This window comes from Aeromonas sp. ASNIH5 (assembly GCF_002902865.1).
In the GTDB taxonomy this organism is placed as follows: domain Bacteria; phylum Pseudomonadota; class Gammaproteobacteria; order Enterobacterales; family Aeromonadaceae; genus Aeromonas; species Aeromonas caviae.
The window spans coordinates 2,712,501-2,826,849 of sequence record NZ_CP026122.1 but is presented as its reverse complement, the minus strand read 5'-3'; the positions used below and the strand labels follow the sequence as shown (position 1 = coordinate 2,826,849).

Annotated in this window: 99 protein-coding genes and 4 tRNA genes (2 of these 103 only partly in view); 65 read left to right on the top strand and 38 right to left on the bottom strand. The window is 62.1% G+C overall.

The window, feature by feature from the left end; genetic code table 11:
* The 7 genes from nirB to C2U30_RS13095 form a co-directional block, all read right to left on the bottom strand.
* Positions 1-1,710 carry the 5' portion of a nitrite reductase large subunit NirB gene (gene nirB / locus C2U30_RS13125; protein ID WP_199767276.1) on the bottom strand. Its footprint begins 837 nt before the window's first position, so only the first 1,710 of its 2,547 coding nucleotides appear in the window; the start codon lies at positions 1,708-1,710; the stop codon falls past the left edge of the window.
* A gap of 296 nt (positions 1,711-2,006) precedes the next feature.
* Positions 2,007-3,107, bottom strand: a complete 1,101-nt coding sequence (locus tag C2U30_RS13120) for an ABC transporter permease (protein ID WP_103243900.1) — start codon at positions 3,105-3,107, stop codon at positions 2,007-2,009.
* A gap of 3 nt (positions 3,108-3,110) precedes the next feature.
* Positions 3,111-4,220 carry an ABC transporter permease gene (locus C2U30_RS13115; RefSeq protein WP_103243899.1) on the bottom strand — a complete coding sequence of 370 codons (1,110 nt, stop codon included), beginning with the start codon at positions 4,218-4,220 and terminating at the stop codon, positions 3,111-3,113.
* Entirely contained in the window at positions 4,217-5,986 is a 1,770-nt protein-coding gene (locus C2U30_RS13110) for an ATP-binding cassette domain-containing protein (RefSeq protein ID WP_103243898.1), read from the bottom strand. Before C2U30_RS13110 ends, C2U30_RS13115 begins: the two co-directional genes overlap by 4 nt.
* Positions 5,983-6,951 (bottom strand): secretion protein HlyD, encoded by a 969-nt coding sequence (hlyD, locus tag C2U30_RS13105; RefSeq protein ID WP_103243897.1) that lies wholly within the window; start codon positions 6,949-6,951, stop codon positions 5,983-5,985. Before hlyD ends, C2U30_RS13110 begins: the two co-directional genes overlap by 4 nt.
* A complete protein-coding gene (locus C2U30_RS13100; protein WP_103243896.1) occupies positions 6,948-7,589 on the bottom strand; it encodes a TetR/AcrR family transcriptional regulator in 642 nt (213 codons plus the stop codon). The genes hlyD and C2U30_RS13100 overlap by 4 nt, the downstream gene beginning before the upstream one ends.
* 272 nt (positions 7,590-7,861) lie before the next feature.
* Positions 7,862-8,782, bottom strand: a complete 921-nt coding sequence (locus C2U30_RS13095; RefSeq protein ID WP_103243895.1) for a LysR family transcriptional regulator — start codon at positions 8,780-8,782, stop codon at positions 7,862-7,864.
* Positions 8,783-8,950: 168 nt separating this feature from the next.
* On the opposite strand from C2U30_RS13095, the gene C2U30_RS13090 reads away from it, so the two are divergent.
* Entirely contained in the window at positions 8,951-10,375 is a 1,425-nt protein-coding gene (locus C2U30_RS13090) for an MFS transporter (RefSeq protein WP_103243894.1), read from the top strand.
* Between the two features lie 88 nt (positions 10,376-10,463).
* Here the strand turns inward: C2U30_RS13090 and hslU are convergent, their stop codons facing one another.
* The 4 genes from hslU to argS all read right to left on the bottom strand — a co-directional run bounded on the left by hslU (position 10,464) and on the right by argS (position 15,178).
* On the bottom strand, positions 10,464-11,792 hold the full coding sequence (hslU, locus tag C2U30_RS13085) for an HslU--HslV peptidase ATPase subunit (protein ID WP_010676031.1): 1,329 nt from the start codon (positions 11,790-11,792) through the stop codon (positions 10,464-10,466).
* Positions 11,793-11,858: 66 nt separating this feature from the next.
* Positions 11,859-12,392: an ATP-dependent protease subunit HslV gene (gene hslV / locus C2U30_RS13080; protein WP_041214255.1), complete on the bottom strand. Its 534-nt coding sequence runs from the start codon at positions 12,390-12,392 to the stop codon at positions 11,859-11,861.
* 188 nt (positions 12,393-12,580) lie between these two features.
* On the bottom strand, positions 12,581-13,429 hold the full coding sequence (locus C2U30_RS13075) for an SPOR domain-containing protein (RefSeq protein WP_103243893.1): 849 nt from the start codon (positions 13,427-13,429) through the stop codon (positions 12,581-12,583).
* A 3-nt stretch (positions 13,430-13,432) separates the two neighbouring features.
* On the bottom strand, positions 13,433-15,178 hold the full coding sequence (gene argS, locus C2U30_RS13070; RefSeq protein ID WP_103243892.1) for an arginine--tRNA ligase: 1,746 nt from the start codon (positions 15,176-15,178) through the stop codon (positions 13,433-13,435).
* A 314-nt stretch (positions 15,179-15,492) separates the two neighbouring features.
* Between argS and C2U30_RS13065 the strand changes: the two genes are divergently transcribed.
* From C2U30_RS13065 to C2U30_RS13055, 3 genes are all read left to right on the top strand, one after another.
* Positions 15,493-16,059 carry an LON peptidase substrate-binding domain-containing protein gene (locus C2U30_RS13065; protein ID WP_042078737.1) on the top strand — a complete coding sequence of 189 codons (567 nt, stop codon included), beginning with the start codon at positions 15,493-15,495 and terminating at the stop codon, positions 16,057-16,059.
* 120 nt (positions 16,060-16,179) lie between these two features.
* Positions 16,180-16,749 (top strand): sigma-70 family RNA polymerase sigma factor, encoded by a 570-nt coding sequence (locus C2U30_RS13060; RefSeq protein ID WP_042078738.1) that lies wholly within the window; start codon positions 16,180-16,182, stop codon positions 16,747-16,749.
* On the top strand, positions 16,742-17,407 hold the full coding sequence (locus C2U30_RS13055; RefSeq protein WP_103243891.1) for a ChrR family anti-sigma-E factor: 666 nt from the start codon (positions 16,742-16,744) through the stop codon (positions 17,405-17,407). The genes C2U30_RS13060 and C2U30_RS13055 overlap by 8 nt, the downstream gene beginning before the upstream one ends.
* A gap of 61 nt (positions 17,408-17,468) precedes the next feature.
* Here the strand turns inward: C2U30_RS13055 and bacA are convergent, their stop codons facing one another.
* The 6 genes from bacA to galE form a co-directional block, all read right to left on the bottom strand.
* The gene (gene bacA / locus C2U30_RS13050; protein WP_103243890.1) at positions 17,469-18,284 is read right to left on the bottom strand and encodes an undecaprenyl-diphosphate phosphatase; all 816 of its coding nucleotides are present in this window, start codon (positions 18,282-18,284) and stop codon (positions 17,469-17,471) included.
* A gap of 226 nt (positions 18,285-18,510) precedes the next feature.
* The gene (locus C2U30_RS13045; RefSeq protein ID WP_103243889.1) at positions 18,511-19,506 is read right to left on the bottom strand and encodes an aldo/keto reductase; all 996 of its coding nucleotides are present in this window, start codon (positions 19,504-19,506) and stop codon (positions 18,511-18,513) included.
* 149 nt (positions 19,507-19,655) lie between these two features.
* Entirely contained in the window at positions 19,656-20,663 is a 1,008-nt protein-coding gene (locus C2U30_RS13040; RefSeq protein ID WP_103243888.1) for a galactose-1-epimerase, read from the bottom strand.
* A gap of 87 nt (positions 20,664-20,750) precedes the next feature.
* Positions 20,751-21,899, bottom strand: coding sequence for a galactokinase (gene galK, locus C2U30_RS13035; protein ID WP_043153961.1), 1,149 nt, complete (start codon positions 21,897-21,899; stop codon positions 20,751-20,753).
* Complete coding sequence (locus C2U30_RS13030; RefSeq protein ID WP_103243887.1) at positions 21,896-22,954, bottom strand: UDP-glucose--hexose-1-phosphate uridylyltransferase; 1,059 nt, start codon at positions 22,952-22,954, stop codon at positions 21,896-21,898. The genes galK and C2U30_RS13030 overlap by 4 nt, the downstream gene beginning before the upstream one ends.
* Positions 22,955-23,003: 49 nt before the next feature.
* Positions 23,004-24,017 (bottom strand): UDP-glucose 4-epimerase GalE, encoded by a 1,014-nt coding sequence (galE, locus tag C2U30_RS13025; protein WP_103243886.1) that lies wholly within the window; start codon positions 24,015-24,017, stop codon positions 23,004-23,006.
* A 216-nt stretch (positions 24,018-24,233) separates the two neighbouring features.
* Here galE and C2U30_RS13020 point away from each other — a divergent pair, with 216 nt between their 5' ends.
* The 6 genes from C2U30_RS13020 to C2U30_RS12995 all read left to right on the top strand — a co-directional run bounded on the left by C2U30_RS13020 (position 24,234) and on the right by C2U30_RS12995 (position 34,549).
* Positions 24,234-25,238, top strand: coding sequence for a substrate-binding domain-containing protein (locus C2U30_RS13020; protein ID WP_042882348.1), 1,005 nt, complete (start codon positions 24,234-24,236; stop codon positions 25,236-25,238).
* A 639-nt stretch (positions 25,239-25,877) separates the two neighbouring features.
* Positions 25,878-28,952 (top strand): beta-galactosidase, encoded by a 3,075-nt coding sequence (locus C2U30_RS13015; protein WP_103243885.1) that lies wholly within the window; start codon positions 25,878-25,880, stop codon positions 28,950-28,952.
* A gap of 219 nt (positions 28,953-29,171) precedes the next feature.
* On the top strand, positions 29,172-30,158 hold the full coding sequence (gene mglB / locus C2U30_RS13010; RefSeq protein ID WP_010676016.1) for a galactose/glucose ABC transporter substrate-binding protein MglB: 987 nt from the start codon (positions 29,172-29,174) through the stop codon (positions 30,156-30,158).
* Between the two features lie 53 nt (positions 30,159-30,211).
* The gene (mglA, locus tag C2U30_RS13005) at positions 30,212-31,732 is read left to right on the top strand and encodes a galactose/methyl galactoside ABC transporter ATP-binding protein MglA (RefSeq protein ID WP_010676015.1); all 1,521 of its coding nucleotides are present in this window, start codon (positions 30,212-30,214) and stop codon (positions 31,730-31,732) included.
* A gap of 15 nt (positions 31,733-31,747) precedes the next feature.
* Positions 31,748-32,758 (top strand): galactose/methyl galactoside ABC transporter permease MglC, encoded by a 1,011-nt coding sequence (mglC, locus tag C2U30_RS13000; RefSeq protein ID WP_010676014.1) that lies wholly within the window; start codon positions 31,748-31,750, stop codon positions 32,756-32,758.
* 57 nt (positions 32,759-32,815) lie between these two features.
* Complete coding sequence (locus C2U30_RS12995; RefSeq protein ID WP_103243884.1) at positions 32,816-34,549, top strand: methyl-accepting chemotaxis protein; 1,734 nt, start codon at positions 32,816-32,818, stop codon at positions 34,547-34,549.
* Positions 34,550-35,300: 751 nt separating this feature from the next.
* Here C2U30_RS12995 and C2U30_RS12990 read toward each other — a convergent pair.
* Positions 35,301-35,477 (bottom strand): hypothetical protein, encoded by a 177-nt coding sequence (locus tag C2U30_RS12990; protein WP_103243883.1) that lies wholly within the window; start codon positions 35,475-35,477, stop codon positions 35,301-35,303.
* Positions 35,478-36,223: 746 nt separating this feature from the next.
* On the opposite strand from C2U30_RS12990, the gene arcA reads away from it, so the two are divergent.
* From arcA to C2U30_RS12970, 4 genes are all read left to right on the top strand, one after another.
* Positions 36,224-37,444, top strand: coding sequence for an arginine deiminase (arcA, locus tag C2U30_RS12985; RefSeq protein WP_010676011.1), 1,221 nt, complete (start codon positions 36,224-36,226; stop codon positions 37,442-37,444).
* A gap of 62 nt (positions 37,445-37,506) precedes the next feature.
* A complete protein-coding gene (gene arcC, locus C2U30_RS12980; RefSeq protein WP_039039634.1) occupies positions 37,507-38,433 on the top strand; it encodes a carbamate kinase in 927 nt (308 codons plus the stop codon).
* 78 nt (positions 38,434-38,511) lie between these two features.
* Positions 38,512-39,516, top strand: coding sequence for an ornithine carbamoyltransferase (gene argF, locus C2U30_RS12975; protein WP_041211943.1), 1,005 nt, complete (start codon positions 38,512-38,514; stop codon positions 39,514-39,516).
* A 121-nt stretch (positions 39,517-39,637) separates the two neighbouring features.
* Positions 39,638-41,044 carry a YfcC family protein gene (locus tag C2U30_RS12970; RefSeq protein WP_103243882.1) on the top strand — a complete coding sequence of 469 codons (1,407 nt, stop codon included), beginning with the start codon at positions 39,638-39,640 and terminating at the stop codon, positions 41,042-41,044.
* 154 nt (positions 41,045-41,198) lie between these two features.
* On the opposite strand, the gene C2U30_RS12965 is transcribed toward C2U30_RS12970, so the two are convergent.
* The 4 genes from C2U30_RS12965 to C2U30_RS12950 all read right to left on the bottom strand — a co-directional run bounded on the left by C2U30_RS12965 (position 41,199) and on the right by C2U30_RS12950 (position 44,127).
* Positions 41,199-41,690, bottom strand: coding sequence for an arginine repressor (locus C2U30_RS12965; protein WP_039039633.1), 492 nt, complete (start codon positions 41,688-41,690; stop codon positions 41,199-41,201).
* Positions 41,691-41,908: 218 nt separating this feature from the next.
* A complete protein-coding gene (gene pyrI, locus C2U30_RS12960) occupies positions 41,909-42,373 on the bottom strand; it encodes an aspartate carbamoyltransferase regulatory subunit (protein ID WP_103243881.1) in 465 nt (154 codons plus the stop codon).
* Positions 42,374-42,389: 16 nt separating this feature from the next.
* Positions 42,390-43,310 carry an aspartate carbamoyltransferase gene (pyrB, locus tag C2U30_RS12955; RefSeq protein WP_010676005.1) on the bottom strand — a complete coding sequence of 307 codons (921 nt, stop codon included), beginning with the start codon at positions 43,308-43,310 and terminating at the stop codon, positions 42,390-42,392.
* 274 nt (positions 43,311-43,584) lie between these two features.
* Positions 43,585-44,127, bottom strand: a complete 543-nt coding sequence (locus C2U30_RS12950) for a hypothetical protein (protein WP_039039632.1) — start codon at positions 44,125-44,127, stop codon at positions 43,585-43,587.
* 202 nt (positions 44,128-44,329) lie between these two features.
* Between C2U30_RS12950 and C2U30_RS12945 the strand changes: the two genes are divergently transcribed.
* A tRNA-Trp gene (locus C2U30_RS12945) sits at positions 44,330-44,406 on the top strand.
* A gap of 209 nt (positions 44,407-44,615) precedes the next feature.
* The gene (locus C2U30_RS12940) at positions 44,616-45,986 is read left to right on the top strand and encodes a phosphatidylserine decarboxylase family protein (RefSeq protein ID WP_103243880.1); all 1,371 of its coding nucleotides are present in this window, start codon (positions 44,616-44,618) and stop codon (positions 45,984-45,986) included.
* 53 nt (positions 45,987-46,039) lie between these two features.
* Here the strand turns inward: C2U30_RS12940 and C2U30_RS12935 are convergent, their stop codons facing one another.
* Positions 46,040-46,912, bottom strand: a complete 873-nt coding sequence (locus C2U30_RS12935; RefSeq protein ID WP_103243879.1) for a LysR family transcriptional regulator — start codon at positions 46,910-46,912, stop codon at positions 46,040-46,042.
* 100 nt (positions 46,913-47,012) lie between these two features.
* On the opposite strand from C2U30_RS12935, the gene C2U30_RS12930 reads away from it, so the two are divergent.
* Entirely contained in the window at positions 47,013-47,510 is a 498-nt protein-coding gene (locus tag C2U30_RS12930) for a lactoylglutathione lyase family protein (RefSeq protein WP_103243878.1), read from the top strand.
* A gap of 200 nt (positions 47,511-47,710) precedes the next feature.
* The gene (locus C2U30_RS12925; RefSeq protein ID WP_103243877.1) at positions 47,711-49,600 is read left to right on the top strand and encodes a methyl-accepting chemotaxis protein; all 1,890 of its coding nucleotides are present in this window, start codon (positions 47,711-47,713) and stop codon (positions 49,598-49,600) included.
* 128 nt (positions 49,601-49,728) lie between these two features.
* On the opposite strand, the gene C2U30_RS12920 is transcribed toward C2U30_RS12925, so the two are convergent.
* The 3 genes from C2U30_RS12920 to C2U30_RS12910 are packed head-to-tail and all read right to left on the bottom strand — an operon-like array spanning position 49,729 to position 51,615.
* Positions 49,729-50,172, bottom strand: a complete 444-nt coding sequence (locus C2U30_RS12920) for a GNAT family N-acetyltransferase (RefSeq protein ID WP_101530907.1) — start codon at positions 50,170-50,172, stop codon at positions 49,729-49,731.
* Positions 50,169-50,690 carry a lipocalin family protein gene (locus C2U30_RS12915; RefSeq protein ID WP_101530908.1) on the bottom strand — a complete coding sequence of 174 codons (522 nt, stop codon included), beginning with the start codon at positions 50,688-50,690 and terminating at the stop codon, positions 50,169-50,171. The genes C2U30_RS12920 and C2U30_RS12915 overlap by 4 nt, the downstream gene beginning before the upstream one ends.
* Before the next feature lies 1 nt (position 50,691).
* Positions 50,692-51,615 (bottom strand): AraC family transcriptional regulator, encoded by a 924-nt coding sequence (locus C2U30_RS12910; RefSeq protein ID WP_010675998.1) that lies wholly within the window; start codon positions 51,613-51,615, stop codon positions 50,692-50,694.
* A gap of 118 nt (positions 51,616-51,733) precedes the next feature.
* Here C2U30_RS12910 and yqhD point away from each other — a divergent pair, with 118 nt between their 5' ends.
* From yqhD to C2U30_RS12885, 5 genes are all read left to right on the top strand, one after another.
* Positions 51,734-52,894: an alcohol dehydrogenase gene (gene yqhD / locus C2U30_RS12905; protein ID WP_101530909.1), complete on the top strand. Its 1,161-nt coding sequence runs from the start codon at positions 51,734-51,736 to the stop codon at positions 52,892-52,894.
* Between the two features lie 506 nt (positions 52,895-53,400).
* Positions 53,401-54,927, top strand: a complete 1,527-nt coding sequence (locus C2U30_RS12900) for a Re/Si-specific NAD(P)(+) transhydrogenase subunit alpha (RefSeq protein WP_025202523.1) — start codon at positions 53,401-53,403, stop codon at positions 54,925-54,927.
* A gap of 11 nt (positions 54,928-54,938) precedes the next feature.
* Entirely contained in the window at positions 54,939-56,423 is a 1,485-nt protein-coding gene (pntB, locus tag C2U30_RS12895) for a Re/Si-specific NAD(P)(+) transhydrogenase subunit beta (protein ID WP_010675995.1), read from the top strand.
* Positions 56,424-56,762: 339 nt separating this feature from the next.
* Positions 56,763-57,434 (top strand): helix-turn-helix transcriptional regulator, encoded by a 672-nt coding sequence (locus C2U30_RS12890; protein ID WP_043153940.1) that lies wholly within the window; start codon positions 56,763-56,765, stop codon positions 57,432-57,434.
* Positions 57,435-57,460: 26 nt separating this feature from the next.
* Positions 57,461-58,768, top strand: a complete 1,308-nt coding sequence (locus tag C2U30_RS12885) for an L-cysteine desulfidase family protein (protein WP_199767377.1) — start codon at positions 57,461-57,463, stop codon at positions 58,766-58,768.
* 72 nt (positions 58,769-58,840) lie between these two features.
* On the opposite strand, the gene C2U30_RS12880 is transcribed toward C2U30_RS12885, so the two are convergent.
* A complete protein-coding gene (locus tag C2U30_RS12880) occupies positions 58,841-59,596 on the bottom strand; it encodes an outer membrane protein assembly factor BamD (protein ID WP_199767275.1) in 756 nt (251 codons plus the stop codon).
* A 116-nt stretch (positions 59,597-59,712) separates the two neighbouring features.
* Here C2U30_RS12880 and rluD point away from each other — a divergent pair, with 116 nt between their 5' ends.
* From rluD to C2U30_RS12860, 4 genes are all read left to right on the top strand, one after another.
* Positions 59,713-60,693 carry a 23S rRNA pseudouridine(1911/1915/1917) synthase RluD gene (gene rluD, locus C2U30_RS12875; RefSeq protein WP_010675991.1) on the top strand — a complete coding sequence of 327 codons (981 nt, stop codon included), beginning with the start codon at positions 59,713-59,715 and terminating at the stop codon, positions 60,691-60,693.
* 119 nt (positions 60,694-60,812) lie between these two features.
* The gene (gene pgeF, locus C2U30_RS12870) at positions 60,813-61,550 is read left to right on the top strand and encodes a peptidoglycan editing factor PgeF (RefSeq protein WP_103243875.1); all 738 of its coding nucleotides are present in this window, start codon (positions 60,813-60,815) and stop codon (positions 61,548-61,550) included.
* Positions 61,551-61,800: 250 nt separating this feature from the next.
* Positions 61,801-64,374, top strand: a complete 2,574-nt coding sequence (clpB, locus tag C2U30_RS12865) for an ATP-dependent chaperone ClpB (protein WP_052816170.1) — start codon at positions 61,801-61,803, stop codon at positions 64,372-64,374.
* Between the two features lie 60 nt (positions 64,375-64,434).
* The gene (locus C2U30_RS12860; protein WP_103243874.1) at positions 64,435-65,259 is read left to right on the top strand and encodes an MBL fold metallo-hydrolase; all 825 of its coding nucleotides are present in this window, start codon (positions 64,435-64,437) and stop codon (positions 65,257-65,259) included.
* A 228-nt stretch (positions 65,260-65,487) separates the two neighbouring features.
* Here C2U30_RS12860 and asnA read toward each other — a convergent pair whose 3' ends face one another.
* On the bottom strand, positions 65,488-66,480 hold the full coding sequence (asnA, locus tag C2U30_RS12855) for an aspartate--ammonia ligase (RefSeq protein ID WP_103243873.1): 993 nt from the start codon (positions 66,478-66,480) through the stop codon (positions 65,488-65,490).
* Between the two features lie 154 nt (positions 66,481-66,634).
* Here asnA and asnC point away from each other — a divergent pair, with 154 nt between their 5' ends.
* Positions 66,635-67,096 (top strand): transcriptional regulator AsnC, encoded by a 462-nt coding sequence (asnC, locus tag C2U30_RS12850; protein ID WP_010675986.1) that lies wholly within the window; start codon positions 66,635-66,637, stop codon positions 67,094-67,096.
* A 93-nt stretch (positions 67,097-67,189) separates the two neighbouring features.
* Here asnC and C2U30_RS12845 read toward each other — a convergent pair whose 3' ends face one another.
* Both C2U30_RS12845 and C2U30_RS12840 read right to left on the bottom strand, forming a co-directional pair.
* Positions 67,190-67,945 (bottom strand): substrate-binding periplasmic protein, encoded by a 756-nt coding sequence (locus tag C2U30_RS12845; RefSeq protein ID WP_233466804.1) that lies wholly within the window; start codon positions 67,943-67,945, stop codon positions 67,190-67,192.
* Positions 67,946-68,202: 257 nt separating this feature from the next.
* Positions 68,203-68,607 (bottom strand): CBS domain-containing protein, encoded by a 405-nt coding sequence (locus tag C2U30_RS12840; protein WP_103243872.1) that lies wholly within the window; start codon positions 68,605-68,607, stop codon positions 68,203-68,205.
* Between the two features lie 159 nt (positions 68,608-68,766).
* Between C2U30_RS12840 and C2U30_RS12835 the strand changes: the two genes are divergently transcribed.
* Positions 68,767-69,471, top strand: a complete 705-nt coding sequence (locus C2U30_RS12835) for an SDR family oxidoreductase (RefSeq protein ID WP_039039618.1) — start codon at positions 68,767-68,769, stop codon at positions 69,469-69,471.
* Positions 69,472-69,529: 58 nt separating this feature from the next.
* On the opposite strand, the gene folK is transcribed toward C2U30_RS12835, so the two are convergent.
* Positions 69,530-70,075, bottom strand: coding sequence for a 2-amino-4-hydroxy-6-hydroxymethyldihydropteridine diphosphokinase (gene folK / locus C2U30_RS12830; protein ID WP_053288038.1), 546 nt, complete (start codon positions 70,073-70,075; stop codon positions 69,530-69,532).
* A 125-nt stretch (positions 70,076-70,200) separates the two neighbouring features.
* On the opposite strand from folK, the gene cydH reads away from it, so the two are divergent.
* The 4 genes from cydH to C2U30_RS12810 all read left to right on the top strand — a co-directional run bounded on the left by cydH (position 70,201) and on the right by C2U30_RS12810 (position 73,758).
* Complete coding sequence (cydH, locus tag C2U30_RS12825) at positions 70,201-70,293, top strand: cytochrome bd-I oxidase subunit CydH (RefSeq protein WP_010675981.1); 93 nt, start codon at positions 70,201-70,203, stop codon at positions 70,291-70,293.
* A gap of 102 nt (positions 70,294-70,395) precedes the next feature.
* Positions 70,396-71,808 carry a sensor histidine kinase gene (locus C2U30_RS12820; RefSeq protein ID WP_045522797.1) on the top strand — a complete coding sequence of 471 codons (1,413 nt, stop codon included), beginning with the start codon at positions 70,396-70,398 and terminating at the stop codon, positions 71,806-71,808.
* A gap of 105 nt (positions 71,809-71,913) precedes the next feature.
* Positions 71,914-72,423 (top strand): hypothetical protein, encoded by a 510-nt coding sequence (locus C2U30_RS12815; RefSeq protein ID WP_053288189.1) that lies wholly within the window; start codon positions 71,914-71,916, stop codon positions 72,421-72,423.
* Between the two features lie 54 nt (positions 72,424-72,477).
* Positions 72,478-73,758 carry a sigma 54-interacting transcriptional regulator gene (locus C2U30_RS12810; protein WP_041214273.1) on the top strand — a complete coding sequence of 427 codons (1,281 nt, stop codon included), beginning with the start codon at positions 72,478-72,480 and terminating at the stop codon, positions 73,756-73,758.
* Positions 73,759-73,854: 96 nt separating this feature from the next.
* Here C2U30_RS12810 and C2U30_RS12805 read toward each other — a convergent pair whose 3' ends face one another.
* Positions 73,855-74,328 (bottom strand): DUF1097 domain-containing protein, encoded by a 474-nt coding sequence (locus C2U30_RS12805; RefSeq protein ID WP_042014355.1) that lies wholly within the window; start codon positions 74,326-74,328, stop codon positions 73,855-73,857.
* Positions 74,329-74,699: 371 nt separating this feature from the next.
* Between C2U30_RS12805 and msrP the strand changes: the two genes are divergently transcribed.
* The gene (gene msrP, locus C2U30_RS12795) at positions 74,700-75,710 is read left to right on the top strand and encodes a protein-methionine-sulfoxide reductase catalytic subunit MsrP (protein WP_053288039.1); all 1,011 of its coding nucleotides are present in this window, start codon (positions 74,700-74,702) and stop codon (positions 75,708-75,710) included.
* Positions 75,711-75,801: 91 nt separating this feature from the next.
* Positions 75,802-76,455 carry a protein-methionine-sulfoxide reductase heme-binding subunit MsrQ gene (locus tag C2U30_RS12790; RefSeq protein ID WP_053288040.1) on the top strand — a complete coding sequence of 218 codons (654 nt, stop codon included), beginning with the start codon at positions 75,802-75,804 and terminating at the stop codon, positions 76,453-76,455.
* Positions 76,456-76,465: 10 nt separating this feature from the next.
* Here the strand turns inward: C2U30_RS12790 and C2U30_RS12785 are convergent, their stop codons facing one another.
* Entirely contained in the window at positions 76,466-76,714 is a 249-nt protein-coding gene (locus C2U30_RS12785; RefSeq protein WP_010675973.1) for a PepSY domain-containing protein, read from the bottom strand.
* A 63-nt stretch (positions 76,715-76,777) separates the two neighbouring features.
* Here C2U30_RS12785 and C2U30_RS12780 point away from each other — a divergent pair, with 63 nt between their 5' ends.
* From C2U30_RS12780 to C2U30_RS12765, 4 genes are all read left to right on the top strand, one after another.
* Complete coding sequence (locus C2U30_RS12780) at positions 76,778-77,110, top strand: PepSY domain-containing protein (protein ID WP_010675972.1); 333 nt, start codon at positions 76,778-76,780, stop codon at positions 77,108-77,110.
* Positions 77,111-77,197: 87 nt separating this feature from the next.
* The gene (locus tag C2U30_RS12775) at positions 77,198-77,854 is read left to right on the top strand and encodes a response regulator transcription factor (RefSeq protein ID WP_005332666.1); all 657 of its coding nucleotides are present in this window, start codon (positions 77,198-77,200) and stop codon (positions 77,852-77,854) included.
* 32 nt (positions 77,855-77,886) lie between these two features.
* Positions 77,887-79,233, top strand: a complete 1,347-nt coding sequence (locus C2U30_RS12770; RefSeq protein ID WP_010675971.1) for a sensor histidine kinase — start codon at positions 77,887-77,889, stop codon at positions 79,231-79,233.
* A 115-nt stretch (positions 79,234-79,348) separates the two neighbouring features.
* Positions 79,349-79,810, top strand: a complete 462-nt coding sequence (locus C2U30_RS12765; RefSeq protein ID WP_010675970.1) for a hypothetical protein — start codon at positions 79,349-79,351, stop codon at positions 79,808-79,810.
* 362 nt (positions 79,811-80,172) lie between these two features.
* Here the strand turns inward: C2U30_RS12765 and torA are convergent, their stop codons facing one another.
* Positions 80,173-82,653, bottom strand: a complete 2,481-nt coding sequence (gene torA, locus C2U30_RS12760) for a trimethylamine-N-oxide reductase TorA (RefSeq protein ID WP_053288041.1) — start codon at positions 82,651-82,653, stop codon at positions 80,173-80,175.
* A 22-nt stretch (positions 82,654-82,675) separates the two neighbouring features.
* Positions 82,676-83,806, bottom strand: coding sequence for a NapC/NirT family cytochrome c (locus C2U30_RS12755; RefSeq protein ID WP_041211923.1), 1,131 nt, complete (start codon positions 83,804-83,806; stop codon positions 82,676-82,678).
* A 298-nt stretch (positions 83,807-84,104) separates the two neighbouring features.
* Here C2U30_RS12755 and C2U30_RS12750 point away from each other — a divergent pair, with 298 nt between their 5' ends.
* The gene (locus C2U30_RS12750) at positions 84,105-86,114 is read left to right on the top strand and encodes a DNA topoisomerase III (RefSeq protein WP_053288042.1); all 2,010 of its coding nucleotides are present in this window, start codon (positions 84,105-84,107) and stop codon (positions 86,112-86,114) included.
* Positions 86,115-86,187: 73 nt separating this feature from the next.
* On the opposite strand, the gene C2U30_RS12745 is transcribed toward C2U30_RS12750, so the two are convergent.
* Positions 86,188-87,543, bottom strand: coding sequence for a TrkH family potassium uptake protein (locus tag C2U30_RS12745; RefSeq protein WP_053288043.1), 1,356 nt, complete (start codon positions 87,541-87,543; stop codon positions 86,188-86,190).
* A complete protein-coding gene (locus C2U30_RS12740; protein ID WP_010675965.1) occupies positions 87,540-88,193 on the bottom strand; it encodes a potassium channel family protein in 654 nt (217 codons plus the stop codon). Before C2U30_RS12740 ends, C2U30_RS12745 begins: the two co-directional genes overlap by 4 nt.
* A gap of 125 nt (positions 88,194-88,318) precedes the next feature.
* Between C2U30_RS12740 and murB the strand changes: the two genes are divergently transcribed.
* A complete protein-coding gene (gene murB, locus C2U30_RS12735) occupies positions 88,319-89,356 on the top strand; it encodes a UDP-N-acetylmuramate dehydrogenase (RefSeq protein ID WP_103243871.1) in 1,038 nt (345 codons plus the stop codon).
* Positions 89,353-90,318, top strand: coding sequence for a bifunctional biotin--[acetyl-CoA-carboxylase] ligase/biotin operon repressor BirA (gene birA, locus C2U30_RS12730; protein WP_042016250.1), 966 nt, complete (start codon positions 89,353-89,355; stop codon positions 90,316-90,318). Before murB ends, birA begins: the two co-directional genes overlap by 4 nt.
* 76 nt (positions 90,319-90,394) lie before the next feature.
* Here birA and coaA read toward each other — a convergent pair whose 3' ends face one another.
* Positions 90,395-91,333, bottom strand: coding sequence for a type I pantothenate kinase (gene coaA, locus C2U30_RS12725; protein ID WP_029314861.1), 939 nt, complete (start codon positions 91,331-91,333; stop codon positions 90,395-90,397).
* Positions 91,334-91,596: 263 nt separating this feature from the next.
* Between coaA and C2U30_RS12720 the strand changes: the two genes are divergently transcribed.
* From C2U30_RS12720 to gmhB, 23 genes are all read left to right on the top strand, one after another.
* Positions 91,597-91,681 (top strand) — tRNA-Tyr (locus tag C2U30_RS12720).
* Between the two features lie 38 nt (positions 91,682-91,719).
* A tRNA-Gly gene (locus C2U30_RS12715) sits at positions 91,720-91,794 on the top strand.
* A 172-nt stretch (positions 91,795-91,966) separates the two neighbouring features.
* Positions 91,967-93,151, top strand: a complete 1,185-nt coding sequence (tuf, locus tag C2U30_RS12710; protein WP_005306325.1) for an elongation factor Tu — start codon at positions 91,967-91,969, stop codon at positions 93,149-93,151.
* Positions 93,152-93,203: 52 nt separating this feature from the next.
* Positions 93,204-93,280 (top strand) — tRNA-Trp (locus C2U30_RS12705).
* Between the two features lie 60 nt (positions 93,281-93,340).
* Positions 93,341-93,712, top strand: coding sequence for a preprotein translocase subunit SecE (gene secE / locus C2U30_RS12700; RefSeq protein ID WP_010675960.1), 372 nt, complete (start codon positions 93,341-93,343; stop codon positions 93,710-93,712).
* A 9-nt stretch (positions 93,713-93,721) separates the two neighbouring features.
* Positions 93,722-94,273 carry a transcription termination/antitermination protein NusG gene (gene nusG / locus C2U30_RS12695; protein ID WP_010675959.1) on the top strand — a complete coding sequence of 184 codons (552 nt, stop codon included), beginning with the start codon at positions 93,722-93,724 and terminating at the stop codon, positions 94,271-94,273.
* Positions 94,274-94,407: 134 nt separating this feature from the next.
* The gene (rplK, locus tag C2U30_RS12690; protein ID WP_005306313.1) at positions 94,408-94,836 is read left to right on the top strand and encodes a 50S ribosomal protein L11; all 429 of its coding nucleotides are present in this window, start codon (positions 94,408-94,410) and stop codon (positions 94,834-94,836) included.
* Between the two features lie 4 nt (positions 94,837-94,840).
* A complete protein-coding gene (gene rplA, locus C2U30_RS12685; protein ID WP_010675958.1) occupies positions 94,841-95,542 on the top strand; it encodes a 50S ribosomal protein L1 in 702 nt (233 codons plus the stop codon).
* Positions 95,543-95,798: 256 nt separating this feature from the next.
* Positions 95,799-96,299, top strand: a complete 501-nt coding sequence (gene rplJ / locus C2U30_RS12680; RefSeq protein ID WP_005339895.1) for a 50S ribosomal protein L10 — start codon at positions 95,799-95,801, stop codon at positions 96,297-96,299.
* Between the two features lie 51 nt (positions 96,300-96,350).
* Entirely contained in the window at positions 96,351-96,716 is a 366-nt protein-coding gene (rplL, locus tag C2U30_RS12675; protein ID WP_010675957.1) for a 50S ribosomal protein L7/L12, read from the top strand.
* 223 nt (positions 96,717-96,939) lie between these two features.
* Positions 96,940-100,968 (top strand): DNA-directed RNA polymerase subunit beta, encoded by a 4,029-nt coding sequence (rpoB, locus tag C2U30_RS12670; RefSeq protein WP_010675956.1) that lies wholly within the window; start codon positions 96,940-96,942, stop codon positions 100,966-100,968.
* Between the two features lie 91 nt (positions 100,969-101,059).
* Positions 101,060-105,364: a DNA-directed RNA polymerase subunit beta' gene (gene rpoC / locus C2U30_RS12665; protein ID WP_010675955.1), complete on the top strand. Its 4,305-nt coding sequence runs from the start codon at positions 101,060-101,062 to the stop codon at positions 105,362-105,364.
* Between the two features lie 121 nt (positions 105,365-105,485).
* Positions 105,486-106,823, top strand: a complete 1,338-nt coding sequence (locus C2U30_RS12660) for an IS4-like element ISAeme15 family transposase (RefSeq protein ID WP_041205253.1) — start codon at positions 105,486-105,488, stop codon at positions 106,821-106,823.
* 179 nt (positions 106,824-107,002) lie between these two features.
* Positions 107,003-107,719 carry a helix-turn-helix transcriptional regulator gene (locus C2U30_RS12655; protein ID WP_010675954.1) on the top strand — a complete coding sequence of 239 codons (717 nt, stop codon included), beginning with the start codon at positions 107,003-107,005 and terminating at the stop codon, positions 107,717-107,719.
* Between the two features lie 26 nt (positions 107,720-107,745).
* Positions 107,746-108,126: a RidA family protein gene (locus C2U30_RS12650; protein WP_103243870.1), complete on the top strand. Its 381-nt coding sequence runs from the start codon at positions 107,746-107,748 to the stop codon at positions 108,124-108,126.
* Between the two features lie 86 nt (positions 108,127-108,212).
* Positions 108,213-108,605 carry a sulfurtransferase complex subunit TusD gene (tusD, locus tag C2U30_RS12645; RefSeq protein ID WP_010675952.1) on the top strand — a complete coding sequence of 131 codons (393 nt, stop codon included), beginning with the start codon at positions 108,213-108,215 and terminating at the stop codon, positions 108,603-108,605.
* A gap of 9 nt (positions 108,606-108,614) precedes the next feature.
* Entirely contained in the window at positions 108,615-108,971 is a 357-nt protein-coding gene (gene tusC, locus C2U30_RS12640) for a sulfurtransferase complex subunit TusC (RefSeq protein ID WP_041214281.1), read from the top strand.
* Between the two features lie 7 nt (positions 108,972-108,978).
* Positions 108,979-109,257: a sulfurtransferase complex subunit TusB gene (gene tusB / locus C2U30_RS12635; protein ID WP_043153905.1), complete on the top strand. Its 279-nt coding sequence runs from the start codon at positions 108,979-108,981 to the stop codon at positions 109,255-109,257.
* 181 nt (positions 109,258-109,438) lie between these two features.
* Positions 109,439-109,813, top strand: a complete 375-nt coding sequence (gene rpsL / locus C2U30_RS12630) for a 30S ribosomal protein S12 (protein ID WP_005306278.1) — start codon at positions 109,439-109,441, stop codon at positions 109,811-109,813.
* 93 nt (positions 109,814-109,906) lie between these two features.
* Positions 109,907-110,377 carry a 30S ribosomal protein S7 gene (rpsG, locus tag C2U30_RS12625; RefSeq protein ID WP_010675949.1) on the top strand — a complete coding sequence of 157 codons (471 nt, stop codon included), beginning with the start codon at positions 109,907-109,909 and terminating at the stop codon, positions 110,375-110,377.
* 75 nt (positions 110,378-110,452) lie between these two features.
* On the top strand, positions 110,453-112,558 hold the full coding sequence (fusA, locus tag C2U30_RS12620) for an elongation factor G (RefSeq protein WP_010675948.1): 2,106 nt from the start codon (positions 110,453-110,455) through the stop codon (positions 112,556-112,558).
* A gap of 54 nt (positions 112,559-112,612) precedes the next feature.
* Positions 112,613-113,797, top strand: coding sequence for an elongation factor Tu (gene tuf, locus C2U30_RS12615; protein WP_005306325.1), 1,185 nt, complete (start codon positions 112,613-112,615; stop codon positions 113,795-113,797).
* 113 nt (positions 113,798-113,910) lie between these two features.
* Positions 113,911-114,349: the 5' portion of a D-glycero-beta-D-manno-heptose 1,7-bisphosphate 7-phosphatase gene (gene gmhB / locus C2U30_RS12610; protein ID WP_103243869.1), read on the top strand. It continues 104 nt past the right edge of the window; the window shows 439 of its 543 coding nt (coding positions 1-439); it begins with the start codon at positions 113,911-113,913; the stop codon falls past the right edge of the window.

The following is a 114,349-nucleotide window of genomic DNA, read 5'->3' as shown; positions in this document are numbered from 1 at the left end:
GCGCGGGATGACGGAGTAGCTGCCGTCCTTTTGCATGTTGCCGAGGAAGATGTCGTTGGTGTCCTGCAACTGGGTGTTGAGCGGGCTCAGCACATAGTCGTTCCAGCAGGAGGCGAGGATGGAGCCGACGGTCGGTTTGCACACCTCGCAGCCATGGCCGTGACCGTGCTTGGCCAGCAGCTCGTCGAAGCTCGTGATCCCCTCCACCTTGACCAGGTGGAACAGCTCCTGACGGGAGTGGGGGAAGTGGGCGCAGAGGTGGTTGTTGACCTCGATGCCCTGCTTCACCAGCTCGGCGTTGAGCACCTGGCTGATGAGCGGCACACAGCCGCCGCAGCCGGTGCCGGCCTTGGTGTGCTGCTTGATGGCGGCCAGCGTGGTGTGCCCCTCGGCCACCGCCTTGGCGATGTCGCCCTTGGAGACGTCGAAGCAGGAGCAGATCTGGGCGCTCTCCGGCAGGGCATCCACCCCCAGGGTCGGTTTGGCTCCGGCGTAGGCGGGCAGGATCAGGGTATCCGGGTGGCTCGGCAGCGGCAGGGCGTTGAGCATCATCTGCAGCAGGTTGCCGTAATCTTCCACGTCACCCACCAGCACGGCGCCGAGCAATCGGCTGTTGTCCTCGCTCACCACGATCTTCTTGTAGACGCCGGCCTGATCGTCCTGGAACACATAGCTGTGGCTGCCCGGGGTGCGGCCGTGGGCATCACCGATGGAGCCGACGGAGACGCCGAGCAGCTTGAGCTTGGCGCTCATGTCTGCCCCTTCGAAGCGGCTGTCACCGCCGAGCAGATGGTCGACGGTGATCTGGGCCATCTTGTAGCCCGGTGCCACCAGCCCGAAGAAGCGGCCCTGCCAGGCGGCGCACTCGCCGATGGCATAGATGTCGGGGTCTGAGGTGAGGCAGTGATCGTCGATGACGATGCCGCCACGGTCGGCGATGGCGAGATCACCGTAACGGCCCAGGGTATCTTGCGGGCGAATGCCGGTGGAGAAGACCACCACATCCACTTCCAGCTGGCTGCCGTCGGCAAAGGCGAGGCGGTGTTTCGCCTGCTCGCCGCCATGCATCAGGATCTCGCTGGTGCTCTTGCTGGTGTGTACCTGCACGCCCATGGATTCAATCTTGCGGCGCAGTAGCTGGCCGCCCTGACCGTCGAGCTGCTCGGCCATCAGCACAGGAGCAAACTCCACCACGTGGGTTTCGAGACCCAGCGCCTTGAGGGCGCCGGCGGCTTCGAGGCCAAGCAGACCGCCCCCGATCACCACCCCGCTCTTGCCGCTCTTGGCGGCGCTGCGGATGGCTTTCAGATCCTCGATGGTGCGATAGACGAAGCACTCGTGGTGCTGACTGCCCGCAATGGGCGGCACCCAGGGGTAGGAGCCGGTGGCCAGCACCAGCTTGTCGTACTCGACCACTGTGCCCTTGTTGGAATGCACTTCGCGGTTGGCCCTGTCGATTTTTTTCACCGCTTCGCCGAGCAGCAGGCGGATGCCGTGCTTGTCGTAGAAACCGGGTTTGACGAGGGAGAGATCTTCGCTGGTGTGATGGGAGAAGTAGGAGGAGAGATGGACGCGATCGTAGGCGGGACGGGGTTCTGCACCGAAGACGGTGATCTCGTAGCGGCCCGGATCGGCCCGCTCGATCAGCTCTTCGATGAAGCGGTGCCCCACCATGCCGTTGCCCACAACGACCAGTCTGACTTTGCTCATAGTTGCCTCAAGTTTGGAGTAATAAAACATCATTCTGGGGCTAGGCTACCCAGTCGGCAGGGGTGGGCGATTGATGCAAATCAAGTGTCTATTTATATATCTCCTCAGGGGTAATTCGAGAAAATTCAATACTATACAAAAATAGGTATACCAGTTGATGATTTCTGGGCTGGCTCGGGGTGAGGAATGGTGGAGGGAAAGCCCGGTTTACCAACTGCCGGGGAGTGAAAACTTCTGTCGGAAAAAGGCCGGTCTCGCACTGGACGAGACCGGCATCAGCTGATCAAAGCGGCACGTCAGGCGATATGGCGGCGGAACATGGCGAGCGCCAGCGACAGGGTGACGCCGGCGATGGCGAGCAGCGGCCAGAGCAGGGGCCAGGCGGCCGACCAGTCGAACCCCTTGAGGAAGACCCCCTTGAGCAGCACGATGAAGTGGGTGAGGGGGTCGATGGCCGCCAGCCACTGGAACACCTGCGGCATGTTCTCCACCGGCGAGATGTAGCCCGAGAGGATCACCGCCGGTACGGTGAAGGAGAAGACCCCGAGAAAGGCCTGCTGCTGGGTCGAGCAGAATGAGGAGATGAAGAGCCCGATCCCGGCCAGTGCCAGCCCGTAGCAGACCATGCCCGCCATCAGCAGGCTGAGGCTGCCGGCAAAGGGGAGGTGAAAGACAAAACGGGCGGCCAGCGCGACTATGCACCCTTGTCCCACCGCCACCAGGATGCCGGGCACCGCCTTGCCCGCCATGATCCAGCCTGCGGTGAGGGGGGAGACCAGCAGCTGATCGAAGGTGCCCTCTTCCCGCTCCCGCGCGACCGAGAGGGCGGTGACGATAAGACACCCCGTGGTGGTGATGATGGCCACCAGGGCCGGCAGGATATGCCAGTGGAACTCGACGTTGGGGTTGTAGAGGTTGCGCACCGCGAGGGTCGGCGGCGCCTTGCCTGCGTTCCCTTCTTCATTCTGCCAGCGGGCGATCACCTGGCTGATGTAACCCGTCGCCACCTGACCGCCATTGGAGCGGCGTCCGTCGATGATCAGCTGCACCTTGGCCGGTTCGCCCCGCGCCAGCCGGCGTGAAAAATCCCCCGGAATAATCAGCCCGAGCAGTGCCTGTTGCCCGGTGATGGCCGCGGTCATGCCCGCCTCGCCTTGCACCGGGATGATGGTGGTGAAGGCGGGCATATGGGTGAGGCGCTCCAGCAGCTCGCGGCTCTGGGCACCGCCATCCTGGTTGTAGATGGCCAGCGTGTTGCCGGTCACCTCCAGAGTGGTGGCGAACGGGAAGAGGGCGGTTTGCAGCAGCACCGGCATGATGAGCAGAAAGCGCCCCTGAGTATTGCCTATCAGGGCCTGCAGCTCTTTTCGGATCAGCCACCAGAGTCGGATCAGCATGGGTTACTCCAGGGTGCGCCGCGTCTTGCGGGCGGTCAGGGCTAGCCAGAAACCCGCCAGCAGCAGCAGACAGAAACCGTTGACCAGCAGGATCGAGAAGACGCTGCCCGCCTGATAGAGGGTCTGCAGGGAGCTCGCGAAGTAGCGGGCCGGAATGAGGTGGGTGATGGCCCGAAGCCAAGGCGGCATGCTGGCGATCTCGAACACGAAGCCCGACAGCATCACGGCGGGCAAAAAGGCGGCGATCAGCGCCGCCTGCGCGGCATTGAACTGGCTGCGCATCACGGTAGAGAGGAACAGCCCGAGCCCGAGGGCGCTGCCGAGAAAGACGCTGGTGACCAGAAAGAGCAGCAGCAGGGAGCCGCGCCACGGCACCGCCATCACCGCCACCGAGAAGAGCAGGCAGAGCAGCATGGCGATGATGCCAAGGCCATAGTAGGGCAGCAGCTTGGAGAGCAGCAGCTCCCCCTTGGTGACCGGGGTGGCGAGCAGCGCCTCCATGGTGCCGCGCTCCCACTCCCGCGCCACCACCAGCGAGGTGAGCAGGGCCCCAATGATGGTCATTACCACCGCAATGGAGCCCGGCACCAGAAAGTTGCGGCTCACCAGCGCCGGGTTGAACCAGGCGCGGCTCTCTATCGACACGGGCATGGCGACCCCTTCGCCCGCGAGCCACCCCTGCCAGATCCCCTGCACATAGTTGGTGACGAAGTTGGCGGTGTTGGGCTCGGAGCCGTCGGTCAGCAGCAGCGCCTGTGGCGTGCCATTACCCTGACCGGCCAGCGCGCGGGAGAAGCCGTCGTCGATTACCAGCAGGCCGCGGATCTCGCCACGGGCCAGAGTGGCGAGCAGGGACTCCTTGCTCGGGCCGCTGTGGATCTCCAGCGCGGTAGAGCCGCGCAGGGCCTGCTCCAGCCGCACCGCCGGGGCGCCGCTGTCGGTGCGCCAGATGCCGAGGCGCAGATGGTCCACATCCAGATTGATGGCGTAACCCATTACCACCAGCAGTACCACCGGCATGATGAAGGCGATGAGGATGCTGCTCGGGTCACGGACGATTTGCAGCGTCTCCTTGCGGCAGAGGGCCAGCAGTCGCCGACGGTTGATGCTCATGCTTCCTCCTCGCTGGCCCGCTCGACCAGGGTGATAAAGGCCTCTTCCATTGTTGGCAAAGAACAGGTCGGCAAGGAGCCGGTTGGCAAAGAGGTCGCCGCCTCTTTGGCGGCCAGCCCCTTGAGATCGTCCGGGGTGCCGAGGGCCAGCAGCTTGCCGCGATAGATGAGGGCAATGCGGTCGCAATACTCCGCCTCATCCATAAAGTGGGTGGTGACCAGCACGGTGACGCCGTGGTCGGCCAGCGCGTTGATGTGCGACCAGAACTCGCGCCGGGTCACCGGATCGACCCCGGAGGTGGGCTCGTCGAGGAACAGCAGCGGCGGCTCGTGCAGCAGGGCGCAGGCCAGCGATAAGCGCTGGCGCAGGCCGAGCGGCAGGGATTCCGCCTTCTGATCGAGCCAGGGGGCGAGGGCAAAGGCAGTCACCATGGCATCGATCCGCGTCTGCTGGTGGCGGCCGAACAAGCCGTAGATACCGGCGAAGAAGGAGAGGTTCTGGGCCACGGTGAGCTGCTTGTAGAGGGAGAACTTCTGCGCCATGTAGCCGAGGCGCTGGCGCGCTGCCGAGGGGCTGTGGGCCAGATCGATGCCGGTCACCAGCGCCTGCCCCTCGCTCGGGCGCAGCAGGCCGCACTCCATCTTGAAGGTGGTGGACTTGCCCGCCCCGTTGGGGCCGAGCAGGCCGAAGATCTCGCCGCGGCGCACCGCAAAGCTGACATCATCGGTGGCGGCAAAATCGCCGAAGCGTTTGGTGAGGTGGCGCGCCTCGATCACTGCCTCGGGGGAGACCCCTTGCGGCAGTTCGGCTTCCCGCATCCCGGCTGCCAGGCTCGACTCCCCGCCGGGGCCGCCGCCGAGCAGGTCGATAAAGGCATCCTCCAGCCGGGGCTGGGCTGGTTGAAAGGCGCCGTTGGCCAGTTGCAGCTCCGGGAGCGGCGGGGGCGTCATGCCCGGGTGCAGCAGCAGGCGCACCCGCTCCCCCGCCACCGCGCCATCCATCACCGCCGGGTGAGCCAGTGCCCGGCGCAGCAGGGCGCGCCGCTCGCGGCCATCCAGCTGCCCCGCCTCCAGCAGCCAGCAGCGGCTGGCCATGGCCCCCATCAGATCGGCCGGCGTGCCGCTGGTGCGCACCTCGCCATCCGCCATCAGCAGCACGTGGTCGCACAGCTCCGCCTCATCGAGATAGGCGGTACTCCAGAGCACCGTCATCCCTCCCTTGGCCAGCTCGCGCACCATCTGCCAGAGGGCGCGGCGGGAGATGGGATCGACTCCGACCCCCGGTTCGTCGAGCAGCAGCACATCCGGGGTGCCAAGCAGGGCGCAGGCCAGCCCGAGTTTCTGCTTCATCCCGCCAGAGAGCTTGCCCGCTGGTCGTGCGGTGAAGCGGGCGAGATCGGTGAAGGCGAGCAGCCGCGCGAAGGTGGGCGTGCGTTCGGGCTCCAGTACGCCGCGCAAGTCAGCGTAGAGGGTGAGGTTCTCCAGCACGCTGAGATCCTCGTAGAGGCCGAACTGCTGGGGCATGTAGCCGAGGCGCTGACGCAGCAGGTCTCCCTCGCTCACCGGATCCAGCCCCAGCACCCGGATGGTGCCCGCTTCGGGGATCAGCAGACCGGCCAGCAGGCGCAGCAGGGTGCTCTTGCCCGCGCCGTCGGGGCCGACCAGCCCGGTGATGCCGCCAGCCGGAATGGTGGCCGAGATGGCGTTGAGGGCGACCCGCTCGCCAAAGCGTTTGGTGAGCCCCTCAAGGGAGATAGCGCTGTTCATGGCGCCAGCCTGACGGTGACCGGCATCCCCTGGCGCAGGGCCGGGTCGGGGTCCTGCACCACGATGCGCAGCCGGTAGACGAGGTGGGTGCGAAGATCCGGCGTCTCCACCGATTTCGGGGTGAACTCGGCGGTGGGCGAGACAAAGCCCACCACCCCGTGATAGGGCTTGTCCGGCCGCGAGTCGGTGGTGAGGGTCACCTTGGCGCCGCTCGGGAAGTGGCCGAGCCAGGGCTCCTCCACATAGGCGCGCACCCAGACCGGTGCGGTCAGGGAGAGGTTGAAGGCGGTCGCTCCGCTCTGCACCATGCTGCCATTCTCGACGGCGCGGCTGATGATGATGCCATCGCTGGGGGCGGTCAGGTTGGCATCCGCCAGCGCCAGTTCGGCACTGGCGAGCGCCGCGTTGGCCCCTTCCAGCTGGGCATCGGACTGGGCGATTTCCTCCGGGCGGTAGCCGGTTTCGAGCTGGGCGAGCTGTTCGCGTGCCGAGCGTACCTGCGCCTGGGTCTGATCCCGCTGGGAGCGGGCGGTATCGAGCTGACCACGGGAGATGGCGCCGGTGGCTGCCAATGCGCTCTGGCGGCGCCACTGTTGGTCGGCCTCCAGCGCGGCGGCTTCGGCGGCGGCCAGTGCGGCCCGGGCCCGGTCGGTCTCTTCGCTGCGATAGCCCTTGTGGATCAAGGCGTTGGCGGCAGTGAGCGCAGCCAGATTGGCCAAGGCGCTGTCGCGGCTGTGGGTGAGGGGGGCCGGATCGAGGCGGGCCAGCAGTTGACCCGCTTTTACCCTATCCCCCTCATCGACCAGCACCTGAACGACGCGGCCGCCGACCCGAAAGGCCAGATTGACGTCGCGAATGTCGACGTTGCCGTAGAGGATGGAGCCGTCGGCCGGGCGCCCCTGCCACCAGAGGTAGCCACCGATAACGGTTAGCAGCAGGGCCAGGATTGCAATGCGTTGTTTCATGCCGCTTCTCCTTCTTTCATATCGGTGGGGCGCAGGCCGCGCAGGGCCCATACCAGCCGTTGTCTGGCGGCCTCTGGGTTGTCTATCTGGCTGAGAAAGGGGGCGGCCTCTTCGGGCAGCCAGCCGAGCTGACGACCGCTGCCGGCGATCACCAGCGGCAGGCCGACCGACCCCATGATGAAGATCATCAGCTGGAGCGGGTGACCCGCGACCAGCGACCCTTCCGCCTGTGCCATCCGTACCTGTTCGATCAGCAGCAGGGGGTGACGGCGCGGCAGGCTGAGCAGAAAGCGCTGGGCCGCCCCTTCCCCCGCCAGCGCATCGCCAAACAGGTGGTTGATGAAGCCGCGCTGGCGCGCCACCAGCCCGATCAGCGCCTCCATGGTGGCCTCGAACATGGCGATGGCAGAGGGGTAGGAGCCCTTGGCTGCCACGGCCTTGAGCTCGTCATAGAGGGGGGCGTACCAGAGCTCCACCAGCTCGTCGATAAAGGCGTCGCGGTTGCCGAAGTGGTAGACGAAGGAGCCGAGGTTCACCTCGGCCGCCGCCGCCAGCTCGCGCACCGTCAGGCCGCTCAGCCCTTTCTCGGTGGCGATGGCGAGGCCGGTATCGAGCAGTTTCTGACGGGTGGGGTGCATCTGGCTGGTGCTCCTGGTGTATGCATTTTTTACGCAATTATACGGCCGTATAAAAAATGCGGAAGCGGGCAGCAGGATCTTTTTGCCCGCAATGTGATCCGCCCCGCTCTGAGGGGCCGTGATCCCCGTCCGGCAGGGGGAAGGCACCACCGCTTGTGCCCAAGCCACAGGCATGTCGGTGTGACGGGGTGGTGACAGGCGCTTCTGGTCTCGGGTGCGGGCGCCCGGGCCACAAGGGGCCTGTGATGGAGCCGGGCGCTGCCTGACCCGGATCAGGGGGTGTCGGTGGCCCCGGTGTGATAGGGGGGCCGGGCGCAGGTGTCCCGTATCAGGGCGCGCAGCCAGCGGTGGCCCGGATCGGCATCCTGACTGGGGTGCCAGAGCAGGGCGACCCGGATCCCTGGCAGAGCGAAGGGTAGGGGCAGGGTGACCAGATCGCCGAGCAGGCTGGCGCAGTGCAGGTGCGGCACCGTCGCCACCAGATTGCTCTCCCTGACCAGGGCCAGCGCCGTCGCAAACCCGGGTACCAGGGTGGTGATGGTGCGCCGCCTCCCCTGGCCTGCGAGGATCTCGTCGATGGGGCTGTGAGGCTGGCCCCGGCGGGAGACCAGTACGTGGCGCGCGGCGGCATAGCGCGCCACGGTCAGGGGGCCGTCGCAGAGGAGGTGGTCCGGGTGCACCACGGCGACGAAGTGGTCCTGGAACAGGGCCTGGGTGCGCAGCTCGGGGGCCGTGGTGGCGCCGATCACCCCGGTCTCGAAGTCCAGCTCGCCACGGCGCAGGGGGCCGCTCTCCTTGTCGGGTTTGGCCAGAAAGTGGAGCCGCACCCCTGGGGCCTCGACGGCGAGGCGCGCCAGCAGGGCGGGGCCCACCGCCTCCACGAAGCCGTCACTGGATCGCAGGCGGAAAGTGCGCTCCAGGCTCGCCGGGTCTACTTCCTGCTGGGGGCGCAGCACGGCCCGGGTCTCCTGAACCAGGCGGGCGACCTCATCCCGCAGGGTCTGCGCCCGGGGGGTGGGGATCAGGCCGCGTCCCGCCCGCACCAGCAGCGGATCCCCCGTGGTCTCCCGCAGCCTTGCCAGGGCCCGGCTCATGGCGGAAGCACTCAGGCCTAGCCGTCTGGCGGCGCCCGCCACACTGCCCTCTTCCAGCAGGGCATCCAGGGTGATCAGCAGGTTGAAATCCGGGGTCATGGTCGTCTCCTCGCAGGCGGCACCTGACGGGCCGACCCCTTCATGATACGCGAGTTGCCGTCTCTTCATATGGCGTCTGATGCAACTATAAGCTGCAATCCGTGCGTCTTCCGCCTTGTCATCTCCCCCGCTAGCCTGAGTGCATCATCACTTGCCGGAGAGACTGCCATGTCCACACCACTTCTTGTTTCCCCTCCTGTGACGCGCCGTCTTGGCCTCGTGGGGCTCGGGCTCGCCACCCTGCTGCCCATGCTGGCGGGCAGCATGGCCAACCTGGTGCTGCCTGCCCTGGGGCAGGACTTCGGCGTGCCCTTCGCCAGCCTGCAATGGGTGCTGGTGGCCTACCTGCTTGGGATCACCAGTCTGACGGTGGTGGCGGGCCGGCTCGGGGATCGTCTGGGGCGGCGTCGCTTGCTGCCCTGGGGGACCGGGGTCTTTGCGCTGGCTTCCCTGCTGTGCGCCTTGGCCCCTTCCATTGGCTGGCTCATTGCCGCTCGCACCCTGCAAGGGGCCGGTGCGGCCTGCATGCTGGTGCTCTCCCTGGCCATGGCAGGAGAGCTGGTGCCGCCAGCCCGACGGGGCTGGAGCATGGGATTGCTCGGCACCCTGTCGGCCTGCGGCACGGCGCTCGGCCCCTCCTTTGGCGGCCTGTTGATCGGCGGATTTGGCTGGCAGGCTCCCTTCCTGCTGCTGCTCCCCCTGACGTTGCTTGCGCTGGGGTGTGCCTGGCGGGATCTGCCCCGGGATGAGGCGGGCTCTGCCGAGGGAGGCCTCCCGCTCACCAGTCTGTTGCTGCTGGTGACGGCGCTGCTCTGCTACGGGCTGGCACTGACCCGGGGCAGCCCACTCGGGGTCTGGCCGGGGATAGGGGCGCTCGCCGCCATGGTGCTCTTCGTGCGTGCCGACTCGGGCGCCCGTCGCCCCCTGCTGCCCCTGGCGCTGTTGGGGGCATCCAGGCGAAGAGGCGGGATCATCGCCAGTGCGCTGGTGGCCAGCGTCATGGTGGCGACGATGCTGATCGGTCCTTTCTACCTGCACGGCGCCTTTGCCCTCGACATGGGGACGGTGGGGCTGATGATCTCCATGGGGCCCCTGCTGGCGGCGCTGTCCGGCATGCCCGCCGGCTGGCTGGTGGACAGGGTGGGGGCGACCCCTGTGGTGCGCCTCGGCCTGGGGCTCATGGTGGTGGCCGCCGTCTTGCTGGCCTTGCTTGACAGGGCGCTCGGGCCCCTCGGCTACCTGCTGCCCATCCTGCTGCTCACCGCCGGTTATGCCCTGTTCCAGACCGCCAACAACAGCGCCGTGGTGGGGGAGGCGGAGGGGGCGAGCCGTGGCGCCGTGGCCGGGCTGCTGACCCTGTCGCGCAACCTGGGTCAGCTGACGGGGGCGGCGGGGCTGGGGGGCCTGTTCGCCGCCCTGGTAGGGCGGCCCGATCTCGCCCTCGCGACGGCGGACGAGCTGGCGTTTGCCACACGGGCCACCTTCGCCCTGACGGCCTTGCTGCTGATGAGTGCGCTCTGGCTGGCGGGAAGGGGGGAGCGTGCCGTGCAGGGTGATGTGGCCCGGGACGGCTGCGAGTCGGGAGAACGCTGAAAACGAAGACGCCTCCACAGGGGAGGCGTCTTGCTATGGGATTGAGCAGGATAGTAAACCGCTCAGCTCCTCGTTATCGATCAACCGGTTACAGAATGAAGCGGCTCAGATCCTCGTCTTCAATCAGCTTGCCGAGGTGGGCGTTGACGTAGTCGGTGTTGATGACGAAGGTCTCGCCTGACTTCTCGGAGGCGTCATAGGAGATGTCTTCCATCAGCCGCTCCATCACGGTGTGCAGACGACGGGCGCCGATGTTCTCGGTGCGCTCGTTGACCTGCCAGGCCGCTTCGGCCAGACGGCGGATACCATCCTGGGTGAACTCGATGTTGACCCCTTCGGTGGCCATCAGTGCCTTGTACTGATCGGTCAGGGAGGCGTTCGGCTCGGTCAGGATGCGCTCGAAGTCTTCGGTGGTCAGGGCGGTCAGCTCGACCCGGATCGGCAGACGGCCCTGCAGCTCGGGGATGAGGTCGGACGGCTTGGCGATCTGGAAGGCACCGGAGGCGACAAACAGGATGTGATCGGTCTTGACCATGCCGTGCTTGGTGTTGACGGTGCAGCCCTCGACCAGCGGCAGCAGGTCGCGCTGAACCCCTTCACGGGAAACGTCCGGGCCCGAGCTCTCGCCGCGCTTGCAGATCTTGTCGATCTCGTCGAGGAAGACGATGCCATTGTTCTCGACGGAGGCGATGGCCTTCTGCTTCAGCTCTTCCGGGTTGACCAGGCGGGCCGCTTCTTCTTCGATCAGCGCCTTCATGGCCTCCTTGACCTTGATCTTGCGCTTCTTCTTCTGGTTCTGGCCCAGGTTCTGGAACAGCCCCTGCAACTGGTTGGCCATCTCTTCCATGCCCGGCGGGGTCATGATTTCGACACCCATGGGGGAGGCGGCCAGATCCAGCTCGATCTCCTTGTCATCCAGCTGACCTTCCCGCAGTTTCTTGCGGAAGATCTGGCGGGTGTTGGAGTTGTCGGCTTTCTCTTCCTCGCCCCAGCTGTTGCGCGGGTTGGGCAGCAGGGCGTCGAGGATGCGCTCTTCTGCGGCTTCCTCGGCGCGGTATTTCATCTTCTCCATCTCGGTCTCGCGCACCAGCTTGATGGCGACGTCGGTCAGATCGCGAATGATGCTGTCCACTTCCTTGCCGACATAACCCACTTCGGTGAACTTGGTCGCTTCCACCTTGATGAAGGGGGCGTTGGCCAGTTTGGCCAGGCGACGGGCGATCTCGGTTTTGCCAACACCGGTCGGGCCGATCATCAGGATGTTCTTCGGGGTCACTTCATGGCGCATCTCCTCGGAGAGCTGCATCCGGCGCCAGCGGTTGCGCAGGGCGACGGCGACCGCGCGCTTGGCGTCGGCCTGACCAATGATGTGTCTGTCCAGCTCGTGGACGATTTCTCTCGGGGTCATCTCGGACATGGTGGCGTTCCTGTATCCGGGGCGGGCAGGGCCCACCCCTTGGAAAATGGGGTTTGGCTGGCGGCCTTATTTGGCTGCGTAGTCCAGTACTTCGATGGTGTGGTTGCCGTTGGTGAAGACGCAGATGTCGCCCGCAATCTTGAGGGACTTCTCGACGATGCTCTTGGCGTCGAGCTCGGTGTTCTCCAGCAGGGCGATGGCGGCGGACTGGGCAAAGTTGCCGCCGCTGCCGATGGCGATGAGATCGTGCTCCGGCTGCACCACGTCACCGTTGCCGGTGATGATGAAGGATTTGTGCTCGTCGGCGACGGCCAGCAGCGCCTCGAGGCGGCGCAGGGCGCGATCGGTGCGCCAGTCCTTGGCCAGCGCCACGGCGGCGCGTTCCAGGTTGCCCTGATGGGCCTGCAGTTTGGCTTCGAAGCGCTCGAGCAGGGTGAAGGCGTCGGCGGTGCCGCCGGCGAAACCAGCCAGTACCTTGCCGTTGTAGAGGCGATGAACCTTGCGGGCGTTGCCCTTCATGACGGTGTTGCCAAGAGAAACCTGGCCATCGCCACCGATGACGACCTGACCGTTGCGGCGAACTGAAACTATGGTAGTCACTTTACTTACCTCGCTTGAGCCGAATGACGGCCTGACTGTGCATGGAGGAAAAGATGGGGATGGCAAAACGGCTTTTCAAGCCTGTGCCGAGCACGGATCGCGGAGGAGGGATCGGGTGGGCGCGGGATGGCGCCAAAAGAAACAGGGCCGGGTGTTGTTCACCCGGCCCTGTGCCTGGCAAGCGGCGATCACCCCTTCTTGGGGATGCAGCCGCTGATGCCGGAGCCCTGCAGCTTGCGGTTGGCCGCGTCGGCCGCCGCCTTGCCGTTGAAGGGGCCCACCATCACCTTGTAGACGGCGCCACCGGCCCCGTTGACCACCTGCAGGCTGGAGGAGAGGCCGGCGGTGAAGGCGATGCGCGCCTTGAGCGACTCCGCGGAGTCCTGGGAGCGCAGGGCGGCGCACTGCATCATGTAGCGACCGCCGTCGGCGGCTGCGGTCTGTGCAGTCTGGGTCGCTGCCTTGGCCCTGGCGGCCTCGGCCCGTTCCCGTTCCAGCTCGGCGCGGATCTCCCGCTCCATCCGCTCACGCTCGGCCTTCTGGTCGATCACCTGTTCCCGGGCGCTGGCGACCGGGGCACCGGTGGCCGGCTTGGTCGGTTGCACCGGCTGCGGCTGGTACGGCTTGGCCTGGCCGATGGGGGTCCCCGGCTGGGGGATCTCGGTCGGCACGGGTTGCGGCAGCTTCTCCGGCTGCAGGGTCAGGGTCTCGGCGGGCGGTGGCGGCAGCACGCCCGGCTGGGGCGGCGGCTCGATGACGTCCACCTGCTTGTTCTCCAGCCGCTCGATGTAGCTCCACTTCTCCTGGGGCAGGCCATTGCCCTGCGCCTTGGGCTTGTTGGCCTTCACCTGCTCCTCGATGGTGGGGGCGTCGGCCCCCTTGCCGTTGATGAGGTAGAGGAAGGCGCCGAAGCCGACCACCAGGGCCCCGGCCAGCAGTGCCGGGATAACAGGAAAGCGGCGAGGCGCCGCTTTCTTGATGTTACGGCCACCCGCCCGTCGTCTCGGGCTGTTGCCGACGTAATCCCGGGTCGCCATCTATTACATGCGCTCCAGGGTGTGGATGCCCAGCACGCCCAGGCCCAGCTTGAGCACCTTGGCGGTGGCGGCACACAGCAGCAGACGGCTCTGGCGGGTCGCCTCGTCCACGCCGTCCTTGTTGATCGGGCAGGCTTCGTAGAAGGTCATAAAGTTGCCAGACAATTCATAGAGATATGTGCACAGAAGGTGCGGCATGCCTTTGTCGGCCACGCCGTTGACCGCGTCGGAGAACTGGATCAGCTTCTGGGCCAGGGTCTCTTCCGCCTCTTCGGCCAGGATCACCTTGCCGCTCAGGCTGTCGGCATCGACGCCGGCCTTGCGGAAGATGGACTGGATCCGGGTGTAGGCGTACTGCAGGTAGGGCGCCGTGTTGCCCTCGAACGACAACATCAGATCCCAGTCGAAGATGTAGTCCGTGGTGCGGTTCTTGGAGAGATCCGCATACTTGACCGCGCCCATGGCGATGGCGTGGACCACCTCGGCCTTCTCTTCGGCGGAGAGGTCGCTGTTGCGGTTCTCCAGCAGGGCGCTCGCGCGCTCTTCCGCCTCGTTCAGCAGGTCGACCAGCTTGACGGTGCCGCCGGAGCGGGTCTTGTAGGGGCGGCCATCCTTGCCCAGCATCATGCCGAAGGCGTGGTGCTCGAGGGGCACGGACTCCGGCACATAGCCCGCCTTGCGGGTGATGGTCCAGGCCTGCATCAGGTGCTGGTGCTGACGGGAGTCGATGAAGTACATCACCCGGTCGGCGCCCAGGGTCTCGTAACGGTACTTGGCACAGGCGATGTCGGTGGTGGTGTAGAGGAAGCCGCCGTCGCTCTTCTGGATGATGACCCCCATGGGCTCGCCATCCTTGTTCTTGAATTCGTCCAGGAAGACGACGGTGGCGCCTTCGCTCTCGACCGCGAGGCCCTTGGCCTTCAGGTCGGCGACGATCTCCGGCAGCATGTCGTTGTACATGGACTCGCCCATGATGTCCTTGTTGGTCAGGGAGACGTTCAGGCGGTCGTAGTTGCGCTGGTTCTGCTCCATGGTCATGTCGACCAGCTTCTTCCACATGGTACGGCAGTACTCATCGCCACCCTGCAGCTTGACCACGTAGTTGCGCGCGCGCTCGGCGAAGGCTTCGTCTTCGTCGTAGTGACGCTTGGCCTGGGTGTAGAAGGCCTCCAGATCGCGCAGCTCCATGTCGGAGGCGTGCTCGTTGGCCATCTTCTCCAGGTAGGCGATCAGCATGCCGAACTGGGTGCCCCAGTCGCCGATGTGGTTGGCGCGGATCACCTTGTGGCCGAGGAACTCCAGGGCGCGGGCGGCCACGTCACCGAGCACGGTGGAACGGATGTGGTGCACCGCCATCTCCTTGGCCACGTTGGGGGCGGAGTAGTCCACTACCACGGTCTGGGCGGTCGGCAGTTTCACGTTGGCGTTGGCGCTGGTCACCATGGCTTCCACCTGGCCGGCCAGCCAGCTCGTGTCGAAGAAGAAGTTGATGAAGCCGGGGCCGGCGATCTCGACCTTGGCGATCAGATCGGAGGCGGGCAGGTGCTCGATGATGGCGGCGGCCAGCTCGCGGGGATTCTTGCGGGCCGGTTTGGCCAGCAGCATGGCCAGGTTGGTGGCCAGGTCGCCGTGAGCCTTCTCCTTGCATCGGTCTACTTGCACGCGGGCTTCCAGGTCCGCCGGCAGGACGCCCGCAGACTTGAGATTGGCTACCGTTTGTTCAAGTAGATGATGAATATGCTCTTTCATAACTGACCACCGAGGTTGCGCGTCGAAAAATGACTGACTGGATAAGGGCGTGAATTTTACCCGCATCGGGCCGAGAAAACTATAGGAACGGCCCGTACCCGTGGGTGCGACGGATATTTCACTGCGTTTTCCACCACATGGCAGGATATTGATTTGAATAAGTGGTGGTTATCCATTTCTACTGCATATCGAAGCGGCTTGTCCAGGCTATTTTCCCCTGATTATTGCGGGGCTATTTATACCGTTTCGGTCTGAATGATCTCGCTGCCTACGGCGGTCGTATCCTTAGAGGAAGCCGCTGGAGGACGATTCCCATGACACTGGTACTGTTTCCACTCTCCGCTCACCTGCTGCCCGGCGGCATCATGCCGCTGCGCATCTTCGAGCCCAGATACCAGCGCATGATCGCCGAGTCCCGGGAGCGGGAGTTCGCGCTCTGCATGCTGGATCCCCGCCAGCCCGATGCGCTGCGCAACATGTATCCCATCGCCACCCGGGTGCGGATCATCGACTTCGATCTGCTGCCTGACGGCCTGCTCGGCATCACAGTGCTCGGGGTGGAGCGGGTCAGGATCACCGATCTGTGGCAGGAGCAGGACGGCCTGCGGGTCGGCGAGGTGGAGCCGCTGCCCCCCTGGCAGAGCGGCCGGCTCAAGGCCGACCAGCACTCCCTGGCCAAGGCGTTGCAGGACGTGTTCAACGACTACCCCGAATACGCGGCCCTCTATCCCGAGCCGGACTGGGAGGACGCGAGCTGGGTGGCCCAGCGCTGGCTGGAGGTGCTGCCCATCCCGGTGGAGCAGAAGCAGTGGCTGGTCGCGGCCAAGGACAACCAGCCCGCCCTCTCCCTGCTGAGCGGCCTGCTGGTCGCCAGCCACTGACAGTCCGGGGTGATCCTTTTTCCTTCCCGCACGTACTGGTGAAGACCACGACACGCGAGGGATGGCGCAATGGCATATACTGGCCAACCACAATCGGCTCCACGCAGGACATCGCCCCCCATGGACAACCCAGATGGCGATCTGACATCTCTACTCATCCGGGTGGCCGAGCAGGCCGACAAGGCTGCCTTCGCCACCCTGTTTCACCACTTCGCCCCGCGCATCCGCAGCTACGGGCTGCGCCACCTCGGCAGCGAGGCCAACGCCATGGAGCTGGTGCAGGAGACCATGCTGCTGGTGTGGCAGAAGGCGCGCCTCTACCACCCCGACAAGGGGGCGCCGACCACCTGGATCTACACGGTGATGCGCAACCAGAGCTTCGACATGCTGCGCCGCCGCCGTGCCAGCAAGGAGGAGCTGTGCGCCGAGGAGATCTGGCCCCTGCTGGAGTTCAGGGCGGAGGAGGAGCACCTGAGCGGGGGCGAGGACGCCGTGCTGACACGCCAGATGGCCCACTATGTGGCCACCCTGCCGGAGCCGCAGCAGCAGGTAGTGCGCGGCATCTATCTGCAGGAGCTCTCCCAGCAGGAGCTGGCAGACCGGCTCGGCGTGCCGCTCGGTACCATCAAGTCCCGCCTCCGGCTGGCATTACAGAAACTGAAGGAACAAGTGGAGCAAGGCCATGATTAAGACCCATCCGACTGCACTCATGCTGCGCGCCTTCGCCGCCGACGAGCTGCCACTGCCGCTGGCCGTCGGCGTCTCCGCCCATTGCGAGCTCTGCCCGGACTGCGCCGCCCGGGTCAAGGATTGCGAAGAGGAGCTGGCACGCGAGCACCTGGCGCCCGCCGAGCCGGACGAGGCGCTGCCGGCCGGGTTCGATGCCATGCTGGCCGGCATACTGCATCAGCCGGTGACGACGTCGGCCGAGCGGGATCTCCCGGCGGGCCCCCGGCCCGAGCTGCGGGTGGCGGGCCACAGCTACCACCTGCCACGGGTGCTGGCCAGGTACCATGACCCCAGGTGGCGCCACATCGGCGCCATTCGCCAACACAGCCTGCCGCTCGACGAGATGGGGGCCCGCGCCAGCCTGCTCCACATCGAGGCGGGCGGCCGCATCCCCGAGCACACCCACAGGGGCTATGAGCTGACCCTGCTGCTGGCGGGCACCATAGAAGATGGCGACACCCGCTATCAGGCCGGGGATTTCATCTGGCGCGACGCCAGCCACGCCCACAGTCCGCACACCCCGGACGGCTGCCTCTGCTACACGGTGCAGGATGCGCCCGTGCAGTTCACCAAGGGGCTGTCGCGGCTGCTCAACGGCATCAGCCATCGCCTCTACTGAGCCCTCAATGGCAATAAAAAAGGGACCCACAGGGTCCCTTTCTCGTTCCACGGCATGGTGATCAGGCTACAAACACCAGGTAGACGGCGAAGGCCACCACGAAGCGGTAGATGGCGAACGGGATGAAGTCGAGGCGACGGATCAGCGCCAGGAAGGTCTTGATGGCGATCATGGCCACCACGAAGGCGGTGACGAAACCCACCGCAAACATGGGGAAGTCGGCCATGGAGAGGAAGTCACGGCTCTTGTAGAGATCCAGGCCGCTGGCCGCGATCATCATGGGCACCGCCATGATGAAGGAGAACTCGGCCGCCGCATGGCGGCTGATCCCCATCAGCATGCCGCCGCTGATGGTGGCGCCGGAGCGGGAGAAGCCGGGCCAGAGCGCCAGACACTGGAACAGGCCGATGCCGAAGGCCTGCTTGTAGCTGATGTCGTCCAGGGTCTCGGCGCGAACCACCGGACGGAACTTCTCGGCGATGATGAGCAGGATGCCGCCGGCCACCAGGGCATACATCACGGTCTGGGGGCCGAACAGATGGGCCTTGATCCAGCTGTGGATGACCAGCCCGATGACCACGGCGGGCAGCATGCCGAGGATGATGTGCACCAGCGACAGGGTGGCCTGGCCCTTCGGCGGCTTCTGGCCGAAGTGGATGCCGATGAGACCGAACAGGCGGCGCCAGAACATGACGACCACCGCCAGGATGGAGCCCAGCTGGATCACCACCTCGAAGGTGGCGGCCTTGGGCCCCTCAAAACCGAGCAGGTGGCCGACGATGATCATGTGGCCGGTGGAGGAAACGGGCAGAAACTCGGTCAGGCCTTCCACTATGCCCAGCACGAAGGCGACAAACAGGGCGTAGGATTCGGTCATGGTGCAGATCTCTTGGTTGATGGGTCTGGATAAAATCAGCCCCGAACAGGGTCGGGGCGGCCAATGATGGCGGAAAATCGCGCGGGCAACCAGAGATTATTGGAAGGGACCGTCGACCCCGACCTGTGCCGTGCGGCCGGGGTCGTCTGTCTGCGGGCTGCGCGGGGCAGGGGTCGGCCGCCCTCTGGTCCCGTCATCTTCTGGCATGGTCAGCGGCATAGGCCCGTCACGCCAGCACGGACAGGATCTGCTGCTGCAGCGTCTCCTCCAGGGGCGGCAGGGCCAGGGCGTCGACGGCGCTCGTTATCTGCTGCGGGTTGCTGGCGCCGATGAGGGCACAGCTCACCACGGGGTCGCGCAGCACCCACTGCAGCGCGAGTTGCGACAGGGACTGACCCCGTTGCAGGGCCAGTGCATGCAGGGCGCGGACGGTGGCGAGCTTCTCCTCGGTGATCTGGTCCGCCGTGAGGAAGGGGCTGGCACTGGCGGCGCGGGAATCCGCGGGAATGCCCGCCAGGTAGCGATCGCTCAGCAGCCCCCCCGCCAGGGGCGAGAAGGCGACCACCCCCATGCCGTGCTCCCGGCAGGCCGGCAGGGTGTCGGGCTCAATATCGCGTTGGAACAGGGAGTATTTGAGCTGGTTGACCAGGCAGGGGGTGCCGAGCTCCGCCAGCCGGGCGGCAGCCTTGGCCGCGAGCGGGGCCGGGTAGTTGGAGAGGCCGATGTAGAGCGCCTTGCCCTGGCGCACCATCAGGGCCAGGGCCTGGCAGGTCTCCTCGAGCGGGGTGCGGGGATCCGGCCTGTGGTGATAGAAGATGTCCACGTAGTCGAGGCCCAGACGGCGCAGGCTCTGGTGCAGGCTGGCGAAGAGGTACTTGGCGCTGCCGCCATCGCCGTAGGGGCCGTCCCACATCACGTAGCCCGCCTTGCTGGCGATGATGAGCTCGTCCCGATAGGGAGCCAGGCTCCTCTTGAGCAGCGTGCCGAAGGTCAGTTCGGCAGATCCCGGCGGCGGCCCGTAGTTGTTGGCGAGATCGAAGTGGGTGATCCCCAGATCGAACGCCTGGTGCACCATGGCCTTCGCGGTGGCGGGATCGCTCCCGGCGCCGAAGTTGTGCCAAAGGCCCAGACCGATGCCGGGCAGGCGCAGGCCGTGGCGGCCCGCCGCTCGGTAGGGCTGGCGCTGGTAGCGGTCGGGGGCGGCGAGGTAGTTGTCATCCATTACGGTGCTGTTCCTTGGGCTGGTGTGCAATGAGGAGCGACGGGCCCTGCGGCGGGCCTCACCCCGGCTGATTCGGCGGTGCCATCGGGGCCGGGGCCGCCATGACGTGGTGGCGTGCCCGAGCCCCTTCGTCTGCCCGAGCGGAGCTGTCAGGGGGCAGGAATAAAGCGATAGCGGGTCTGGTGGCGATAACGCTGCCCCGGTAGCAACCAGGGATCGCCGAGGGCGGGCTGGTTCGGGCTGTCGGGCAATTGCTGGGCCTCCAGGCAGAAACCGTCGTAATCCCGGTAGGGTCGGCCCTGACGATCCGGTGTGCCGGTCAGCCAGTTGCCGCTGTAGAACTGCAGGGAGGGCTGGTTGGTGTAGACCGCCATCGCCAGCTTGCCATCCCCCGAGATCACCCGGGCGGCCCATGGCTGATTGGACCCACCAAACGGCTCATCAGCAGGCTCAAAATCGCTATTGTTGAGCAGAAATGCGTGATCGTACCCCTTGGCCAACTGCTGCTGGGGGTGGTCCAGCCACGCCTGGCCGATGGGGCGGGGGACGCGCAGATCGAAGGGGCCTTCCACCGGGGCGATGGCCAGCGGCAGGCTCTGGTCATCCGTGGGCAGGTAGCGGTCGGCGTCGAGGCTGATGGTGTGGTGGCGGATGTCGCCACCGCCATCCAGGTTGAAGTAGGCGTGGCTGGTGAGGCTGACCGGACTAGGGGCGTCCGTGCTGGCGCAGAAGTCGACCACCAGATCGCACTGCTCCAGCCGATACTCCAGGCTCACCCTCAGATTGCCGGGAAAGCCCTGATCCCCCGCCCGGGAGAGGAGCGCCAGCTTGACCCTGTCCGCCTCCTGCTCCTTGATCTGCCAGGTGCGGCGATGGAACCCGTCGCGCCCGCCGTGCAGGCAGTTGGCCCCCTGGTTGGCGTCCAGCGTCCAGCACTGGCCTTCCCGCTCAAGGCGGGCGCCGGCGATGCGGTTGGCAAAGCGCCCCGCCACGGCCCCCAGCCATACCTGCTGGGTGAGGTAGGCCTCGTCGGCGCAGCCCAGCAGCACCTCCCGCCGCTCTCCCGCCACCGGCAGGGTGAGGGAGGTGAGGGTGGCCCCGTATGCGAGACCGCGCAGCCGCAGTCCCTCCTCGTTTTCCAGTTCGAATCTCATCATGGTTTGCGGTTCCCCGTCGTGATCCCGTCGCCCCCTGCCGGCCTCGCGAGTGCCGGGCAGGGGGCGTCACCCGTTGTCAGGCGTGCGTTACAGTCTGCCGGCCCCTGCGCTGGCACGGCAGACGTAGCAGTCCGCCTTGAGGCCGAAGCGTGCCGGGTATTCCGCCTCCACCACGGCGATCACCTCGGCCACCTTCTCGGGGCGCAGCAGGGCGACCACGCAGCCGCCAAAACCGCCGCCGGTCATGCGCACACCGCCTTCGCTGCCGAGCCGGGCCTTGATGATCTCCACCAGGCCGTCGATGGGGGGCACGGTGATCTCGAAGTCATCGCGCATGGCGGCGTGGGACTGGCCCATCAGCTCGCCGAGGCGCACCAGATCGCCCTGTGCCAGCGCATCGGCCGCCGCCAGAGTGCGGGCATTTTCGCCGACCACGTGGCGGGCACGGCGATAGCAGGCCTCGTCCAGACCGGCCTTGCCCGCTTCCAGCGTGGCCAGGTCAAGATCCCGCAGGGCTTTGACCCCGTAGTGACGGGCGGCGGTTTCGCACTGCTGGCGACGGGTGTTGTATTCGCTGTCCACCAGGCCGCGGCGCACGTTGGAGTTGACGATGAGCACCGCCAGATCGGTGGGCATGGGGATGAGCCGGGTCTCCAGGGAGCGGCAATCGAGCAGCAGGGCGTGATCCTGCTTGCCGCTCGCGGAGATCATCTGATCCATGATGCCGCAGTTGCAGCCGACGAACTGGTTCTCCGCCTGCTGGCCGTTGAGGGCGATTTCCGCCTGGCTGATGGCCAGCCCCTGGGCCTCCTTGAAGGCCTGGCCGATGGCCACCTCCAGGGAAGCGGAGGAGGAGAGACCCGTCCCCTGGGGCACGTTGCCGGAGACCACCAGATTAAGGCCGCGCAGGGCGTGGCCCCGTGCCTGCAGGTGTTTCACCACGCCGCGGATGTAGTCGCTCCAGCGCTGGCTGGGGTGGTGCTCGATGGGTTGATCGAGACTGAACCGGTCGCGCTGGTTGTCGTAGTCGGCGGCGATCACTTCGACCAGGTTGTCGCCGCGCAAGCCGATGGCGACGCAGGTCTCGTAGTCGATGGCGCAGGGCAGCACGAAGCCGTCGTTGTAGTCGGTGTGCTCGCCGATGAGGTTGACGCGGCCTGGAGCCCGTACCAGCAGGTCGGGTTGTTGCTCAAACTGCTCGGCAAACACGGCGCTGACGCGCTGGCTCGGGGTCATAGGGCCTCCTCATTGGACTGGTTCTGGTCGTTGTAGTGGATGGGACTGAGGGCGCGCAGCCGTTCGGCCGCCTGTTCCGGGGTGAGATCGCGCTGGGTTTCGGCCAGCATCTCGAAGCCCACCATGAATTTGCGCACCGTGGCGGAGCGCAGCAGGGGCGGATAGAAGTGGGCGTGCAGTTGCCACGCCTCGGGGCAGTCGGAACGGGGCGGGGCGAAGTGCCAGCCCATGGAGTAGGGGAAGCTGCACTGGAACAGGTTGTCGTAGCGGCTGGTAAGCTCCTTGAGCGCGATGGCCAGATCCTGTTGCTGTTCCCGGGTGAGATCCAGCATGGAGGGAACATGGGCCTTGGGCAGCAGCAGGGTCTCGAACGGCCAGGCCGCCCAGAAGGGCACCACCGCCAGCCAGTGGGCGGTCTCCACCACGATGCGGGAGCGATCCGCCAGCTCCCGCTCCACATAGTCCAGCAGCAGGGGGCGGCCGTGTTCGGCCAGCCAGGCGCGCTGGTGCGCCTCTTCCCTGGCAATCTCGTTGGGCAGGAAGTCGCTGCCCCAGAGCTGGCCGTGAGGGTGCGGGTTGGAGCAGCCCATGACGGCGCCCTTGTTTTCAAAGACTTGGACCCATTCCCACTGGTCAGAGAGCTCGGCCACCTGGTCCATCCAGGTGGTGATCACCCCTTCGATGGCGGGCAGGGGCAGCTCGGGCAGGGTCTTGCCGTGATCCGGCGAGAAGCAGATGACCCGGCTGGTGCCCCGGGCGGCTTCCAGCTTCAGCAGGGGATCCGGCGCCGCGTCGGCGGCCGGGGTGTCCTGCATCAGGGCGGCGAAGTCGTTGGTAAAGACGAAGGTGTCCTGATAGTCGGGGTTGATATCGCCGGTCACCCGGGTGTTGCCCGCACAGAGGAAGCAGTCGGGATCATGGGCCTGGCTCGGCGCCAGGCTCACCTTCTCGACCTGGCCTTGCCAGGGGCGCTTGGCCCTGTGAGGGGAGACCAGCACGTACTGGCCGGTGAGCGGGTTGAAGCGGCGGTGGGGGTGATCAACGGGGTTGAACATCATCACTCCAGTGTGTGAGTTGAATACATCCGAAGGCGCAGGACAGGGCCTACGCCTCGTAACCATTGGGGTTGGCGGACTGCCAGCGCCAGCTGTCGGCGCACATGGCGGCGAGATCCCGGCTGGCGTGCCAGTCCAGTTCCCGAGCGGCCTTGGCGGGATCGGCCCAGCACTCGGCGATGTCGCCGGGGCGCCGTGGCTCGATCCGGTAGGGAAGGGGCCGACCGCAGGCGGCCTCGAACGCCGCGACCATCTGCAACACGCTCTGGCCCTGGCCCGTGCCCAGGTTGTAGGCGTGGACACCGCCCCGTCCGGCGCAGTGTTCCAGAGCCTTGACGTGCCCTTCGGCGAGATCCATCACATGGATGTAGTCGCGCACCCCGGTGCCGTCGATGGTTGGGTAATCGTTACCAAAGACCGAGAGGCAGTCGCGCCGGCCGATGGCTACCTGGGTCAAAAACGGCATCAGATTGTTGGGGATGCCCTGGGGATCCTCCCCCAGAGTGCCGGACTCGTGGGCGCCGACGGGGTTGAAATAGCGCAGCAGGGTCATGCTCCAGTGGGGCTCGGCCCGCTGCAGCTCCTCGAGGATCTCCTCGATGATCAGCTTGGATCGGCCATAGGGGTTGGTGGCGCTGCGGGGAAAATCTTCCCGGATCGGGGTGCTGGCGGGATCGCCGTAGACGGTGGCCGACGAGCTGAACACCAGATTGCGTACCCCGGCCCGTTTCATCGCCTGCAGCAATACCAGGGTGCCGCTCAGGTTGTTCTCGTAGTAGTCCAGCGGGATGCGGGTCGACTCGCCGACCGCCTTGAGGGCGGCGAAGTGGATCACGGCGTCGATGTGCTGCTCGCTGAAGATGCGATCCAGCAGGGCCGGGTCACGGATATCCCCTTCGTAGAAGCGGGGCTCGCGCCCGCTGATGGCGGCGACACGGGTCAGGACGCCCGCCTTGCTGTTGCAGAGGTTGTCCACCACCACGGGCTCCATGCCTGCGGCCTGCAAGGCCAGACAGGTGTGGCTGCCGATGTAGCCGCAACCGCCGGTGACCAGTACTTTCATCCGTTGTTCCACCCTCAACTCCTCGCATCAGGAAAGCCTGAGCAGGAGTCTAGCCGAGGGGCTGACGGGCAAACTGTGAGCTGCTTAACAAATACGTGTAAACGATTACACTTGTTTTCATCGACCAATGTGGCAAGTTCTGATTTTTCCCCCTGTTATCAGTGACATTGAACGGTATAATGCGGCCAGTTGCAGCGTGAAATAAGTGAAAACAGCATGAGCACCATCAAGGATGTCGCCCGTTTGGCCAATGTGTCAGTGGCAACGGTTTCACGGGTGATGAACAACTCACCCAAGGCCAGTGCCGCCTCCCGCGAGGTGGTGCTGAAGGCCATGGCTGAGCTGGGCTATACCCCCAACGCCAACGCGCGGGCCCTGGTCAGCCAGACCTGTGACACCATGGGAGTGGTGGTGGGCGACGTGGCGGATCCTTTCTTCGGCGCCCTAGTCAAAGGGGTCGCGGCAGTGGCGGTGGAGCAGGGCTTGCACCTGTTGATGGGTAATGGTTTTCACCGCGCCCAGCAGGAGCGGGAGGCCATCGAGCTGCTCATCGGCAAACGCTGCGAGGCACTGGTGGTGCACAGCAAGGCGCTCAGCGACGAGGAGCTGGTCGACTACGCCCTGCGCGCCCCCGGCATGGTGCTGATCAACCGCGACATTCCGAGTCTGAGGGGGCGCTGCATCGCCCTCAACAACCGCCAGGGTGCGGCGACCGCCACCCGTCATCTGCTGGATCTCGGCCACCGCCATATCGCCTTCCTTAGTTCGGATCACGCCATCGAGGATGCGCTGTTGCGCCACCAGGGCTATCAGGATGCCCTGGCGGAGGCGGAGGTCTTCGCCGATCCCGAGCTGGTGGAGAGCGGCATGCCCAATGAAGAGGGGGGCGAGCGCGCCATGCTCAACCTGCTGGCCAAGGGGTTGCCCATCACGGCGGTGGTGGCCTACAACGACGCCATGGCGGCAGGGGCCATCTCCGTGCTGGCGGACAACGGCCTCAAGGTGCCGGAAGAGGTGTCGGTGGTGGGCTTCGATGACATCATCTACGCTAGATACCTGAGACCCAAGCTCTCCACCATGCGCTATCCCATCGAGCTGATGGCGGCCCAGGCGGCCAAGCTGGCGCTGCAACTCGCCGCAGGGGAGAGCGAATCGGTGCAGAGCCGCATCTATACCCCCACCCTGATCAACCGCCATTCGGTCGCTCCCGTCAGGTCCTGATCGCAGCGCTTGCGCCCCGTCGGCGCAAGCGCTGCACCTGGCGAACCCGTACTGCAGCATATAAAGCGCCCCCATAGCTCAGACGATAGATAGCTCAGACCATGGATAGCTGAAAGCATGGCTAGCGCAGACCATAAAGGACTGTCTGAGGAGTGAGAACCGTCCCCTCACGCTCCCTGCCTGCTGAACTCGCCAGCTCTTCCCGCTCGTCTGTCACGAGCCCCTCTCCCTCGGTCTGCCGAGCCTCACTTCTTGCCGGAACCTGCCAGACGCTCGCCATGGCTTTTCTCTGCGCCGGGCAGGGGCTCTCGTGGCCTCTGCACACTCCTTCGAGAGACCGGGCTGCGTGCCCGGAACCGGGTTGGGGCGAGGGGGCACGATGTCGGGTCTTTGCCATGGCTTGCTCCGCTGGCTCGGCCATTGCCTCCCGGTTTCACACTCCCGGGCATCTTTTGCCCTTAAGAAGGTCCGCTTTTTCCCCCATGGGGTCATTTACCCGGATTTATCCGATTTTTACTCCGTTTTACTTAACAAAATGAGTGTAATCGTTTACATCTGTGTGAGCGGGATCGCCGATCACCGGGCAAAACTCTCCTACACTGCAGTGGTTTTCAGCGTGAATGCAGGGAGAAGTGAAGCATGCTCAGGGAGATAGTGGCCCGTCAGGATTGGCAGACCCAGGGGATCACCGCCGTGAACCGGTTGCCAGCCCATACCCCCTTGTCCAGTTGGCGCAGTGAAGGGGAAGCCAGGATGGGGGGGTTGTCACCTTCCCGCCTGCTGCTGGACGGCGAGTGGCAGTTCTCCTGGTTCGAGGCCCCGGAGCGGGTGCCGGAGCAGTGGCTGGTAGAGGATCTGCCAGATGCCTGCCCCATCAAGGTGCCGGGCAACTGGCAACTGGCTGCGGCCTATCCGGGGGCGCGGCCCGTCACGGATGTGCCCATCTACACCAACATCAAGTACCCCTTTCCCTGCGACCCGCCCCGGGTGCCTGCCGAGAATCCCACCGGTTGCTACTCCCGCGAGTTCACCGTTGCTGCGAACTGGCTGGCCGAGGGGCAGACCCGGATCATCTTCGATGGAGTGGACAGCGCGTTTCACCTCTTCTGCAACGGCCGCTGGGTCGGCTACTCCCAGGACAGCCGGCTGCCGGCGGAATTCGATCTGACCCCCTTCCTTCAGGCCGGGGCCAACCGCCTCGCCGTACTGGTGCTGCGCTGGTCTGACGGCTCCTATCTGGAAGATCAGGACATGTGGCGCATGAGCGGCATCTTCCGCTCCGTCAGCCTGCTGCACAAACCGGCCCGTCATCTGATGGATATCCGGGTGACGCCCGAGCTCGACGCCTGCTACCGGGATGCCCGCCTCAAGGTTGAATTGCAGGCGGCCAACGGAGCCGGTCTGTCGGTGGAGGCCAACCTCTATGATGGCGACGAGGGGGTCGCGACCCTGCGCCAGCGGATCGGCACCCAGGCCATCGACGAGAAAGGGGTGTATGACGATCGCGCCGAGTTGTGGCTGACGGTAACGGCCCCACACAAGTGGAGCGCCGAGACCCCGCACCTCTATCGCCTCACCCTGACCCTGCTGGACGAGCAGGGAAGCGTCCTCGAGAGCGAGGCCCATGACGTGGGCTTTCGGGCGGTGGAGATCCGTGGCGGCCTGCTGCGGGTCAACGGCCAACCCCTGCTGATTCGTGGTGCCAATCGCCATGAACACCATCCCGCCACGGGTCATGTGGTGACCCCGGCCGACATGGAGCAGGATCTGCTGCTGATGAAGCGGCACAACTTCAACGCGGTGCGCTGCTCCCACTATCCCAATCACCCCGAGCTTTATCGCCTGTGCGACCGGCTCGGCCTCTATGTGGTGGACGAGGCGAACCTGGAGACCCACGGCATGACCCCCATGGGGCGGCTGGCGCGGGATCCCGCCTGGAGCAACGCCTTCCTGGAGCGGGTCACCCGCATGGTGGCCAGGGACTTCAACCACCCCTGTATCATCATCTGGTCCCTGGGGAACGAATCCGGTTATGGTCCGGCCCACGACGCCATGTATCGCTGGGTGAAGGGGGCGGATCCCAGCCGCCCGGTGCAGTACGAAGGGGGCGGGGCCGACACCCCGGCCACCGACATCATCTGCCCCATGTATGCCCGTACCCACCAAGATCAACCCTTCCCGGCGGTGCCCAAGTGGGCGCTGGCCAAGTGGATCGGCCTGCCGGAAGAGACCCGGCCGCTGATCCTGTGCGAATACGCCCACGCCATGGGCAACAGCCTGGGGGGCTATGCCCATTACTGGCAGGCATTTCGCGATCATCCGCGGCTGCAGGGTGGGTTTGTCTGGGATTGGGTCGATCAGGGGCTGGACAAGCAGACCGACGATGGCCGCCATTTCTGGGCCTATGGTGGCGACTTCGGGGACACTCCCAACGATCGCCAGTTCTGCTGCAACGGCCTGCTGTTCCCCGATCGCACCCCCCATCCCTCCCTGTTTGAAGCCCGGCGTGCCCAGCAGCCCTTCGTTCTTACCCTGCAGGGTCGCCAGCCGCTGACGGTGGAGATCCGCAGCGAATACCTGTTCCGCGAGACGGATAACGAGACTCTGCAGTGGCGTCTGTGTGAAGACGGCGTGGTGGTGAGCCAGGGTGAATGCCCGCTCGAGCTGGCTCCCCGGGGGAGCGTGACGCTGACCCTGCTGGAGCAACTGCCGGCCTTTGCGCCGGGGGCGCTCGCCTGGCTGGATCTCGCCATCGTGCAGCCCACCGCCACGGCCTGGGCCGGAGCGGGTCACGAGGTGGCTCGCCAGCAATGCTTGTTGCCCGCGCCCCTGGCGCTGCCGTCGGCCTGCCCGGCGGTCAGCCTGACCGAGCAGCGCGATCACTGGGTGCTTGGCGCCGCAGATTCCCTGTGGCAGCTCGACAAGGCCAGTGGTCGCATCGTCAGCTGGCAGAAGCAGGGCCGCGAGCGGCTGCGCGACGCCATCGCCGATCATTTCTATCGGGCGCCGCTCGACAACGATATCGGCACCAGCGAGGCGGATCATGCCGATCCCAACGCCTGGATTGCCCGCTGGCAGGAGGCCGGACTCAATGATCTGCAGCACCGCTGTCTCGGCCTGGAGGCGAGTCCGGAGCTGGGTCTTATCACGGCGCACCACGGCTACTTCGTGGGTGACGAGCCGAAGATCCTGACCCGCTGGCATCACAGGATGGACGGGGAGGGCGCCATGCACCTCGCCATCGAGGTGGAGGTGGCCGCCGACATGCCCTCCCTACCGCGCATCGGTGCCCGGCTCTGGCTGGCTGATGAACCGGCCGAAGGTGCCCCGGTGAGCTGGCTGGGGCTTGGCCCCCACGAGAATTACCCTGATCGCCGGCTCGCCGCCGATCTCGGTCGCTGGCAATTGCCCATCGAGGCGTTGCACACCCCTTATGTCTTCCCCACCGACAACGGACTGCGCTGCGATACCCGCGCACTGCAACTGGGGGATCTGGCGGTGGAGGGACGCTTCCACTTCAGCGTCAGCCGCTACAGTCAGCAGCAGCTGGCCGAAGCCCGTCACCAGACCGATCTGGTGGCTCTGGGGGGCACGCACCTGTGCCTCGATGGCTTCCACATGGGGGTAGGAGGCGACGACTCCTGGAGCCAGAGCGTGCGGCCCGAGTTCTGGCTGTTGCCGGGGCGTTATCACTGGCACTGCCGTCTGAGCTAGCCGGACCCGCCGTCGCGAGATGGCGAGACTCAAAGGCGGTTTCTCACGTAACTATTTAATTTTTAACAATATTACGGCTATGTAACAGAGTGTAAACGTTTTCATTTTGTTGCCAGGATCACAGACCGCCTCACAACAAACTGATTACATTAGGCTGGCGCCAGCTCAAACGGTGTACAGAATTCCCTACAAAAAACAGATAGAGATCGGAGCATAACAATGAAAAAACTCACGACAGTTGCCACCTTGCTGATGGGACTGATGGCGGGAGCCCAAGCCCAGGCCGATACCCGTATCGGGGTCACCGTCTACAAGTACGACGACAACTTCATGGCCGTGGTGCGCAAGGCCATCGAGAAAGAAGCGGCGGCCACCCCGGGTGTGGAACTGCTGATGAACGACTCCCAGAACGACCAGTCCAAGCAGAACGACCAGATCGATGTACTGCTGGCCAAGGGCGTGAAGGCCCTGGCCATCAACCTGGTTGACCCGGCGGCGGCCCCTGTCGTGATTGAGAAAGCCCGTGCGGACGAGATCCCCGTGGTCTTCTACAACAAGGAACCGAGCGCGGCCGACCTGGCCAGCTATGACAAGGCCTACTACGTGGGCACCGACTCCAAGGAGTCCGGCATCATCCAGGGCCAGCTGATCGCCAAGCACTGGAAAGCGCACCCCGAGTGGGATCTGAACAAGGATGGCGTCATCCAGTTCGTGCTGCTCAAGGGTGAGCCTGGCCACCCGGATGCGGAAGCACGCACCACCTACGTCGTCAAGACCCTGAACGATGGCGGCATCAAGACCGAGCAACTGCACATGGATACCGGTATGTGGGATACCGCCATGGCCAAGGACAAGATGGACGCCTGGATCTCCGGTCCGAACGCCAACAAGATCGAAGTGGTCATCGCCAACAACGACGGCATGGCGATGGGCGCCGTGGAATCCCTGAAGGCCCAGGGCAAGACCGCCATCCCGGTGTTCGGTGTTGATGCCCTGCCGGAAGCCCTGGCCATGGTCAAGAGCGGTGCCATGGCTGGTACCGTGCTGAACGATGCGGCCAACCAGGCCAAGGCCACCTTCGAGCTGACCAAGAACCTGGCCGAAGGCAAGCCGGCCGGTGAAGGCACCAACTGGAAGATCGACAACAAGGTCGTCCGCGTTGCCTACGTGGGCGTAGACAAAGACAACCTGTCCCAATTCGAGTAATTCCTCCCCTCAGGGCAAGGGAGATCCCCTTGCCCTCTTTTCAACCAGATGTGATGGCTGATATGACAACACGGCAACAATCAGAATGGCTGTTGGAGATGATTGACGTCAGTAAGAGCTTTCCTGGCGTCAAGGCACTCGATAATGTCAATTTACGGGTCCGTCCTCATTCTGTGCATGCGTTGATGGGCGAGAATGGCGCAGGGAAGTCCACGCTGCTCAAGTGCCTGTTCGGCATCTACGAGAAGGATCAGGGCAAGATCTTCTTCAAGGGACAGGAGATCAACTTCACCTCGTCCAAAGAGGCGCTGGAGAATGGCGTTTCCATGGTGCACCAGGAGCTGAACCTGGTACTGCAACGCACCGTGATGGACAACATGTGGCTCGGCCGCTATCCCACCAAGGGACTGTTTGTCGACCACGGCAAGATGTATCAGGACACCAAGCATATCTTCGAGGAGCTGGACATCGACATCGACCCCAGGGTCAAGGTCGGCACCCTGTCGGTTTCCCAGATGCAGATGATCGAGATTGCCAAGGCATTCTCCTATGACGCCAAGATCGTCATCATGGACGAACCCACCTCCTCCCTGACCGAGAAAGAGGTCAACCACCTCTTCAAGATCATCAACAAGCTCAAGGAGAAGGGGTGCGGCATCGTCTACATCTCCCACAAGATGGAAGAGATCTTCCAGCTCTGTGACGAGATCACCATATTGCGGGATGGCCAGTGGGTGGCGACCCAGCCCCTCAAGGGCATGACCATGGATCAGATCATCGGCATGATGGTCGGCCGCGAGCTCACCCAGCGCTTCCCGGAAAAAACCAACCAGCCCAAAGAGGTGATCCTCGAGGTCGAGCACCTGACGGCCAAGAACCAGCCTTCCATCAAGGACGTGACCTTCAACCTGCACAAGGGGGAGATCCTCGGCATCGCCGGTCTGGTGGGGGCCAAGCGCACCGACATCGTGGAGACCCTGTTCGGCATCCGCGATCGCAGCGAAGGGACCATCAAGCTGCACGGCAAAGAGGTGGCGAACCACAACGCCCACGAGGCGATCCAGAACGGCTTCGCCCTGGTGACCGAGGAGCGCCGCTCTACCGGGATCTATTCACGCCTCGACATCGCCTTCAACTCCCTGATCGCCAACATGGACAACTACAAGGGATCCATGGGGCTGCTCAGCGACAACAAGATGAAGAGCGATACCCAGTGGGTCATCGACTCCATGCGGGTCAAGACACCGACCCAGCAGACCCAGATCGGCTCCCTCTCCGGTGGCAACCAGCAGAAGGTGATCATCGGTCGCTGGCTGCTGACCCAGCCCGAGATCCTGATGCTGGATGAACCGACCCGGGGTATCGACGTCGGCGCCAAGTTCGAGATCTACCAGCTCATCCTGGAGCTGGCGAAGAAGGACAAGGGCATCGTCATCATCTCCTCCGAAATGCCGGAACTGCTCGGCATCACGGACCGCATCATGGTCATGAGCAATGGCCGGGTCGCGGGGATCGTCAACACCAAAGAAACTGACCAGAGCGAGATCCTGCGCCTGGCATCTCTGTACCTATAAAGACAGGAAGACATTATGGAGTCGGCTAAAAATTTCAATCTGATGCAGGCGCTCAAAGAGAACGGCATCTATGTGGTGTTGCTGGTGTTGCTCATGATCATCGTGATCAAGGAGCCCTCCTTCCTCAGCCTCACCAACCTCAGCAACATCCTGACCCAGTCCTCGGTACGGGTCATCATCGCCCTCGGGGTGGCGGGCATCATCATCACCCAGGGTACTGACCTGTCGGCCGGTCGCCAGGTCGGCCTGGCAGCGCTGATCGCGGCCACCATGCTGCAGGCCCTGACCAACGTCAACAAGGTCTTCCCCACCCTGGGGGAGGTGCCCATTCCGGCGGTGATCCTGCTGGTGTGCGTGGTGGGGGCCCTGATTGGTCTGGTCAACGGCCTGATTGTCGCCTACCTGAACGTGACGCCCTTCATCACCACCCTGGGCACCATGATCATCGTCTACGGCATCAACTCCCTCTATTTTGACTCCGTGGGGGCTTCCCCGGTAGCCGGGTTTGATCCTCGCTTCTCCAACTTTGCGCAGGGCTTCATCCGGATTGGCGGGTTCAAGCTCTCGTACCTGACCTTCTATGCGGCCATCGCCAGCGTCTTCGTCTGGGTGCTGTGGAACAAGACCCGCTTTGGCAAGAACATCTTCGCCATCGGTGGCAACCCGGAAGCGGCTAAGGTGTCCGGCGTCAACGTCGCCGTCAACCTGGTGGTCATCTATGCCCTGGCCGGTGTCTTCTACGCCTTCGGCGGCATGCTGGAAGCGGGGCGGATCGGCAGTGCCACCAACAACCTCGGCTTCATGTACGAGCTGGATGCCATCGCGGCCTGCGTGGTGGGGGGCGTTTCGTTTGCCGGCGGTGTGGGAACTGTCGCGGGTGTGATCACCGGCGTACTTATCTTCACGCTGATCAACTATGGTTTGACCTACATCGGTGTCAGCCCTTACTGGCAGTTCATCATCAAGGGCGGCATCATCATCCTGGCGGTAGCCCTGGACTCCATGAAGTACGCCAAGAAGAAATAAGCATTGGCAGGGAGGGCCGGGTCATCCCGGCCCTTTCTCTTTGGAGGGACCCATACCATGGCATTCAAAGTCAAAATCAACGTACTGTTGCTGCTCGCCATTCTGGTCACCATCGGTACCGCCTGGTTCAGCGTCAACCATTTCATCAGCGGCTACATCCGCACCCAGGCCACCCAGAACATCAACGAGCAGATCACCCTGGTCAGGGAGAAGCTGGCGGGTGACATCACCCAGAAGGTGCTGCTGGCCGCCAACCTGAACCTCGGGGTGACCAGCGTCAAGAAGGCGCTGCAGGAGACCGGCTTTCACAACATCGTCAAGCTCATTGGCGACATGGCATTCGACGCGAACGGGGTCATCGACGACAAGGCCAGGGTTGACGCCCTGCGCAAGCTGATCCCCGCCGCCAACAACCAGATCACCGTCAGCCCGCTGGAGCAGCTGGACGGCAAACCCGTCATCTCCATCCTGGTGCCGCGCGGTGCAGACTCCGCCTACCTCTACTACCTCGACATGAGCGAGTTCAAGACGCTGCTGACCAAGGTAAGCGGGGAAGGGCGTTACTTCTCCCTCACCGACAGTCAGGGACAGGTGCTCTACAGCAGCAAGCCCCAGGGAGAGAGCGAGAGCCGCCCCAACAAGCTGGATATTCGCGGCAGCGAGTGGACCCTGACCGGTTATGTGGATCTCGACTATATCCGGGCCATGACCCAGGCGCTCAACGGCAAGATCACCCTGGCCCTGCTCGGGGTGGCGGCGCTGGTACTGGCCCTCTCCATGGTGGCCCTCAACCTGGCCTATAGACCCATCCTCTCCTTGCGCGACCTGGTGCAGGAGCTCTCCCAGGGCAATGGGGATCTGACCCGCCGGCTCACGGTGACCAGCAAGGATGATCTCGGCCAGATCTCGGCGGGCATCAACCGTTTCATCGAGCAGTTGCAGGGCATGATGGGGGAGGTGAGACAAGCGAGCGGCCAGCTCAATGAAGGGATATCGGCATTGGCGAGGCAGACGGGGTCAGCCCAGGGCCTGCTGGCGGAGCATGTGCGGGAGACCGAACAGGTGGTCACCGCCATCAACGAGATGAGCCGTACTGCCGTCTCGGTATCGGAGAGCGCGGCCAATACTGCCCAGCTGACCGGCCAGAGCCAGCAACTGGCCAACCAGTCGCGTCAGGTGGTGGATCAGGCCATGGCCAGCGTCACTGCGCTGGTGACGGAGGTGGAGACCACGGCACACTCCATCGAAGCCATGCAGCAGGATGTGCAGCAGATAGGCTCGATTCTCGGGGTCATCGGTGGCATCGCAGAGCAGACCAACCTGCTGGCCCTCAACGCCGCCATCGAGGCGGCCCGGGCCGGGGAGCAGGGGCGGGGGTTTGCGGTGGTGGCGGACGAAGTGCGCTCTCTGGCGGGACGCACCCAGAAGAGCACTGCCGAGATCCAGACCATGCTGACCCGGCTGCAACGGGGCACCCAGACCGTGGTGGCCGCCATGGGCAACACCCGGCAGAGCTGCCAGGATGCGGCGGAAAACACCAGCAAGGTGAATGCGTCGCTGGATCTGATGGCGGGAGAAGTGGTGGAGATCAACGATCTCATCAGCCATATCGCCACGGCCGCGGAGGAGCAGAGTGCCGTCGCCGAGGAGATCAATCGCAACATGAGTGCCATCGCCGAGGTGATCACCCAGCTCAAGGGGAATGGCGAGCGCACCGTGGACAGCTCAAACGCCATGCAGCGCACCTATGACAGGCTGCGGGAGATAGTGGGACACTTCCGGCTGGAATAGCGCCGGCTGGGCGAGTCCCGGGTACCCTGGCCAGCAATATCGTGGCCGGGGTGACCCATCAGCGGGCAGACGTGAAAAATACCCAAAAAAGATGGGGGCGACTTGCGTCGCCCCCGATAGTCTTATCGCTCATATCCTTGAACGAAGTTGCTCCCTGCAATCCCTGACTATACCTCTTCCTTTAGGTTTCCCCTTCCCAATCCTTTGGGGTGTCCTTTAGCCATCATGGCCTGACGAGTCATCCGTTCCCGTCGCACTTTCTCCGTCCTGGGAGGTGTCCTTTACCACATCCTGTGGTGAGTCCATTTGCCCAACCCTGGCAGCCAGTCTTCCTGACCGACTTCATTGCATCCGTGCAGGAGTAACTATAAGGATTTCGCGCAGGGCGACAATGACATGCTGAAAAACGTTTTATTCAAACTGGTTTCCCGCGAAAGGATAATGAAGTTATCTTTTTTAAAATCATGATGTTAATGATCTATCATGCTGTTTTTTCACGCGCATCTTCCGACTATGGCGAGAATTTTGTTGGCACTTTACTTACGCAGTAGATGGCGAATATCTCACAAGGCGTTTAACTGCGGTTCAGAATCCGGGGAGGCCGGTCAGTGTCGATCGCAGATGAGGGTGGAGGAGGGCAACGGGCATGATGCAGGTGGCGTGGTCCGGATCCCATTCAGGAGATAAAGGAGGTAAAGGAGGGAAAGCTGAGATGACCCAAGAGGAGATCGCCTCCCCTTGGGCGAGAGGGTCAGGGATGCTGGCTGCCACCGTGCCATTGGCATAGGTAGGCGGGGACCAGCATCTGGGGTGCCTGGTCAACGTGACAGACCACCAGCGGCATGGCGGGGGCTCCCTGGGCATGCACCAAGGCCGGTGTCATGGGCAGGACCAGGGCGACGAACAGAAACAGCGACGGGATCTTCATGGTTATCTCCTTGGTGACGGGAACGAATGTGACAAGCATCACTTTTTGAGTTAAGGCGAACCCGAAATCGGCGCAAGGTGACTGAAAAAATTCAACTAATGAAAAAACTTTGAATCCCGGTTGCACTCCGGTCGGTGAAAAAGGCGCCATCAGGATGCGTGCAAAATGCATATCCATATAAAAGAGATAGTGCACACGACTTGGCGATGAGGCTAGCCATCTGGCCCGGGCGGGCCGCCATGATCTGGGACAAGAGATGGATTATTCAACGATAAAGGAGCAGGTGATTATTTATGTGAGAGCAAACGGGATGACAAGCGAGGATAAATTCAAAGGTGGGTGAAGTTTATTCAAAAAATGAGCGTTTTGATTTTAATATAATGATTTATTTGATGTTTTTTATTGGTGGCTATCCATTTTTGGATATCATGGGTGAATGGAATTGCGTTCTTTGTGGAATATATTGGGGCTTTATTGCGTATTTATGCCGGATGGAGGGTGAGGGAAATGTCAGATATGTAAACTCCATCATAAATTAACTTCTGAATTTATGCAGTCTCGGGTGAATGTGATCAATGTCCAAGTTTGGTGGAGTTGCCAGACCTAATCTCTGCGTCGAAAGGCAAGGGCAGGATAGAACACAAGCCGAGTACCCTACATAAAGAATATCCCGCCTTAGCCACGAGCCTGAATAGAAGGAATCTATTCAATCACTCGCAGGGACCACTGCTAGACGGAATATCATCATGAGCAAATTTTATGTAGGTTCTGAAGTTGGCCAGTTGCGCCGTGTCATGTTGCACCGCCCCAACCTCAGTCTGAAGCGTCTGACCCCTTCCAACTGCCAGGATCTGCTGTTTGACGACGTCCTGTCCGTGGAACGTGCCGGTCAGGAGCACGACAAATTCGCTCAGGTACTGCGCGATCAGAATGTCGAAGTCTTCCTCCTGACCAATCTGCTGGCGGAAACCCTGGACGTGCCGGAAGCCAAAGCCTGGCTGCTGCAACACCAGGTCTCCGACTATCGCCTCGGCACTGCCTTGGCCAACGACGTGCGCTGCTTCCTGGCGGACATGCCTCACCGCGAGCTGGCCCGCATCCTCTCCGGCGGCCTCACCTACTCCGAGATGCCCTACAGCGGCGTCAACATGGTGGTCGGCATGCATGCCCCGACCGATTTCATCATCGAACCGCTGCCCAACCACCTCTTTACCCGCGACACCTCCTGCTGGGTCTATGGCGGCGTCTCCATCAACCCCATGGCCAAGGCCGCCCGTCGTCGCGAGACCAACCACGTGAAGGCCATCTACCGCTGGCACCCGCAGTTTGCCGGTCAGGAGTTCATCAAGTACTTCGGTGACGAGGAGCGCGACTACGACAACTCCACCATCGAAGGGGGCGACGTCCTGGTCATCGGCCGAGGCGCCGTGCTCATCGGCATGTCCGAGCGCACCACGCCGCAAGGGGTGGAGCATCTGGCCCGCAGCCTGTTCAAGCACGGTCAGGCCAAGCAGGTCATCGCCATGGAGCTGCCGAAACACCGTAGCTGCATGCACCTCGACACCGTCATGACCCACATGGATGTCGACACCTTCTCCGTCTATCCGGAAGTCATCCGCAAGGATGTGAACTGCTGGAGCCTGACCCCGGGCGGTGCCACCGGGATGAACATCAAGGAAGAGGGTTACTTCGTCACCGCCATCGAGAAGGCGCTGGGGGTGGATCAGCTCAGGCTCATCACCACTGGCGGCGACAGCTTCGAGGCCGAGCGGGAGCAGTGGAACGACGCCAACAACGTGCTGACCGTGCGCCCCGGCGTGGTGGTGGGTTACGAGCGCAACACCTACACCAACGAGAAGTACGACAAGGCCGGCATCACTGTGCTGCCCATCCCGGGTGAAGAGCTGGGACGTGGCCGCGGCGGCGCCCGCTGCATGAGCTGCCCGATGGAACGTGACGGCATCTGACAAGACGGCGTGGCGCCGGCAGAGGCTGGCGCCACACAAACCAGAATTCGAGAGTAACACCCATGAAAAAACCAACTGTCGTCGTCGCCCTGGGGGGCAATGCCCTGCTCCGCCGCGGTGAACCTCTGGAAGCCGACATCCAGCGCAAGAACATCGCCACCGCCGCCAAGACCATCGCCCGCATCGCCGAGGATTACAACGTGGTGCTGGTGCACGGCAACGGCCCGCAAGTCGGCCTGCTGGCCCTGCAGAACAGCGCCTACACCAAGGTCTCCCCCTATCCCCTGGATGTGCTGGGTGCCGAGTCCCAGGGCATGATCGGCTACATGCTGATCCAGGAATTGAAGAACCTGATGCCGAGCCGCAACGTCACCGCGCTGCTGACCCAGGTGCAGGTTGACCCGCAAGATCCGGCGTTTGCCAACCCGACCAAGTTCATCGGCCCCGTCTACGAAGAGGCGGAAGCCCGCACCCTGGCTGCCGAGAAGCACTGGGTGGTCAAGGCCGACGGCAAGTTCTTCCGCCGCGTGGTGCCGTCCCCGCTGCCCCAGCGCATCGTCGAAGGCGACGCCATCGAAACCCTGATCGCCCAGGGTCACCTCATCATCTGTACCGGTGGTGGTGGTATCCCGGTGACCTGGGATGGCCAGAGCCTGACCGGCATCGAGGCCGTCATCGACAAGGACATGTCTGCCGCCTACCTGGCCAAGCAGATCAAGGCCGACGCCCTGCTGATCCTGACCGATGCCGATGCCGTCTATCTGGACTGGGGCAAGCCGACCCAGCGTCCGCTGCGGGTCACCAGCCCGGACGAGCTGGCCGGGGTCAAGTTCGACGCCGGCTCCATGGGGCCGAAAGTCGAAGCCTCCTGCGAATTCGTCAAGGCGACCGGCGGCATGGTCGGCATCGGTTCCCTGGAAGATGGCCTCGCCATCCTCAAGGGGGAAGCCGGCACCAACATCGTCGCCACCAATACCGTCAATGCCTGAGCCAAGGCTCTGGTCTGAACAACTGCGTAGTCAATAACACTGCCAAATTGGTCTGAACAAATATAGAGAGAACTCATCATGGCTTTTAATCTGCGTAACCGTAACTTCCTGAAACTGCTGGACTTCACCCCGCGCGAAATCCAATACATGATTGACTTGGCCATCGACCTGAAGAAAGCCAAATACGGTGGCTATGAGCGCAAACACCTGACCGGCAAAAACATTGCCCTGATCTTCGAGAAGACTTCCACCCGCACCCGCTGTGCGTTCGAAGTGGCGGCCTTCGACCAGGGCGCCCAGGTCTCCTACCTCGGCCCGAGCGGTTCCCAAATCGGTCACAAGGAGTCCATGAAGGACACCGCCCGGGTGCTGGGCCGCATGTATGACGGCATCGAATACCGCGGCTACGGCCAGGAGATCGTGGAAGAGCTGGGGGCCCACGCCGGTGTGCCGGTCTGGAACGGCCTGACCAACGAATTCCACCCGACCCAGATCCTGGCGGACTTCATGACCATGCTGGAGCACGGCAAGGGCAAACGCCTGGATCAGATCAAGTTCGCCTACCTGGGTGACGCCCGCAACAACATGGGCAACTCCCTGATGGTGGGTGCCGCCAAGATGGGCATGGACATCCGTCTGGTGGCGCCGAAAGCCTTCTGGCCGGAAGAGGAGCTGGTTGCCACCTGCCGCCTCATCGCCGAAGAGACCGGTGCGCGCATCCACCTGACCGAAGACGTGAAAGAGGGTGTGCTGGGTGCCGACTTCCTCTACACCGACGTCTGGGTCTCCATGGGTGAAGCGAAGGAAGCCTGGGATCAACGGGTCAAACTGATGACCCCGTATCAGGTCAACATGGATGTCATCAACGCCACCAAGAACCCGGATGTGAAGTTCATGCACTGCCTGCCGGCGTTCCACAACGACGAGACCACCATGGGCAAGGAAGTGGCCGACAAATATGGCATGAAGGGCCTGGAAGTGACCGAGGACGTGTTCGAATCCGAGCACAGCATCGTGTTCGACGAGGCGGAAAACCGGATGCACACCATCAAGGCAGTGATGGTGGCTACGCTGGGCGACTGACGTCGTCAGTGGTGCCGGGGGGTGACCCCCGGCTTTTCAACCATGTGACAGCGGCATAATACCTCCAACCCTACGACCCGCAGCCTGCATGGATACCACACCCACAGAAGGAAGCTGGACCATGACCAAATTCAAGTTCCCGTCAGCCTACACGATACTGTTTGTGCTGATCGCCCTGGTGGCCGCCCTGAGCTGGATAGTGCCGGCCGGCAAATACGAGATGACCATGAACGAGGCCCTCGGCAAGGAAGTGCCGGTGGCCGGTACCTACAAACTGGTGGATGCCAATCCCCAGGGGATCGTCGACGTGCTGCTGGCACCTATCGACGGTCTCTACAACCATGACACCTATGAGGCTGGCGCCATCGACGTCTCCCTCTTCATCCTGATCATCGGTGGCTTCCTTGGCATCGTGACTAAGACAGGTGCCATCGATGCCGGCATCGACCGCGTAACCGATCGCCTGCGTGGCCGTGAAGAGTGGATGATCCCCATCCTGATGGCGCTGTTCGCCGCAGGGGGCACCATCTACGGCATGGCGGAAGAGTCTCTGCCGTTCTACACCCTGCTGGTGCCGGTGATGATGGCGGCCCGCTTCGACCCCGTGGTCGCCGCCGCGACCGTGCTGCTGGGGGCCGGTATCGGTACCCTGGGCTCCACCATCAACCCGTTCGCCACCGTGATCGCCGCCAACGCGGCCGGCATCTCCTTCACCGACGGCATCTGGCTGCGGGTTGCCATGCTGGTGGCCGGCTGGCTGATCTGCGTGGCCTATGTGATGCGTTACGCCAAGATGGTGCGAAGCGATCCCAGCAAGTCCCTGGTGGCCGACAAGTGGGAAGAGAACCGTGCCCACTTCCTTGGCAACAAGAGCGACCAGATGCTGGAGTTCACCACCACCCGCAAGATCGTGCTGGGCATCTTCGTCGCCGCCTTCGCCGTGATGATCTACGGGGTGGCCGTGCTGGGTTGGTGGATGGCGCAGATCTCCGGCGTGTTCCTGGCTGCCGCCATCATCGTCGGCGTCATCTCCCGCATGAGCGAGGAGGAGCTGACCTCCAACTTCATCGACGGTGCCCGCGATCTGCTCGGCGTGGCCCTCATCATCGGTATCGCCCGCGGTATCGTGGTGGTGATGGACAACGGCATGATCACCCACACCATTTTGCACAGTGCAGAGGGGATCGTGACCGGCCTCTCCACCATCGTCTTCATCAACGTGATGTTCGTGCTGGAAGTGGTGCTCTCCTTCCTGGTGCCCTCTTCCTCCGGTCTGGCGGTGCTGACCATGCCGATCATGGCGCCGCTCGCCGACTTCGCCAACGTGGGCCGCGAGCTGGTGGTCACCGCCTACCAGTCCGCCTCCGGCCTGGTGAACCTGGTGACCCCGACCTCCGCCGTGGTCATGGGGGGGCTGGCCATTGCCAAGGTGCCCTATGTGCGCTGGCTGAAGTGGGTGGCCCCGCTGCTCGGCATGCTGACCGTGCTGATCGTGCTCTGCCTGAGCCTGGGTGCCGTGCTGGCATGAATGCCGACAGACATTGGGACAACAACGGGAGCCTGGGGCTCCCGTTTTTGATGGCTGGCAAGGCGGGGCGCCCGGGCTCTCCCGTGGTCTGACTCCTTGCCGCGCGGGCAACAAAAAGGCGACCCCGGGGTCGCCTTCTGGCATCCAGCAGGGGTCAGCGGGCGTTTTCCAGGGTGCGCACCACGGCAGCGTGAGCCTGGCGGGTTCGGCTGATGTGGCGCGGGGCGATCAGTACCACGTCGTTGCCGGCCACGGCCCCCAGGATCTCGGGATTGGCGTTGCGATCCAGCAGGCGAGCCACCACGGTAGCGGCCCCCGGGGTGGTATGCACCAGTACCATCTGCTGGTTGTGGACCACGGCGCGCACCATGTCGTGGATGGAGCGGGTGCTGCCGGCGGGCTCCAGCTGCTCGTCCACCAGGGTGTAGACCTTCTTGCCGTTGGCGTTCTGGGCCTTGGCGACCCCGAGACGGCGCAGCAGGCGGGAGATGGTGGACTGGCTGATGTCGGCAAAACCGCGGGCGGAGAGCTCGCGGCGGATCTCCTCCTGGGTGCTGTAGCAGTGCTGGCCGATGATCTGGCGGCAGGCGTCGAGCTGGGCCAGGTCGGACTCTGGTTCTGCTGGGCGGCTGAGGGTGTTGACCATGGCGACTTCCTTTGGCGATGAGCGATGGCGGTCTCGCCCAGTCTGTCGTTCCGGCTTTTCATAGCGAAAAACACTAATGAGGAGCACTCAAGCAGGGGATGAGCGAGGTATATCCATTACGGGATGGCAAATTATAACCAAAGGGGGAATAAGTGATGTGACAGGGTTCAAAAATGGGCCCGATGGGGCCCACATGGATATCATTTGTCGGCAGGAAATCAGTAGCGTTCGCTGACGATGTCCTGGGTGAAGGACTTCTCGCAGTATTTGCACTTCATCCGCACCGCCCCTTTCACCTCGCGCACCCGGAAGTAGCTCTCCACCGGTTCGTTGTGGGAGATGCAGTTGGAGTTGGGGCAGTGGAACACCCCTTCGATGAACTCCGGCAGCGCCAGCTGGTGCTTCTTCACCACCACGAAGTCTTCGATGATGTTGACGGTCGCCTTGGGGGCGAACAGGGCGAGCTGGTTGGCCTGCTGCTCGGTCAGACGGGTGTTCTCGATCTTGATGAGATCCTTCTTGCCGAGGGCGCCGGATTTGAGGTTGAAGCCGACGGTGATCCGCTCCTGGGTCTCGATCAGCTGGAACAGCTTGAGGATCTTGATGCCCTGGCCGGCGGGGACGTGGTCGATGACGGAGCCGTGGCGGATGGCTTCGACTTGCAGTTGGTTCTTCTCGGGCATGATGTTCCCCTTTCCCTTAGACGGTTTCGTTCAGTACCAGTGCCAGCAGTGCCTGGCGGGCATAGACCCCGTTCTCCGCCTGCTGGAAGTAGTAGGCGTGGGGGGTCTTGTCGACGGCGACCTCGATCTCGTCAACCCGGGGCAGGGGATGGAGGATCTTCATGGTGGGCTTGGCCCCTTCCAGGGTCGCCAGCTCCAGCACGAACTTGGCGGCCATGTGCTTGTACTCGGTCTCGTCGAAGCGCTCCTTCTGGACGCGGGTCATGTAGAGGATGTCGAGCTCCGGCATCACCTCTTCCATGGTCTCGTGCACGCTGAAGCGGATGCCCTTCTCTTCCAGCTCCTCGCAGAGGTAGTCCGGCATGGCCAGCGCCTCAGGGGAGATGAAGAAGAAGCGGCAGTTGAACAGGCTCAGGGCCTGGGCCAGGGAGTGGACGGTGCGACCGTACTTCAGGTCACCGACGAAGGCGACGTTGAGGCCGTCCAGCTTGCCTTGGGTCTCGTGGATGGAGAAGAGGTCGAGCAGGGTCTGGGTGGGATGCTGGTTGGAGCCGTCACCGCCGTTGATGACCGGCACCCGGGAGAACTCGGAGGCCAGACGGGCTGCCCCTTCCTTCGGGTGGCGCATCACCACCGCATCGGTGTAGGAGCTGATGATCTTGATGGAGTCGGCCAGAGTCTCGCCCTTCTTGGCGCTGGTGTTGCCGCCGTCGGCGAAGCCGATGATGTTGCCGCCCAGGCGCTGGACCGCGGTCTCGAAGGAGAGACGGGTGCGGGTGGAGGCTTCGAAGAAGCAACTGGCGACCAGCTTGTCTTTCAGCAGGCGGCTGTCGGGTTCGGCCTTCAACCGCTGTGCGGTGGCGACCACCAGTTCCATGTCGGACCGGGTCAGATCCGAGATGGAGATGACGTGTTTGTTATAGAGTGGATTGGTCATCGTCTGCATTCCCTTTGGCATCAATGAAGGTTTTTCCGGCACAAAAAAAAGCCCCTGAAACAGGGGCTCTTTTCAAAAAAAACGGGGGATCTGTGGGACGGGAACCGGAAACAACGGGGCCGCTCTGGTGCGCTCCACCCGTCTGCAAGGCTGCTTTTTTCATCAAAAACGGCATTGTCCTGTCCCGACCTTTTTCAAAACCGCACCGATTATAGGGCTGGTTTTTGAATTGTCAAAAATTTATTTCAGAGGCAGGATTTGCCCAGAAAAACGTTTAAGTGTCGCGAACGGGTCGACAAATCCAGAGTGCGTGCTGCGCCTGCAAGGGGGCGCCATCGGCGGCCATGCTGCGCAGGTAGCCGAGCCTGTGGTGCCCCTCCAGCAGGCAGTAGGGATGGGGCAGGGGGTGACCGTCCGGGTAGCAGGTGCCCGGGGCGGTGGCGAGGACGATGACAGGCTCGGACCAGGTGCCCCGGCGCAGCATGTCATCGCCGAGCCAGGAGCGGCGCACGTAGCGGTTGCTGCGCAGCATCTCGCCCCAGCGATCGATCACCTCCATGTGGCGGGAGTCTATCTGCTCGATAATCTGCGCGGTGGGCCAGTGCTCGCACTCGAACTGGTGGCTGGCGAGATCGATAAAGCTCCAGTTGGATTCAAAACCGCGCCAATGGCGGTAAATCCACTGGGCGAGCACATTGGAGGGAATGGAGGGCACCAGGGGAGAGACTCTGTCCAGATAGTCGGCCAGGGTCTCCGTCTTGCGCTCATCCCGGAAGTTGAGGGGCGCAAGCTGTTGCAGCAGTCGGTAATTGAGCATGGGCAGCCTCCCTGAGCCTGGTTTCACCCTACCCCCATTTGTGTCCCATTCCTACCCCGTCGGGGCTGCAAATACAGCAGCTTACCCCCGCTCCTTGTTGGAATTGCGGGGATCTGCTCGTCATTTGTTCGATCGCATCGAAAGTGAGAAAAAAAGCCTTTACCTTTGACCTCCGCTTTGTATACTACGCCTCGTTTGTTGCAGGGGCGTAGTTCCAATTGGTAGAACAGCGGTCTCCAAAACCGATGGTTGCGGGTTCGAGTCCTGCCGCCCCTGCCATTTTTCAGAGAGGCCAGCTCATTGAGCTGGCCTTTCGCATTTGCGGCGTTTGCCACCGCCTCCGTTAGCCTCTTTTTCTCCGCTTCGCCGCTGCCATTTCTGTCAATGGAGGCCGCTTTTCCCCTGTGCTACACCTTGCTTCCTGCCAGATGGCGCCTTCAGGCGCATCGCATCCGGCGGGCCCAAGGCGCTTCAACAAGGAGAGAGCGATGAACAAGGCAGTGGATACGCGTCACCCCCATGCCCATGCCGGTGGCTGGGTCCCCCGGGATCAGGCCCATGTGGCGCGCTGGGTACAGCGGCTGCGTCAGGCGGTCACCCGCCAGCCTCGCCCGCTGGTGGCCCCGATCGCCGGATTGAAGGCGCTGGTGGAGCAGGATCCTCTCCTGCATCAGCAGGCCCAGGGGATGTTTGACGAGGCGTGGCAGCATGAGCACAGCACGCCGCTCGGTCAGGTCCAGGTGCGCAGCTTCGATGAGTTCCTGCAGCTGCTCAACGGCATCATGACCACGGCCCCGGAAGCCTATCAGGATGTGCAGACCCAGGAGCCCGCCGGGCTGATCGGATTCCCCATCAATGCCCTGCTCAACTGGCCCATGGCGACGGCCGCCGGGTACGACTTCTTTGCCAATGCGCTGGTGAACCAGCAACTGCGCAAGATCCTCGGTTACTGGGCCGACTTCCTGCAAAGTCCCGCGTCCCGTTATGTGCTGACGGAGTCGGTGAGCACCCTGGATCGCCAGACCCTGATCGTCCCCTGGCTCGGGGAGGTGGCGAAACGGGAGATGGTCAAGGTGGCGCAGGGGGCGCTCGGGGCCGGCGACAACCCCACCCCAGAGCGCTTCGAGGGGATCTTCCACACCGTGCCGGGAGAGGAATACGAGGGCTTCGCCAGCTGGGACGACTTCTTCACCCGCCGCTTCTGCCCCGGCGTGCGGCCGGCGACGGCCCCGGACGATGACAGCGTGATCGCCAACGCCTGCGAGTCGGCCCCGCTGCAGGTGGTGACCGGGGTAAGGCGGCAGGACGCGTTCTGGCTCAAGGGGCAGCCCTATTCCCTGGACAACCTGCTGGACTTCGACCCGCGCGCCGCCGCGTTCGAGGGGGGCACCCTCTATCAGGCCTTCCTCAGCGCCCTCAGCTATCACCGCTGGCACAGCCCGGTGAGCGGCACGGTGCGCTCGGTCAAGGTGGTCAACGGCAGCTACTACCTGGCCAACCGCCACCAGGGTTTCGACAGCCCGGTGGGGCCCGACCCCAGCGCCCCGAACCAGTCCCAGCCCTTCCTCACCGCGGTGGCGACCCGGGCACTCATCTTCATCGAGGCCGACAACCCCAAAATCGGCCTGATGTGCGTGGTGCCGGTGGGCATGGCGGAGGTGTCGAGCTGCGAGGTGACGGTGCAGCCGGGGCATCGGATCGCGAAGGGGGAGCAGCTCGGCATGTTCCACTTCGGCGGCTCCACCCACTGCCTGCTGTTTCGCCCCAGTGTCGAGCTGGCGTTCGACTTCTACGGCCAGCAGCCGGGGCTGGAGGCGACCAACCTGAGGATCAACACGGCGCTGGCGCGGGTCAAATAACCCAGCCGCCGGACAGTAAAAGGCCGCCTTCGGGCGGCCTTGTTGTTTGTCCATCAGATGGCGCCGACCTGCGTCTTGAGGGTTTCCACCAGCCGCTGGTGGCGGGCGGGGAGCGGCCACTCGGCGCGGTAGATCAGCCAGAGGGTGTCGATCACCTCAATGCTGCTCTGGATCACCCGGATCTGCTCCTGTTGGGCAAAGGCGGTGACGGCGAAGCGGGGCAGCACGGTAAAGCCGAGGCCGCGGGCGACTGGCTCCAGGATCAGGCCGATCTGGTTGGTAAAGCCGCGCAGCGGGATCTCGTCGAAGCGCTGGCCGGGATAGCGTCGTCCCAGCAGGCGCTGAGCCATGCTGCGGCCATCCGGGTGGTCAATAAAGCCGAGCTGACAGAGGTGCTGCCAGCTCGGCTCCTCGCCGTCGCTGGGTACAACCAGACAGAGGGGTTCGCGGGCGAAGGGCTCGGCGGCTATGCTGGGGTGCTCCGGCGGTTGATCCACCAGTCCCAGATCGCTGCGCCCCGCCAGTACCGCCTGCACTATGTCGGGGGTGGGGGCAAAGCGGTGCTGGATGGTGAGTCCGGGATGCTCCTGTTGCTGATCGAGCAGCAGGGGATAGAGCAGCAGGCCGATGCTGCCGGGGGTGGTGAGGGTGATGGCGCCGCGGTGGGGGTCGTCATCAGAGAGACGGGCTCGCAACTGTTCGGCGGCCTGCGCCTGCTGGCGGGCGAAGTCGAGCAGCACCAGCCCGCGCGGGGTGAGCTCCAGCTGACGGGGCTTGCGTAGCAGCAGGGGGCCGAATTCGGCCTCGAGGCGCGAGATATGCTGACTGACGGCGGCCTGAGTGAGATCCAGCCGATCGGCGGCACGGGTAAAACTGCCGGTTTCATGCACCACCACCAGGGTGTGGAGCCAGAGTGGATTAACCATAAATTTAATTTATGCATTCCATTAGTTTGACCTTATTTTTCATTATGGCGCCTCTTCCTATCATGTCACCTGTTTCCCACACACAATTTCAAGGTGACTTATGACTTACCCGCGCAACTTCTCCCACATCGGCATCACGGTGACTGACCTCGACAAGGCAGTCGAGTTCTATACCAAGGTGATGGGCTGGTATCTCATCATGCCGGCGACCACCATCACCGAGGATGACTCCGCCATCGGCGTGATGTGCAACGACGTATTTGGCCCGGGCTGGGGCTCTTTCCGCATCGCTCATCTCTCCACCGGCGACAAGATCGGCATCGAGCTGTTCGAGTTCCCCAACAGCGAGCAGCGCGAAAACAACTTCGAATTCTGGAAGACCGGGGTGTTCCACTTCAGCGTGCAGGATCCGGATGTCGAGGGGCTGGCGACACGCATCGTCGCGGCGGGCGGCAAGCAGCGGATGCCGGTGCGCGAATACTATCCGGGCGAGAAGCCCTACCGCATGGTCTACATGGAAGATCCCTTCGGCAACATCATCGAGATCTACAGCCACAGCTATGAGCTGACCTACTCCGCCGGTGCCTATCAGGGGTAAGTGCCAGGCCGCCTTCGGGCGGCCTTGTGGTGCCTGCGGGTGTCAGCATGGAATAGTGAGCAGTCTGTTGCTGGTAGTGCGTTCTGTTGTTGATAGATGAAAAAATATCAGGATTCACTAAAGACCGTTCATCATTGTGCCGATAGAACTACCAAGATGGGGGTATTCCCGGCCCCCGGCTACCACAAGGATTCGTTGTCATGACTCTCTCGTTGCGCGGCAAGCTGCTCGCGGCCAGCCTGGGGGTAGTGCTGCTGATGGCAGCCCTGCTCGGTATTGTCGCCTTCCACACCCTCAAATCCCGCACCCTTGACGCCATCCAGAGCGAGGCGGTCAACTACGGCCACGCCCACTCGGTGGCCATCGGCAACTGGCTTGAGGATCGCAAGCACGCGGTCGACGCCCTGGCCGCCGTCATTGCGCGCGACCCCGACACGGCCCTGGTACCCCACCTGTTGCAGACCCGCACCTCCGGCGGTTTCGGCCTCACCTATTTTGGTTCGGCGCAGGGGGAGATGACCCGCCACGATCCCGCCCTCAACACCGCCAACTATGACCCCAGGGCCCGCCCCTGGTACCAGAACGCCGACAAGGCGGGCAAGCTCATCGTCACGCCGCCCTATGTCAGCGTGACCATGCAGCAGATGGTGGTGACCCTGGCCGAGCCGGTGAGCCACCAGGGCCGGGTGATCGGGGTGGCCGGGGCGGATCTCTCCCTCGACGCCCTCATCGACGAGGTGCTGGCCATGAAGGTGCAGGGAGAGGGCTACGCCATGCTGCTCGACCGCACCGGCCTCATCGTCGGCCACCCGAACAAGGAGCTGGCGCTCAAGCAGGTGGCGGAGCTGGATCCCGGCCTCACCGGGGCGGCGCTGGATGCGTGGAGCCGCGACGGCGAACTGCACGGCGCCAATCTGAACGGGCGCGAGGTGCTGCTCTCGGTGCAGGGCGTGCCCGGCACCGACTGGCTGCTCGCCATGGTGATGTACAAGGACGTGCTGGAGGCGCCGCTCGCCTCCCTGCTGTGGCAACTGGTGGGGCTGACCCTGGTGCTGCTGCTGGTGTTCGGTGCCCTGCTCATCGCCATGTTCAACTACCTGTTCGCGGATCTGGGGCGGGTCTCCAGGGCGCTTGCCGACATCGCCCACGGGGAGGGTGATCTCACGGTGCAGATCGCCACCCGCAGCCAGGATGAGGTGGGGCAGCTGGCCCAGAACTTCAACCAGTTCGTGGCGCGACTGCACGGCATCGTCAGCCGGTTGCGGGACGTCACCGTCGAGCTGGCGGCCCAGTCCCGCACCCAGGCGGCGGGGGCCGAGGCCCGCAGCCAGCGGGTGCGCCAGCAGCAGGACGAGATCGTCATGGTGGCGACCGCGGTGACCGAGATGGCCTCCGCCACCCAGGAGATCGCTGGCAACGCCGAGTTTGCCGCCAACACCGCCGGCGATGCGGTGCGCCTCGCGGTGGCCGGCCAGTCCCAGGTCGGCCAGAGCCAGCGCAGCATCACGGGGCTGGCGGGGGAGGTCTCCGACGCCAGCCAGACCATCCACGAGCTGGATGGCCACGCCCAGCAGATCAGCGGCATTCTGGCCACCATCAGCGGCATCGCCGAGCAGACCAACCTGCTGGCCCTGAACGCCGCCATCGAGGCGGCCCGGGCCGGGGAGCAGGGACGCGGCTTTGCCGTGGTGGCGGACGAGGTGCGGGTGCTGTCGCGCCGCACCCACGACTCCACCGCCGAGATCCAGCAGATGATCGAGGCGCTGCAGCAGACCACCCGCAAGGCGGTGGGCGGCATGGAGACCAGCCGCCAGCTGGCGGGCACCAGCGTGGAGGACGCCGAAGCGGCGAATCTCAGCCTGGGCAGGATCAACGAGGCCATCGGCGCCATCAGCGACATGGCGACCCAGATCGCGGCGGCGGCCGAGGAGCAGACCTCGGTGACCGGCGAGATCAGCCGCAACACCGAGAATATCCGCCACGTCTCCCAGGCGCTGGCGGCCCAGGCCGGCGAAGAGGCCGCCCAGGCGGCCCAGCTCAAGTCTCTCACCGAGCGGCTGGAGCAGGAGATCGGGCGCTTCCGGCTCTAGGCTGCGACCCGGATGTGACAAAGGCGACCCCGGGGTCGCCTTTATTCATCCTGTGTATGGATATTATTTCGCCATGCACCTGCTGAATAATATCGGGTCCTGGCCCTGCAACGGGCGCAGGCAGAGGCTCAGAGGGGCTTGATGTAGCTGTAGAACTCGTTGTCCCGCTGGTAGCCGTGCCCTTCGTAGAGGGACTGAGCCTGCCGGTTGTCGGTGGCGGTGCTCAGCATCAGGAAGGCGGCGCCCGTCTCCTGGCCGTGGCGATCGGCCCGCGCCAGCAGCGCCTGGGCCACCCCCTGCTGGCGGGCCGCCGGCGCCACGAACAGATCGTACAGCAGCCAGATGGGTTTCAGGGCGAGGGAGCAGAACAGGGGATAGAGGTGGGCAAATCCCAGCACCTCTCCCTCCTCGCTCTGGGCCACGAAGAGCACCGACTCCCCGGCGGTGCAGCGCTCCAGCAGGAAGGCTTCGGCGGCCTCGGGCCGGGCAGGCAGCCGGTAGAACGCCCGGTATTCCACGAACAGGGGGGTGACCCGGGGAATGTCACCGGGGGTGGCCTGGAAGATCCTCATGGGGCGTTCCCCGCCGGATCCTGGCTGACCCAGATCAGCCGGTCGGTGGCAAAGCCGAGCCCCCGGGCCCGCTCGACCAGGGCCTCTACCTTCTCTTTGGGGGGATGGGGCGTGCGGGAGAGGATCCAGAGGTACTGGAGGCTGTAACTGCTCACCAGGGAGAGGTCATAGTCCGTCGCCAGCACGTTGTAGCTGCCGTAGAAGGGGCCGAAGAAGCTCACCTTGAGGCGCCCCTCGTCGCTGTCGCCCACGAAGTAGGCGCGCCCCTCGGCCTCGCGCCATTCCCCCTGTTCGTCCTGCCCCCGGTTGATCACCCTGACACCGCCGTCATCCCGCAGGCTGTAGGTGGCGGTGACCCGGTTCAGGCCGCGCTCGAAACCGTGATCGAGGCGGGCCACCTCGTACCAGGTGCCCAGGTAGCGGTCGAGCTGGAAGGGCTTGACCACCTGGTGTCCCGGTGGAATGCCGGTGCAGGCGGTGGCCAGCAGGGTCAGAACGAGCAGGATCAGTGTGCGCATGTCATCCCTCCACGATACGCAGTTGTCCCGAGCGGAAGCGTGCCGCGTGTTCGCTCGGGGTGTTGCCAAAGAAGCGTTTGTATTCGCGGCTGAACTGGGAGCCGCTCTCGTAGCCTACCTTGTCCGCCGCCACCCCGGCCTTGAGGCCGTCGTGCAGCATCATCAGCCGCGCCCGGTGCAGGCGCAGGGTCTTGATGTACTGCAGGGGCGAGGTGGCGGTGGCCGCCTTGAAGTGGTGGTGGAAGGCCGAGACGCTCATGTTTGCCTCCCGGGCCAGCTCCTCCACCGTCAGGTTCTCGGTAAAGCGCTGCTCCATGATACGCAGCACCCGGGCTATCTGGCTCACCTGGCTGTGACGGCTGGCCATGGCCAGCAGGGCGGGGGCCCCCCCTTCGTGCAGGGCATGGAACAGGATCTCGCGCACGATCTGGGGCCCCAGCACCCGGGCGTGGAGCGGTTTGTCCATCACGTCGATGAGGCGCTCCACCGCGCAGAGCATGGTCTCGGAGAGGGGCACGGAGACGACGCCGCGACCCGGTTCCGCCGGGGCGGGGGCCGCGTCCCCCATCTCCAGCAGCAGGGCCTGCAGCGCCGCCACGTCGATCTCCACCGAGAGCCCCACCAGAGGGGATTCGGGGGAGGCGAAGCACTCGCACTCGCAGGGCAGCGGCAGGGTCATCATCAGGTAGTGCTCGGGGTCGTAGCGGAAGGTGAAGTCCGAGAGATAGCCCACCTTGTGCCCCTGCAGGATGATGATCATGCGCGGGCGGTAGAGCACCGGGATGCGGTCGTGATGCTCCGTGGTGTAGATGAGGTGCACGCCGGGCACGGGGGCGGCGGTGATCCCCGGGTGGGGTGCCAGGGCGGCGAGTCGGCTGGCGAGGGCGGACTGGTGGGTCGCCGCGATGGGCTGATTTGTACTCATTTATCCAGGCTCAGTAGAAATAGGCAAGAAATCGGCAGAAAGCTCCCTTGATGGTAGGGGGTTATAAGAGAAAAATGCAACCCATACCTTACCGACTACGACCACCCCGGGAGATCCCATGAACAACTTCATCCTGCACACCCCCACCAAGGTGCTGTTCGGCAAGGGCCAGGTGGCCCAGCTGCGCGGCCAGATCCCCAGCGACGCCCGCATCCTCGTCACCTACGGCGGTGGCAGCGTGGTGCGCAGCGGCCTGCTGGACCAGATCCGCAGCGAGCTGGCCGGCCTGACCCTGTTTGAATTTGGCGGCATCGAGCCCAACCCCACCTACGAGACCCTGATGGGTGCCGTCGAACTGGCCCGCGCCGAGAAGGTCGACTTCCTGCTGGCAGTGGGTGGCGGCTCCGTGCTGGACGGCTCCAAGTTCATCGCCGCGGCGGCCCACTACGACCTGGCCAAGGACCCCTGGCACATCCTCGAGACCGTCGGCGGCGAGGTGGCCTCCGCCATTCCCCTGGGCAGCGTGCTGACCCTGCCGGCCACCGGCTCCGAGATGAACATGGGCGCCGTCATCACCCGCAAGAGCACAGGGGACAAGCAGCACTTCTTCTCGCCCTTCGTAATGCCGCGCTTCGCCGTGCTCGACCCCGTGCTCACCTACACCCTGCCCGCCCGTCAGGTGGCCAATGGGGTGGTGGATGCCTTCATCCACACCCTGGAGCAGTACCTCACCTACCCGGTGGATGCCAAGGTGCAGGATCGCTTTGCAGAAGGGCTGCTGCTGACCCTGGCGGAAGAGGGGCCCAAGGCGCTGGTGGAGCCGGAAAACTACGACGTGCGTGCCAACATCATGTGGAGCGCCACCCTGGCGCTGAACGGCCTGATCGGAGCCGGCGTGCCCCAAGACTGGGCCACCCACATGCTGGGCCACGAGATCACCGCCCTGCACGGTCTGGACCACGCCCAGACCCTGGCGGTGGTGCTGCCCGCCCTGCTGCAGGCCAAGCGCGAGCAGAAGCGCGCCAAGCTGCTGCAATACGCCGAGCGGGTCTGGGATCTGCGCAGCGGCAGTGACGAGGAGCGTATCGACGGTGCCATCGCCGCCACCCGCGACTTCTTCGAGCGGATGGGGATCAAGACCCGGCTGCGGGATTACGTGGCCGACGCCCGGATCGACGCCCTGCTGGCCAAGCTCGAAGAGCACGGCATGACCGCCCTGGGTGAGCACGGCGACATCGACCTGGCCCAGAGCCGGCATATTTATGAGGCGGCCTGGTAAGCAGAGCGCGCCTGAAACGGGCCGCAGGCCCGGTTGCACCAGGGGGCCCGAACCCGCCAGCAGGCGGGGACGCGGCCCCCTGATCGTTGCAAAATGGTTACTTTTTCCCTTTTCATCTCATCAGATGAGCCAACGGCAGATTTCGTAAGAACAAAAAACGCTAAGGTAGAGGCCGGGTTAAACATTTTTTTTGACTGGTTGGATCACTTTTTTTAGCGCTTTTTGCTGGTATAAGCCCCTAATTTGGTTTGTTTTTTTTAATCACGGTCCGGGATGGGCTGAATTCTGTACCCGCCCGCCCGGGGCCGTGGTTGTAATAAAACTCCAAAATTTGATACTAATCACCCTCGCGCCTGAAAAGCGGGGGCCTGACCGTGACAGGAGGTCGAGGTGAAGCCTGCTGATTTTCATAACAAAGGGCCCGTGACCTGCACTTTGATCATGCCTTGTCCCCTCAGACATGAGAGACTTGGCGATGATTGTTTATTAACCATCAGGGAATAGTCATGCAGATTGGAATACCGAGAGAGAGTCTCGCCGGTGAGACCCGGGTCGCAGCGACCCCGGCCACTGTCGAGCAGCTGAAAAAGCTCGGCTTCGAGGTTGCCATCGAGGCCGGTGCCGGCCTGCGAGCCAGCTTCGATGATGCCGCCTTCGAGGCTGCCGGTGCCAGCGTGGTACCGAACGTCTGGCAAGCCGACCTTGTCTTCAAGGTCAACGCGCCGACCGAGGCCGAAATCGCACAAATTAAGGATGGTGCCACCCTGGTGAGCTTCATCTGGCCCGCCCAGAACCCCGAGCTGGTCAAGAAGCTTTCCGAGCGCAACATCAATGTGATGGCGATGGACATGGTGCCGCGGATCTCCCGTGCCCAGTCCCTCGACGCCCTCTCTTCCATGGCCAACATCGGTGGCTATCGCGCCGTCGTGGAAGCCGCGCACCAGTTCGGTCGCTTCTTCACCGGCCAGATCACCGCCGCCGGTAAAGTACCGCCCGCCAAGGTGCTGGTCATCGGTGCCGGTGTGGCCGGTCTGGCCGCCATCGGGACCGCCGGTTCCCTCGGTGCCATCGTGCGTGCCTTCGATACCCGTCTGGAAGTGGCCGAGCAGATCGAGTCCATGGGTGGGGAATTCCTCAAGCTGGACTTCGGCGGCGAAGATGGCGCTTCCAGCGACGGTTACGCCAAGGTGATGAGCGAAGAGTTCATCAAGGCCGAGATGGCGCTGTTCGCCCAGCAGGCCAAGGAAGTGGACATCATCATCACTACCGCCCTGATCCCGGGCAAGCCGGCACCCAAGCTCATCACCAAGGAAATGGTGGACAGCATGAAGCCGGGCTCCGTCATCGTGGACATGGCGGCCCAGGCCGGCGGCAACTGCGAATACACGGTACCGGGTGAACTGCATGTCACCGACAACGGCGTCAAGGTGATCGGTTACACCGATCTGCCGGGCCGCCTGCCTGCCCAATCCTCCCAGCTCTACGGCACCAACCTGGTGAACCTGATGAAGCTGATGTGCAAGGAGAAGGACGGCAACGTCGCCATCGACTTCGAAGACGTGGTGCAGCGCAACATGACGGTGGTCCAGGCCGGTGAAGTGACCTTCCCGCCCCCCGCCATCTCCGTCTCTGCCGCCCCGCAGAAACCGGCTGCCGCCAAACCGGCCGCCAAGAAGGAAGAGGCCAAGCCCTCCAACAAGAAGTTCGTGTTCGGTGCCCTCGGCATCGCCGCCTTCGGTTGGGTGGCCGCCGTGGCGCCTGCCGCCTTCCTCTCCCACTTCACCGTCTTCATCCTGGCCTGCGTGGTCGGTTACTACGTGGTGTGGAACGTCTCTCACGCCCTGCACACACCGCTGATGTCGGTCACCAATGCCATCTCCGGCATCATCGTGGTCGGTGCGCTGTTGCAGATTGGACAAGGGTCGACCCTGGTCACCGTGCTGGCCTTTGTCGCCGTGCTGATTGCCAGTATCAACATCTTCGGTGGCTTCACCGTCACTCAGCGCATGCTGAAGATGTTCCGTAAGGATTAAGGGGGTTTAACGTGTCTCAAGGACTGGTAACAGCATCCTATATCGTTGCCGCCGTGCTCTTCATCCTCAGTCTCGCGGGACTGTCGAAGCAAGAAACGGCCAAGCATGGCAACCTGTTCGGTATCGCGGGGATGGCCATCGCCCTGCTCGCCACCGTCTTCAACCCGGAAACCAGTGGCGTCCACTGGATCATCCTGGCCATGGCCATCGGTGGCGCCATCGGCGTGCGTCTGGCCCTCAAGGTCGAGATGACCGAGATGCCCGAGCTGGTGGCCGTGCTGCACAGCTTCGTGGGCATGGCAGCGGTGCTGGTGGGCTTCAACAGCTTCATCGATCTGCACCCCTCCGCCCCCGCTGAAGTGGTGGTCTCCGTCGGTTCCAACCTGGATGCGACCCTGGCAGCCGCCCGGGCGGCGTTCGAGCAGGCGGCAAGCGTCGCCCAGGTCGAGCACCTCTCCGGCGCCATGCTGAACATCCACCTGGTGGAAGTGTTCCTGGGCGTCTTCATCGGTGCCGTGACCTTCACCGGTTCCGTGGTGGCGTTCGGCAAGCTGCGTGGCCTCATCTCTTCCAAGCCGCTGATGCTGCCGCACCGCCACAAGCTGAACCTGCTGGCCGTGGTGGTCTCCATCGCGCTGATGATCCACTTCGTCAACGCCGGTGGCTCCACCTTCGCCCTGCTGGTGATGACCCTGATCGCCTTCGCCTTCGGCTGGCACCTGGTCGCCTCCATCGGTGGTGCGGACATGCCGGTGGTGGTCTCCATGCTGAACTCCTACTCCGGTTGGGCGGCGGCGGCGGCGGGCTTCATGCTCTCCAATGACCTGCTGATCGTCACCGGTGCCCTGGTGGGTTCCTCCGGTGCCATCCTCTCCTACATCATGTGCAAGGCGATGAACCGCTCCTTCATCTCCGTGATCGCCGGTGGCTTCGGCTCCGACGGCGTGGCCTCCACCGCCGAGCAGGAGCTGGGCGAATACCGCGAGACCAACGCCGAAGACGTGGCCGACATGCTGAAGAACGCCAGCTCCGTCATCATCACCCCGGGCTACGGCATGGCGGTGGCGCAGGCCCAGTACCCGGTGGCCGAGATCACCCAGAAGCTGCGTGATCGCGGCGTCAAGGTGCGCTTCGGCATCCACCCGGTGGCCGGTCGTCTGCCTGGTCACATGAACGTGCTGCTGGCGGAAGCGAAAGTCCCCTATGACATCGTGCTGGAAATGGACGAGATCAACGATGACTTCGCCGACACCGACGTGGTGCTGGTGATCGGTGCCAACGACACCGTCAACCCGGCCGCCATGGAAGATCCGGGCAGCCCCATCGCCGGCATGCCGGTGCTGGAAGTGTGGAAGGCGCAGAACGTCATCGGCTTCAAGCGCTCCATGAACACTGGCTACGCCGGTGTCCAGAACCCGCTGTTCTTCAAGGAGAACACCCAGATGCTGTTTGGCGATGCCAAGGCCAGCGTCGAGGCCATCCTGAAGGCGCTGTAAGCGTTGACCGGATGAGACAAAAAGGGGGCTTCGGCCCCCTTTTTTTATGACCAGAGTGGATGACCGTGGCAGGGAACAGACAGGCTGTGGTGCCTGCCTGCCTGCCTGCCTGTCCGGACTGACTGACGAGCCCTGGCTCAATTAAAGTTGAGCAAAAGCACCAAAAAACCACCTTAAAGGCCTCTCATGGGGCCTTTTTGTCATTTCAGTCGTGATTTTGCTCACATTTTGTGGTGTTGTCTCACCAGTCGGGCATAATGCCCGCGCAAAAAGCGGATTTGCTCAATTTTATTTGAGTCCGCTGTGAATATCCTTACCCAACGTTGACCGGATGACCCCATGACCGAGGTAGCTCCCTTGCGCGACGCCAGCACACTGACCGATGAAGAGCGCCATCTGATCGCCAGCTTCGAGCCTGCGGTGGCGGCGCTGTCCGCCCTGTTTGGCCCGGGCTGCGAGGTGGTGCTGCACGCCTTTGACAGTCTGCACGCCTCCGTCATCAAGATTGCCAACGGCCACATCACCGGCCGCCAGGAGGGAGCGCCGGTCACCGATTTTGCGCTCGACAAGTTGCACAGTGCTGCCGGCAGCCAGTGGAGCAGCTATTTTTCCCGCACCCGGGAGGGCTCCCTGCTGAAGTCCTCGTCCATCACCATCAGCAACCGCGAGGGCAAACCCATCGGCATGCTGTGCGTGAATTTCAGCCTGGACACGCCCCTTGGCAGCCTGCTCGACACCTTTGCCCCGCCCGCAGTGCCCCCTGCCCACGGCACCGAGACCTTCGCCAGCTCGGTGGATGATCTGGTGGCGCAGGTGATCGCCAAGGTGGACAGGGATCCCGGGCTGGGCAGCAACGTGCGCAACAAGGCGATCGTGCACCGGCTCTACGACATGGGGATCTTCGAGATCAAGGATGCCGCCCAACTGGTGGCCGAACTGCTCGGCATCTCCCGCCATACCGTTTACCTGCATATCCGCAATCACAAGGCGGAACTGGCCGAACAACAATGACGAGCCCGCACGTGGGCGTCATGAACATGAGACATATCGCAATGAACGCACAATGGACCGACTTTATTACCCTGCTCAAGCGTGAAGTGGTGCCGGCCCTCGGCTGCACCGAGCCCATGTCGGTCGCCCTGGCGGCGGCCAACTGCCGCAAGCTGCTGGGGCAGGTACCGACTCGCACCCGCGTCTGGGTCAGCGGCAATCTGTTCAAGAACGGCATGGGGGTCGGCGTGCCCGGCACCGGCATGATCGGCCTGCCGGTGGCCGCCGCAGTGGGCATCACCGGTGGCAACCCGGGTGCCGGGCTGGAGGTGCTCAAGAGCCTCACACCGGATCAGGTCGAGGCGGCCAAGGGGCTGCTGCCCACCATAGAGGTGGATGTGAAGGATGTGCCCGACGTGCTCTACGCCGAGGTGCTGGCCGAAGTGGAGGGGCACAGCGCCCGGGTGGTGATCTGTACCGACCACACCCGCATCGTGCTGATGGAGAAGGATGGCGAGGTGCTGATGGTGCAGGACAGCGCCCCCGGGGTGCAGATCCAGCCAGCCAAGGCCGACAAGCCCGCCATGACCCTGAAGGAGATCGTGGCCTTCGCCCTGGAGGTGCCGCTGGCCGAGATCGACTTCATCCGCGAGGCGGCCACCATGAACCAGGCGCTGGCGGACGAAGGGCTGCAGGGCTATGGCCTGCGCATCGGCAAGATCCTCACCGACCAGGTGGAACGCAAGCTGCTTTCCGACGATCTGATGACCCTGGCCATGCGCCTGTCGTCTGCCGCCTCCGATGCGCGGATGGATGGCGCCATGCTGCCCGCCATGTCCAACTCCGGTTCCGGCAACCAGGGCATTGCCGCCACCATGCCGGTGGTCGCCGCCGCCCGCTTCCTCAAGGCCGATGACGAGCAGCTGGCCCGTGCCCTGGTGATGAGCCACCTGGTGGCCATCTACATCAAGGCCTACCAGAACAAGCTCTCCGCCCTGTGTGCCGCCAGTACCGCCGCCATGGGATCGGGGGCCGCCATCACCTGGCTGCTGGGGGGCCAGTTCGAGCAGATCAGCCACTGCATCAACAACATGATTGGGGATGTTTCCGGCATCATCTGCGACGGCGCCGGCAGCGCCTGCTCTATGAAGGTCTCCACCTCCACCTCGGCGGCGGTGAAATCCTCGCTGATGGCCATCAACAACCTGCGTGTGCCCCAGAGCGAAGGCATCGTCTCGGACGACGTGGACCAGACCATCGCCAACCTGGGCCGCCTCTCCAGGGAGGGGATGCTGGATACCGACATCGAGATCATCAACATCATGCGGGCCAAGCAGCAGGGTAAGCACCAGTGACCCCGGAGTGCCGCCGTCGGCCATAAAAAAACCGAAGCCAGTGGCTCCGGTTTTTCATTGTCCGTTCGCTACTCAGCCGCGACCGAGACGGTTGTCCGGGTAGTTTTTGGCCAGCACTTCTCGGGCATGCTGGGCCAGGGTCGGCATCTTCAGGGTGTCATAGGCGTTGACCATGATCTCCAGCGCCTTCTCGGTTTCCATCGTGTCGGGATAGGTCTCGACGATCAGCTTGGCGCGGTTGGCGGCGGCGATCAGGGCGTCACGCTTGACGTAGTACTCGGCTACCCCCAGGTCATAGCGGGCAAGACGGTTCTTCAGGCCGATCATGCGGGCACGGGCATCGGCTGCATAGCTGCTGTTGGGGTAGTTCTGCAGCAGGGTCTTGAAGTCCTGGAAGGCCTGACGGGCGTAGGAGGGGTCCTTGTCATCCCGATTGATGCCGAGGAAATCCTGGAAGAAGTTGTAATCCGCCGCCATGTTGGTCAGGCCGCGCATATAGAAGACGTAATCGATGTTCTTGTGCGCCGGGTTCAGGCGGATAAAACGGTCGATGTTGGCGATCGCCTGGGCGGTATCATCCTGCTTGTAGTAGGCATAGATGAGATCGAGCTGAACCTGGTTGGAGTAGGCACCGAACGGGTAACGAGAGTCCAGCGCTTCCAGCAGTTCAATGGCATTGAGGTAGTTGCCGGTATCCAGTTTGATGCGGGCTTTATGGTACAGAACTTCCGGCGGTTCGTCGGGAACCTTGGGTTTGGTGCTGGAACAGCCAGTGATCAGGGTAGCGACCAAGGCGAGCGACATCAGCAGGTGAGACTTCTTTCCCATCAACAACATCCGGTCCATTTCCACGAAATTGGCAAAGTATCCGTTATGCTTGGCTAAAAGAAAAGCTAGAATACCCGGATTATTTCGAATTGATACCCCCGCTCAAGAGACCATACATGAGCCAGCATATTGAACTGACAGGCGAATTTCAGGATCACCAATTCGGGCAACGACTCGACCAGGCCCTGGCCGAATTGTTTCCCGACTACTCCCGGACCCGCATCAAGGAGTGGATTTTACAGGACAGAGTGACCCTGGACGGTCAGGTTGCCAATACCCCGCGCGAGAAAGTGGTGGCCGGGCAGCAGGTACATGTGAATGTGGAACTGGCAGACGACACCCGCTGGGATGCCCAGAACATCGAGCTGAACATCGTCTATGAAGATGAACACATCCTGGTGATCGACAAGCCGGCCGGCCTGGTGGTTCACCCGGGCGCCGGTACGCCGGACGGCACCGTGCTCAATGCCCTGCTGCACCGCTACCCCGGCATCGCCGAGGTCCCCCGCGCCGGTATCGTGCACCGTCTGGACAAAGACACCACGGGGTTGATGGTGGTGGCCAAAACCATTCCCGCCCAGACCCACCTGGTGGAAGCGCTGCAGGCGCGCCAGATCACCCGTGAGTACGAGGCGATTGCCATCGGTCACATGACCGCCGGCGGCACCGTCGATGCCCCCATCGGTCGTCACCCGACCCAGCGTACCCACATGGCCGTGGTGCCCAACGGGCGCGAGTCCGTCACCCACTACCGGGTGCACGAGAAGTTCCGTGGTCACACCCGTCTGCGGTTGCGGCTGGAGACCGGCCGTACGCACCAGATCCGTGTCCACATGGCCCACATCAAGCATCCGCTGGTGGGGGATCCCGCCTACGGCGGTCGTCTGCGTCTGCTGCGCAACGCCACCCCCGAACTGACGGAGGCCCTGCGCGGTTTCCACCGTCAGGCGCTGCACGCCACCATGCTGAAGCTGGCGCACCCCATCACGGGTGAAGTGATGGAGTGGCACTCCCCCACGCCGCAGGACATGGTGGCGCTGATGGAAGTGCTGCGGGCGGATACCCTGGCCAATCCGGACGATCTGGTCTGGAACTGATCCCGGAGGCGGCCTTGCGACGATTCCTGCCGTAACCTGCCCTCCATGATCTGATGCGGGGCCCCTTGACTGGTTGCAGCCAAGGGGCCCCGTTTTCATATGAACGAAAGGAGCCACAGATGAACTGGATCGCACCCGACTGGCCCGCACCGGGCAATGTCAGGGCTCTCTCGACCACCCGGGACGGCGGCATCAGCGAAGGGGTCTTTGCTGGTCTGAACCTCGGGGCCCATGTGGGCGATGCACCGGCCAGGGTCGAGGCCAACCGCGCCCGACTGCAGCAGGTGGCGGGGATCCCCGGCACTCTCAACTGGCTCAACCAGGTACATGGCATCGCCGTCCATCCGGTGAGCGACCGTTATGAGCGCGTACCGGATGCCGATGCCGCCTGTGCGCATGAGGCGGGGCATGCTTGCATCGTGATGACTGCCGACTGCCTGCCGGTGCTGTTCTGCGATCGGGCAGGCACCGTAGTGGCGGCGGCCCATGCCGGCTGGCGCGGACTGCAGGGGGGCGTATTGGAGGCAAGCATCGCCGCCATGGGCTGCGAGCCTGGCGAGATCCTGGCCTGGCTGGGCCCGGCCATCGGTCCCGCCGCGTTCGAAGTGGGTGGCGAGGTGCGCGATGCCTTCATGGCGGAGCAGGCGGAAGCGGCGACTGCATTCGTGCCATCCCTCAACGAAGGGAAATGGCTGGCGGATATCTATCAGCTGGCCCGACTGCGCCTCGCCCGCGCCGGCGTCACCGCCATCTATGGCGGCGAATACTGCACCTTCAGCGACAGCGAGCGCTTCTACTCCTATCGCCGCGACGGGCAGACGGGTCGCATGGCCTCCCTTGTATGGCTGGAAAAATAGCCGAAGAGGCGCTCGCGAGTGGCCGCAAGCGCCTCTTCACTCCCTGGTGATGGCCCTCCGGTGGCCATGTCTTGCTGCCGAGCAGGCTCAGGGTACAGGCTGCCATTGCGAGGTCGTTTTCCCTCGGTCACCGCTGTTGAGGAAAAAATAAACAGCCACCCCTTGAAATTGCCCTTCAAGACCACATCTTCCTTGTCAGAAAGCGATGTTGTTGCCGCGCATGCGGCGTCTGTCTTGAAGGGGGAGTGCAATGCGCCTCGATCGCCTGACCAGCAAATTCCAGATTGCCATTTCCGATGCCCAGTCTCTTGCACTGGGTCGTGACCACCAATTCATCGAACCCGTCCATCTGATGAGCGCCTTGCTCAATCAGGACGGCGGATCCATTCGTCCGCTGCTCACCCTGACCGGGCTCGACATCAATACCCTGCGCTCGCGCCTCGGCGAGGAGCTGGATCGCCTGCCCCGCGTCAGCGGGGTGGAAGGGGACGTACAGCTCTCCAACGGCCTCGGGCGACTGCTCAACGTCTGCGACAAGCTGGCCCAGCAGCGCAAGGATCAGTTCATCTCGTCCGAGCTGTTCGTGCTGGCGGCCCTGGACGAGAAGGGGACGCTGGGCGAGCTGCTGCGTGCCCAGGGGCTGACCAAGGAAAAACTCGAGGCAGCCATCGACAAGGTCCGTGGCGGCAAGAAGGTGGAGGATGCCAACGCCGAGGAGAATCGCCAGGCGCTGGAGAAGTACACCATCGATCTCACCGAGCGGGCCGAACTCGGCAAGCTCGACCCGGTGATCGGCCGGGATGACGAAATTCGCCGCACCATCCAGGTGCTGCAACGCCGCACCAAGAACAACCCGGTCCTGATCGGTGCCCCCGGCGTCGGCAAGACCGCCATCGTCGAGGGTCTGGCCCAGCGCATCATCAATGGCGAAGTGCCGGAAGGGCTCAAGAACAAGCGGGTGCTGTCGCTCGACATGGGGGCCCTGGTGGCCGGAGCCAAGTATCGCGGCGAGTTCGAGGAGCGGCTCAAGGCGGTTCTGAACGATCTGGCCAAGGAGGAGGGCAACGTCATCCTCTTCGTGGACGAGCTGCACACCATGGTCGGCGCCGGCAAGGGCGAGGGTGCCATGGATGCGGGCAACATGCTCAAGCCCGCCCTGGCCCGCGGCGAGCTGCACTGCGTCGGGGCCACCACCCTCGATGAGTACAGGCAGTACGTGGAGAAGGATGCCGCCCTGGAGCGCCGTTTCCAGAAGGTGCTGGTGGAGGAGCCCTCGGTGGAGGACACCATCGCCATCCTGCGTGGCCTGAAGGAGCGCTACGAGCTGCACCACCATGTGCAGATCACCGACCCCGCCATCGTCGCGGCGGCCCAGCTATCCCACCGCTACATCGCGGATCGCCAGCTGCCTGACAAGGCCATCGACCTCATCGACGAGGCGGCGGCCAGCATCCGGCTCCAGATCGACTCCAAGCCGGAATCCCTGGACCGGCTCGAGCGGCGCATCATCCAGCTCAAGCTGGAGCAGCAGGCGCTGATGAAGGAGGACGATGACGCCAGCCGCAAGCGCCTCGATCTGCTCAATCAGGAACTGACGGAAAAAGAGCGGGAATACAACGAGCTGGAAGAGGTGTGGAAGGCCGAGAAGGCTGCCCTCGCCGGGACCCAGCACATCAAGGCGGCACTGGAGCAGGCCCGTCAGGATCTCGAGGTGGCGCGCCGCGCAGGGGACTTGGGCCGCATGTCCGAGCTGCAGTACGGCCGCATCCCGGAGCTGGAGAAACAGCTGGATCTCGCCACCCAGGCCGAGATGCAGGAGACCAGCCTGCTGCGCAACCGGGTCACCGACGTGGAGATCGCCGACGTCCTGGCCCGCTGGACCGGCATTCCGGTGGCCCGCATGCTGGAAGGGGAACGGGAGAAGTTGCTGCGGATGGAGGATCAGCTGCACAGCCGGGTGATCGGCCAGGAAGAGGCGGTGGACGCCGTCTCCAACGCCATTCGCCGCTCTCGTGCCGGGCTGTCCGACCCGAACCGCCCCATCGGCTCCTTCCTCTTCCTCGGCCCCACCGGGGTGGGCAAGACCGAGCTGTGCAAGGCGCTGGCGGAGTTCCTGTTCGATACCCAGGACGCCATGGTGCGGATCGACATGTCCGAGTTCATGGAGAAACACAGCGTGGCCCGTCTGGTGGGGGCGCCTCCGGGATACGTGGGTTACGAGGAAGGGGGGTATCTCACCGAGGCGGTGCGCCGTCGCCCCTACTCGGTGATCCTACTGGACGAGGTGGAGAAGGCCCACCCGGACGTGTTCAACATCCTGTTGCAGGTGCTGGACGATGGCCGCCTGACCGACGGTCAGGGGCGTACCGTGGACTTCCGCAACACCGTGGTGATCATGACCTCCAACCTCGGGTCTGATCTCATCCAGGAGCACCACTCCGAGAAGGATTACGACGAGATGAAGGCCATGCTGATGGAGGTGCTGACCCGCAGCTTCCGGCCGGAGTTCATCAACCGGATCGACGAGACCGTGGTGTTCCACCCGCTCGGTGAGGAGCACATCAAGTCCATCGCCCGCATCCAGCTCAAGAGCCTGATGAGCCGTCTGGAGTCCCAGGGCTTCGAGGTGGAGGTGAGCGAGGAGCTGCTGACCAAGCTGGTCCACGCCGGGTTCGATCCCGTCTACGGGGCGCGCCCCCTCAAGCGGGCGATCCAGCAGAAGGTGGAGAACCCGCTGGCCCAGGCCCTGCTCAGCGGTCGGGTCATCCCGGGCAAGACACTGCGGCTGGGGGCCGACAGCAACGGCCTCACCATGACCCAGTAATGGGATTGTCGATGAAAAACGCAGGCCTCGTGCCTGCGTTTTGTTTTCAGGGTGATTGAGATGCTGACGTTTTCCGTTTTGGTGGATGATGATGTTCATCTACCCGGCTGCTTGCCTGAAAAGGGACTGTCGTTACTGTTGGAGTGCGATGGACTCAAGGTGCTGTTCGACAGCGGCCGTGGCCGGGCGCTGTGCCACAACGCCGTCGTGATGGGGATCGATCTCGCCTCTCTCACCCATGTGGTGCTCTCTCACGGTCATTACGACCATGTAGGAGGCATCGGCTCCCTGCCCGTCTATTCCGATCCCATTCCATTGATCGCTTGTCCGGATGTGTTCAATGAGCGGGGCTACTTCCTGCCGTTGCTGCCCCGACGCTACAACCTCTACCGCCTCTCGGGCGACCTGGATCCGCGACAACTGGCGACGAGAGGGCTGCTCCCTCACTGTTCAGCTGAGCCGGTCTGGCTGTCCGAGCGGCTGGTGTTCCTGGGATCCATACTGCGACGGGAGCAGGCCAAACCCTCCTTGCTTGGTTACATGGTGCGGGGCGGGCGAGTGGAGAAAGACCTTATCAGCGATGATTCGGCGCTGGTCTACAAGAGCGAGCAGGGTCTGATAGTCTTCATCGGCTGTGGTCACGCCGGGGCCGAGAACATCATCGCGCGGGCCAAGGAGGTGTGTGGCGATGAGCGGATCCACGCCGTCATCGGCGGCCTGCATCTGAAGTTTTCCGGCCCGCAGCGGGCGGTGGCGCTCGGCACTTATCTGCAGGAGGAGGCGGTAGAGAAGCTGTTTGCCTGCCACTGCACCGGCAGCAGAAAGGCGGGGTTGCCGCGCCAGCACCAGATCGGGGCGGGTTTTGAGCACAGTTTTTCGGCGTAAAAAAAACGGCAATCCGAAGATTGCCGGGAGGAATGTATTCGATGCGATCTGACGTGGGTTGAGCGGATCGCAGGGGCAAGCCCCAGGGTCGGCAGGCACAGTCAGCGACCATGCCCGCCTTACAGTCAGTCGGGATACGCTCTCCACCCCGGCTGACCAGCTTCGCTATCGCGTCTGTCCCGCGCCGTGTTGCCGCGATAGGAGGACAGATGCAATCAAATCAATTCGTTACAGCATGCCTGGGATGGCAGCCTTCATTTCAGATGGCCAGACGCCGACCTGGACCTGACCGATGTGCTCTTTTTGCAGCAGCAGCATGGCCAGACGGGATTGGCCGATGCCGCCGCCGATGGTTTGCGGCATGCGTGCTGCCAGCAGATCCTGATGCCAGTCATATTGCAGGCGATCCTCGTCCCCGGTGATGGCGAGCTGGCGGCGCAGCGCCTCTGCGTCCACCCGGATCCCCATGGAGGAGATCTCGAAGCTGTCTTCCAGCACCGGGTTCCACACCAGGATGTCACCGTTCAGACCCGCCAGCCCCAGCTCGCTCTCGCTGCTCCAGTCGTCGTAGTCCGGGGCTCGCACGTCGTGGCGTTCGCCGTGGGAGAGGGCGCCACCGATACCGATGAGGAAGACCGCTCCCAGCTCTTTGGCGATGGCGCGCTCGCGTCCCTTGGCATCGAGGTCCGGGTAGCGGGTCAGCAGCTCTTCACTGTGCAGGAACTGGATATCCGCCGGCAGGAAGGGGGTCAGGTCGTGCTCGGCACAGACCGCGCGCTCGGTGGCCTTGATGGCGGCCCAGATGCTGCGCACCGTCTCCTGCAGATAGGCCAGATCCCGGCGCTCGCCCGGCATCACCTTCTCCCAGTCCCACTGGTCGACGTAGACGGAGTGAATGGGGCTGAGACGATCCTCGTCCGGACGCAGTGCCTTCATGTGGGTGTAGATGCCTTCACCCGGGCCGAAACCGAAGCGACCCAGGGTCTGGCGCTTCCACTTGGCCAGGGAGTGGACCACCTCATAGCTGTGCTCCGGCAGGGTTTTCACCTTGACCTGCACTGCATGCTCGCAGCCGGAGAGGTTGTCCTGGGTGCCGTCACCGACCCGGCTCAGAATGGGGGCTTGTACCTCCATCAGGCCGAGTTGCAGTGCGAGTTGGCGGGAGAACATCTCTTTGACGAAGCTGATCTGCTGTTGGCTGCGGATGTAGTGCTGTTTCATGCTGAATTACCTGTCGTGAATCCGTTGAATGCGGTGATTCTTCAACAGAATGCCAACTAAATTCAATATTCGATAATTGAAATAGGCTTTGTGTGTTTTTTTCTTCAAAATAAGCCATCAATTAATGATGAATCATTAAAAGGAGCGCAAAAAAGTGTCAGAAAATTATCGGATCGATAATCTCGATCAGGCCATCCTCACCGCCCTGATGGAGAATGCGCGCCTGCCTTACGCCGAGCTGGCCAAACAACTGCTGGTGAGCCCGGGCACCATCCACGTGCGGGTAGAGAAGATGAAGCAGGCGGGCATCATCGAGGGAACGCGGGTGCAGGTGAACCCCAAGAAGCTGGGCTACGACGTCTGCTGCTTCATCGGGATCAACCTGAAGAGCGCCAAGGATTACCCGTCGGCCCTGGCCAAACTGCAGGCGCTGGACGAGGTGGTGGAGGCCTACTACACCACGGGCCACTACAGCATCTTCATGAAGGTGATGACCCGCTCCATCGACGAGTTGCAGACGGTACTGATCCACAAGATCCAGACCATCGACGAGATCCAGTCCACCGAGACGCTGATTTCGCTGCAAAACCCGATCCTGCGGGATGTGAAACCTTAAGGACTGAGGGACGCGGGAGACCCATTTCACAGGCGAAACCCTGATCTCACTGCATAGCCGATCTTGCGAGGCGTGCAGCCCTGACAGTCGGGATCAGGGTTCGATATAGGGGATGCCGTATTTGTCGTAGAGGGCTTTGAGCCGGCCGTCCCGCTTCATGTGCAGCAGTTCGGCATCATAGGCGGCCATCAGGGCCGGGGTGTCGGCATCGGCCCGGGAACGGGTCCAGACATTGAAGTAGGGGCTGGTCTTGAGGGGTTTTGGCAGGTAGTCGAGCTTGCCTTCCAGTCCCTCCTCTCTTATCTGGGTGAAGGCGGTGACCAGGGACATGGGCACCACGTCGATGCGACCGGCGATGAGTTTGCGCAGTTGCAGCTGGTTGATGGGGATCTCCTGGAAGTGATAGCTCGGGTCTGTCATGGCTGCCGCGAGCTCGGGGGTATAGGAGAAATCCCGGGTGACACCGATGCGCCAGGGTTTGAGATCCGTCAGATGGTCATAATGGATCCGGCCTGCGGACTCCTTGCGTATGAAGAAGTGCCAGCTATGGAGCATATGGGCCTGTTTGGGGTAGAGCAGATAGGCCTCCCGCTCCGGTTTGTAGGAGTGGGTCAGCAGCAGGTCATAGAAGCCGCTTTCGGCATTGCGGGTGAGCCTGGCCCCCGAATCGATGAGCTCAATCCTGATGGGGGTATGGAGCGTGCCGAAGATGGCGGTGACGAGATCCACATCCAGCCCGCGAGGGTGTCCCTGTGCATCCAGCCACTTGAGAGGGGGCTCCAGGATGCCACCAATGACCAGCTCCCTGGCTGACAGCCAGCAGGGCAGCAGCAAGCAGAATACGAGCAAGCGTCGCACGTTACATCTCCTGAGCACTCGGGACGGGGTCGCATCCGGCAGGGACTGTGACCGGCACCTATCTAACTAGAGACGACCACGGATGGCAAACCCTGAAATGGGGAGGGGACAAACGAACGGTGGCGGTGGGAGGGGGGCGGGCTGCATCGACAGGCCGCCCCGTGGCAGAGTCGGGCGGGGTGGACCAGCCACTCGCCGGCTGTGGGCGGGAGGGTGGTCGGCATGAAACGTGTGCGAGGTTGCCTGCCTCAGGTTGCCTGACACTGTTTCATCTGGGTGTTGAGGGCCTGCATCACCTGACGACGGCTGATGATGCCCGTCACCTTGCCTCCCTCCATTACCGGATAGACCTTGGGTCTGGCCCCGGCCATCTGACGGGCGAGATCCACGATGTTGTCATCAGGAGAGACGAACAGCGGGGTCCGGCTCATCAGATCTTCGACCAGAGTACGGGTGTCGCAGTGATAGCTGCCCGTGAGCAGGGCGGGAATGCAATCCTGCTCGGAGAGAAATCCGACGAGGTGCTGATGGTCATCCAGTACCGGCAGGCCCCCCAGGTTTGCCCGATGGAGTCTGTCCAGCGCCTCGGTCAGACCGAGGCCGGGGTGCAGTGAGTGGGTCAATGGCTGCATATGATCGCGAATTTGTAGCATGATGGTGGCTCCATGGAGGTCGATGGGGCCACTATGCCCGGTGGCCGTGACAGGGGGCCAATGGGTTTTGCCTCGGACATCGATAGGTCATGGCCGATGAATGGGCCCTCCGTGCGATCCTGCATGGATCGGGGAGGGCGACAACCACAAGGAGAGTGTATGCGTGCATTGGTAACGGGCTGTGGCCGTCGCCTGGGATTCTATCTGTGCGAGCAGCTGGTGGCCGCTGGCTGGCAGGTGACGGGCAGCTATCGCAGCGAACGGCCCGAGCTGGATCGTCTGCGAGACGTGGGCGTCGAGCTGGTACAGGCGGACTTCACCCGGGAAGAGGAGGTGGGCGCCGTGGTGACGGCGCTGGCGGCCCATGAGGATCTTGCCCTGATCATCCACAATGCCTCCGCCTTCGAGCCCCAGGCGGCGGATCCTGCGGTGCAGCTGGCCCAGTTTGATCAGTTCTACCGGGTACACATGGCGGCTCCCTTCCAGCTCAACCGGGCGCTGGCCCCTGCCCTTGCCCGCCAGCCCAACGGGGGCATCATCCACATCACCGATATCTACATCCATGCTCCGGCGCCCCAGTTTGCCGCCTACGTGGCCACCAAGGCGGGAGCCCATTCCCTGGCCATGAGCTTTGCCCGCGAACTGGCGCCTGCCGTGCGGGTCAACACCATAGAGCCTGGCCCCATCCTGTTTCTCGACGAGCACGGGGATGACTGGCGCCAGCAGGTGCTGGCGAAGACGCCGCTGGCGCGGGAAGGGGGTCTGGAGCCCATCTGGCAGGCGGTACAGATGCTGATGAAGAACGACTACATGACCGGGGCCAGCATCCGGGTGGACGGGGGGCGCGCCCTCGCCGTCATCTAGGGCAAGGCGGGCCGCCATGACATGAGGCGCCTTTGGGCGCCTCATGTGTGTGAACGACTCAAGGGTGCCGGATGGCGGCGTGCCGGGAAGGGGGGCCGGGGTGGCCGTTGCCGGGAAGCAGGGCCTCGTCTTGCTGGCAGAGATGGATGGGGGCCTGGCCGATGCGCTGCTTCGCAAACACCTTGCTGCCCGGCAGGCCGAGGGTCACCTTGCCGGAGTCCACACTGCCGCCCTGATACATCTCCGCCAGCAGATCCCCCAGGTAGGCATCCACCCCGGCCTCGGCGAAGTCATCCCGTTCGCCGCAGGCCAGTATGTCGATGTCCAGTGGCCTGTCCGCCACCTTGCACAGGGGGTTGCTGCGATCCCGGCCATGGGCCAGCTCCATGGTGACAAACTCGGCCTTGAGCTGGACGGGGGAGAGGTCGCTCTGGACGGCGAACAGGCAGTTGAGGAAGTCGTGGCGCGAATGCATGCCCACGGGTTTGGTCTGGATGACGGAACTCAGGTGAAGGCGACCAAAGCGGGCCAGCAATTCGGCGACGACCTGACTGACGTGCAGGGCGGGGTCGAGATTGGATCCAATGCTACAGAGGTAAAACATGCTTTCCATTCCTTGGGTTGGGCTCGTCTGAAATATATACGCAGCTCACGGTTATGGGATTCACTATGAATTAACATGTCGTTATCTGTTGTGATCCAACGCTGATTGGCAGAAAGGAGGTTTGCATGAGCGTAGAAATGAAATGGGCACTGTTGGCCGCGTCAGGGGCCCTTGCCATGATCATTGTCATCTGTGTGGCGTCCGTCGGCCTGGCGTGAATCCGGCCTCGGTGAGCAATCAAACCGGCTTTATGGCCGGTTTTGCTTTTTGGGGCAGTGCGGATATGCTGGCTCCCCCATGACGAATCGAGACCGCAGAAGATGACCAAGGTTCGGCCCCGCTCCCTGCTCCAGGTAGTACTGATGGGCTTCGTGCTGGTGCTGATGCCCCTGGGGGGCATGATCTGGCACGACAGTCAGGCTCTCTCCCACCTGGGCCAGCTCACCAGCGACGAGATGGAACGTGCGGTGCGGGACACTCGCCGGGCGACGCTGCTCTCCACTCAGGCCATCGATCTGGAGCGCACCCTGCGCCGCTATGCGGTCCTGGGTGATGACCGCATCCTGGCCAGCTATCGGCAGCAGCTGGTGCGCTACCGGGAACTGCTCGCGACCCATCAGGACTCCATTCCGGATGCCGAGGTCTACGGAGATCTCGAGGCGACGCTGGTCTGGCTCGATGGCCTGCAGGATCTGCGCAAGGCCAGGCAGGAGGCGACCAGCCCCCGTTTCACCGACTTCAACGAACTGAACCAGCAACTGGAAGTGGTCACCCGCAGCCAGGTGGATGATCACGTGACCCGCATGCGGGGCGCCATCGTGGAGCTGAAACAGCAGATCTGGTGGGTCAGCGGCTTCGTGGTCGGGCTCAGCCTGCTGCTGGTGTTGCTCTTTACCTACCTCATCATCCACCCGGTACGTCAGATTGAGTCGCGGATCCTGAGTCTGGGCGCAGGCGTCGAGCCGGATCAGCGCCCGGTGGATGGCCCGGCCGAACTGGTGCTGCTGGGGGAGCGGATCAGCTGGCTGCACGACAAGCTCAAGGAGCTGGAACAGCAGAAATACCAGTTCCTGCGCCACGTATCCCACGAGCTGAAAACCCCCCTTGCCGTGCTGCGGGAGGGGGCTGATCTGCTCTCGGAGCAGCTGGTGGGGCCCCTCAACGGGGATCAGCAGGAGATCTGCCAGATGCTGGAGGAGAACAGCCGCCGTCTGCAGACCCTGATCGAGCGGCTGCTCGACTTCAATCGCCTCAGCCAGCAGGAGGTGTTCACCCTGTCCGAGGTGCCCCTGGCGCCCTTGTTGTCAGACTTGTCCGAAGAGTACCGGCTCGCGCTGGAATCCAAGCAAATCAGTGTACACTTGCCGCCCGAGCCCATCAGCCTGCGGGCAGAGCCCTACCGCCTGCGACTCATCCTCGACAATCTCTTTTCCAACGCGGTCAGCTATGGCGCCAGGGGCGGACAGATCTGGATCCGCGCCGGGGCGGGAGCGGGCGGCGGCTGGCTGGAGGTGGCCAACGAAGGGCCTGTCATCCCGCCAGACGAACGGGAGCGCATCTTCGAGCCCTTTGAGCAGGGCAGCATAGTGCGCCAGGGATTGCTGAAAGGCTCCGGCATGGGCCTCTCCATTGCCCGTGAGTCTGCCATGAGTCTGGGCGGTGAGCTCAGGCTGATCGAGGATGCCCAGGCGGATGTCTGTTTCCGGCTGGATTTGAACGTGCGCCCGAGCTGACGGGCGTGGCGGCGACCCCGCAGGTGCGGGTGGCGCCTTGACACCGAATATTGAGAGGAGCGGGCAGGTGCCTGTTCCCCACCAGGATCTGAAGTGACATTCAAGATGAAACGATTTGTGATTCCCGTATTGATGATGGGCCTGCTCGCTGGCTGTTCCCTGCTGCCTTCTACCAGCCTCACCGAGCCTTCCCAGGAGGCGATCGCCAGGCGGATGGAGTTTGCCAACAAGGAGATGCAGGTGCGCCTGCAATACTCGGACTGGCTGCTGGCCAGCCATCCCCAGCAGCGGATGCAGGAGCGCCAGCGACTGGCCGGCGCCACCGACCTCGAGAGCCGGGTCAGCCTGGCCATGGTCAACACCCACCCGTCCGAATCGGTGGCCAGCCGCCGGGCCGGGCTGGATCAGCTGAAAGCTCTGTTGCCGGAGCTCGGTCTCGATGCCCAGGCCTTCCTGCGCAGCTGGATCGCCCTCGGGGAGGAGCTGCTGGTGCGAGACAGCCGCCGCGACGATCAGAGTCAGGAGGTGAAGCGTCTACGCCAGCAGATAGAGCAGCTCTCCGCCATCGACGAGCAGCTCAACCAGCGTAAGCTCAATGGGGGAGGTCAGCCATGACAGCTCCGGACCGCGCCGCAATGACCGCGTTTTTCGCCAAGAGGGGGTGAGAGCATGAGCCGTATTCTGCTGGTGGACGATGATGCCAGCCTGCTCAAGCTGATGAGCATGCGCCTGCGCAGCCAGGGTTACGAGGTGGATACCGCCGACAGCGCCGAAGGAGCGCTGGACAGGCTGCGCCAGCAACGGGCCGACCTGGTGCTGAGCGATCTGCGCATGGGGGGCATGGACGGGCTGGCGCTGTTCGAGCGGATCCAGTCCCAGTGGCTCGGCATGCCGGTGATCATCATGACCGCCCACGGCACCATTCCCGACGCCATCCAGGCGACCCGCTCCGGGGTGTTCAGCTTCCTCACCAAGCCCATCGACAAGGACGAGCTGCTGGTCACCATAGAACATGCTCTCAGCCTGACCCGTCCGAAGCAGCAGCAGGAGTGGCAGTCCCTCATCCAGACCCGCAACCCGCAGATGGAGCAGTTGCTGATCCAGGCGAGCAGCATCGCCACCATGGACGTGCCCGTGCTGATCCTGGGCCCCTCCGGCGCCGGCAAGGGGGTGATGACCCAGGCGCTGCACCAGGCCAGCCACCGCCGCGACAAGCCGCTGCATACCATCAACTGTGCGGCTCTGCCCTGGCCCGTGCTGGACTTGCAGCTGTTTGGCGAGGATGGCCAGTCCGGCCTGTTTGCCGAGGCCAAAGGCGGCACCCTCTTCCTCGACGAGATAGGGGATCTGTCGGAGTCACTCCAGGCCAAGTTGCTCCAGGTGCTGGCGGAGTATGGTCAGGGTACCCCCGAGGTGCGGGTCATCAGCTCCAGCCATCAGGATCTGGTGACCGCCATGGAAGAGGGGCGTTTTCGCGAGGATCTCTTCTACCGCCTCAACGTGGCCAACATCACCCTGCCGCCGCTGAGCGCCCGCAGCGAGGACATCCCCCTGCTGGCCCGTCAGGCGCTGGACGATTACCGCAACCGTCACCCCGATTGCGCCGCCCTCGGCTTCTCGCCGGAGGCGCTGGCCCTGCTGGCCGCCGCGGCCTGGCCGGGCAACGTGCGCCAGCTCTGCGGGGTGGTGGAGCAGCTCGCCAGCCTCTGCTGCAGCCCGGTGATAGGCGCGGCGATGGTGGAGTCGGCCCTGAGTGGCGGCGGTGGCGGTATTCCCTCGTTCAACGAGGCGCGGGCCGAGTTCGAGAAGGAGTATCTGATCCGGCTGCTGCGCACCACGGAGGGGAACGTGACCCTGGCGGCCAACATGGCGGGGCGAAACCGCACCGACTTCTACAAGCTATTGAATCGGCACGGCATCGAGGCGGCAAATTTCAAGTCGAAGGGATAAATGACAGAGGGGCGGCCCGTCGATGACGGGCCGCCCCTCTGGTTTCCGACCGAATCGGTTACCTTGCCAGGCTCAGGCTCAGGCTCAGGCTCAGGCTTATGCCGGGTCGCTGACGCCGCCGGTGGAGAGGGTCTTCTGGGAGAGCCAGAGGCCGCTCGCCTTCATCAGATAGCCAAACAGGGCGCCGATGATGAGGGAGGGCAGAATGAGCCGCCACTCGCCTGCGGCGCCGAAGGTGGCACAGCACCCGGCGAAGGTGCCGGGAATGTAGGCGAGCCACTGCTGCCTGGCCTGCACGCACATCAGGGTGGCCACCACCCCTGTCATCAGATAACCCGCCATGCCGGCTCCCCACCAGGTCTCCCCGTGGATCAGCAGGAGTGCCCACAGCATGCCGGTGGTGTTGCACAGCAGGGTCTGCAACAGCGCCTTGTAACCGCCACTCGAGGCGAAGTAGCTGGTGCAGCCGAGGAAGCCGACCCAGGAGATGAGACCGAGTGCGGCGGCCAGTCCACCCCAGACGGCGGAGAGGATCCCGGTCGTGATGGCGATGGCGAACAGTGGGCTCATGGCGTGACTCTCAGTGGTTGAATCCGGAAAAGGAGGCAGCCTACTCCGCGGTAGAGCGGCAGCAAGCGGGGGCCGGATTGTGTGTGATCCCGATCACTCTTTGCAACTCTGGAATACGCTTGCGCTCGCGAAAAAAATTCATTGGAGACGCCGCAGACCTTGTTCCATAGTTAGAGGCCCTGTCCTGCTCATGGAGTGAGTCTGATGGTGCCAAACGTGATCGTTCCTCTGCTGGTGTTCGTAGTGCTCTTCCTGGCCGGTACCATGGCCAAGGCACTGCCCCTTTACCAACTCATGTAATTCTGTGTGAAATAAAACTTGGCCGGGGCGGGTCTTATGGTTGTCAACCTCATCGTCCCGGGAGTTTTTTCATGTTGATCAAGCGCCGTACTTCTCATCATCCCACAGAGCAGGATGTCACGCCGGAAACCGTCTATCAGGATCGTCGCCGCATCCTGAAAGGGCTGGGCCTGGGCGTCGGTGCCGCCACCCTGGCGTTTCCGGTGAAGGCCAGCCTGCTGGATCTCTTCGCATCGGACAAGCAGGCCCCCGTGGCCCCCACCAGACCCCTCAACATCCGTGCCGCGACCCGGCCAGAGGGATTGATCCTCACCCCGGAGGAGAAGGCCACCACCCACAACAATTTCTACGAGCTGGGGACCGACAAGGGGGATCCGGCCCGCAACGGCCATTACCTCAAGCCCGAGCCCTGGACCCTGAAGGTGGAAGGGGAGGTAGCCAAACCCTTCACCCTGGATGTGTGGGATCTCATCAACAAAAGCACGCTGGAGGAGCGCATCTATCGGCTGCGCTGCGTGGAGGCCTGGTCCATGGTGCTGCCCTGGAGCGGCATTGCGCTGGCGGATCTGATCCGCCGTGCCGAGCCCACCAGTCGCGCCAAGTTCGTGGCCTTCGAGACGCTCTATGATCCGGAACAGTTGCCGGGGCAGGCCTCCCGTGCCCTGGGGGGCGGCATCGATTATCCCTATGTGGAGGGCTTGCGCCTCGACGAGGCCATGCACCCCCTCTCCTTCCTCGCCATGGGGCTCTATGGCAAGACCCTGCCCGCCCAGAACGGGGCTCCCATCCGGCTGGTGGTGCCCTGGAAGTACGGCTTCAAGAGCATCAAGAGCATCGTCTCCATCCGCCTGGTGGAGGAGATGCCCCCCACCACCTGGAACCTGCTGGCCCCCAACGAATATGGCTTCTACGCCAACGTCAACCCGAGCGTGGATCACCCGCGCTGGAGCCAGGCGAGCGAGCGTTTCATCGGCGAGGGGGGTATCTTCGGGGCCAAGCGCCAGCCGACCCTGATGTTCAATGGCTACGGCGACGAGGTGGCGTCCCTCTATCAGGGGATGGATCTGCGTAAATGGTATTGAGACTGACGCGCTGTCCGACTGATCTCTTGCCCCCTTCTCCCCTGGTGGGAGAGGGGATGAGAAGCGGGAAAAACATGACGGGAACTGCAATATGATGCCGAGACTGAAAACAGCCCATGTCAACGGCTTGCGGGCGCTGGTGCACCTTGGTTCGCTCGGCTTTCTGCTCTGGCTGGGCTATGCCGTGCCAGCCGGGCTGCTGGGGGGAGATCCGGTCCAGGGGCTGACCCATTACCTTGGCAAGGGGGCCCTCCACCTGCTGTTGCTGACCCTGCTGGTGTCGCCGCTCGCCAAGCGCTGGCGCCAGGGGCAGCTCATCAAGCTGCGCCGCCCCCTCGGGCTCTGGTGCGCCGCCTGGGCGTCCCTGCACTTCATGGTCTGGCTGGGGCTGGATCTGCAGTTCGACTGGGGACTGATTGGCGGCGAGCTGGTGAAGCGCAGCTACATAGTGGTGGGCATGGTGGCGCTGCTGTTGTTGCTGGCGCTCGGCATCACCTCGATCCCGGCCCTGTTGCGGCGCATGGGGCCGGCATGGCAGAAGCTGCACAACTGGATCTACGGGGTGGCTCTGCTGGTGCCGGTACACTACTGGTGGTCGGTCAAGAGCGGGTGGCAGGAGCCGCTCATCTATCTGGTGCTGGCCTGCGCCCTGCTGTGGCCCCGTCGGGAAAAGCTGCTGCGCCCCTGGCGCAAGCGCCCGCAAGTGGCCGGGAAGGGGGCGGCGCAACAGCCGTCACGCCCATAGCAAAAGAGGCCTATTCGGCCTCTTTTTTGGTGATCTCGCCGGTGTTGGCATCGACCTGCAACTGGACGCGCTGATCGTCGGCATTCAGGGTATCGACCTCGAATTTGTCCCCTTCCAGCTCCACTTCCCGAATGTCGTGATACCCTTGTGCCAGCAACAACTTGACCAGTCCGGCCATGTCGAGACGTGTCTGCGCCGCCCAGCCAAAGGTGGAAAAGAGGCACAAGATCAGCAGGATACTGCGTGGGATCATATTCATTCCGGATTCATGGCTGGCACACTATAAACGGCATTATGTTAGGTTTTGAGAGATGAATCACCCATGAATAGCGCGCTGCCCCTGCTTGGATTGCTGCTGCCGATGCTGGTTCAGGCGGCCCAGCCGAACGAGGCCTTGCTGCAACAGGCGGTCAGCGAGGGGCGGGTCCGTCCTTTTCATGAGTTGATGGAGGTGGCCTCCCGCCTGCCGGTGCGCGTGCTGCGCGTCGATCTGGGTGAGGAGGATGGCGTCTGGCTCTACGAGCTCAGGCTCATCGACGAGGAGAACAGCGTCATCAAGGTGGGCTACCGGGCTGACAATCTGGAGATGGTGTGGCTCAAGGGTCACCATCTGGAGCGCCTGTTCGCTCCGCGTCCGCCCCCGGAAGAGGAGTAACGGCGTGAGTCCGCGAACCTACCGCCGTCCGGTTCGTCCCCCCAACCGTTGCCGATGCCGGCACAACCCTGTTTTGGATACCCATGTATGCGCATTCTGATAGTTGAAGATGAAAAGATCCTCGCGGGCCAGCTGGCGGAACAGCTGCGTCTGTCCGGTTTCGTCACCGATCTCTGCCACGATGGCAACGAGGCGGGCTTTCTCGGAGAGACCGAACCCTATGACGCCATCATCCTGGATCTCGGCCTGCCCGGTCGCGACGGCCTGAGCGTACTGAAGGAGTGGCGCAGCAAGGGGATGGACACCCCGGTGCTGGTGCTGACCGCCCGTGGCCAGTTGCACGAGAAGATTGAAGGGCTCAACGCCGGGGCGGACGACTACCTCACCAAGCCCTTCCAGGTGGCGGAGCTGGTGGCGAGGGTGCAGGCGCTGGTGCGCCGGGCGGCGGGGAACGCCAGCTCCATCCTCGAGATCGGTGGCGTGCGTCTCGATATGGCGGCTTCCCAGGTGTGGTACGAAGGGACCCCCATCAAGCTCACCGCCCACGAGTTCCGGGTGCTGGGCTACCTGATGCAGCACAGGGGCAAGGTGGTGTCGCGCAGCGAGCTGATCGACCACATCTATGCTCAGGATTTCGATCGCGACTCCAACACCGTAGAAGTGTTCATCGGCCGCATTCGCAAGAAGACCCACGCCGATCTCATCGAGACGGTGCGCGGCCTCGGTTACCGGATCAACGAATGACACCCATCGCAACCGATGGCGGGGTGGGTTGAATGAGGTTGGTACGCACCCTGCGAGGTCGGCTGGTGGTGATCGCCATGGTCTGGTGCGGTCTCTTCCTGTTCGCCACCGGCTTCAGCCTGCAGACCATGATGCGCAACTACTGGCAGGAGGCGGAGGCCGATGGCCTGCGCCTGCAGCTCTACGATCTGCTCTCCCGCCTCGAGATCCAGCCGGACGGCATGCCGGTGGTCACCGAGCCCATGGCCGACCCCCGTTATCGCCAGCCCTACTCCGGCTACTACTGGCAACTGGAGCTGGGGGAGACGGTGGTCAGTCGCTCCCGCTCCCTGTGGGATGCCCATTTGAGCGCCCACGGCCTGAAGTCGGCCTTCGGCGATCCGGACCTCTTCGTCGGCAAGGGGCCCAACAAGGAGCCCCTGCTCATCATGACCCGTACCGTGCTGCTGCCGGGGTCTGATCGGGTCTTCACCCTGGTGATGGCCAAGGACAGCAGCGCCCTGACCCAGACCCTGAAGAAGACCCGTATCAGCCTGTTCCTCGGCCTCGGCTTCGCCGCCACCGGCCTGGTGCTCGGCTTCATGTTCCAGATCCTCTACGGCCTGCGCCCGCTGCACCTGCTGCGTCGCGAGCTGAGCCGCGTCCATCAGGGTCATCAGGAGGGGTTCCGGCTGCGCTACCCCCTGGAGATCCAGCCGCTGGTGGAGGACATCAACCGCCTGCTGCACCACTATGGCGAGCTGCTGCAACGGGCCCGCTCCCACACCGGCAACCTGGCTCACGCCCTCAAGACGCCGCTCAGCATCATGCGCAACCAGGTGACCCAGCTGCCGCCGGAGGATCAGGCCGCCCTCGGCGAGCAGCTCGACCAGATCCAGCGCCACATCGACTATCACCTCGGCAAGGCGCGGGTGACCGGCGCCGCCAAGATCCTTGGGGTCTCAACCCCGGTGCGGGCACGGGTGGAGTACATCTGCCGCGCCTTCTCCCGCCTCTATCCCGGCAAGACGGTGGACTTGCAGGTGCCGGTCAATCTGGCGGTCGGGGTGGAGGAGCAGGACTTCGACGAGATGGTGGGCAACCTGCTGGAGAACGCCTTCAAGTGGTCCGCCAGCGAGCTGCGCATCTCCAGCGCCGAGCTGGGGGGCTGGATCACCCTGCGCATCGAGGACGACGGTCCCGGCATGAGCGAGGATCAGATCGCCAAGGCGGTGCTGCGGGGGGTGCGCCTCGACGAGAAGGTGCCGGGCTCGGGCCTTGGCCTCAACATCGTCTCAGATCTCGCGGAAGCCTATCGCGGCAGTCTCATCATGGGGCGGGCCGAGCTGGGGGGGCTCGCCGCTTCCCTCTCCCTGCCCAAGGTGGCCAGGGTCGAGTGACGGGGCTCCCCGTCGGGGGGCCCCGTCGGGGGGCCCCTTTTGTGCCGCCGTGCTGGCAAGGGTGCGGCACCCGGCATAAGATACGTCTCTTGTTTCAGGTGTAGGAAGGGTAGCAATGACTGACGATCCTTGGGCTTTGTGCCATCTCGATGATTCGTTCGATGCCTCGGTGCTGGGCACCAAGGGGGCCCAGATCCAGTGGTTCGAGGACAGGGATGCCCTGATCCAGTTCCTGCTGGAGGACTTTGTCGACCTGCTGGCCGATGTGGGCGAGCTGGACGAGGATCAGACCGAGAGCGCCCGCGAGCGCTTCACCCTGCTGGTGGAGCAGAGCCTGGATGATCGCACCCTGATGGATGCCATCAACGATCTCGCCTCCGGCCTGCGCCGCATTGCCTGGCTGGGGCCCCTCTCCGAACTGGCGGAGTTGAGCGACGACTTCGCAAGCGGGCTGCGAGCCTTCTTCTGGAGCCAGTATGACGGTGACGAGGATGACCCCGAGGCCTGGGTGCCGGAAGATCTCTGGCCCCAGCTGGTGGAGTGCGCCGAAGAGTACATGGTGGAAGGAGACTTCTGATGCTCCTCCCGCACACCTTTCATTCCAGAGAATAAAGACGGCGCCTTCGGGCGCCGTCTTTATTGGCGGGAACGGAGGGGCCTGAGGGTGATCGGGCAGGAGGCGTGCGGGACGGGATCTGGGGTGGGCAGGGCTGCCCCGGAGCAGTTGGCCATGTGTATAAGCAAGCATCGGGTCATTATGGGAAAAGCCATAAGTTAAATTTATGCAGGGTGATCAGGCCCCTCAGGGGGCCCGTGAGCCGAGTCAGCCTCCCCGCAGGGGGATTACCCGCGCCTCCCCATGGCTGCCGAGGGTCATCCTTGCCAGCCCGGAATAAAAACGGCGCCATGATGGCGCCGTTTTGTCCGGTAGCAACAGCCTTAGCCGTTGGCCGGTACCTCGTGCGCCGTGTTGGCGAGCACTGGCCCGATATACTTCTCTATCTGCAATTGGGCCATGTGGCCGCAGTTGCCCTGGGCCAGACTGGACGAGCCCTCGTCGAAGGTGAGGCAGTTGACGTTGCCGTTCTTGCAGATGCTGCCCGCTTCGCCCGGCTTGGCCGGATCGTACCAGGCCCCTTCACACACCCGCACTACCCCGGGCCGGATATCGGCGGAGAGCAGGGCACCCACCAGGATCTGGCCGCGCTCGTTGAAGGCGCGCACCAGATCGCCATCCTGGATGCCGCGCGCTTTGGCGTCGTCCGGATGGATCAGGATCGCCTCCCGATCGGCGATGGCGAACTTGTCCCGCAGCGGGGTGTTGTCGAGCTGGGAGTGCAGCCGCTGGGTCGGGTGGGAGGTGTTGAGCGACAGCGGATAGCGCGCTGCTATCTCGCTCTTCACCCACTCCTTGGGCTCATACCACTTGGGATGACCGGCGCAGTCGGCATAATCCATCCCCGCCACCGTGTTGGAGAAGATCTCGATCTTGCCGGACGGGGTACCGAGCGGGTTGAGCAGCGGGTTCTCGCGAAAATCGGCGTGACGGATCCACTGGCGGTTGGCCTCCGGGATCGGGAAGCGGATGTAGTTGTTGGCCTCCCAGAACATGTTGAACGGCGGCAGCGCCACCCGGGCACCGCGAGCCTGGGCCGCCATGCCGTCGTACATCTGCTTGAGCCACAGCATCTCGTCCTTCCCTTCGGTGTACTGCTCCTGCACGCCCAGCTTGGCGGCGATGGCGCTGAAGATGTCGAAGTCGTTGCGGGACTCATGCTGGGGGGGGACGCACTGGTGCATGGGGAAGACGTAGCGCTGGGAGTAGTCGCCCCCCATCTCCAGATCGTTGCGCTCATAGCTGGTGGTGGCCGGCAGCACGATGTCGGCGTGTTTGGCGGTGGCCGTCCAGTAGGGCTCGTGGACGATCACGGTCTGCGGCTTGCGCCACGCCTGCAGCAGGTTGTTGGTGTCCTGATGGTGGTGGAAGGGGTTGCCCCCCGCCACGTAGACCAGCTTGATGTCCGGATAGGTCACCTTGCGGCCGTTGAAGTCGATGGTCTTGCCCGGGTTGGCGAGGCAGTCGGCGATGCGGGCCACCGGGATGGGGGCCGGGCTGTTCTTCGGTGCGCTGCCAGCGGAGATGCCCGCCAGAATGCCGCCCTTGGCGGTGGGGCTGCCACCGGAGGAGTAGTGGTAACTGAAGCCGTAGCCACCCCCCGGCAGGCCGATCTGGCCCAGCATGGAGGCCAGAGTGACCAGCATCCAGTTGGGCTGCTCCCCGTGGTGCTGACGCTGCATGCCCCAACCGGCCATGATCATGGTGCGCTTGGCGGCCATGTCGAGTGCCAGCTGGCGAATCACCTTGGCCTCGACGCCGCAGATGGCGCTCGCCCACTCGGCGCTCTTGGGCTGACCGTCATCCTTGCCGAGCAGGTAGGCGAGGAAGGTGTCGAAGCCGACGGTGTAGCGATCGAGGAAGGCCTGATCGTGCTTCTTCTCGCTGTAGAGGGTGTGAGCGACACCCAACATCATGGCCACGTCGGTATAGGCGTTCGGGGCAATCCACTCGGCATTGGCCTGCTTGGCGGTCTCGTTGTAGACGGGGTCGATGCTGATGACCCGGGTGCCTTTCTCTTTCAGCGCCTTGAAGCCGGCCTGCCCCTCGTGATCCGGCATGTTCCAGCTGTTCTTCAGGGTCACCTGGGCGTTGACCCCCCAGAGCACCACCAGTTCGGCGTGCTCCACCACGTTGGGCCAGGCGGTCTGCTGCTCGTACACCTCGATGGAGCCCATCACGTGGGACATGATCACCTGGGCCGCGCCGGTGGAGTAGTCCCCGGCATAGCCGGTGAAACCCCCGGCCAGGTTCATCAGGCGGTGCAGAAGGGTGCGGCTGTTGTGGAACATGCCCACGCTCTTCCAGCCGTAGGATCCGGCGTGGATCGCCTGCGGGCCGAAATCAGACTGGACGCTCTGGATCTCGCCGGCCACCAGTTCGATGGCCTTCTCCCAGCTCACCCGTACCCACTCGTCGGCTCCGCGCAGCTCCGGTCTGGCACCCGGGCCGTGCTCCAGCCAGCTTTTGCGCACCATGGGGTACTTGATGCGGTTCTTGGCGTGGACCTGGAACGGCGCCATGTCGATGAGGTCATTCGGTGCCGGATCGTCGGCCACCGGCTGGACCCGCACCATGCGGCCCTCGGAGACGATGGCCTCGAAGGCCCCCCAGTGGGCGCCGGTCAGGATGCCTTTCTGGGCGGGCACCAGGGTGGGGAACTGCTCAAGGGCCGTGCTGACGGCCTTGGCCAGGGCGCTTTTCGGGAAGAGACCAGCCAGCAGGGGCAGGGCGGCACAGGCCCCCAGCCCCTTGAGCAGAGTACGGCGGGAGAGGTTGGTCTGTTGGTCATTGAAAAAAGTCATGGGAGAGTCCTCTGTTCCTGCCTTAATGGGCCGCGCTCATGTCGCTGGCGTGTTTCTGCACGTATTGGGTGAGCATGCGCGCCTGCTCCGGGGTGAGGGAGGTACGAGACTCCATCCCCTTGATAACGCCGATCCACTGGTTGGCGTTGAAGTGATCCAGCGCGGTGAGGCCGTGACAGCCGGTGCAGTTGTTGGACATCAGGGTGGAGGCGTATTGCCACAGCTTGCCCTGGTCGCCGATGAGCTGGCTCTGGTCGACCCAGGCGGTCAGGCTGACCTGATGCCAGGTGAGGTTGGTGGCGCTGTCGGTTTCGCTCTTGCCGGTCACGAGGGCTTTTCTGGCGGCTTCGCCGACCAGCACGCTCAGGATCCGTTTGCCGGGGGCGGCGTAGAACACCTCGCTCACACCGTCCTGCTGCCAGCCGTCGATGCGCACCTGGGTGCGGCCGTTGTCGTTGGCCAGCACTTCCACCTGGGTGGAGGGCATCAGGGTGCCTTCGTCAGTCTTGGCGCCAGCATCCAGATAGAGCGGGGTGGTGGCGATGGCATAGCGGGTGGTGACGGTTACCGGGGTCTGGGCCGCGGCGGCGGCCAGTTCGCTGGCACCGGCGGCGGCCAGGCCGCTCATGTCCGGCATGATGTGGGCAACGCCGCGGTGACAGTCGATGCAGGTCTGACCCTCCTTGATGGCGACCGGGTGCTCGGCGCGGGCATTGGGGCGTTGGGCCAGGATGTCCATGGCGGCGTAGCTGTGGCAACTGCGACAGGTGGCGGAGTCATTGGCCTTGAGCTGATCCCACACGGTCTGGGCCATGCGCAGCTTGTGGGCCTCGTATTTCTCCGGGGTGTCGAGGGTGCCGATCGCCTCGTGATAGATGTCCTTCACGGCGCGGATCTTGGTCCAGAGATAGGCGGCGGGTTCACTGGGGATGTGGCAGTCGGCGCACTCGGCGCGGATCCCCTTCACGTTCTGGAAGTGGACGCTGCCCTGATATTCGGCGAGCGGGGTCTGCATGGAGTGGCAGGAGACGCAGAACTCGGTGGAGCTGGTCTTGTGCAGCACGGTGACGGTGACGCCCAGTGCGGCGATCCCCAGCAGGGCCCCGAGCAGCAGAAGCCAGAACCAGGTCTTTCTCAACAGTTTTCCAAGCATGGTGACGGTGTCCTTCGAATTCGGGTATTACCAATATAGTAGTAGTCCCAGGATTCAAAGGGTTGACCTCGGTCATGGTTTTTATTTCGTCATATAATTGATTTTTGGTTTTGTTATTTGTTTTGGCATGATTTATTGAATTTAAATCGCATTTTTCCCATACAGCGGGAGCGGGATGTGCTGTGGTGAGAGCGATGCCCAAGCCGGGGCGAGGAGGCAGTACGCCACCCCGGGGCTTGGGGTTTGTGGCGAGAGGATTGTATACTGTTCACATATACAGTATTCAGGTGTATCCACCATGCGACTCTTTATCGCCGAGAAACCCAGCCTTGGCCGCGCCATCGCCGATGTCCTCCCCAAACCGCACAAGAAGGGGGAGGGTTTCATCGAGACGGCGCAGGGAGACGTGGTGACCTGGTGCATCGGCCACCTGCTGGAGCAGGCCGAGCCCGATGCCTACGATGCCGCCTACAAGCAGTGGCGCATGGAATCCCTTCCCATTGTCCCGACCCAGTGGCAGCTGGTGGCCAAACCCAAGACCAAGGCCCAGCTGGCCGTCATCAAGGGGCTTATCAAGCAGGCGGACTGCGTGGTCAACGCCGGTGACCCGGACAGGGAAGGGCAACTGCTGGTGGACGAGGTGATCGACTTTCTCGGCTATCCCAAGACCAAACCGGTTCAGCGCTGCCTCATCAGCGATCTCAATCCCCCCGCCGTGCGCCGCGCCCTCGACAAGCTCAGAGACAACAAGGAGTTCGTGCCGCTGGCGGTGTCGGCGCTGGCCCGTAGCCGTGCCGACTGGCTCTATGGCATCAACATGACCCGGGCCTATACCCTGCTTGGCCGCAAGGGGGGCTGCAGCGAACTGCTGTCGGTGGGTCGGGTACAGACCCCCTTGCTCGGTCTGGTGGTGCGCCGGGATCTCGAGATCGAGGCCTTCGTTCCCAAGCCGTTCTACGAGGTGATGGCCCATCTGTTGACCCAGGGCAACGAACGCTTCACCGCCAGGTGGCTGCCATCGGAGGCCTGTCTGCCCTGGCAGGATGAGGAGGGACGGGTGCTCAACCGGGCGCTGGCCGCCAAGGTGGTGGAGCGGATCCAGGGGCAACCCGCCCGGGTGGAGGCGGTGGAGGAGCAGGCGCGCAAGCAGGCGGCGCCGCTCCCCTACAACCTCTCCAGCCTGCAGATCGACGCGGCCAAGCGCTTTGGCATGGATGCCAAGCGGGTGCTGGATATCTGCCAGAGCCTCTACGAGCGGCACAAGCTCATCACCTATCCCAGATCCGACAGCCGCCATCTGCCGAGCGAGCACTTCAACCGGGCCGGCCAGGTGCGGGAGGCCATCGCCAGCACGGCCCCTGCGCTGGCCAGGGCGGTCGCCGAAGCGGATGGCAGGATCCGCAGCAAGGCGTGGAACGACAGCAAGGTGGATGCCCACCACGCCATCATTCCCACCGAGAAGAGGGGGAACGAGGGGAGCCTGGGGGCCGACGAGGCGAAGCTTTACGGCCTGATTGCCCGCCAGTATCTGCTGCAGTTCTACCCGCCGTTCGAGTACAACGACAGCAAGGTGTTGCTGCGCATCGCCGGAGGGCTGTTCCAGGCCAAGGCGCGCCGCATCCTCAAGGCGGGCTGGAAGGCGCTGCTCGGAGTGGAAGAGGATGACGAGGAGGAGGCGGGAACCCTGCCTGCCCTGAAAGAAGGGGAGGAACTGCTGTGCGAGCGGGGGGAGCTGCTGGAGAAGATGACCCAGCCCCCCAAGCCGTTTACCGATGCCACCCTGCTGGCCGCCATGACCGGCATCGCCCGTTATGTGCAAGATCCCGAGATCCGCAAGACCCTACGGGAGACCGACGGTCTGGGCACCGAGGCGACCCGGGCCGGGATCATCGATCTGCTGTTCAAGCGCCGCTTCCTGGTGCGCCAGGGCAAGAGTATCAAGGCCACCCCGACCGGGCGAGCCCTGGTCCAGGCGCTGCCCACGACCGCCACGACACCGGACATGACGGCACTGTGGGAGCAGAGTCTGGGTCAGATCGCCGAACGTCACGGCAGCTACCAGCAGTTCATGGGGCCGCTCACCGAGCAGCTCAACGGCCTGATCGAGGGGGCGCGGCAGGATTCCGGCGCCAGCTTCAGCGCGCTGCCCAAGGCGGCGCCCGGTGACAGCAAGCAACGCTTTGCCCGCCGCAAGCGGACTGGGTCCACCGCCGCACGCCCCCGCACGAGCACGGGCAAGAGTGCTCGTGCGGGGAAGAGCCCTGGAAAGAGCACTGGTAAGGGGACGACCAGGGGCAAGGCTGCCTGAGGCTGGCGAGCGCCGTGATCACATAAAAATAAGAAGAGGGGCCAGTGGCCCCTCTTTGCATGGATGGAGCGGCTTACCCCGTGTAGACGCTCTCTTCCGGATAACGGATGCGGGTCTCCACCGGGCGGGCCAGCATGATCGCCAGGGTGAGGGGCCCCAGACGGCCGCAGATCATCACCAGCACCAGGATCAGTTTGCCCGGTTCGCTCAGAGAAGCGGTGATGCCGGTGGACAGTCCCACGGTGGCAAAGGCCGAGATGGTCTCGAACATGATCTTGTCGAATGATTGCGACTCCGTGAGCATCAGCAGGAACATCGCCAGCATCAGCACCATGGTACTGACGATGATGATGGCCAGGGAGCGGGTCACTATCTGGGGTGACAGGGTGCGGCCGAAGGCGGTGACATGGGGGCGCTTGGTCAGAAACGCCCGGGTCGCCAGCAGGACGACGGCAAAGGTGGTGACCTTGATACCGCCCCCGGTGGAGGTTGCCCCGGCACCGATGAACATCAGCAGCATCATGAACAGCAGGGAGGCCGGTACCATCTGGCCGATATCCACCGTGTTGAAGCCCGCCGTGCGCGCGGTGGCCGACTGGAAGAAGGCTGCCAGCCACTGGCTCCCGAAGGAGGCGTTGCCCAGGGTGCCCGGGTTGTTGTGCTCCAGCAGCCAGAACATCAGGGTCCCCAGCAGCAGCAGGGCAGGGGTCATCAGCAGCATCAGCTTGCTGTGCAGTTTCAGCTTGCGCCAGCGGCGGTTGCGCACCAGGTCGACGATGACGGTGAAGCCTACCCCCCCCAGGATCAGCAGGGCCGGTATGGTCAGGCTGATGATGGGGTCATCCCGGTAGTCCATGAGGTTGTTGGCAAACAGCGAGAAGCCGGCGTTGTTGAAAGCTGACACCGCGTGGAAGAAGCTGACGTAGAGGCCGTGGCCCCAGCCCATGTCGGGCACCCAGCGAATGGCCATGATGGCGGTGCCGATCAGCTGGGCAATCAGGGCGAACAGGACGATGCGCTTCACCAGCTGGACGATGTTGACGGATCCCTCCTGGCCCAGCGCCTCCTTGGCCAGCACCTGCTGGCGCAGCCCGACCCGCTTGCTGAACATGGCGATGAGCAGCAGTGTCATGGTCATCTGGCCGAGACCACCAATCTCCATCAATATCAACAGGATGATCTGCCCCTGCAGGGTGAAGGCGGTGCCGGTATCTACCACCCCGAGGCCGGTCACGCTGATGGCGGAGGTGGCGGTGAACAGGGCGTTGATGACGGTGACCTCACCCTTGTGGCTGGAGGGCTGGACCAGAAACAGGGTGCCAACCAGCAGGATGATGAGGAAACTGCCCAGGATGAGCTTGGCCTCGCTCCAGCGGGAGTTGTCTTCCCGATGCAGGGTGAAGGCGTAGTTGCTGCGCCAGTTGATCATAGGGTGTCGAGCCAGTGATCGATGGCGTGCTTGTTGCCGGCCAGGATCAGGATGTCACCGAGTTGCAGCTCCATCTTGCCGGTCAGGACGTTGTGCAGCACCTCACCCCGCTTGATGGCCAACAGCTGGAAATCGCTTTGCTGCAGCAGGCGTAAGTCGGCCAGGGTGCGGGTGTTTTGCTGCAAGCCGATCACGAACTCGGTCAGCACCATGTCGTGACCCAGCTCCAGGTAGTCGAACAGCCGGTTGTCCAGCATGCTCTGGGCCACCCGGCGGCCCATGTCCCACTCCGGGTTGATCACCTTGTCCGCGCCTACCTTCTGCAGGATCTTGGCGTGGAACTTGTCGCGGGCCTTGACCCAGACCTTCTTCACGCCCGCCTCTTTCAGCACCAGCGTGGTCAGGATGCTGGTCTCCAGGTTGTCGCCGATGGCGACAAAGACGATGTCGAAATTCGCCAGGCCCAGTTCGGCGACTGTGGCCTCGTCGGTGGCATCGGCCACGATGACGTGGTTGCAGAGGGTGGCTATCTGGCGGGTCTTGCTCTCGTCGATGTCGATGGCCAGTACCTCGGCATTCTGGCGCTGCAACTCTTCGCACAAGGCGCTGCCAAACAGGCCCAGGCCGATGACGGCGAATTGATTGTTCATACATGCTTCCTCAGCGGGATGAAGGGGTTACTCTACTCCAGAGCCCTGAGTCCGAAAAGTGTCCGGGTTTTTTGTCCCGGGGGATCTGGGGTAAACTGCGCCCTTGTCCTTGTCGGAACACACAGATGAAACTCACCCCCCACGCCTCCCTGTCGACCCTCAATACTCTGGGCCTGGATGCACACTGCCTCTGGCTGGCCGATGTGACCCGGCCGGATGATCTCGCGCAACTGCGGACCAACCCGGAGTTGGCCACCTTGCCGCGCCTGGTGCTGGGAGGAGGAAGCAACATCCTGTTCTGCGATGACTTTGCCGGTCTGGTGATCCACAACGGCCTGAAAGGGATCACGCTGCACGAGGAGTCCGAGCACTGGCTGCTGCACGTGGCGGCAGGTGAAAACTGGCACGAGCTGGTATGCCACGCCCTGCAACAGGGCTGGCACGGGCTGGAGAACCTGGCACTCATTCCCGGGACGGTCGGGGCGGCCCCGGTACAGAACATCGGTGCCTACGGGGTCGAGCTGGCCAGCGTCTGTGCCTACGTGGAGGCGTTCAACTGGCAGAGTGGCGAGGTTGAGCGCATCGCGGCGGCCGACTGCCGGTTCGGTTACCGTGACAGCATCTTCAAGCACGACTATCAGGACTCCCACTTCATCATCGCCGTCGGTCTGCGCCTGCCCAAGGCATGGCGCCCGGTCGCCGGCTATGGCCCGCTGGCGGCGCTGGGGGATGCCCCTTCGCCACAGGCCATTTTCGACACCGTCTGTGCCACCCGCATGGCCAAGCTGCCGGATCCGGCGGTGCTGGGCAACGCGGGCAGTTTCTTCAAAAACCCTGTGGTGCCCGCCGCCCTGGCCGAGACCCTGAAACAGCAATACCCGCAGATGCCCTGCTACCCTGCGGCAGAAGGGCAGGCCAAGCTGGCGGCTGGCTGGCTCATCGATCAGTGCGGTCTCAAGGGGTTTGCCATCGGTCGTGCCGCCGTGCATCAGGAGCAGGCGCTGGTGCTGGTCAATCTGGGGGGCGCCAGCGCCATGGAGCTCATCGCGCTGGCGGCCCATGTCCGCGACAGCGTGGAGCACCAGTTCGGTGTGGTGCTGGAACACGAGGTGCGCTTCATGGGGCGCAGCGGTGAAACCTGGCTCGATGAGGTACTGGCATGACCCTGACCCCCGTCAGACAGACCCTGATCACCCTGCTGAGCGATGGTCAGTTTCATTCCGGCGAGCAGCTGGGCGAGCGCCTTGGCATCAGCCGGGCTGCGGTGAGCAAGCACATGGCCGCGCTCAAGGATCTGGGGCTGGATCTCTTCAGCCTGACCGGCAAGGGCTATCGGCTGGCGGTGCCCATGGCCCTCTATGACGAGGGGCGGCTGCAGGCAGAGGCACCGATGGCGCCGGTGCACTGCTTCCCTGTCATCGACTCCACCAACCAGTACCTGCTGGAGCGGGTCAATACCCTGAGCTCCGGGGAAAGCTGTCTGGCCGAGTGCCAGACCGCCGGGCGGGGACGTCGTGGCAAACCCTGGGTTTCCCCCTTCGGTTGCCAGCTGATCCTGAGCATGTACTGGCGGCTTGAGCAAGGCATGGCGGCCGCCATGGGACTGAGTCTCGCGGTCGGCGTGGCGGTGGTCGAGGCGCTGGAGTCCCTCGGTTATCCCGGGGTGGCGCTCAAGTGGCCGAACGACCTCTATTACCAGGGCCGCAAGCTGGCGGGCATCCTGGTGGAGATGAGCGGCAGTGCGGGTGCCAGCTGCCATCTGGTGATCGGGGTCGGCCTCAATCTGGCGATGCCGAGTCGGGAGGGGGAGAAGATCGATCAGGCCTGGTCCGAGCTGCGCCATATCCAGCCCGAGCTGGTGGATCGCAACGAGCTGGCCGCCTGCGTGCTGCTGCACCTGCAGCAGGCCATGCAGACCTTCGAACAGACGGGACTGGCGAGTTTCGTCGAGAGCTGGAATCGGCTTGACCACTTCGCCGGCCAGCCGGTGAAGCTGCTGATGGGAGAGCAGGTGATCCGCGGGATTGCCCGGGGGATCGACGAACGCGGAGCCCTGCGTCTGGAGACGGAAGAAGGGCTCAAGCTTTATCTGGGAGGGGAACTCTCCTTGCGGCGGGGGGACTGAACCCATACGCTCATGACGACTGAATGAAAGAGGGGGCCTGCGGGCCCCCTCTTTCATGTATGCACTGCGACAGTGATCACTTGCGCAGCTTGATCTGCTCGATGGCGTGCTCGTTGCCCTTGGTGAGGATGAGGTTGGCCCGCTCCCGGGTCGGCAAGATGTTCTCTTGCAGATTCAGGTAGTTGATATCCTGCCAGATGTTGTTGGCGATCTCGGTCGCCTCGCTCTCGGCCAGCTTGGCGTAGTGGTGGAAATAGGAGTCGGGATCCGAGAAGGCGCCGCTGCGGAATTTGAGAAAACGATCGATGTACCAGGTGCGCAGCAGCTCGGCGTCAGCATCCACATAGATGGAGAAGTCGACGAAGTCCGACACGAACACACGATGGGGGTCCTGGGGATAGTCCATGCCGCTTTGCAGCACATTGAGCCCCTCCAGGATCAGGATGTCCGGCTGCTCCACCACCTTCTTCTCGTCGGGCAGGATGTCATAGATCAGGTGGGAGTACACGGGGGCCTCGACCTTCTCGTGGCCGGCGCGGATATTGGCGACAAACTCCACCAGATGGCGGATGTCATAAGACTCGGGGAACCCCTTGCGACGCATCAGGCCACGGGCTTCCAGCTCCTTGTTGGGAAACAGGAAGCCGTCGGTGGTGACCAGCTCCACCCTGGGGTGCTCCGGCCAGCGCTCCAGCAGTGCCTGAAGGATACGGGCCGTGGTGCTCTTGCCCCCCGCCACGCTGCCGGCGATGCTGATGATATAGGTGCCCTTGCCGCGGGACTGACCGAGAAACTGCTCCAGCACCCGGCTGCGGCGCTGCTTGGCCTTGACGTAGAGATTGAGGAGACGAGAGAGGGGCAGATAGATCTCTTCCACTTCCCGCAATGACACCTTCTCGTTGATCCCGCGCAGGGTCTGCAGATCGTGCTCGGTCAGGGTCAGGGGGACCGCATCGCGCAATAACGCCCATTGTTCGCGGGTGAATTGCAAATAGGGGTTATGCTCTGTCGTCATGGTGTCATCACTGTTTCTTGGGCAGGGCGACCATACACCAAGGGATCGGGAGCGACAAGGGACGCGTCCGGTCGGGACGGAGAAGGAGCGTTTTTTTGCCTGGATCCCGGCATAAATGCACATTTTGCAAGGTGCAATGGTTGCATCCCCAAAATCCTTACCATAAAATGCGCGACGCTTGGATGTCTGTCGTCTATTTGCCCAGCAAAAGCGACAAAAACAACGGGTGCAAGCAGAATTACCGTTGTGGCATTTATGCAACTGGAGGGGTTCCCGAGCGGCCAAAGGGATCAGACTGTAAATCTGACGGCTCTGCCTTCGAAGGTTCGAATCCTTCTCCCTCCACCATATTTCTCTGCGGTTTGAGTTCTTTGGGTTAGAGAAATGCGGGCATCGTATAATGGCTATTACCTCAGCCTTCCAAGCTGATGATGCGGGTTCGATTCCCGCTGCCCGCTCCAAGATGCTGATATGGCTCAGGTAATTCTGAGAGCCACACCTTAGGGTGAGTTCGGCAATCGAACCAGCCTGTCAGCACCAACCTCTCTACTCCCCTTGATTCAAATCCATCATATAAACTGTTCTGTGGTTAGCTTGCCACCGCGTACTCAGCGTTAGTTTAGAGGGACGATCATGTCTAAAGAAAAATTTGAGCGTAATAAACCGCACGTTAACGTGGGTACCATCGGCCACGTTGACCACGGTAAAACCACCCTGACCGCCGCCATCACCAACGTGCTGGCCAAGCACTTCGGTGGTAAAGCTTTCGCCTTCGACCAGATCGACAAGGCACCGGAAGAGCGTGAGCGTGGTATCACCATCAACACCTCCCACGTAGAATACGACACTGCTACCCGCCACTACGCCCACGTAGATTGCCCGGGTCACGCCGACTACGTTAAAAACATGATCACCGGTGCTGCCCAGATGGACGGCGCAATCCTGGTAGTAGCAGCGACTGACGGCCCGATGCCGCAGACTCGTGAGCACATCCTGCTGGGTCGTCAGGTAGGCGTTCCGTACATCATCGTGTTCATGAACAAGTGCGACATGGTAGATGACGAAGAGCTGCTGGAACTGGTCGAGATGGAAGTTCGCGAACTGCTGTCCGAGTACGACTTCCCGGGTGATGACCTGCCGGTAGTACGTGGTTCCGCACTGAAAGCGCTGGAAGGCGAAGCTCAGTGGGAAGAGAAGATCCTGGAACTGGCTGGCCACCTGGACACCTACATTCCGGAGCCGGAGCGTGCCATTGACCAGCCGTTCCTGATGCCTATCGAAGACGTCTTCTCCATCGCAGGCCGTGGTACCGTAGTAACCGGTCGTGTAGAGCGCGGTATCGTCAAGGTTGGTGAAGAAGTGGAAATCGTTGGTATCAAAGATACCACCAAGACCACCTGTACCGGCGTTGAAATGTTCCGCAAACTGCTGGACGAAGGTCGTGCAGGTGAGAACGTTGGCGCACTGCTGCGTGGCGTGAAGCGTGAAGACGTAGAGCGTGGTCAGGTACTGGCCAAGCCGGGCACCATCAAGCCGCACACCAAGTTTGAATCTGAAGTGTACGTGCTGTCCAAAGAAGAAGGTGGTCGTCATACCCCGTTCTTCAAGGGCTACCGTCCGCAGTTCTACTTCCGTACTACCGACGTGACCGGTACCATCGAACTGCCGGAAGGCGTAGAGATGGTAATGCCGGGCGACAACATCAAGATGGTTGTTACCCTGATTGCGCCGATCGCGATGGACGACGGCCTGCGTTTCGCCATCCGTGAAGGTGGCCGTACCGTAGGTGCTGGTGTTGTAGCCAAAGTTATCGCTTAATCTTGGCTTACATAAATAAAGCAAAGCCCCTATAATAGGGGCTTTCTTATGCAGGGGCGTAGTTCGAATTGGTAGAACAGCGGTCTCCAAAACCGATGGTTGCGGGTTCGAGTCCTGCCGCCCCTGCCATATACCTCGTCTCGTACGGGGCTTTTGTGTCTTTGGTTACGTCAGATACAGGTGGGTTGTATGAGTGTTAGTTCTGAGGGTCAGGGCGGAAGCAAGGATACCCTGCTTTGGGGCCTGGTTTTCATCATCCTGGCGGCCGCTGTAGTGGGCAATTACCTGCTGAGCGACGTTATTGCTGCTGTCCGCGCCCTGGGTGTGGTCGTTGTCATCGCCGCTGCCGGTGCAGTGGCCCTGCAAACCACCAAGGGCAAGGCAACACTGGCGTTTGCCCGTGAGTCTCGCCTGGAAGTCCGCAAGGTCGTATGGCCGACCCGTCAGGAAGCCATTCAGACAACCCTGATTGTGCTGGCGGTGACTGCCGTGATGGGGCTGCTGCTGTTCGTGTTGGACGGCGCCTTGGTCTGGTTGGTCAACCTGATTACCGGTGTGTAAGGATAAGCCATGACTGAACAACGTGAACAGCGTATGAGATGGTATGTTGTGCAGGCATTTTCCGGCTACGAAGGCCGTGTTGCCAAATCCCTGCGTGAACATATCAAGATGCATGGCATGGAAGAGCTGTTTGGTGAAGTGCTGGTCCCGACCGAAGAAGTGGTCGAGATGCGTGCTGGCCAGAAGCGCAAGAGTGAGCGCAAATTTTTCCCAGGATACGTCCTGGTCCAGATGGTGATGGATGAAACCACATGGCACCTGGTACGCAATGTACCACGTGTAATGGGTTTCATCGGTGGTACCTCCGATCGCCCTGCTCCTATCTCCGATAAGGAAGCGGACGCCATCCTCAATCGTCTGCAAGATGCCCACGACAAGCCGCGTCCTAAAACCCTGTTTGAACCGGGTGAGATGGTCCGGGTTGCCGATGGTCCGTTCGCCGACTTCAACGGTACCGTTGAAGAGGTGGACTACGAAAAGAGCCGCGTGAAGGTCTCCGTACTGATCTTCGGCCGCTCAACGCCGGTAGAACTGGATTTTGGTCAGGTCGAAAAAGGCTGATTAATCTCTGTACGTTTAACGGTTGTCAGGGGCAGCGATTATCTCTATAATTCGCTGCCCCTTTATTTGTTGGGGAGCCGTTTGCAGGAGCATGTCTCCGAGGCGTTAGAACCCATTTTTGAGGTATTTTTGTAATGGCTAAGAAAGTCACAGCTTATATCAAGCTGCAAGTTAAGGCTGGCAGTGCTAACCCCAGCCCTCCCGTTGGTCCTGCTCTGGGTCAGCACGGTGTGAACATCATGGAATTCTGTAAGGCATTCAACGCCCGTACAGAAAAGCTGGAAAAAGGTTCTCCGACTCCGGTCGTGATCACCGTTTACAGCGACCGTTCCTTCACCTTCGAAACCAAGACTCCGCCCGCTTCCTTCCTGCTGAAGAAAGCTGCTGGTATCCAGTCTGGTTCCGCCAAGCCGAACAAAGACAAGGTTGGTAAGGTGACTGTGGCTCAGCTGCAAGAAATCGCCAAGACCAAAGAGCCGGATATGACTGGTGCCGATCTGGATGCAAAAGTACGTTGCATCGCCGGTTCCGCTCGTTCCATGGGCCTGGTAGTGGAGGAGTAAGACAATGGCTAAACTATCCAAGCGTATGCGCGTTATTCGCGAAAAAGTTGACGGTACCAAAGAGTACTCCATCAACGAAGCCATTGCCCTGCTGAAAGAACTGGCTACCGCCAAGTTCGTTGAAAGCGTTGACGTTGCCGTTAACCTGGGTATCGATGCTCGTAAATCCGACCAGAACGTACGTGGTGCAACTGTACTGCCGCACGGTACCGGTCGTGACATCCGTGTCGCCGTGTTCACTCAGGGTGCCAATGCCGAAGCCGCCAAGGCTGCCGGTGCTGAACTGGTTGGTATGGACGACCTGGCCGAGCTGGTCAAGAAAGGCGAGATGAACTTCGACGTCGTCATCGCATCCCCGGATGCCATGCGTGTTGTTGGTCAACTGGGTCAAATCCTGGGCCCGCGCGGTCTGATGCCGAACCCGAAAGTGGGTACCGTCACTCCGAACGTAGCCGAAGCCGTCAAGAACGCCAAGGCTGGTCAGGTTCGTTACCGTAACGACAAGAACGGTATCATTCATACCACTCTGGGCAAGGTCTCTTTCAACGAAGTTCAGCTGAAAGAAAACCTGGAAGCGCTGCTGGTTGCCTTGAAGAAGGCCAAGCCGTCCTCCGCCAAGGGTGTATTCATCAAGAAAGTCAGCATCTCCACCACCATGGGTGCCGGTGTTGCCGTAGACCAAGCTTCCCTGGAAGCTCAGGCCTAATTGATGGGTTTTACAAGGCGCAAAATTTAATCTATAATTTTGCGCCTTGATTGGTTGGGGGTTTCGACCTCCGTCCAAGACCGCAGGAGGCCGCAAAGCCTTAATTCTTCCTGCGTAGACGGTGCCGGAAACCCAGCGAGAAAGATTCTTTCTCTTCTGGAATCCTGCTACCGCATCGTTCCCCTCTGTTGTAAAGGTAGGGGGGATGTGTCAGTACTGGGTCAACAGACCCGGATTCAATCCAGGAGTTAAGCCAATGGCATTGGGACTCGAAGACAAAAAGGCAATTGTTGCTGAAGTCAACGAAGCTGCCAAAGGCGCTCTTTCTGCAGTTGTAGCCGATTCTCGCGGCGTCACTGTAGACAAGATGACCGTCCTGCGTAAGACCGCTCGTGAAGCCGGTGTGTACATGCGCGTTGTGCGTAACACCCTGCTGCGTCGCGCGGTAGAAGGTACCGAATACGAGTGCCTGAACGACGCATTTACCGGTCCTACCTTGATTGCTTTCTCTAACGAACACCCGGGCGCTGCCGCTCGTCTGTTCAAAGAGTTTGCCAAAGCGAACCAAAAGTTCGAAATCAAGGCTGGCGCTTTTAACGGTGAGTTTATCGCCGCAGCACAAATTGATCGTCTGGCCACGCTGCCGACTTACGAAGAAGCAATTGCGAAGTTGATGGCTACCATGAAGGAAGCCTCTGCTGGCAAGCTGGTTCGTACTATCGCTGCTGTTCGCGACCAGAAACAAGCTGCTGCTTGATTCTCGCCTATCTAGGCTGTTTGAGTTTATTCAACATCAGGAATTTTTGTCATGTCTATCACTAAAGACCAAATCATCGAAGCCGTTGCTTCCATGTCCGTAATGGAAGTTGTTGAGCTGATCGAAGCTATGGAAGAGAAGTTCGGTGTTTCTGCCGCTGCTGCCGTCATGGCCGGCCCGGCTGCTGCTGAAGCAGTAGAAGAGAAGACCGAGTTCGACGTAGTTCTGACTGCTGCTGGCGCCAACAAAGTTGCCGTCATCAAGGCCGTCCGTGGCGCTACCGGTCTGGGCCTGAAAGAAGCCAAGGACCTGGTAGAAGCTGCTCCGACCAATCTGAAAGAAGCCGTGTCCAAGGACGAAGCTGAAGCTCTGAAGAAAGAGCTGGAAGCTGCCGGTGCTTCTGTTGAGATCAAATAATCTGCATTTATGTAGATTAGCCTGATAAAACAGGCTAAGGCTGGTGAATCTTTATTCACCAGCCTTTTTGCGCTGTAGACTGAGAGTATTTCACACCGTTCACGACTCTCGGTGCACCAGCAATCCGGACCGCCTCATCGTCCGGGCCAACACAAAACGGTGTTGAGACAGAGCTGTCCCGTGGGGACAGAGTGGGTCACTTATCAGCGAGCTGAGGAACCCTATGGTTTACTCTTATACCGAAAAAAAACGCATACGTAAGGACTTCGGTAAGCGAGACCAGGTACTGGACACGCCTTATCTGTTGTCCATTCAGCTGGACTCCTTCAAGCAGTTCATCGAGGCTGACCCGGAAGGTGAGTACGGCCTAGAAGCCGCCTTCCGTAGCGTTTTCCCGATCACCAGTTACTCCGGTAGTGCTGAGCTTCAGTATGTCAGCTATCGCCTGGGTGAGCCGGTATTTGACGTAAAAGAATGCCAGATCCGTGGAGTGACCTACTCCGCGCCGCTGCGTGTCAAGCTTCGTATGGTTCTGTACGACCGTGAAGCAGCTGCCGGCACCGTCAAAGACATCAAGGAACAAGAAGTTTACATGGGCGAAATTCCGCTCATGACCGAAAACGGCACCTTTGTCATCAATGGTACCGAGCGGGTCATCGTCTCCCAGCTGCACCGCAGCCCGGGCGTCTTCTTCGACCACGATAAAGGCAAAACACATTCATCCGGTAAGGTGCTTTATAACGCTCGCGTTATCCCCTACCGTGGCTCCTGGCTGGACTTCGAGTTCGATGCGAAAGACAACCTGTTTGTCCGTATCGACCGTCGTCGTAAACTGCCAGCCTCCATTATTCTGCGCGCCCTGGACTTCAGCTCCGAAGAAATCCTGGCCACCTTCTTCGAGACCATCGGTTTCGAAGTGAAAGATGGCAAGTTGATGATGGATCTGGTGCCCGAGCGCCTGCGTGGCGAGACCGCGACCTTCGACATCATTGCCAATGGCGCCGTGGTGGTCGAGACCGGTCGTCGTGTCACTGCCCGTCACATCCGTCAGCTGGAAAAAGACGGCATCACTCAGATCGAGGTGCCGGTAGAGTATGTTGTTGGCAAAGTTGCAGCCAAGAACTATGCACATCCGCAGACTGGTGAAATGGTCGTGACTGCCAACCAGGCCCTGAGCCTGGAAGCAGTTGCCAACCTGTCCCAAGCCGGCTTCAAGCACTTCGAGGTTCTGTTCACCAACGAACTGGACCACGGTGCCTACATGTCCGAGACCCTGCGTATCGACTCCAGCTCCAGCCGCCTGGAAGCTCTGGTCGAGATCTATCGCATGATGCGTCCGGGCGAGCCGCCCACTCGCGAAGCGGCCGAACAGCTGTTCGAGAACCTGTTCTTCTCGTCCGAGCGTTACGACCTGTCTACCGTAGGTCGGATGAAGTTCAACCGCCGTCTGGGTCGTGAAGACGAGACTGGCGTTGGCGTGCTGACCAAGGACGATATCGTCGAGGTCATGAAGCGCCTGATCGACATCCGTAACGGTAACGACGAAGTGGACGATATCGACCACCTGGGTAACCGTCGTATTCGTTCCGTCGGTGAAATGGCCGAGAACCAGTTCCGTGTCGGTCTGGTCCGTGTCGAGCGTGCGGTGAAGGAGCGCCTGTCTCTGGGCGATCTGGACACCCTGATGCCGCAGGATCTGATCAACGCCAAGCCGATCTCCGCCGCGGTCAAAGAGTTCTTTGGTTCCAGCCAGCTGTCCCAGTTCATGGACCAGAACAACCCGCTGTCCGAAGTGACCCACAAGCGCCGTATCTCCGCGCTGGGCCCGGGCGGTTTGACCCGTGAGCGTGCCGGTTTCGAAGTTCGAGACGTACACCCGACCCACTACGGTCGTCTGTGCCCCATCGAAACGCCGGAAGGTCCGAACATCGGTCTGATCAACTCGCTGTCCGTGTATTCCCGCACCAACGAGTACGGTTTCCTCGAGACCCCGTACCGCAAGGTGATCGACGGTGTGATCACCGACGAAGTGGATTACCTGTCTGCGATTGAAGAAGGCAAGTACGTGATCGCACAGGCCAACGCCGCGACCACCGAAGATGGCCGTCTGAAAGATGAATTGATCCCGTGCCGTCACAAAGGTGAATCCACCTTTATGAACGCCGACCAGATCCAGTACATGGACGTGAGCCCGCAACAGATCGTCTCTGTGGCAGCGGCCCTGATCCCGTTCCTGGAACACGATGACGCGAACCGCGCATTGATGGGTTCAAACATGCAACGTCAGGCTGTACCGACCCTGCGCGCTGACAAGCCGCTGGTTGGTACCGGTATGGAACGCGCAGTGGCCGTTGACTCCGGTGTGACCGTAGTGGCCAAGCGTGGCGGCATGATCGACTATGTCGATGCCTCCCGTATCGTTATCAAGGTCAACGAAGATGAGCTGCTGCCTGGCGAAGCCGGCATCGACATCTACAGCCTGACCAAATACACCCGTTCCAACCAGAACACCTGTATCAACCAGCGTCCGTGCGTGATGTTGGGCGAGCCGGTGATGGCGGGCGACGTACTGGCTGACGGCCCGTCCACCGATCTCGGTGAACTGGCGCTGGGTCAGAACCTGCGCGTCGCGTTCATGCCGTGGAACGGTTACAACTTCGAAGACTCGATCCTGGTGAACGAGCGTGTTGTTCAGGAAGATCGCCTGACCACCATTCACATCCAGGAACTGGCCTGTATCTCCCGTGACACCAAGCTGGGTCCGGAAGAGATCACTGCTGACATCCCGAACGTGGGTGAAGCCGCTCTGTCCAAGCTGGACGAGTCCGGTATCGTCTACGTGGGTGCCGAAGTGAAGGGCGGCGACATTCTGGTCGGCAAGGTGACTCCGAAAGGTGAAACCCAGCTGACTCCGGAAGAGAAGCTGCTGCGCGCCATCTTCGGTGAGAAGGCGTCCGACGTGAAGGACTCTTCTCTGCGTGTGCCGAACGGTGTGTACGGTACCGTGGTTGACGTGCAGGTCTTTACCCGCGATGGCGTGGAAAAAGACAAGCGCGCCAAAGAAATCGAAGAGATGCAGTTGAAGGAAGCGAAGAAGGACTTGACCGAAGAGTTCAAGATCCTGGAAGACGGCATTTTCGGCCGCTCCCGCAACCTGCTGCTGGCCGCCGGTTACAGCGAAGATCGTCTGAACAAGCTCGATCGTTCCAAGTGGTTTGAGCTGGCCATCGAAGATGAAGCCAAGCAAATCGAGCTGGAGCAGATCGCTGAACAGCACGTTGAGCTGAAGGCCGAGTTCGATAAGAAATTCGAGAACAAGCGTCGCAAGATCATCCAGGGCGATGACCTGGCGCCGGGCGTACTGAAGATCGTCAAGGTCTATCTGGCCGTCAAGCGTCGCATCCAGCCGGGTGACAAGATGGCGGGCCGTCACGGTAACAAGGGTGTTATCTCCAAGATCTGTCCGGTCGAGGATATGCCCCATGACGAGTACGGCCGTCCGGTCGACATCGTACTAAACCCGCTGGGTGTACCGTCTCGTATGAACATCGGTCAGATCCTCGAAGTGCACCTGGGCCTCGCGGCCAAGGGCATCGGCGAGAAGATCGACCGCATGATCAAAGAACAGCGCGAGCTGCACGAGATGCGCGAGTTCCTGCAACAGGTCTATGACCTGGGCGAGAAGGACTCCCAGCAAGTGAACATTGCCGAACTGTCTGACGACGACGTGCGTACCCTGGTGGGTAACCTGCGTAAGGGTCTGCCGGTGGCTACACCTGTCTTTGATGGTGCCAAAGAGCGTGAAATCAAAGCCTTGCTGAAGCTGGCCGATCTGCCGGAATCCGGTCAGATCTCCCTGTTCGACGGTCGTACCGGTAACGCCTTCGAGCGCAAGGTCACCGTGGGTTACATGTACATGCTGAAGCTGAACCACCTGGTAGACGACAAGATGCACGCGCGTTCTACCGGTTCCTACAGCCTGGTTACCCAGCAGCCGCTGGGTGGTAAGGCGCAGTTCGGTGGTCAGCGGTTCGGTGAGATGGAAGTGTGGGCCCTGGAGGCTTACGGTGCGGCATATACCCTGCAGGAAATGCTGACCGTCAAGTCTGACGATGTGAACGGCCGTACCAAGATGTACAAGAACATCGTGGATGGCGACCACCGTATGGAGCCGGGCATGCCCGAATCCTTCAACGTATTGCTGAAGGAAATCCGCTCTCTGGGTATCAACATCGAGCTGGACGAAGAGTAAGAGCTCGCTCTTATTGTTCGAGAATTGACGTGGGCGCCCCGCTGTTTCGGCAGCCGGGGCGCCGAGGTTAGACTCCTGACAGGGGAAACACGTGAAAGACTTACTCAAGTTTTTGAAGGCTCAGACCAAGACCGAAGAGTTTGACAGTATCAAGATCGGTCTGGCCTCTCCTGACATGATCCGCTCCTGGTCATTCGGTGAGGTCAAAAAGCCTGAGACCATCAACTACCGGACTTTCAAGCCGGAGCGTGATGGTCTGTTCTGCGCCCGTATCTTCGGACCGGTGAAGGACTACGAGTGTCTGTGCGGCAAGTACAAGCGCCTGAAACACCGTGGTGTAATCTGCGAGAAGTGCGGTGTAGAAGTGACCCAGACCAAGGTCCGTCGTGAGCGCATGGGCCACATCGAGCTGGCCAGCCCGACTGCCCACATCTGGTTCCTGAAGTCCCTGCCGTCCCGTATCGGTCTGCTGCTGGACATGACCCTGCGTGACATCGAGCGCGTGCTGTATTTCGAATCCTATGTAGTGATCGAACCCGGCATGACCAACCTCGAGCGCAGCCAGATGCTGTCCGAAGAGAACTATCTGGACGCACTGGAAGAGTGGGGCGACGAATTCGACGCCAAGATGGGTGCCGAGGCCATTCTGGCCCTGCTGCGCGCCATCGATCTGGAAGGTGAAGTCAAAGCCATGCGTGAGGAGCTGGATCAGACCAACTCCGAGACCAAGCGCAAGAAGACCACCAAGCGTCTGAAGCTGATGGAAGCCTTCCTGCAATCCGGCAACAAGCCGGAGTGGATGATCATGACAGTGCTGCCCGTGCTGCCGCCGGACCTGCGTCCGCTGGTACCGCTGGACGGCGGCCGTTTCGCGACCTCCGATCTGAACGATCTGTACCGTCGCGTGATCAACCGTAACAACCGCTTGAAGCGTCTGCTGGACCTGGCTGCGCCGGACATCATCGTGCGCAACGAAAAGCGCATGCTGCAAGAGTCTGTGGATGCCCTGCTGGACAACGGCCGTCGTGGTCGTGCCATCACCGGTTCCAACAAGCGCCCGCTGAAATCCCTGGCCGACATGATCAAGGGTAAGCAAGGTCGTTTCCGTCAGAACCTGCTGGGTAAGCGTGTCGACTACTCTGGTCGTTCCGTTATCACCGTAGGTCCGACCCTGCGTCTGCATCAGTGCGGTCTGCCGAAGAAGATGGCACTTGAGCTGTTCAAGCCCTTCATCTACGGCAAGCTGGAATCCCGCGGTCTGGCGACCACGATCAAGGCCGCCAAGAAGATGGTGGAGCGCGAAGAAGCTGTCGTTTGGGACATCCTGGACGAAGTGATCCGCGAACACCCGGTTCTGCTGAACCGTGCACCGACCCTGCACCGTCTGGGTATCCAGGCGTTTGAACCGACCCTGATCGAAGGCAAGGCCATCCAGCTGCACCCGCTCGTTTGTGCCGCCTATAACGCGGACTTCGACGGTGACCAGATGGCGGTCCACGTACCGCTGACCCTGGAAGCCCAGCTGGAAGCGCGCGCCCTGATGATGTCCACCAACAACATCCTGTCGCCTGCCTCCGGTGAGCCGATCATCGTTCCTTCCCAGGACGTGGTCTTGGGTCTGTACTACATGACCCGTGCCCGTATCAACGCCAAGGGCGAAGGTATGGTGCTGTCCGGTCCTAAAGAGGCCGAGAAGGTCTACCGTGCCGGTCTGGCCGACCTGCATGCTCGCGTCAAGTGCCGCATCACCGAGTACGTGAAGAACGAAGCCGGTGAGCTGGTTGCCAAGACCGAGATGAAGAACACCACCGTTGGTCGTGCGATCCTGAGCCTGATCCTGCCCAAAGGCATGGAGTACGCGCTGATTGACGAGCCCAAGGTACTGACTGCTGCAGAGCAGGCTGACCTGGACGCCAACCCGCAGAACTGGATCAAGTGCGTCTCCAACAAGGCGCTGGGCAAAAAGCTCATTTCCCGTCTGCTGAACACCTGCTATCGCAAGCAGGGCCTGAAGGATACCGTCATCTTCGCTGACCAGCTGATGTATACCGGTTTCCACTACGCGGCCCTGTCCGGTGCCTCTGTTGGTATCGATGACATGGTCATCCCGGATGCCAAGAAAGACATCATCGCTGCTGCAGAAGCCGAAGTCGCCGAGATCCAGGACCAGTTCCTGTCCGGTCTGGTGACCGCGGGCGAACGTTACAACAAGGTTATCGATATCTGGGCCAGCGCGAACGATCGCGTCTCCAAGGCCATGATGGACAACCTTTCCAAGGAGCGTAACGTCAACTCCCTGGGCGATGAGGAAGAGCAAGCCTCCTTCAACAGCATCTTCATGATGGCCGACTCTGGTGCGCGGGGTTCCGCCGCCCAGATCCGTCAGCTGGCCGGTATGCGTGGCCTGATGGCGAAGCCGGATGGCTCCATCATCGAAACGCCGATCGTGGCGAACTTCCGTGAAGGTCTGAACGTACTGCAGTACTTCATCTCCACTCACGGTGCTCGTAAAGGTCTGGCGGATACCGCACTGAAGACAGCGAACTCCGGTTACCTGACCCGTCGTCTGGTTGACGTGGCCCAGGACATGGTGATCACCGAGGACGATTGCGGTACTACCGACGGTCTGTGGATGACTCCGCTGATCGAGGGTGGCGACGTGGTCGAGCCGCTGCGTGAGCGTGTGCTGGGTCGTGTGGTGGCCGAAGACGTGATCAAGCCGGGTACCGAGGATGAAGTGCTGGTAGCACGCAACACCCTGCTCGACGAGCAGCTGTGTGACCTGCTGGAGCGCAACTCCGTCGACCGTGTGAAGGTACGTTCTGCCATTACCTGTGAGACCGACTTCGGTAACTGTGCTCACTGCTACGGCCGTGATCTGGCCCGTGGTCACCTGGTTAACAAGGGTGAGGCTGTCGGTGTTATCGCCGCTCAGTCCATCGGTGAACCGGGTACCCAGCTGACGATGCGTACCTTCCACATCGGTGGTGCCGCATCCCGAGCGGCTGCCGAGAGCAGCATCCAGGTGAAGAACACCGGTAGCATCAAGTTGCAGAACGCCAAGTTCGTTCTGAACAACTCTGACAAGCTGGTTATCACCTCCCGTTCTACCGAGCTGACCATCATGGACGAGATGGGCCGTACCAAGGAAAGCCACAAGCTGCCTTACGGTTCCGTGCTGGAAGTGAAGGATGGCGAAGCGGTGAACGCCGGTGATACCGTCGCGAACTGGGACCCGCACACCCACCCGATCATCACCGAAGTGGCGGGTCGTCTGCACTTCGAACACATGATCGACGGTGTGACCATCACTCGTCAGACCGACGAGCTGACCGGTCTCTCTTCCATCGTCGTGCTGGATGTCAACGAGCGTCCTAGCGCCGGTAAAGAGATGCGTCCGACCGTGAAACTGGTCGACCTGAATGGCAAGGATGTGATGATCCCGGGCACCGACGTTCCCGCCCAGTACTTCCTGCCGGGCAAGGCGATCGTGAACCTGGAAGATGGTGCCAACGTGGGCGTGGGTGACGCGGTTGCGCGTATCCCGCAAGAGTCCAGCGGTACCAAGGACATCACCGGTGGTCTGCCGCGCGTTGCGGATCTGTTCGAAGCACGTCAGCCGAAAGAGCCGGCCATCCTGGCCGAGATCTCCGGTACCATCTCCTTCGGGAAAGAGACCAAGGGCAAACGTCGTCTGGTCATCACCCCGACCGATGGTGGCGAGATCTATGAAGAGATGATTCCGAAATGGCGTCACCTCAACGTGTTCGAAGGTGAAAAAGTTGAGAAGGGTGAAGTGCTGGCGGACGGTCCCGAGTCTGCTCATGACATCCTGCGTCTGCGCGGTATCAGCCCGGTCGCCAACTACATCGCCAACGAAGTGCAGGACGTTTACCGTCTGCAAGGCGTTAAGATCAACGACAAGCACATCGAAGTCATCGTGCGTCAGATGCTTCGCAAGTGCGAGATCCTGAGCGCTGGCGACACCGACCTGATCGAAGGTGAGCAGGTTGAAGTGGCCCGTGTGAAGATTGCCAACCGTAAACTGGTTGCCGAAGGCAAGACCCCGGCTACCTACCGTCATATCCTGATGGGTATTACCAAGGCATCTCTGAGCACCGAGTCCTTCATCTCCGCAGCTTCCTTCCAGGAGACCACCCGCGTGCTTACCGAAGCAGCCGTTGGTGGCAAGCGTGATGAACTGCGCGGCCTGAAAGAGAACGTGATCGTGGGTCGTCTGATCCCGGCTGGTACCGGCTTTGCCTACCACCACAGCCGCATCAACCAGCGTGCCGCCGCAGCCCGTGCTGTCGGTGTGCCGCAGGTGACTGCCGATGAAGCTCAGCAAAACCTGGCGGATCTGCTCAACGCAGCCGGCAGTTTTGACGAAGAGTAATCTTCCGCTGCAGTGATCGAAAAGGGCCCCTTCTAGGGCAATGCTGATCAGTTAAGGATCCATTGACCGATCCTTCTGCTGTAGGACAATCCGGAACCAATCACTGGTTCCGGATTTTTTTATGTCTATTGCAAACGATCTGAACGATGTTGTTGAGGCATCTGGCGACATGCTGGCTCGGCTGGCCATTTTTGCCGACCATATTCCCGACGAATGGATTACTGCCGCTGCCGCCTTGTCTGAAAAGGCCACTATCCGCCGACGCCGCTTACCTTCTGATATGGTCTTGTGGCTCGTCGTGGGGATGGCCTTTTTCCGCAATGAGCCCATCTCCGAGGTCGCTCGGCGCCTCAACATCTGTGCAGAAGGGTTGGCCAATGATGCCTTGCTCGCGGACAGTGCCCTGTCTCAGGCCCGTCAGCGACTCGGCAAACAGCCGCTCGAGTGGCTGTTCAAACAGTGCGCCGATGTGTGGGGGCGGGAACGTTATCCTGAAGACCATTGGCACGGTTTACAGGTCTTTGCCATCGATGGGGCCCTGTTCCGAACCCAGGATATGCCTGAACTCAGAGCACATTTCGGCTCGGGTAACACCTCAACCAACCGGCAGACACCCTACCCGATGCTGCGGTTGGTCACGCTCATGAATGTCCGCTCGCATGTCATTGCCAACGCGGCCATCAGCCCGTACCGCAAAGGGGAAATCCCCCTGGCCAGCGAGTTCATTCACTCATTGCCGGACAAGTCAGTGACCCTGCTGGATAAAGGCTTCTTCGGTGCCGACCTGTTGCTGCGTATTCAGGCCGAAGACACCGACCGTCACTGGCTCATCCCGGAACGCAAGGGGCTGGTATACACGGAACTTGAGCGCTATGGCGACGGTGACCGTCTGTTGCAAATGACGGTCTCGCCTCAGGCTCGCAAGAAAAACCCGGCGTTGCCGACACACTGGCAAGTTCGCGCAGTGACCTATGAGGTGGCAGGCAAGGAGAAAACGGTCTTTACCTCCCTGCCCGTGGCGCGATTCAGTGCAGCTCAGGTGGCGACCCTGTACCACGAGCGCTGGGAAATCGAGCTGGGATACCGGGATATCAAAAGCGCGATGCAGCACAACGCCATCACGCTGAGAAGCAAGAAAGTGGACTTGGTCTATCAGGAGCTGTGGGGATTGCTGCTTGGATACAATCTGGTCAGGCGGGAGGCCAGCCAGGCCGCCGTAGCCCATCAGCGAGCGCCCAATGAGGTGAGCTTTAAGTTTGCCTGTCAGTTCATCGCGAACCAGATGGCAGTGATGGCGGGCGCGTTATCGCCAGCCCATACGCCACGGAGGTTGGCGGAGTTGCGGGGCTGCATAGGCGTCATGTTCATAGAAAAACGCCCCAGGCCATCGAGACCCAGGGCGGTGAAGATATCAAAGACCCGTTTTCCGGTAAATCGCAATGCGGCTCCGCTTAAGTGAACAGCATTGCCCTTCTAGGGGCCCTTTTTTCATTCCGGAGCCGGTTGCCTGGCTGCACCTGGCTGGGGCAGGGGGATGATCCAGTGCAAGGTTATAGAGCAAAAAATCAAAAAAAGTTGACATTGCCCCGTCGCAACTGAAAACTCGGGAAAGTTGAATGGGTATTACAGGGGTAGAACATGGCTGTCGGTATCGAGGAAGTACTGCTTCCCGAAGAGCAACTGAGCGGTCGCGCTTTTACAGACGAAGACAGGGAGCTGTTGCGTTCATATGGGGGCCTTATCGAAGGCCTGGCCGATCTGTTCGGCAAGCACTGCGAGGTGGTGCTCCACTCCCTGGAAAATCTGCATGAGTCCGTGATCCAAATCGCGAATGGTTTCAATACGGGTCGAACTCTGGGGGCGCCGATCACCGATCTCGCCCTGCGGATGCTCAAGGATATCGAGAGCACGGGTCAGGATCACACCCAGAGTTATTTTGCCCGCAGTCGGACCGGTGCCTTGATGAAGTCGAGCACCATCGCCATCCGTAACCGCGACAAGCAGGTGATCGGCCTTATCTGCATCAACCTGCACATCAATGCACCTTTCCACGAGTTCGTGGCCGAATTCTTCCCGACGCCACAGCAGGTGGAGCGGCAATCACCGGAGACCTTCGCCAACAGCGTCGAAGAGCTGGTTGCCCAGACGGTGGACAACACCATCGACGAGATCAATCGTGATCCCTCCGTGGCCAACAATGCCAAGAACCGTTTTATCGTGACCCAGTTGTTCGAGAAGGGCATATTTGATATCAAGGATTCGATCAACCTGGTCGCCGACAAGCTGAATATTTCCAAACATACCGTGTATCTCTACATCCGACAGCGCAAGCAGGGTGAAGAAGAGAGCGAGTAAGCGCCATAGATAGGGGATAGATAACAATGGCTAAAGAAGTGATTGCAACCGACAAGGCGCCTGCCGCAATTGGCCCTTATGTCCAGGCTACCAAGCTGGGTGAGCTGGTCTTTACCTCCGGGCAGATCCCGCTCGATCCGGCCACCATGGACATCGTTGCCGGTGGCATCGAGGCTCAGGCAGAGCAGGTGATGAAGAATCTGGTTGCCGTCTTGAAAGCCTCAGGGGCCGATACCAGCAAGGTGCTGAAGACCACCTGCTTCCTGAGTGACATGAACAACTTTGTGGCCTTCAACCAGGTGTATGCCCGCTACTTTGGCGAGTCCGCCCCGGCACGTTCCTGCGTGGAAGTTGCTCGTCTGCCCAAGGATGTACTGGTCGAAGTCGAAGCCATCGCTTACGTCTGAGCCTGTTTCATTGGAAAAGCCCCTCCCAGGAGGGGCTTTTGCGTCTGTGAGGTAGAATGGATACACCGCTGTGCAGGAGTGCGATCATGAGTCTGAATTTTGCTCTGCTGGTCACCGGGCCCGCCTATGGCACCCAGACGGCCAGCACGGCCTATCGTTTTGCCCTGAGTCTGGTCGAGCAGGGACACCGCTTGTCCCACCTCTTCTTCTATCAGGAGGGGGTGTGCAATGCCAATGGCCTCCATGCGCCAGCCAGCGATGAGACCGACCTGGTGGCGTTGTGGCGCGAGTTGGCCATCCAGCAGGGCATCCGCATCGATGTGTGTGTGGCTGCGGCCATGCGCCGTGGCGTGCTGGATGAGCAGGAGGCCAAGGGAATGGGACGGGAGCATTTCAATCTGGAAGCCCCATTCTGCCTGAGCGGGCTCGGTCAGTTGGCGGAAGCCGCACTGACCGCTGATCGCTTCGTACAGTTCTAGGGGGACAAGATGACCAGAATAGCGTTTATCTCACGGCGTGGTCCCCATGGTTCGGCGAGTGGTCGGGAGGGGCTGGATGCCCTGCTGGCCACCTCTGCATTGACGGAGTCCCTGGCCCTCTTTCTGGTGGGGGATGGCGTGATGCAACTGGTGAGGGAGCAATCGCCACACGCCATATTGCAGCGTCACTACGCCCCGACCTTCAAGATGCTGGAGCTGTATGACATCGAGGAGGTCTATGTCTGTGCGGTGTCACTGGCTGAGCGAGGACTGACGGCGGCGGATCTGCTAATCCCAGTTATTCCGCTCTCTCCTGCGGAAATTCGCCGTAGCTGGGCGGGTTTCACCACCCACATCTGCTTCTGAGGTGTCCGTGATACAGCTGATATTGAACTCTCCCTTCATGAGCCAGGATCTCGAGTTGGCGTTGCGTTACCGCATGGAAGGGGATCTGGTGGTGTTGATGCAGGATGCCGTGATGGCGGCGGCTGCCCCCGGGTGGTGCGAGCGCTTGGCAGACGTCCCCCTTTACGTCATGAAGGAAGACCTGCAAGCGAGAGGCTTGTCATCCGGGATCGGGATGGAACTCGATATGCCGGGTTTGATCAGGTTGATCGCCGAGCACGGATCACCGCAGACCTGGGGCGGTTAGGCTTGGTTTTCCTTTTTATCTCAGTTGGTTAGCATAATGTCATTCGACTGTCATTTGCCATTTCGGTGTGCAAATTGTATAAATCTTGACTCCCCAGACAACAGGGCATAAAATTTTGCGTCCCCGTATCTGCGGGGAGGATTTTTCACACGTTTATGAAGTCATTATCAGGAGCCTTTTGATGGCAACTATTAACCAGTTGGTTCGCAAGCCACGCATCAAGCTCGTTGTGAAAAGCAACGTGCCGGCGCTGGAAGCGTGCCCTCAGAAGCGTGGCGTATGCACCCGTGTATACACCACCACCCCGAAGAAGCCTAACTCTGCACTGCGTAAAGTATGCCGTGTACGTCTGACCAACGGCTTCGAAGTCACCTCCTACATCGGTGGTGAAGGTCACAACCTGCAAGAGCACTCTGTTGTTCTGATCCGTGGCGGTCGTGTAAAAGACTTGCCAGGTGTTCGTTATCACACCGTTCGTGGTGCGTTGGACTGTGCCGGTGTTAAAGACCGTAAGCAGGCTCGCTCCAAGTACGGCGTGAAGCGTCCGAAAGCTTAATGGTTCTCCGTTAAGTAAGGCCAAACGTTAATTCGTTTCTAGTTAGATAACTTTCTAGTTTTGGGTAACCCCTGAAGTTACGGAGAATTTGAAATGCCAAGACGTCGTGTTGTTGGTCAGCGTAAAATCCTGCCGGATCCCAAGTTCGGATCTGAGCTGCTGGCTAAATTTGTCAACGTAGTAATGGTTGACGGTAAGAAATCTGTTGCAGAAGCCATCGTTTATGGCGCCCTGGACATCATTGCCACCAAATCTGGCAAAGAGCACCTGGCCCTGTTCGAAGTCGCTCTGGACAACATTCGTCCGGCGGTCGAGGTTAAATCTCGTCGCGTCGGTGGTGCAACCTATCAGGTGCCGGTAGAAGTTCGTCCGGTACGTCGCAATGCTCTGGCAATGCGCTGGTTGGTTGATGCCGCTCGTAAACGTGGTGAAAAATCAATGGCTCAGCGTTTGGCTGGCGAGCTGCTGGATGCCGCTGACAATAAGGGTTCGTCTGTCAAGAAACGTGAAGACGTTCACCGTATGGCTGAAGCGAACAAGGCCTTCGCTCACTTCCGCTGGTAATCCGCTTGCGCAGGGTCTTATGACTCTGCGCACCTTTAATTATCTGGGGACAAGCGCCCTAGTAAGAGGATGACAATGGCTCGTACAACCCCCATTGAGCGTTATCGTAATATCGGTATCTCCGCTCACATCGACGCCGGTAAGACTACTACTACCGAGCGCGTTCTGTTTTACACCGGTGTAAGTCACAAGATCGGTGAAGTTCACGATGGCGCCGCCACCATGGACTGGATGGAACAGGAACAAGAGCGTGGTATCACCATCACCTCCGCCGCGACCACCGCTTTCTGGTCCGGTATGGGTAAACAGTTCCAACCGCACCGTATCAACATCATCGATACCCCGGGCCACGTTGACTTTACTATCGAAGTAGAGCGTTCCATGCGTGTTCTGGACGGCGCCGTGATGGTGTACTGTGCCGTAGGTGGCGTACAGCCCCAGTCTGAAACCGTATGGCGTCAGGCTAACAAGTACAAGGTTCCCCGTATCGCGTTCGTCAACAAGATGGACCGTACCGGTGCCAACTTCCTGCGCTGCGTTGAGCACATCAAGACCCGTCTGAAAGGTAACCCGGTTCCTCTGCAACTGAACATCGGTTCCGAAGAGAACTTCAAGGGCGTTATCGACCTGGTCAAGATGAAAGCCATCAACTGGAGCGAAGCTGACCAGGGCGTATCCTTCGACTACGAAGACGTCCCGGCTGAGCTGCTGGAACAAGCGCAAGAAATGCGCATGAACTTGGTTGAAGCCGCTGCTGAAGCGTCTGAAGACCTGATGGAAAAATACCTGGGTGGTGAAGAACTGACTGAAGAAGAGATCAAGAAAGCTCTGCGTCAGCGTGTTCTGAACAACGAAATCATCCTGGTTACCTGTGGCTCCGCGTTCAAGAACAAGGGTGTACAGGCCATGCTGGATGCCGTGGTCGAGTACCTGCCGGCTCCGACCGACGTTGCTGCTATCGACGGTCTGAAGCTGGATGGCGAGACCAAGGACGAGCGTCACGCTTCCGATGACGAGCCGTTCTCTGCTCTGGCATTCAAAATTGCTACCGACCCGTTCGTGGGCAACCTGACCTTCTTCCGTGTTTACTCCGGTGTGGTCAATTCCGGTGACTCCGTGCTGAACTCCGTTAAAGAGAAGCGCGAGCGTTTCGGCCGTATCGTTCAGATGCACGCCAACAAGCGTGAAGAGATCAAAGAAGTTCGCGCAGGCGACATCGCTGCTGCCATCGGCCTGAAGGACGTCACCACCGGTGACACCCTGTGTGACGAAAGCGCACCGATCATCCTGGAGCGTATGGAATTCCCGGAACCGGTAATCTCCATCGCCGTTGAGCCGAAATCCAAGGCTGACCAAGAGAAGATGGGCCTGGCTCTGGGCCGTCTGGCTCAGGAAGATCCGTCCTTCCGCGTATGGACCGACGAAGAATCTGGCCAAACCATCATCGCTGGTATGGGTGAGCTGCACCTGGACATCATCGTTGACCGTATGCGTCGCGAGTTCAAGGTAGAAGCCAACGTAGGTAAGCCGCAGGTTGCCTACCGTGAAACCATCCGCAACACCGTCAAGGACATCGAAGGCAAGCATGCCAAGCAGTCCGGTGGTCGTGGTCAGTACGGTCACGTCGTTATCGACATGTACCCGCTGGAAGAAGGCAAAGCCTACGAATTCGTCAACGACATCAAGGGTGGCGTGATTCCGGGCGAATTCATCCCGGGTGTTGACAAGGGTATCCGCGAGCAGCTGAAGTCCGGCCCGCTGGCAGGCTATCCGGTAATGGATCTGGGTGTGCGTCTGCACTTCGGTTCCTACCACGATGTCGACTCTTCCGAACTGGCGTTCAAGATCGCTGCTTCTCTGGCGTTCAAGGCTGGCTTCATGAAGGCCAACCCGGTACTGCTCGAACCGATCATGAAGGTCGAAGTCGAGACTCCGGAAGACTACATGGGCGACGTGATCGGTGACCTGAACCGTCGTCGCGGCCTGATCGAAGGCATGGAAGATGGCCCGTCCGGCAAGATCGTACGTGCGCTGGTGCCGCTGGCCGAAATGTTCGGTTACGCCACCTCCCTGCGTTCTGCTACCCAGGGTCGTGCTTCCTACGCCATGGAATTCGCCAAGTATCACGATGCCCCGACCAACGTCGCCCAGGCCGTGATCGAAGAGCGCAAATCCAAGTAATTTAAGATTCCCCGCCTACGACGGTAGGCGGGTTTAACCTAGAAGGACTACGTCGTGTCTAAAGAAAAATTTGAGCGTAATAAACCGCACGTAAACGTCGGCACCATCGGCCACGTTGACCACGGTAAAACCACCCTGACCGCCGCCATCACCAACGTGCTGGCCAAGCACTTCGGTGGTAAAGCTTTCGCCTTCGACCAGATCGACAAGGCACCGGAAGAGCGTGAGCGTGGTATCACCATCAACACCTCCCACGTAGAATACGACACTGCTACCCGCCACTACGCTCACGTAGATTGCCCGGGTCACGCCGACTACGTTAAAAACATGATCACCGGTGCTGCCCAGATGGACGGCGCAATCCTGGTAGTAGCAGCGACTGACGGCCCGATGCCGCAGACTCGTGAGCACATCCTGCTGGGTCGTCAGGTAGGCGTTCCGTACATCATCGTGTTCATGAACAAGTGCGACATGGTAGATGACGAAGAGCTGCTGGAACTGGTCGAGATGGAAGTTCGCGAACTGCTGTCTGAGTACGACTTCCCGGGTGATGACCTGCCGGTAGTCCGTGGTTCCGCACTGAAAGCGCTGGAAGGCGAAGCTCAGTGGGAAGAGAAGATCCTGGAACTGGCTGGCCACCTGGACACCTACATTCCGGAGCCGGAGCGTGCCATTGACCAGCCGTTCCTGATGCCTATCGAAGACGTCTTCTCCATCGCAGGCCGTGGTACCGTAGTAACCGGTCGTGTAGAGCGCGGTATCGTCAAGGTTGGTGAAGAAGTGGAAATCGTTGGTATCAAAGATACCACCAAGACCACCTGTACCGGCGTTGAAATGTTCCGCAAACTGCTGGACGAAGGTCGTGCAGGTGAGAACGTTGGCGCGCTGCTGCGTGGCGTGAAGCGTGAAGACGTAGAGCGTGGTCAGGTACTGGCCAAGCCGGGCACCATCAAGCCGCACACCAAGTTCGAATCCGAAGTGTACGTGCTGTCCAAAGAAGAAGGTGGTCGTCACACTCCGTTCTTCAAGGGCTACCGTCCGCAGTTCTACTTCCGTACTACCGACGTGACCGGTACCATCGAACTGCCGGAAGGCGTAGAGATGGTAATGCCGGGCGACAACATCAAGATGGTTGTTACCCTGATTGCGCCGATCGCGATGGACGACGGCCTGCGTTTCGCCATCCGTGAAGGTGGCCGTACCGTAGGTGCTGGTGTTGTAGCTAAAGTTATCGCTTAATCGATACTTTATATGCACACATGAAAGGGGTGGCTTCGGCCACCCCTTTTACTTTTGGGGCTTTAATTGGCCTGTGAGATACTTTTGCGAAATCATCTATAGAGGTAGCTGCTGTGAGTAAACCCGCCATTTTTCTGGATCGCGATGGTGTCATCAACAAAGACACGGGTTATGTCAGCCAGGTTGATGACTTCCATTTTCTGCCCGGGGTGATTGAGGCCATGCAATTGCTGAAGAAAAAAGGCTATTTACTGGTCGTGGTGACCAACCAATCCGGTATCGCCCGCGGTTACTTCACGGAAGATGACTTCATGAACCTGACCGAGTGGATGGATTGGTCATTGGCCGATCGGGATGTGGATCTCGATGGTATCTACTTCTGCCCCCATCACCCGGATCACGGCGCCCCTTGCGACTGCCGCAAACCGGAACCCGGCATGCTGCTGTTGGCGCAGCAAGAGTTGGGCATCGACATGGACCGCTCTTATATGGTAGGTGACAAACCTTCGGACCTGAAAGCCGCCATCAATGCCAAGGTCGGTCACAAGATAA

Bases quoted from the DNA above. Each gene is read 5' to 3' on its own strand.
- C2U30_RS13120 (WP_103243900.1), bottom strand. From the start codon at position 3,107: ATGCTGATCCGACTCTGGTGGCTGATCCGAAAAGAGCTGCAGGCCCTG.
- C2U30_RS13115 (WP_103243899.1), bottom strand. From the start codon at position 4,220: ATGAGCATCAACCGTCGGCGACTGCTGGCCCTCTGCCGCAAGGAGACG.
- C2U30_RS13110 (WP_103243898.1), bottom strand. From the start codon at position 5,986: ATGAACAGCGCTATCTCCCTTGAGGGGCTCACCAAACGCTTTGGCGAG.
- hlyD (WP_103243897.1), bottom strand. From the start codon at position 6,951: ATGAAACAACGCATTGCAATCCTGGCCCTGCTGCTAACCGTTATCGGT.
- C2U30_RS13100 (WP_103243896.1), bottom strand. From the start codon at position 7,589: ATGCACCCCACCCGTCAGAAACTGCTCGATACCGGCCTCGCCATCGCC.
- C2U30_RS13095 (WP_103243895.1), bottom strand. From the start codon at position 8,782: ATGACCCCGGATTTCAACCTGCTGATCACCCTGGATGCCCTGCTGGAA.
- C2U30_RS13090 (WP_103243894.1), top strand. From the start codon at position 8,951: ATGTCCACACCACTTCTTGTTTCCCCTCCTGTGACGCGCCGTCTTGGC.
- hslU (WP_010676031.1), bottom strand. From the start codon at position 11,792: ATGTCCGAGATGACCCCGAGAGAAATCGTCCACGAGCTGGACAGACAC.
- C2U30_RS13075 (WP_103243893.1), bottom strand. From the start codon at position 13,429: ATGGCGACCCGGGATTACGTCGGCAACAGCCCGAGACGACGGGCGGGT.
- argS (WP_103243892.1), bottom strand. From the start codon at position 15,178: ATGAAAGAGCATATTCATCATCTACTTGAACAAACGGTAGCCAATCTC.
- C2U30_RS13065 (WP_042078737.1), top strand. From the start codon at position 15,493: ATGACACTGGTACTGTTTCCACTCTCCGCTCACCTGCTGCCCGGCGGC.
- C2U30_RS13060 (WP_042078738.1), top strand. From the start codon at position 16,180: ATGGACAACCCAGATGGCGATCTGACATCTCTACTCATCCGGGTGGCC.
- C2U30_RS13055 (WP_103243891.1), top strand. From the start codon at position 16,742: ATGATTAAGACCCATCCGACTGCACTCATGCTGCGCGCCTTCGCCGCC.
- bacA (WP_103243890.1), bottom strand. From the start codon at position 18,284: ATGACCGAATCCTACGCCCTGTTTGTCGCCTTCGTGCTGGGCATAGTG.
- C2U30_RS13045 (WP_103243889.1), bottom strand. From the start codon at position 19,506: ATGGATGACAACTACCTCGCCGCCCCCGACCGCTACCAGCGCCAGCCC.
- C2U30_RS13040 (WP_103243888.1), bottom strand. From the start codon at position 20,663: ATGATGAGATTCGAACTGGAAAACGAGGAGGGACTGCGGCTGCGCGGT.
- galK (WP_043153961.1), bottom strand. From the start codon at position 21,899: ATGACCCCGAGCCAGCGCGTCAGCGCCGTGTTTGCCGAGCAGTTTGAG.
- C2U30_RS13030 (WP_103243887.1), bottom strand. From the start codon at position 22,954: ATGTTCAACCCCGTTGATCACCCCCACCGCCGCTTCAACCCGCTCACC.
- galE (WP_103243886.1), bottom strand. From the start codon at position 24,017: ATGAAAGTACTGGTCACCGGCGGTTGCGGCTACATCGGCAGCCACACC.
- C2U30_RS13020 (WP_042882348.1), top strand. From the start codon at position 24,234: ATGAGCACCATCAAGGATGTCGCCCGTTTGGCCAATGTGTCAGTGGCA.
- C2U30_RS13015 (WP_103243885.1), top strand. From the start codon at position 25,878: ATGCTCAGGGAGATAGTGGCCCGTCAGGATTGGCAGACCCAGGGGATC.
- mglB (WP_010676016.1), top strand. From the start codon at position 29,172: ATGAAAAAACTCACGACAGTTGCCACCTTGCTGATGGGACTGATGGCG.
- mglA (WP_010676015.1), top strand. From the start codon at position 30,212: ATGGCTGATATGACAACACGGCAACAATCAGAATGGCTGTTGGAGATG.
- mglC (WP_010676014.1), top strand. From the start codon at position 31,748: ATGGAGTCGGCTAAAAATTTCAATCTGATGCAGGCGCTCAAAGAGAAC.
- C2U30_RS12995 (WP_103243884.1), top strand. From the start codon at position 32,816: ATGGCATTCAAAGTCAAAATCAACGTACTGTTGCTGCTCGCCATTCTG.
- C2U30_RS12990 (WP_103243883.1), bottom strand. From the start codon at position 35,477: ATGAAGATCCCGTCGCTGTTTCTGTTCGTCGCCCTGGTCCTGCCCATG.
- arcA (WP_010676011.1), top strand. From the start codon at position 36,224: ATGAGCAAATTTTATGTAGGTTCTGAAGTTGGCCAGTTGCGCCGTGTC.
- arcC (WP_039039634.1), top strand. From the start codon at position 37,507: ATGAAAAAACCAACTGTCGTCGTCGCCCTGGGGGGCAATGCCCTGCTC.
- argF (WP_041211943.1), top strand. From the start codon at position 38,512: ATGGCTTTTAATCTGCGTAACCGTAACTTCCTGAAACTGCTGGACTTC.
- C2U30_RS12970 (WP_103243882.1), top strand. From the start codon at position 39,638: ATGACCAAATTCAAGTTCCCGTCAGCCTACACGATACTGTTTGTGCTG.
- C2U30_RS12965 (WP_039039633.1), bottom strand. From the start codon at position 41,690: ATGGTCAACACCCTCAGCCGCCCAGCAGAACCAGAGTCCGACCTGGCC.
- pyrI (WP_103243881.1), bottom strand. From the start codon at position 42,373: ATGCCCGAGAAGAACCAACTGCAAGTCGAAGCCATCCGCCACGGCTCC.
- pyrB (WP_010676005.1), bottom strand. From the start codon at position 43,310: ATGACCAATCCACTCTATAACAAACACGTCATCTCCATCTCGGATCTG.
- C2U30_RS12950 (WP_039039632.1), bottom strand. From the start codon at position 44,127: ATGCTCAATTACCGACTGCTGCAACAGCTTGCGCCCCTCAACTTCCGG.
- C2U30_RS12940 (WP_103243880.1), top strand. From the start codon at position 44,616: ATGAACAAGGCAGTGGATACGCGTCACCCCCATGCCCATGCCGGTGGC.
- C2U30_RS12935 (WP_103243879.1), bottom strand. From the start codon at position 46,912: ATGGTTAATCCACTCTGGCTCCACACCCTGGTGGTGGTGCATGAAACC.
- C2U30_RS12930 (WP_103243878.1), top strand. From the start codon at position 47,013: ATGACTTACCCGCGCAACTTCTCCCACATCGGCATCACGGTGACTGAC.
- C2U30_RS12925 (WP_103243877.1), top strand. From the start codon at position 47,711: ATGACTCTCTCGTTGCGCGGCAAGCTGCTCGCGGCCAGCCTGGGGGTA.
- C2U30_RS12920 (WP_101530907.1), bottom strand. From the start codon at position 50,172: ATGAGGATCTTCCAGGCCACCCCCGGTGACATTCCCCGGGTCACCCCC.
- C2U30_RS12915 (WP_101530908.1), bottom strand. From the start codon at position 50,690: ATGCGCACACTGATCCTGCTCGTTCTGACCCTGCTGGCCACCGCCTGC.
- C2U30_RS12910 (WP_010675998.1), bottom strand. From the start codon at position 51,615: ATGAGTACAAATCAGCCCATCGCGGCGACCCACCAGTCCGCCCTCGCC.
- yqhD (WP_101530909.1), top strand. From the start codon at position 51,734: ATGAACAACTTCATCCTGCACACCCCCACCAAGGTGCTGTTCGGCAAG.
- C2U30_RS12900 (WP_025202523.1), top strand. From the start codon at position 53,401: ATGCAGATTGGAATACCGAGAGAGAGTCTCGCCGGTGAGACCCGGGTC.
- C2U30_RS12890 (WP_043153940.1), top strand. From the start codon at position 56,763: ATGACCGAGGTAGCTCCCTTGCGCGACGCCAGCACACTGACCGATGAA.
- C2U30_RS12885 (WP_199767377.1), top strand. From the start codon at position 57,461: ATGAGACATATCGCAATGAACGCACAATGGACCGACTTTATTACCCTG.
- C2U30_RS12880 (WP_199767275.1), bottom strand. From the start codon at position 59,596: ATGGGAAAGAAGTCTCACCTGCTGATGTCGCTCGCCTTGGTCGCTACC.
- rluD (WP_010675991.1), top strand. From the start codon at position 59,713: ATGAGCCAGCATATTGAACTGACAGGCGAATTTCAGGATCACCAATTC.
- pgeF (WP_103243875.1), top strand. From the start codon at position 60,813: ATGAACTGGATCGCACCCGACTGGCCCGCACCGGGCAATGTCAGGGCT.
- clpB (WP_052816170.1), top strand. From the start codon at position 61,801: ATGCGCCTCGATCGCCTGACCAGCAAATTCCAGATTGCCATTTCCGAT.
- C2U30_RS12860 (WP_103243874.1), top strand. From the start codon at position 64,435: ATGCTGACGTTTTCCGTTTTGGTGGATGATGATGTTCATCTACCCGGC.
- asnA (WP_103243873.1), bottom strand. From the start codon at position 66,480: ATGAAACAGCACTACATCCGCAGCCAACAGCAGATCAGCTTCGTCAAA.
- C2U30_RS12840 (WP_103243872.1), bottom strand. From the start codon at position 68,607: ATGCTACAAATTCGCGATCATATGCAGCCATTGACCCACTCACTGCAC.
- C2U30_RS12835 (WP_039039618.1), top strand. From the start codon at position 68,767: ATGCGTGCATTGGTAACGGGCTGTGGCCGTCGCCTGGGATTCTATCTG.
- folK (WP_053288038.1), bottom strand. From the start codon at position 70,075: ATGTTTTACCTCTGTAGCATTGGATCCAATCTCGACCCCGCCCTGCAC.
- cydH (WP_010675981.1), top strand. From the start codon at position 70,201: ATGAGCGTAGAAATGAAATGGGCACTGTTGGCCGCGTCAGGGGCCCTT.
- C2U30_RS12820 (WP_045522797.1), top strand. From the start codon at position 70,396: ATGACCAAGGTTCGGCCCCGCTCCCTGCTCCAGGTAGTACTGATGGGC.
- C2U30_RS12815 (WP_053288189.1), top strand. From the start codon at position 71,914: ATGAAACGATTTGTGATTCCCGTATTGATGATGGGCCTGCTCGCTGGC.
- C2U30_RS12810 (WP_041214273.1), top strand. From the start codon at position 72,478: ATGAGCCGTATTCTGCTGGTGGACGATGATGCCAGCCTGCTCAAGCTG.
- C2U30_RS12805 (WP_042014355.1), bottom strand. From the start codon at position 74,328: ATGAGCCCACTGTTCGCCATCGCCATCACGACCGGGATCCTCTCCGCC.
- msrP (WP_053288039.1), top strand. From the start codon at position 74,700: ATGTTGATCAAGCGCCGTACTTCTCATCATCCCACAGAGCAGGATGTC.
- C2U30_RS12790 (WP_053288040.1), top strand. From the start codon at position 75,802: ATGATGCCGAGACTGAAAACAGCCCATGTCAACGGCTTGCGGGCGCTG.
- C2U30_RS12785 (WP_010675973.1), bottom strand. From the start codon at position 76,714: ATGAATATGATCCCACGCAGTATCCTGCTGATCTTGTGCCTCTTTTCC.
- C2U30_RS12780 (WP_010675972.1), top strand. From the start codon at position 76,778: ATGAATAGCGCGCTGCCCCTGCTTGGATTGCTGCTGCCGATGCTGGTT.
- C2U30_RS12775 (WP_005332666.1), top strand. From the start codon at position 77,198: ATGCGCATTCTGATAGTTGAAGATGAAAAGATCCTCGCGGGCCAGCTG.
- C2U30_RS12770 (WP_010675971.1), top strand. From the start codon at position 77,887: ATGAGGTTGGTACGCACCCTGCGAGGTCGGCTGGTGGTGATCGCCATG.
- C2U30_RS12765 (WP_010675970.1), top strand. From the start codon at position 79,349: ATGACTGACGATCCTTGGGCTTTGTGCCATCTCGATGATTCGTTCGAT.
- torA (WP_053288041.1), bottom strand. From the start codon at position 82,653: ATGACTTTTTTCAATGACCAACAGACCAACCTCTCCCGCCGTACTCTG.
- C2U30_RS12755 (WP_041211923.1), bottom strand. From the start codon at position 83,806: ATGCTTGGAAAACTGTTGAGAAAGACCTGGTTCTGGCTTCTGCTGCTC.
- C2U30_RS12750 (WP_053288042.1), top strand. From the start codon at position 84,105: ATGCGACTCTTTATCGCCGAGAAACCCAGCCTTGGCCGCGCCATCGCC.
- C2U30_RS12745 (WP_053288043.1), bottom strand. From the start codon at position 87,543: ATGATCAACTGGCGCAGCAACTACGCCTTCACCCTGCATCGGGAAGAC.
- C2U30_RS12740 (WP_010675965.1), bottom strand. From the start codon at position 88,193: ATGAACAATCAATTCGCCGTCATCGGCCTGGGCCTGTTTGGCAGCGCC.
- murB (WP_103243871.1), top strand. From the start codon at position 88,319: ATGAAACTCACCCCCCACGCCTCCCTGTCGACCCTCAATACTCTGGGC.
- birA (WP_042016250.1), top strand. From the start codon at position 89,353: ATGACCCTGACCCCCGTCAGACAGACCCTGATCACCCTGCTGAGCGAT.
- coaA (WP_029314861.1), bottom strand. From the start codon at position 91,333: ATGACGACAGAGCATAACCCCTATTTGCAATTCACCCGCGAACAATGG.
- tuf (WP_005306325.1), top strand. From the start codon at position 91,967: ATGTCTAAAGAAAAATTTGAGCGTAATAAACCGCACGTTAACGTGGGT.
- secE (WP_010675960.1), top strand. From the start codon at position 93,341: ATGAGTGTTAGTTCTGAGGGTCAGGGCGGAAGCAAGGATACCCTGCTT.
- nusG (WP_010675959.1), top strand. From the start codon at position 93,722: ATGACTGAACAACGTGAACAGCGTATGAGATGGTATGTTGTGCAGGCA.
- rplK (WP_005306313.1), top strand. From the start codon at position 94,408: ATGGCTAAGAAAGTCACAGCTTATATCAAGCTGCAAGTTAAGGCTGGC.
- rplA (WP_010675958.1), top strand. From the start codon at position 94,841: ATGGCTAAACTATCCAAGCGTATGCGCGTTATTCGCGAAAAAGTTGAC.
- rplJ (WP_005339895.1), top strand. From the start codon at position 95,799: ATGGCATTGGGACTCGAAGACAAAAAGGCAATTGTTGCTGAAGTCAAC.
- rplL (WP_010675957.1), top strand. From the start codon at position 96,351: ATGTCTATCACTAAAGACCAAATCATCGAAGCCGTTGCTTCCATGTCC.
- rpoB (WP_010675956.1), top strand. From the start codon at position 96,940: ATGGTTTACTCTTATACCGAAAAAAAACGCATACGTAAGGACTTCGGT.
- C2U30_RS12660 (WP_041205253.1), top strand. From the start codon at position 105,486: ATGTCTATTGCAAACGATCTGAACGATGTTGTTGAGGCATCTGGCGAC.
- C2U30_RS12655 (WP_010675954.1), top strand. From the start codon at position 107,003: ATGGCTGTCGGTATCGAGGAAGTACTGCTTCCCGAAGAGCAACTGAGC.
- C2U30_RS12650 (WP_103243870.1), top strand. From the start codon at position 107,746: ATGGCTAAAGAAGTGATTGCAACCGACAAGGCGCCTGCCGCAATTGGC.
- tusD (WP_010675952.1), top strand. From the start codon at position 108,213: ATGAGTCTGAATTTTGCTCTGCTGGTCACCGGGCCCGCCTATGGCACC.
- tusC (WP_041214281.1), top strand. From the start codon at position 108,615: ATGACCAGAATAGCGTTTATCTCACGGCGTGGTCCCCATGGTTCGGCG.
- rpsL (WP_005306278.1), top strand. From the start codon at position 109,439: ATGGCAACTATTAACCAGTTGGTTCGCAAGCCACGCATCAAGCTCGTT.
- rpsG (WP_010675949.1), top strand. From the start codon at position 109,907: ATGCCAAGACGTCGTGTTGTTGGTCAGCGTAAAATCCTGCCGGATCCC.
- fusA (WP_010675948.1), top strand. From the start codon at position 110,453: ATGGCTCGTACAACCCCCATTGAGCGTTATCGTAATATCGGTATCTCC.